Below are 115,343 nucleotides of genomic sequence, written 5' to 3' on the forward strand. Positions count from 1 at the left end.
ACTGCGGCGTGTCTTCCTGGCCGTTCGGACGCACGCCGACCAGCACCTTGCTCTGCGAGGCCATGCCCAGCATCTGGTTACGCGCGGCCATCAAGGCCTCGTGACCGACGCCGCCCGTGTCCTGCAGCTGCAAGTCGAAGCCGGAAGCGTTACCCAGTTCCAGCACGGCCGGAGGAGCGAAGGCGAACACCATCGCATCCTTGATCTGCGAGAACGCCCCCATGGCGCGGCCCACAATGGCGTTGACCGCGTGGTCGGCGCCCTTGCGCTCCGACCAGTCCTTCATGCGGACGAAGGCGATACCGGTATTCTGGCCGTTACCTGCGAAGCTGAAGCCGGCCACCGCGAACACCGAAGCCACGGATTCCTTCTCGTTGTTCATGAAGTGCTGTTCGACCTTTTCGATCACCTTGAGCGTGCGCTCCTGGGTGGCGCCGGTCGGCAGCTGGATCTGCGTGAACAGCACGCCCTGGTCCTCTTCCGGCAGGAAGGAGGTCGGCAGGCGCATGAACACGAAGGCCAGCACGCCGAGGATCAGCGCGTACACCACCAGCGAACGGCCGCCACGGTTCAGGATCTTGCCGACGAAGCCTTCGTACTTATGGCTGCTCTTTTCGAACGTGCGGTTGAACCAGCCGAAGAAACCGGTGTTGATCGCCGTGTGGCCTTTCGGTACGGGCTTGAGCAGGGTGGCGCACAGCGCCGGCGTAAACACCATCGCCACGATCACCGACAACACCATCGCCGAGACGATCGTGATCGAGAACTGGCGGTAAATCACGCCGGTGGAACCGCCGAAGAAGGCCATCGGCACGAACACCGCCGACAGCACCATGGCGATGCCGACCAGCGCGCCGCTAATCTGCGTCATCGATTTGCGGGTCGCCTCGAGCGGCGACAAGCCCTCCTCCGTCATCACCCGCTCGACGTTTTCCACCACCACGATGGCGTCATCGACCAGCAAGCCGATCGCCAGCACCACCGCGAACATGGTCAATGTGTTGATCGAGTATCCAAGCACCGACAGGATGGCGAAAGTCCCCAGCAGCACGACCGGCACGGCCATGGTCGGGATCAGGGTGGCGCGGAAGTTCTGCAGGAACAGGTACATCACCAGGAACACCAGCACGATCGCCTCGATCAGGGTCTTGACGACTTCCTCGATCGAGATCTTGACGAACGGCGTGGTGTCGAAGGCGACGACGGCCTTCATCCCGGGCGGGAACAGTCTTTCCAGTTCCGCGACCTTGGCCTTGACGGCGGTGGCGGTATCGAGCGCGTTGGCGCCGGTGGCCAGCTTGATGGCCATACCAGTGGCGGCGTTGCCGTTGTAGCGCGACAGCACGGCGTAGTTCTCGCTGCCCAGTTCCATTTTGGCGACGTCGCGCAGGTGCACGGTGGCGCCATTGGCGGAGGTTTTCAGCAGGATCGCGCCGAATTGTTCGGCCGTTTGCAGGCGGCTTTGCGCCGACACGGTGGCGTTGAGCTGCTGGCCCTTGGCGGCCGGCAGGCCGCCCAGTTCACCGGCGGAGACCTCGGTGTTTTGCGCGGTGATGGCGGCGGTGACGTCGGCCGGCGTCAGTTGATAGCTTTGCAGCTTGGCCGGGTCGAGCCAGATGCGCATGGCGTACTGCGAACCGAAGGCGGTGACGTCGCCCACGCCTTCGACGCGGCTGATCGGATCGATGACGTTGGCGGCCACATAGTCGCCCAGGTCGGCCTGCTTCATGCTGCCGTCCTCGGAGATAAAGCCGAGCACCATCATGAAGTTCTTGGTGGCCTTGCTGACCACCAGGCCCTGTTGGGTGACGGCGGCCGGCAGCAGCGGCGTGGCCAGTTGCAGCTTGTTCTGCACCTGCACCTGGGCGATGTCGGGATTGGTGCCGCTGCGGAAGGTCAGCGTGATGCTGATGCCGCCGGTCGAATCGCTCGACGAGTTCATGTAGCGCAGGCCGTCGATACCCTTCATCTTTTGTTCGATGACCTGGGTGACGGCGTCCTCCACGGTTTTCGCCGAGGCGCCCGGATAGGAACCGGAGATCGAGATCGATGGCGGCGCGATGCTAGGGTACTGCGCGATCGGCAGTCCCATGATCGCGAGTATCCCGCCGAGCATGATCACAATGGCGATCACCCAGGCGAAGATGGGGCGGTCAATAAAGAAACGTGACATAAGCTGGCTCCCGTCTTAGTGCGCGCTTTTGGCGGCGGGAGTGGCTGCTGCGGCGGCTGGCGTGCCCGGAGCGGCGGCGGGAGCGGCTGCGGCCACCTTGGCCGGCGCGCCCGGTTTGACTTTTTGCAGCCCTTCGACGATCAACAGGTCGCCTGCGGCCAGGCCGGATTTGACCAGCCATTTGTCGCCCTGGGTGCCGGTGGTGACCAGCACGCGCTGTTCGACCTTGCCCTGCGGGTTGAGCACCAGCGCGGTGGCCTGGCCCTTCTGATTGCGGCTCACGCCCTGCTGCGGCACGGCGATGGCCTGCTCGTCGACGCCGGCCTCCACCACCGCGCGCACGAACATGCCCGGCAACAGGTCGTTCTTAGGATTCGGGAACAAGGCGCGCAGCACCACGTTGCCGGTGCTGGTGTCGACCGAGACGCCGGAGAACTGTAGCTTGCCTTCCTGCGCGTACTTGCTGCCGTCGGCCAGCATCAGGGTGACCTTGGCCTGGCCCGATTGTTTCAGGCTGCCGTTTTCCATCTCGCGCTTAAGGCGCAGCAGGTCTTCGCTCGATTGCGTGATGTCGACGTAGATCGGGTCGAGCTGCTGCACGGTGGTCAGGGGATCGGTCTGGTTGGCGGTCACCAGCGCGCCCGGGGTCACCGTCGAACGGCTGATACGGCCGCTGATCGGCGCGTACACGTGGGTGTAGCGCAGGTTGATCTGCGCCTCTTCCAGCGCGGCGGCGGCCGATTCCACATCGGCCTTGGCCTGGGCGTCGGCGGCGACGGCGTCCTCGTAGTCCTGGCGGCTGACGCCTTCTATGGCGACCAGCTCCTTATAACGGGCGACTTTGGGGCCGCTGGTCAGCACGCTGGCCTTGGCCTTGGCCAGGGCCGCCTTGGCCGAGTTGACGCTGGCCTGGTACAGCGACGGGTCGATCTGATAGAGGGCGGTGCCGGCCTTGACGTCGGCGCCCTCGACGAACAGGCGTTTTTGTATCAGTCCGTTGACCTGCGGGCGCACTTCGGCCACCTGGAAGGCGGCGGTGCGGCCCGGCAGTTCGGTCGTGATTTGCAGCGCTTGCGGCGCCACCTTAAAAACGCCCACTTCCGCCACCTGCGTTTGAGGTGCTGCGGGCGTGGATTTGGAGCAACCGGATACGAGCACGGTTGCGGTGATCAGGGCTGCTGCCCCGGCCGTCCGCAGGGACGGTTTGCAGAAAAGAGCTTCCATGGCTTGGGACTTTCTGTAGAAATTATGAGCACAAACCATAGAATGAACGATCATTCTAATTATGTCAAGCCGGCATTTAATTATGTGTAGCAACTTTAAGGGCGATTTAAGAAAGTCTCCGCAGAGCGCATGTGATTGCACAAAGGAAATTTGTCTATAACAGCGGAACCATCTGGACTTTCCGGTGCTACAATGAAATTACTTTCTTTCGGTTATCTTTCAGTCGCGACGCACAGTAAAAACTTGCCGTTATGACCACATCGACCGCCCTTAGCCTCCGCACGGCCCGGCCTCGGCTCACCACGCTGGTGACGGCCGGCGTTAGCGCCACGGTGCTGCTGACCGTGCTCTCGCTGCTGATCCTGGTCGAGCATTTCGCCTTCAACTATGCCGAGCGTGAAGCCGGACAGCGCCTGCAACAACTGTCCTGGCAAACACGCGACGCCCTCAACCGCGTGCAGCAGAAAGCCACCGGCGACGTCCAGCTGTTGAGCGACCTGCCGCAGGTGCGCGACGCCAAGTCGCCGGCCGAGGTGCGCGCGGTGCTCGAAAGCGTGCAAAAAGCCTTCCCGGACTACGCCTGGATCGGCCTGGCCGCGCCGGACGGGCGCGTCTACGCCGCCACCCAAGGCCTGCTCGAGGGCGCCGACGTGGGCGGGCGCGACTGGTTCAAGGGCGCGCGCGACAAGCTGTACGCCGGCGACTTCCACCCCGCCACCCTGCTCGGCAAGAAATTGCCGGCCAGCGTGGACCCGTGGCGCTTCGTCGACGCCGCCGGCCCGGTGACGGGCGCGGACGGGAGCGCGCGCGGCGTGCTGTGCGTGCACATGAGCTGGGGCTGGGCGCGGCGCATGGCGCAAACCATCGTGGCGCCGGCCGACCAGGCCTACGCGGCCGACATCTTCGTGGTGCGCGCCGATGGCACCATCATCCTCGGCCCCAAGGGCATGGAGGAGCGCAAGCTGGCCAGCGACAGCCTGAAGCTGGCGCGCACCGGCGCCACCGGCGCGGTCCGGGAAACCTGGGCCGACGGCCGCAGCTACCTGAGCGGCTACTCGCTCACCGGCAAGGCCGGCGATCCGGCCACGCTGGCATGGTCGGTGATCGTGCGCCAGCCGGAGGACGTGGCGCTGGCCTCGGCGCGGGCGCTGGAGCGGCGCATCCTGCTGCTGGGCGCCATCCTCGGCGTGGCGATGGCGGCCGCCGCCGCCGTCATCGCACGGCGCTACACCCGCCCGCTCAACGCCCTCAGCCGCAACCTCGAATTGCGCTCGGCGGCGCCGGCCTGCGCCGCCGGCCTGCCGGAAATCGTCCAGGTCGACAGCTTCCACGAGGTGCAGGTGTTGTCGAGCGCGCTGGCGCGCATGCTCGACAACGAGCAGTCCCATCTGGCGGCGCTACGCGCGCTCAACGAAAAGCTCGAATCGACGGTGGGCGAGCGCACCCGCGAGATCGCCCGCAAGGCGCTGCAACTGGAGCGCGCGCTGGCCCAGGAACACAGCACGCAGCGGCTGCTGCAGGAACGGGCGGCCGAGCTGCGCGCCATCCTCGACAACGCGCACGACGCCTTCATCGCCCTCGACGAGGGCGGCGTGGTGCTGGACTGGAACCGCCAGGCCGAAAAGCTGCTGGGCTGGACCCGCGCCGAGGTGATCGGCCAGCCGCTGGCGGCGATGGTGCTGCCGCCGCTGCTGCGCCGCGCCTACGAGCGCGACATGCGCCAGCTGGCCGAGGCCGGCGACAGCGGGGGCGTCGGCGCAGCCGGCGAGGCCGCCGTGCTCAACCGCCGCGTCGAGGTGACCCTGCACGACCGCGACTGCCGGGAACTGCCGGTCGAGATCTCGCTGGCCTACGTGCCGCGCAGCAGCGGCCACCTGTTCATCGCCTTCCTGCACGACATCAGCGAGCGCAAAAAACTGTTCGCGTCAATGGAGGAGATGGCGCTGCGCGACACCCTCACCGGCCTGCCCAACCGGCGCGCGCTGCTGCAGACCTTGACCGAGGCGACGCAGCGCGCCAGCCGCCTGCGCCAGTGCTGCGCCGTGTATTTCCTCGACCTTGACCGCTTCAAGCAGATCAACGACCGCTACGGCCACGACGAAGGCGACGAGCTGCTGCGCCAGTTCGCCGCGCGGGTGCGCGGCGCGGTGCGCAAGACCGACACCGTCGGCCGCCTGGCCGGCGACGAGTTCGTCGTCATCGTCGAGATGCTGCACTGCGAGGCCGACGCCCGCGAGGCGGCCGACAAGCTGCTGGCGGCGCTGCGCCGGCCGTACCCGCTCAAGACCGTCACGGTCCAACTCGGCGCCAGCATCGGCATCGCCGTGCACCACCCGGACGACCCGCAGGATATCGAAATGCTACTCGGCCGGGCCGACCGCGCCATGTACGTCAACAAGCAGCAGGGCTTGCAGCGTATGGCGCACGGCTAGCCTGCGGCCGGCAGCGCGGCGCTTTGTTCGCTAGCGTACGTATCTTTCATATCAAAAACCCTTCTTTCCCCGTTTCCGGTAATATTTAAGGCACCTCAAGGCCACGGATTCGACCATGGAAGCACAAAACAGCGTCACCAATCTTTTTCTCTCCACCGGGGTGCCCGGCCTGGACATGGTCCTGGCCGGCGGCCTGACACGCGACCGCCTGTACCTGGTCGAAGGCGAACCGGGCACCGGCAAAACCACCCTCGCGTTGCAATTCCTCAACGAGGGCGCGCGCCAGGGCGAGACCGTGCTCTACATCACGCTGGCCGAGACGGCGGTCGAGTTGCGCAGCGTGGCCGAGTCCCATGGCTGGGACATGGGCGGCATCCAGGTCGAGGAGATCATCCCCAACGAGAATGCGCTCGATCCGGACCAGCAGTACACCATCTTCCACCCGTCCGAGATTGAACTGGGCAGCACCACCCAGCGCATCGTCGCGGCGATCGAAAAATACAAGCCGCGCCGCGTGGTGCTCGACTCCCTGTCCGAGCTGCAGCTGCTGGCCGAAAGCCCGCTGCGCTACCGGCGCCAGGTGCTCGCGCTCAAGCAGTACCTGACCAGCCGCTCCTGCACCACCATCTTCCTCGACGACCGCACCGCCCTGTCGACCGACCTGCAGGTGCGCAGTGTGGCGCACGCCGTGCTGACGCTGGAGTTGGCCGACCAGGCCTACGGCGCCGAGCGGCGCCGCGTGCGCGTGGTCAAGTACCGCGGCATCGCCTTCCACGGCGGCGCCCACGACTACAAAATCATCAAGGGCGGCCTGCACGTCTATCCGCGCCTGGTGGCGGCCCGCACGCGCGTCGACAGCCTGCGCCGCCAGCTCTCGAGCGGCCTGCCGGAACTGGACCAGCTGATCGGCGGCGGCCTGGAGGAAGGCATGAGCACCCTGATCTCCGGCCCGCCGGGCACCGGCAAGTCGTCGCTGGCGGCGCAGTTCATCCACGCCGCAGCGCAGCGCGGCGAGGCCAGCGCCATGTTCCTGTTCGAGGAGGCGCGCAACAACATGCTCAACCGATGCAGCAACCTGGGCATGGATTTAAGCGGCGCCCTCGACCAGGGCTTGCTGACGGTGCAGCAGATCGACCCGGCCGAACTGGCGCCGGGCCAGTTCGCGCACGCGATCGTCGAGGCGGTCGAGCGCGGCGTGCGCATCGTCGTCATCGACAGCCTGAACGGCTACCTGAACGCGGTGCCCGACGAGCGCTTCCTGACCATCTACCTGCACGAGCTGCTGACGTACCTGGGCCAGCGCGGCGTGGTCAGCATCATCGTCGGCGTCCAGCAGGGCATGATCGGCACCGGCATGACCACCTCGGTCGACGCCAGCTACATCGCCGACAACGTCATCATGCTGCGCTACTTCGAGGCTGCCGGCGAGGTGCGGCAGGCCATCTCCGTGTTCAAGAAGCGCGGCAGCGCGCACGAGCGCACCATCCGCCGCTTCCGGGTCACGCGCGACGGCATCAAGGTCGGCGAGGTGCTCAAGAATTTCCACGGCATCCTGACAGGCGTGCCGACCTACACCGGCGGCGACGGCCACGGACATCCCGTTGACGGCGCCCAAGGCTGACACGATGGAGACGCGCATCCTGATTTACGCGCCGTTCGGCCAGGACGGGCCGCTGGCGGCCAAGGTGCTGGCGATGGCGCAGATCGACAGCCACGTCTGCGATACCCTGGCCGACCTGGCCGCGCAGCTGGAGCTGGGCGCCGGCGCGGTGCTGACGGTGGAGGAGGCGCTGGGCCCCGGCGGCTTCAAGCTGCTGCAGGACTGGGTGTCGCGCCAGCCCGACTGGTCGGACCTGCCGATCGTGCTGCTGACCCACCGCGGCGCCGATTCGCAGACGGTGCGCCAGGCGGTGGCCGGCCTGGGCAACCTGAACCTCATCGAACGGCCGGTGCGCACCTTGACCCTGATCACCGCGCTGCACTCGACGTTGCGGGCACGCAACAAGCAATACCAGGTGCGCGAGGCGGCGCGCCGCAAGGACGAGTTTCTCGCCAGCCTGGGCCACGAACTGCGCAACCCGCTGGCGCCGATCCGCACCTCGGTCTCGCTGCTGACGCACCTGTATCCGGACGCGGCGCCGGTGGCGCGCATCCGCGACATGGTCGAGCGCCAGGTACGCCTGCTGACGCGCCTCGTCGATGACTTGCTCGACGTCGCCCGCATCACCAGCGGCAAGATCAAGCTGCAGCGCCAGCTCGTCACCCTGGCGTCGGTGATGAACCACGTCAGCGAACTGTGCGCGCAAGCGGCCGCCGCCAAGCGCATCCACGTGGCCTGGCAGTTGCCCGCCAGCGAGATCATGCTCAACGCCGACTACGCGCGCGTGGTGCAGATCTTCGCCAACATCCTGTCGAACGCGATCAAGTTCACGCCGCAGGGCGGCAACGTGGTGGTGCGCGCCGTGGTCGAGCGCAACAACCTGACCGTGTCGTTGCGCGACAACGGCATCGGCCTGGATGCCGAAACGATCCCGCGCATCTTCCGCATGTTCGAGCAAAGCAACACCGTGGTGGGCCAGTTCTCCAGCGGCTTGGGGATAGGATTGAGCCTGTCGCGCCAGTTCGCCGAAATGCACGGCGGCACCGTCGAGGCCTACAGCGAGGGGGTCGGCAAGGGCAGCGAGTTCGTCATCCATCTCCCGGTCGTCAACGACAGCGGCGCGCGCGAGCCGGTGCCGCTGTCCTCCCCCGCCGCCGCCGATGGCCGCAAGATGAAGGTGCTGGTGGTCGACGACAACACCGACGCCGCCGATTCGTTGTCGGCGCTGCTGGAGATCGACGGTTTCGACGTGCGCACCGTCTACGACGGCGCGGCCGCCGTGGCGATGGCCGCCGAGAACCAGCCGGACATGATCATCATGGACCTGGGCATGCCCGGCATGGACGGCTACGAGACGGCGCGGGCGATCCGCCAGCGCCCCGGCGCCGAGCGGATTTTGATGCTGGCCCTGACCGGCTGGGGCCAGAGCGACGCCCGCCGCCGCACGGTGGAAGCGGGCTTCGACCACCACCTGGTCAAGCCGGTGGAGCTGGAGCAGATCGTCCGCTTGGCCGGTGCGCGCCAGAACCGCGAGCAGGTGCAGGCGGCGCGCTGACAGGGTTTGGGTTACAGCCGCCGGTTACAGCGGCTTGACGTTGACCGTGGCGCCTTGCAGATACAGGGCGTTGGTCGATTCGAAGCCCGAATCGGTGCCCAGCACGATCCAGAACTTGCCGTCCTTGTCGGCCTGCAGTTCGACCGCCTCGTCCGACTTGCGCTCCTGCGTGGCCCACTTGCCGCCGCTGCAGCCCAGGCCCTCGCCGCCCTGCACGCCGATCACCTTGCCCTGGCGTCCCGATTCGGCCTGGTTGCCGCGCTCGAGGTTCAGGCGCAGTTCGTCGTTGGCCTGCTTGACCACTTTCGGCTCGTCGGCGCTGGCCGCGACCACCATCCACATGCTCTCGCCGCGCGAGCCGCCCACACCAAAGCAACCGGTGCCCGCGTCGGTCGCATAGCGCATCGCGAAGGTCACCGCGTACTTCGCGCCCGGCACGAAGCCGGCGACCTGGCGTTTGACGAAGGTCATCACATCGTCGCTCTTGTTGGTCGAGATCAGGTAGTAGCCCTTGCCCGTCAGCGGCGCCGGCAGGTCCTTCCACGCGGCGGCCACGTCGATCGGCTTGGTCTCGTCGGTGAAATCGGCGACATCGGCGCTCCAGCCGTCGATGCCGGCGTTGAAATCGACCGTGATGACCGAAGCGACGGGCTTGGGCGGCGCCACCGGCTCGGGCGGTTTGGCCGGACCGACGACGACATCGGTGCCGCCGCCGCAGGCGGTCAGCGTGGACATGGCGAGCATGCCGGACAGCGCCAGCACGGACATGATTTTGGTTTGCTTGAACATTGTTTTCCCCTGGTTTTAGAAGGCACCCTCGTGAGGCGCCGACGTGCAGTCTAAAGAAAACTTGTCAATTTGAATCAGTAATTTGTAACGACTAGTAAGTTACAATTTATAACCTTCAGCATGGCCGTTTTTTGGTAGGACAACTCCGGGGTCAGGTCCACCATTGCTACACGAGCTCGAGCGTAGAGAGATCGATCGTTGCTTTCGGAATCACTACGGTTTAGCCCGTGTAGCAATGGTGGACCTGACCCCGGAGTGTTTTTTGTTGACCCTCACGCGGCGTGATCCCGCACAATCGGGGTGTCATGGAGGGAGGAGCAGATGAAACAGACAGTCAAACAGGTCGCCAAGGCATCCGGCATCAGCGTGCGGGCATTACATCATTACGACGAGATCGGACTGCTGAAGCCGGAGATCGGGCCCAACGGCTATCGCTACTACGGCCTGGAGGAGCTGCTGCGCCTGCAGCGCATCCTGTTCTACCGCGAACTGGGCATCGCGCTGGCCGAGATCCGCCGCATGCTCGACGATCCGGCCTTCAACACCCGCGCCGCGCTGGTCGAGCTGCGCCGGCGGGTGGAGGCGGAGATCGAGCGCCGCCGCGACCTGGCCAGGACCATCGACCGCACACTGGCATTGATCGACGCCGGCAAACCCTTGAACCCGCAGCGCCTGTTCGACGGCGTCTCGCCGGAAAGACAGGCGGCGTGGGAGGCCGAGCTGACGGACCGTTACGGCGATCCCGCCACCGACGCGATCCGGCAATCGCGCGACGCCCACGCGGCGCTCTCCCCCGCCGGCATGATCGACTTCAAGGCGGAAATCGACGCCATCCACGCCAGCTTCGTGACGCTGATCGGGCGCGGACTCCCACCCGACTCTGACCAGGCCCAGGCGGAGACCGCGCGCCACTATCGCTGGGTGAGCCGGTCCTGGCGACCGGACGCGGACGCCTACGCGGCGCTGGGCGCGCTCTACATCGACCATGCCGAATTCCGTGTCATGTACGACGCGCTTCATCCCCGGCTGGCGCCTTTCCTGGCCGAGGCGATGGCCGTTTATGCGCAACGGGCGCTCGGCGCGGAGCAAGCGTGAAACGCCGGGACTTCCTGGCACTTCCACTGATAGGAGCAATGACCATGTCGAGCCACAGCGCGAACGCCGCGACGAAAGAACAAGACGTTTCCGTCACCGTCGCCGGCGTCAAGATCGCATGCCGATTCAGCCCGTCCGACGGCGATGCCGCGGGCGCGGTGTTGATCGTGCCCGGCTCGCTGTTCAGCGACGTCGACGGAAACTATCCAACGATGAATATGCGCCCGCATGCGTATGCGGATCTGGCGAGGCATTTGAGCGCGCGCGGCTTCGCCGTGCTGCGGATGGCCAAGATAGGCCCCGGCACCGGATCGCAGACGATCGATGCCATGCGCGCAGCTTCGCATGTGGATTTCCTGACGCGGGTGACGGTCGCCAGCGCCGGTTTGGCGCTGCTGCGCGGGAGCGTCGGCGCGCGGCCCGTCATCGTCGCCGGCCATAGCGAGGGCGCGGTGGTGGCGTCGCTGCTGGCCGGCGGCGCGGACCGGCGGATGATCGATGGCGTGGTCGGTTTGTCCGGCCCGGCGCTGCCGATCTTCGCCGTCATGCGGGCGCAGGTCGCGGCGATGACGCCGGACATGACGCTGTTCGACCGCACGGTGGCGGCGATCCGCGCCGGCAAGCCACTGCCTCCCGAGGCGGCGCGCGATCCGCGAACGGCGATACTGGCGACGATGCCGGCGATGGGACACGCCTATCTGCGCAGCGCCGACCAGGTCGACCCTGTGGCGGCGCTGGCGAAGGTTCGACAGCCGGTGTTGATCGTTCAAGGAGGGCGGGACGCGTCGGTGCCGCCGGAGCATGCGGACTTGCTGCGCGCGGGACGCGGCGGGCTACCGACACAGGTGGCGCTCTTCCCCACGCTGAACCACTTCTACAAGACGACACCGGCGGGCCTGCCGCCGATGCAATCGATGATGTTGGAAACCGAAAGCGACACGGCGGTAGCCGACGCCATCGCAAGCTGGTCGAAGCGGCTAGCCACAGATCCACGTAGGGCGGATTAGCGAAGCGTAATCCGCCAATCTTGGAGCCGCCGACGAAGCCTGGCGGATTACGCGCTGCGCGCTAATCCGCCCGACGTGTCTCCGCGCCACATCGGCAGTCCCGGGCCGCGACTCCTCGCGCCAGGTCCGCGCGTGGCCTCCTCCCTACTTCCAGTCCCCGCGCAAATCGAGCACCTGCTTCTGCAAGCCCTCGGGCGTGACATCATGCGGCGGCACCGGCAGCCCCACCGCCAGCGCCAAGCGCGAACGCAGCCCGTTGCGGAAGGCCCGCTGGAACACATTCTCCCCATTGCGGCTGAGCAGGTGCCCCCACAGCCCGCGCAGCGCCATCGGAATCACCGGCACCTTCGAACGCTCGATGATCTTCGCGATACCGCCCTTGAACTGGTTGATCTCCCCGTCATGCGTCAACCGCCCCTCCGGGAAGATACACACCAGATCCCCCTCGTGCAGCGCCTGCGCGATATCGATGTAGGCCTTCTCCATCAGCCACGGGTCCTCCTTGGCCGGCGCGATCGGAATCGCGCGCGCCGTGCGGAAGATCCATCCCAACAGCGGCAGCTTGAAAATACGATGATCCATGACGAAGCGGATCGGCCTCGGACTGGCCGCGCCGATAACGATGGCATCGACATAGCTGACGTGGTTACACACCAGCACCGCGGCCCCCTCGGCGGGAATGCGCTCGGCGTCGATGGTGCGCACGCGGTGCACGGTGTGGATCAGCAGCCAGGCCAGGAAGCGCATCAGGAACTCCGGCACCAGCGAGAAGATGTAGATCGCCACCAGCGCGTTGAGCAGCGCCGTCACCAGGAACAACTGCGGGATCGTGAAGCCCTGCCCCAGCAGCACGATGGCCAGGCCGGCCGCCGCCACCATGAACAGCGCGTTGAGGATGTTCATGCCGGCGATGGTGCGCGAAATGTGTTCCGGGTCGCAGCGGGTCTGGATCAGCGCGAACAGCGGCACGATGAACAGGCCGCCGAACAGGCCGATCATCAGGATGTCGAACAGGATGCGCCACATGCCGTGCTGCGCCAGCAGCGCGATCGCGTCCAGGTGCGGGCCGGCCGTCAGCGCGGCCACGCCGCTGCCGTAGGCCAGGCTGGCGAAATACAGGTCCACGCCGAAGATCGTCAGGCCGATGGCGCCGAACGGCACCAGGCCGATTTCCACCTTGCGTCCGGACAGGCGCTCGCACAGCAGCGAGCCGCTGCCCACGCCCAGCGAGAACACCGTCAGCAGCAGCACGAAGGCGCTATGGTCGCCGTGCAGGTAATCCTTGGCGAACACCGGGAACTGCGACAGCACCAGCGCGCCGTAGAACCAGAACCACGAGTTGCCCAGCATGGACAGGAACACGGTGCGGTTCTTGCGCGAGAAATTGATATTGCGGATCGATTCGCTGACAAAGTTCCAGTTGATCTTCAGGTCGGGCGCCGGCGCCGGCGAGCTGGGAATGCGGTAGGCGGCGATCAGCCCGAGGACCGCGAAGAAGATGGTGCCACCCGCCTCCAGCAGGATGCCGTGCGGCTGCTGCACCACCAGGATGGCGCCGAGGATCTCGCCCAACAGGATGCCGACGAAGGTGCCCATCTCGGTCACGCCGTTGCCGCCGATGAGTTCCTCCGGCTTGAGCTGCTGCGGCAGATACGCATATTTGACGGGGCCGAACAAGGTCGAATGGACGCCCATGCCGACCACGCCCAGCACCAGCAGCCACAGGGTGTGCGTCATCCAGCCCACGCCCGCCACCAGCATGATGGCCAGTTCCAGCCACTTGATGAAGCGCGTCAGGCCGGCCTTGTCGAATTTGTCGGCCAACTGGCCGGCGGTGGCGGAAAACACCACGAACGGCAGGATGAACAGCCCGGGGATCAGGTTGGTGACCAGGGACGGCGACAGCGTGGTCCAACTGAGCGCGTCGAAGGTGATGATGACAATCAGCGCGGTCTTGAAGAGATTGTCGTTGAACGCGCCGAGGAACTGGGTCCAGAAGAACGGCGCGAAGCGGCGTTGCGTCAACAGGGAGAACTGATTGGGCTGGCTCATATCGTGCAAATCCTTGCTATCTGGAAATTCCGGAAAGATTGAGCGGATTATAACCGCATGCCGGCCCGCGCCGGCATGCTGATGTGGAAGCCGGTGGTGAGCCAGATCAAACAGCCGGCGCACCCGGCCGCGGCTTGCGAAATGCTACGGTTTGACGCCCACCAGATTGATCAACGTCTCCTCGCGCACGGCCTTCGGCTTGATGCGCAGCGCGGTCTCCAGAATGCCCAGATCCTCGCGGCTCCACCACAGGAAGGGATACGACACCGAACCATCCGGCACCGAGAAGCCGGCCGCGCGCACCATCGCCAGATACTCGGGCGCCGTCTTCTGCACATCCATCGGATGGCGGAACAGCAGGCGGATGATCCACGAGTGGATATAGCGCTTGGTCGATTCGGCGAACAACAGCACTCCGCCCGGCTTGAGCACGCGGAAGAACTCCTGGATCGCGCGCTCCTGATCGATCAGGTGGTGAAAGGTCTGATGGCAGAACAGCAGGTCGACGGAGTTATCTTCCAGCTTGATGTTCGAGCTGGAACAGCAAATGAAGTCGGCCGTGATGTTCAGCGCCGCCATCTCCTTGGCCGATTCCTGCAGCATCTCGGGATCGATGTCCATGCCGATCAAGCGCTTGGGCGCGAAGCGCTGGTGCAGCTTGCCCAGGGAGCGGCCAAAGCCGCAGCCCACGTCGGCCACCACGTCGTAGCCGCGCCGCTCGGCCGGCATCATGCGTTCCAGGTCCGCCAGCGCGCGCTCCAGCACATGGACGGTCCAGGTCTCGGTGCGCAGGAACCATTTGCCGAACGCCGTCTCCGGCACATGGGGATCGCCGGACGGCTGCATTACATCGAAATTGGCGCTCATAAGATCTTCATCTACGTTGGTTTAATAAAATTACGGGTGCGCGGCGACAACGTGAATTCACGTACAATATCCATCCCTCGTCGTTCGTTAAGCCCCGTGTTAGTCCTTCGTCCCCGCCTGCTGCTTGCAACATTGTCATTGCTACTATTGAGCGCCACCGCCGTGGGCCAGGACACGTCCGCAGTCTTGCCCGCGCCGGTGCCGGCTCCTGTGCGTTTCCTGCTCACCTTCGACGACGGACCCGCCGCCGCCGACAGCGACAACCCCACCGTGCATATCCTCGAGACGCTGGCCCGCAATCCGCTGCAGGACAACATCAAGGCCGTGTTCTTCACCCAGACCCGCGCCTGGCACGGCGGCGGCACGGAGGTCGGCCGCGCGCTGATCAAGCGCGAACACGACGATGGCCACATCGTCGCGCTGCACACCGCCACGCTGTTCCATTCGAACCACCGCTTCATGAGCAAACAGACGCTGGACGAATCGATGCGAAAAGGCGTCGACGACCTGACAGGCATCACCGGCGTCGCGCCCAAGCTGGTGCGCCCGCCTTTCTGGGCCTACGACGCCGAGACGCTGGAGTCGTACCGCCAGCACGGCATGCGCATGCTGCTGACAGACCTCAATGCCAACGACGGCAAAATCTACGGCATCAACTTCAGCTGGCACAAACGTTCGAACATGCTGAAGCACCTGGGCGAGACGCGCAAGCGCTGGGCGGCGGGCGCCATGCCGGTGGTGGACGGCAGCACGCCGGTCGTCGTCACCTTCCACGACGTGAACACCTACACCTCGCGCCACATCCAGGAATACCTCGACATCCTGATCGACGTCGCGCGTGAACTCGACGTGCCGCTCGCGGCCAAACCGTTCTACGACGACCGCGACGAACTGGAACGCGCCGCGCTGGCCAGCACCGTCAGCAACCCGAACGCCAAGCCGCAGCTGCCGGGGCTGTGGAACTGGCTGTGGCAGTGATGCCAAAATCAATCTGAAACACGTAGGGCGGATTAGGCGGAACGCCGTAATCGGCCATCGATGAGCCGCCGACGGCGCATGCATGGCCGATTACGCTGCGCTAATCCGCCCTACGTGTTTCAGATCAAAATAACCGTTTCAGGCCAGGTTGACGACTTCCATCCTGGGCGCGTCGTCCAGCGGCACCTCGCTACATATCACCACCGACAGCTCGTCATGCGGCACGGCGACATAATGCCCGCCGGCGCCCCCACCCAGCTTGAAACGCGCTTCCTTCTCGCTCCACATCCGGTAAAACCCGTCGACGCGCCGCGCCTCCGGCAATCCCTCCCAACGCGCCATCTCGCGCGCGTCGAATGCCTGCGCGGCCAGCGCGGCCAGGTCGCGCCCGGCGTCGCGCATCTCGATATCCAGTCCGAGGGCGGTCTGCGCGCTCACCGCGCAGGCGACCCAGCGGCCGCTGTGCGCGATGCTAAATCCCGGTGTGGAACCCTTGACAGCCGGCGACACCAGCAACGGCGCCTTGCCGACCTGCTCCTCCAGCTGGATTTCCCGCGCCTCGACGTTCAGCAAGCGGCCCAGCGCCTTGCGCAGCAACACGCGGCCCACCACGAACTGGCGCAGCCGCTGCGCGCGGACAAAGCGCTGATAGCGCGCCAGCTCGCCCGCCGACAGCCATTCGCGGAAACGCAGCAGATCGGCGTCCGCCACCGCGTCCGCATCCACCATCCACAGCGTCGCCTCAGTCATGGCCGCCGGCTGTCACTTGGCCAGCTTGACGAAATCGCCCTTGAGCGCGACGCCGGCCATGATGGCGCCGTCCGCGCACTCGTACTCGGTCTGGCTGGCGAATTCCTGGTCCTTGAAATTGCTGACGATGTTGACCACCGCGTCCGCGCCGACTTCAGTGGCGCGCTTCTGCAAGGCCAGCATGGCGGACAGGAACACCCAGTTGCAGGCTTTTTCGGCGGACTTGCCGAAGCCGTTGGTGCGCTGGCTGGTCTTGTCGGAGGTGATCTTGCTCGCCACCTTGGGCGTCTGCTGGTCGGCGAAATAGAACTTCACCGAGTCGCCCAGGCGCTGCTGCGCGTCATTGGCGGCCATTGCTCCGGCGATCGGGAACTTGATCATCTTGTCTTCGGCCGAAGCGGAGAACGAGGCGGTCAGCGAAACAGCCAGCATGGCCGCGGTAACGATGGTTTTTTTCATTGTCGTCTTCCTATTTAACGTAACGTTTAAAAATCAGAGAAGTATTGATGCCGCCGAAGGCGAAGTTATTCGACATCACGTACTCGCATTGCAGCGCGCGGCCTTCGCCGGCGATGTAGTCCAGCCGCGCGCATTCGCCGTCCACTTGTTCAAGGTTGATGGTCGGCGCGAACCAGCCCTCGCGCATCATCTCGATGCTGATCCACGCCTCCAGCGCGCCGCACGCGCCCAGTGTATGGCCCATATAGCTTTTCAGTGAGCTGATCGGCGTCTTGTCGCCGAACACCGCCAGCGTCGCCTGCGATTCGGCGATGTCGCCCTGTTGCGTGCCGGTGCCGTGGGCGTTGATGTAGCCGATGTCCGACGGCTGCAGGCCGGCGTCGCTTAACGCCAGCTGCATCGCCTTTTGCATCGTGGCCGCATTCGGCTGCGTGACGTGGCAGCCGTCGCTGTTGGTGCCGAAGCCCACCAGCTCCGCGTGGATCGCCGCGCCACGCGCCAGCGCATGATCCATATCCTCGAGTATCAGGCAGCCGGCGCCCTCGCCGATCACCAGGCCGTCGCGGCCGGCGTCGAACGGACGCGGTGTCGTATGGCCGGCGTCGTTGCGGGTGCTGGTGGCGAACAGCGTGTCGAACACCGCCGCCTCGGTCGCGCACAGTTCCTCGGCGCCGCCGGCCACCATCGCCAGCTGCTTGCCGGCGCGGATGGCCTCGTAGGCGTAGCCTATGCCCTGGCTGCCGGATGTGCAGGCGCTGGACGTGGTGATCACGCGTCCGGTGATGCCGAAGAAGACGCCGATGTTGACCGGCGCCGTGTGCGACATCATCTTGATGTAGGTGGTGGCGTTGATGCCCTTGGTGGTGCGCTCCTCCATCATGCGGCCAAAGTCGCCGATGGCGCTCGGCGTGCCGGCCGACGAACCGAACGACACACCCAGGTCGCCGCCCTTGAGCAGCGGATGATCGAGCAGGCCGGCGTCGGCCAGCGCCAGCTCGGTGGCGCGCGTCGCCATCAGCGCCACGCGGCCCATGCTGCGGACGGCCTTGCGGTTATAGCGTTCGGTCAGTTCGAACGGCGCGGCCGGCGCGCCCAGGCGCGTGTTCAGGCCCTCGTAATCGGACCAGTCGTCCATGTGCACGACGGCGTTGCGGAACTCGCCCAGGCGCTGGCGAACGGCGGCCCAGTCGTTGCCGATCGGGCTGATGCCGGCCATGCCGGTGACGGCGACGCGGCGGCTCATGCCAACCCGCCGTTGACGGAGATGACCTGGCGCGTGATGTAGCCCGCCTCCTCGCCGATCAGGAAGCTGACGGCGGCCGCCACCTCCTCCGGCTTGCCGACGCGGCGCGCCGGTATCAGCTTGAGCGCCTCGTCCATCGGCACGTCGCCTATCATGTCGGTCTCGATCAGGCCGGGCGCCACGCAGTTGACGGTGATGGCGCGCTTGGCCAGTTCCAGCGCCAGCGCCTTGGTCGCGCCGATGATGCCCGCCTTGGCCGCGCTGTAATTGACCTGGCCGCGATTGCCGATCAGGCCCGACACCGATGCCAGGGTGACGATGCGGCCCGGTTTGCGCCGCTGCACCAGCGGCATCACCAGCGGATTGAGGACGTTGTAAAAGCCATCCAGGTTCGTCTGCAACACGATGTCCCAGTCCTCGCCGGACATCGCCGGGAAGGCGTTGTCGCGGGCCACGCCGGCGTTGCACACCACGCCGTAGTAGCAGCCGTGTTGTTCGATGTCCGCCTCCAGCGCGGCGGCGGTGGCGGCGCGGTCGCCGATATCGAACTGCAGCACGCGCGCGGCGCGGCCCATCGCTTCGATCTCCCGCGCCACCGCGTCGGCTTCGGCGCGCTGGCTGCGGCAATGGAGCACCACGTCGTAACCGTCGCGCGCGAGGCGCAGCGCGATCGCCTTGCCGATGCCGCGGGAAGATCCCGTCACCAGCACGCTCATGGACTTGTTCTGATTCATGCTACGTTTCCATCTTTGAGAAATTGATTGACATTATCGGGCTGGAAAACAGTCACCGTCGCCGTGGCCAGGCTGGCCGCGTTGGCATCGGCATCGGCCGACACGATCCGGCAATCGAAGGCGCCCAGGCCGTTTTCCGCCTGCAGCACGCGGTGCACGTGCACCAGCAGCACGCTGCCCGGCGCAAAATACGGCACGCTGGTCTCGTACTTGCGCGAGCCAAGCAGGAATCCCACCTTGACCGCGTCGCCGCGTTTCCGCGCCAGCCAGCCCGCGTGCGCGGCGATCGCCTGCGCCATATATTCGATGCCGACCCACGAGCCCACGCCTTGTTCGGTCGCCAGCACGCTGCCGCCGTGGATGCGCACCTCCGCGCACAGATTGTCCTCGTCGGCGCTGACCACGCGTTCGAGCAGCACCATCTGGCCGGAATGCGGCACCAGCGTAGCGACATCAGGCATCGCGTCCGCCATCATGCCGTCCTCCCCAGCACCAGCGCCGCGTTGGAGCCGCCGAAAGCGAAAGAGCTGCTCAGCACACGGCGCAAGGGACGGCCAAGCGCAGCCCCGGGCGGCACCAGGTTGAGCGCCGGCAGGGCGGGATCGGCGGCGCCGTCCCACAGATGCGGCGGCAGCCTGCCCTGCGGATTATCGTCCTGCATCGCCAGCCAGCACAGCGCCGCTTCAACCGCCGCAGCCGCGCCCAAGGTATGGCCGGTGAACGGCTTGGTCGAGCTGACCGGCACTTCAAGGCCGAACAGCGACTCGATCACGCGCGACTCCATCGCATCGTTTTGCGGCGTCGCCGTGCCGTGCATGTTGACGTAATCGATCTGCGCGGCGTCAAGGCCGGCGCGCTCCAGCGCCTGCGTCATCGCCAGCCGCGCACCCACGCCGGCCGGATCGGGCGCCGACATGTGATGGCCGTCCGACGACTCGCCCCAGCCCAGCAAGGCCACCGCGCCGGCCTCCCCGGCATCGGCGCTCATCAGGAACAGCGCGCCGGCTTCGCCGATGTTGATGCCATGTCGGTTGAGGCTCATCGGGTTGCACTGTTCGTCGCTGACCGATTCCAGCGATGCGAAGCCGGCCACCGTGAAAGTGCACAGCGAATCGACGCCACCGGTGAGCACGGCGTCGCATAGTCCCATCTTGATCAGGCGCGCCGCGCTGGCCATGGCCTTGGCGCTCGACGAACAGGCGCTCGAATGCACGTAGGCGGGGCCGGACAGACCCAGTTCATGCGCCAGCATGACGGCGGGCGAACCCATTTCCTGCGGATCGTAGACGAAGTGCGGCGGCAGGACGCCATCGGCGCAGTAGTCGCGTATCGCCTGCTCGGTCTCGCCGATGCCGGAAGTGCTGGTGCCGATCACCACGCCGACACGATCGGCGCCGTAGCGCGCGACCGCCGCCTCGACGGCCGGCCGGATCTGCGCCAGCGCCGCCAGCGCCAGCGCATTGTTGCGGCTGCGCTGGCGCGCGGGCAAATGATCGACCGACGGCAGCGCCGTGCGCACGCGGCCCAGCGGCAGCTCGCGGCCCGGCGACCATTCGCCGGTCATCGCCACGCCGCTCTCGCCGGCGTACAGGCGCGCCTTGACCTGCGCATGGCTGTCGCCAAGCGCGCAGATGATACCGCAAGCGTTCAGATAAAAATTCAACATGCTTCCGTCTCGGTCAGTGTGGCTGCGCTCATTGGGCTCATTGGCCTTCCTGCGCGAACTCTATCGTCAGCTTATAGTGATAACGCAGATTCTCCAACACCACGGTGCCGCTCCAGCGCGGCGTGCCGCTATAGACAATCCGCATAATAGGCTCATTTTCCAGATACAAGGTGCGCGTCAACCCCTGCTCGGCGATGCGCCAGCCCGCGGGCAGCGCGGTGGCGATCGATTCGGCCGGCCACAGGGTCAGTTGCATGTCCTCCAACACGTCCTCGGGACGCACTTGCGAGGGCAGCATCATGTGGCGCCAGGAGGTCAGTTCCTTGCCGTCGTAGCGCATGGTCAGCACCCGCTGGCCGAACGCCAGGCCAACCACGTCGATCGCGTCCGGTTCCACCTGCAACGCCACATCCAGATCGTCGGTGCGGCCAGCCCGCTCCACCTTCAAATGCTGCTGGACACTGATCGACGTCCCCAGCGCGGCCGGCGGCAGCTTCAAGCCCAAGCGCGCCTGCGGCGGGGGCGCGGTGGCGCAACCGGCCATCAACGCAAAGATGGCCAGCACCGCCAGATGCCGCCCCTGGCGAATCCCGTGCCAGATCATTGCGGCGTGCATAGGGCCTCCAGGGCGGCGAGCCTGCGCGGCGTCTCCTTGACGTACGGATTACTCAGATCCCAGGCGTAACCGGCCAGGATGGCGGAGATCATGCGCTTAACCTCGGGCTGCTGGTTCTGGTGGAAAATCACTTTCTGGAAGCCGCCCGCGTACCACGACTCGACAAACACGCGGAACGTGTCCACGCCCTTGCGCAGCGGCGCGCCGAAGTCGGCCTGCCAGTCGACCGCCTCGCCGGCGAACTGGCGCTGCAGCGCCGCGGCGGCCAGGCTGGCCGACTTGAAGGCGATGGTCACGCCCGACGAGAAAACCGGATCGAGGAATTCGCCGGCGTTGCCCAGCAGCGCGTAGCCGGGCCCCCACAGTTTATCCACGTTGGCCGAATAGCCGACGATCTGGCGCGCCGGCGTGTCCCACTTGGCGTCGGCCAGCAAGGCGCTCAGCGACGGGTCCTCCGCCAGGATGGCCTGCAGCCGCTCGGTCGGCGTGCCTTCGTAGCGGTCCAGGAAGCTGGTCTCGGCCACCACGCCCTGCGAGCAGCGGCCGCCGGCGAACGGAATGGTCCAGAACCAGACATCGTCGTGTTTCGGATGCACCGTCACGCGGATCTTGTTGCGGTCGAAGCCCCCGCGTATGCCGTCTTCGACATGCGTGAAGATGGCGCCGCGCACCGGGAAGTTGGACGGCGTCTCCAGCTTCAGAAGGCGCGGCAGGATGCGGCCAAAGCCGCTGGCGTCCAGAATGAAGCCGGCGCGAACCTGATACTGTTCGCCGTCTGGATTCTTGACGGTCACCAGCGCCGGCGCGCCATCGACACCCAGTTCGATGTCGAGCACCTCGTGGCGGTGGCGCACTTCGGCGCCGAAGCGCGCCGCCTCCTTCACCAGGATATGATCGAAGTGGGCGCGCTGCACCTGGTAGGTGGTGCCCCAGCCCTCCGAGTGTTTGTCGCGGAAATCGAAGTCGGTATACTGGCCGTCACGCATGAACGCGGCGCCATTCTTGAACTGGAAGCCCGCCTCCACCACCGCCCGCAGCATGCCCGCCTGTTCGAGATAGGCCATACTTTGCGGCAGCAGGCTTTCGCCGATCGAGAAGCGTGGAAATTCCTCGCGCTCGATCACCAGCACCTGGCGTCCCTGCTGCCGCAGCAGCGCGGCGGCGACGGAACCGGCCGGGCCGGCGCCGACGATCAGAATTTCCACGGTTTCGATAGTCAGTGCGTCAGTCATGCTTGCTTTCTTTGATGGTGCCAAAACAGGGAACGATCAGCCAGGCCAGCGCGATCCCCAGCAGCATGGTCAGGCCGAAGGCCTGCAACGCCGGGGTTTTGCTCAAGCCTAGTAGCCCGAACGACAAAAACGTACTCGATGCCGACATTCCGACCGCCATCCATGCCGCGTTGCCGCGATTGTCGGGCCGCTCCTGCATGAAGATGCCGTAGTCGACGCCCACGCCCAGCAACAACAACAGGGCCAGCACATGGAACAGCTGCAGATTTTGCGAGGCGAAGCCCAGGATCGCCAGGGTCGCGACGCTGGCGAGCGCGGTCGGCGCCAGCACACGCCAGGTGCGGCCGCGATAGCGCGGGAACAGCAGCGCGAACACCAGCGCGTAAGCGCCCAGCACCACCCAGCTCATGTTCTCGCGGTAGCGTCCCAGCACCGAGGAAATCTCCGCCACCTTGTCGACCCACTGCACGCCCTGCAAGCCGTCGGCCGCCCGCATCACTTCCGGCACCGCCGCCCTGCCAAGGCCGCGCAGCGCGACGATGCTGGCGTGGACGCCGCCGGTCTGGCCCAGCCACAGGTGGCGCGACGGCTCGCTGGCCGGCGACTTCAGGAAATCCTCGGGCGTCAGCGGCGTGCCGGCCGCCAGCAATCCGGCGCGGGTTGCGGCGATCCACCGCGCGTCCTCGCCCGTCTGTTCGGCCAATCCTCGCAGCGGGCCGTCGTCGCCCAACAGCTTCTGTTCGATCAGCGCGCGGCGCTCGGCCTGCGTGCGCGCCGACGGCACCCAGTTCGACACTGCCTGATAGCCGTTGAAGCCGCCGCCGGCGATCAACTTGTCCAGCTTCGCCTTGAGCGCCTCCTCGCGTTGCAGCACCTCTTCGGCGGAGGCGCCGCGCACCAGGAAGTACTGCACCGGCGTCGGCGCGTCGGTCAGCTTGCTCAACTTGATCTGATCGTCGATCAGGTGCTTGGGTGGATTTTGCAGCAGGCGGATGTCATCGTTGGCGCCCAGGCGGCTGATGCCGTAGCCCGCCGCCAGCACGAAAACCACCGCCGCCCCGAGGGTGGCGCGGTTCAGGCGCAGCAAAGGCCAGCGCCGCAACGCGCCGCCGTACACGCGCACCAGGGCGCCGGCCTTGAGCGAGCGGCCGCCGATCAGCGCCGGGAACCAGAACACCACCGTCAACCAGGCGAAGACCAGGCCGAGCGCCGAGAATACCGCCATCTGGCGCAAGCCGGGGAACGGCGTCAACGCCAATCCCATATAGCCGATCACCGCCGCCAGCAAGGTCAGTCCAAGTCCCGGCAGCAGGCGTTTCAACAAAGCCGGCGAGTCGAGTTTTTCGTCGGCCGACAAGCGGTTGGACAGGAAGTAGATGCCGTAATCCTGCGCCACGCCTATCAGGCTCGCGCCGAACACCAGCGTCAGTAAATGGATCTGGCCGAACATCAGCCAGCACACCGACAAGGCGCCGAGGAAGCCGATGCCGATCGACAGCATGATCAGCGAAATCGGCTTGAACGAATGGAAGGCAAACCACATCAGCAGGATGATGCCCAGCAGCGAGCCGATGCCGATGGTCGACACCTCGCCACTGGCCTGCGCGCTGGCTTCGGCGGCGTGAAGGATCACGCCCGCCTGGATCAACTCCACTTGCGGCGCGGCCTTGCGGGCGGCGTCGGCGGCCTGCTCGAGCAGCGGCAGCACGGTCTCCTGCGCGGTCATCGACAGCGCGGGCACCTTGAGCGTCAATGGCAGCAGCGCGTATTGGCGCCCCGCGCCGGCGACGAACAGATGGCCGTCGCGCGGGCGCACCGGCGTCTCCTGCGCCCGCTCCTGCACCCAGCCGGCGAACAGGCCGAACGGGTCCTGCTGCCACGAGCCCAGTTTCGGTCCGCCGAAAGGGCTATACAGTTTGCTCAACGCCGTCTCTAGCCAGAACTGCGACGGCTGCGCGCGTAACTGCGCCTCCTGCTGCGCCGTCAGCAAAGTCAGGCTATGGCGCTGGAACAGCGACAGCCAGTCGCCCTGCGTTTTGTCGTCGATCCGTGTGGCCTCGAACAAGTCCTTGCGCGGCGCCAGCACGGCATTGTAGGCGTCGGCCGCGCGCTTGGCGTCCTCCCAGTCGGCGGCGCCGACCAGCACGATGACACGCTGCTGCGCAGCGTCGACCATGTGCGAAAACGACTGCTGCAGCACCGGGTCGCGCTCCTGCACCGGCAGCAGCGCCATGATGTCGGTGTTGGGCACGATGCGCTGGACCAGCCACAGATAGGCGTTATGCCCCAGCAGCAGGCACACCACCACCGCCCATAGCAGCGCGAGTTTTCTGGTACGCGTCAAAACAGCGCCGCCTCTTCCTTGGTCATCGCCGTCTCGCCGGTCTGGATGGCGGAGAAGACGATGCTGGTCTTGTCGCCGCCCGCCTCGCTCATGACGATGTTCTTGACATAGGCGCCGCCATCGAGCTTGATGGTGCCGATGGCTTTTTCCAGCGCCGCCTGGCGCGCCTTGAGCGCGACGTTCCAGCTGGTGGCGTCGACCGTGCCGTCGACTTCGAACAACGATTCGAGCTGCCCCAGATCGCCGGACAGCAGCGAGAACAACACGTTGTTGATCATGCGGACCGTCGGCTCGGTCTTGGCGTCCAGCCGCATGGCGACGCGGTCGCCCTGGTAGTTGACGATTTCGTCGCGCGTCAGCCGCAAGGTGCTGGGGAAAGGCTGCAAGGTGCGCCACAACACGCCCTTGCCGGCGACGACGCAGAAGCGGCCATTGGAGGCGAGCGGTTTTTTCATGCCGGCCAGCTGCTTGGTCTGGTCGAAGCGGCCGCACATGATGGGCGGCTTGGCCAGCATGGCCTGGATCTTCGCGACCGGCGCGGCGGCCTGCGCGGGATTGAGCATCGCCAGCGCGGCCGCCAGCAAAACGGTTTTCACTTTATTCATACAGGCTCGATTCCCAGTTTTTCGAACAGCACCGGCGGCGACACGAAGCACATTTCCTTGGTGGCGATGTCGACGGCGACCATGGTGGTGGTGGCGCGGTTGAGGCGCTTGCCGGTATCCGCGTCGGTGATCAGATAGTCGATCTTTAAACGGTTTTCCCATTCGACGATATCGGCGCGCAGCTTGAGCTTCTGGCCGAAGGTGGCCGAACCGACGTAGCGCAGCTGCATGTCGATCACCGGCCAGGAGTAGCCGGAGGCCTTCATCTGCGGGTAGTTGTAGTCTATCTTGTCCAGCAAAGCGCAGCGCACGACTTCCAGGTACTTGACGTAACGGCCGTGCCAGACGATTTCCATCGGGTCCAGGTCGAAGAACTGCACCTGCATCTCGACCTCCGCGAACCAGCGGCTTTCCTTGGCCTTACGCATACAGGTCCCATGATTTGGTGCGGATGCGCTCCAGCAGCAGGCGCAGGTCCGGTTCCAGGCGGCGGTCTTCCTCGACCGCCTTGATGTCGGCGGCCAGCGCCTCCTGCATCGCCGCCAGCGCGGCGTGCGGGCGCAGCTCGGGGCTGGCCTGGCAGCGCAGCCAGACGCCCTGGCGCACGGTGATCAGCAGCGCGGCGACCACCTGCTCCGTCAATTCCAGCACCCGCAGGCAGTCGCGCGCGGCGATGGTCCCCATGCTGACCTTGTCCTGGTTGTGGCATTCGGTCGAGCGCGAGAACACCGACGCCGGCATCGTCAGCTTCAGCGCTTCCGCGGTCCACGCCGAGGCGCTGATCTGCAGCGCCTTGAGGCCGTGGTTGATCGCCGCGCGCGGGCCGGTGGCGCCGGACAGGTTGGCCGGCAGCCCGTGGTTGTAGCGGCTGTCGACCAGCAGCGCCATCTGGCGGTCCAGCAAGTCGGCCAGGTTGGCGACGGCATTCTTCATGCCGTCCATGGCGAAGGCGATATGGCCTCCGTAGAAGTGGCCGCCATGCAGCACGCGCTCGTTCTCGGCGTCGATCAGCGGATTGTCGTTGGCGCTATTGAGTTCATTCTCGATCGCGGTGCGGAAGAACGGCATGGCGTCGGCCAGCACGCCGATCACGTGCGGCGCGCAGCGGATCGAGTAGCGGTCCTGCAGGCGCTTGCCGTTGCGTTCCCACTGGTCGGTCGGCAGGTCGGTGCGCAGCCACGCCGCCACCTGCTGCATGCCGCCGTGCGGCTTGACCGAGAACAGCACCTCGTCGAAATGGTGGGCGTTGCCGTCCATCGCGAACGACGCCATCGCGGTGATGCGGGTGGTCAGCTTGACCAGATAGTCGGCGCGGTCGTAAGCCATGCAGGCCAGCGCGGTCATGACGGCGGTACCGTTCATGATCGCCAACCCTTCCTTGGGACGCAGTTTCAGCGGCGTGATGCCCGCTTCGCGCAGCGCCTGCGCGGCCGGCACCTGCTCGCCGTCGCGCCACACCTCGCGCTCGCCGCACAGCACCGCCGCCACGTACGACAGCGGGGTCAGGTCGCCGCTGGCGCCGACCGAGCCTTCGGACGGGATCAGCGGCAGCAGGCCGGCGTCCAGCAGGCGGGTGATCTGCAGCAGCAGTTCGACGCTGACGCCGGAATAGCCCTTGCTCAGCGATGCCAGGCGCGAGGCCAGGATGGCGCGCGTCTGCTGCGGCGTGAAATACTCGCCAAGGCCGACGCCGTGATAGGTATACAGGTGGTGCGGCAGCTCGGCCACCAGTTCCGGCGGCACGGTGACGGTGCAGGAGTCGCCGTAGCCGGTGGTGACGCCGTAGATGGTGCCGTCCTCGCGCAGCAGCCGCTCGAGGAAATCGGCGCCGCGCGCGATGGCGGCGCGGAAAGCGGGATCGTCGGACAGCGCGGCGGCGGCCCGTCCTTGCGCGATATCGACGATGTCTTCGATCGTCAGGCGCTGCTGATCGAAGCACACGGTGCGCGCGGCGGTATTCAGTCGGGCTGTGTCAGCGGGGTACATCGGAACGCTCCAATTCGGGTAAATGCCAAAAATCGTAAAAATTAAACCATTCCAGCGGCGCCTGCAAGCAGTGGTGCTGCAGCCGGCTGGCGTAGTCGCCGGCCAGCGCCGCCAGCGCGGCGTCGCGTCCCTTGCGCGGGATGCGCACGGCCTCGCGGAAGCGTTCGAAATAAACGTCCGAGCGCGCGCCCCGGCGCATCGAGAACAGCAGGTACACCGGGCATTGCAAAATACTGGCCAATACATAAGGGCCGACCGGGAAGGCGGCCGGGGCGCCGAGGAAATCCGCCACCGCAACGCGCGGGTTGTGCGAGACGGGAACGCGGTCGCCGGCGATGACGACGAACTCGCCCCGCGCCACGCGCTCGGACAGCAGCATCGCGGTGGCCGGCGACATTTCCGTCACCTGCATCAGATTGAGCTGGCTGGCGGGATTGAGGGCGCCCAGCATCTCGTTGAAGGCTTGCGCGTGCTTGGTGTGCACCAGCACCGTGAGTTTGATGTCGTGACGTTGGCGCGACAGCACGCGGCACAACTCCAGGTTGCCCAGGTGGGCGCAGATCATCAGGCCCCCGCGCCCTTCCGCCACGGCGTCGGTGATCAGCTCTCCACCGTGCAGCTCGACGCTGTCGACATCGAACAAGCCGCCCCACAACAGCATCTTGTCCAGGATACTCTCGCCGAAGGCGGCGAAGTGGCGCATTACGCCGGGCTGCGCGCGGCCGCTGAAACGTTCCATGCGCCGCAGGTAATCGCGCGAGGCTCCGCGCGGCAAGGGCTTGGTCAGGACGTACCACGCCAGCACCGGATACAGCACCACGCGAAACGGCCAGCGGCCGAAAACGCGGCAGATCCAGAACAGGAAACGCATGCCGGCGACAAAACTGATTTCGTTGATCGCGGCCCAGTGCAGACTGCGCGCGCTCACGGTGTCCGCCACTTCCGCGCCAGCAGTTTGGGGATGCGTGGCAGCATGCCGAAGAACAGCACCGTATGCATCCACGTGATCAACACATTGTCGCGCCAGACGCGGAAATGCGAAACGCCATCCGCGGGATAGGACACGCGGGTCGGCAAATTGATGACTTGCAGGCCGTCCCAGAACAGCCGGACCAGAATGTCGGTGTCGAAGTTCATGCGTACGCCGATGGCCTGGCGCGCCGCCAGCGCGTTGACCGGCGCCACCGGATAGACGCGGAAGCCGCACATCGAATCCTTGATGTCGAACGACAGCGTGTTGATCCAGACCCAAATGTGGGTGGCGTAGCGGCCGTACAGGCGCGCCTTGGGCACCGATTCGTCGTAGACCGGGTGGCCGGCGATGATGGCGTCCGGGTTGGCGCGCGCCTGCGCCAGGAACTTGGACACGTCGTCGGTCCGGTGCTGGCCGTCGGCGTCGATTTGCAGCACGTGGCTGAAGCCCATCTCCGCCGCGCGGCGAAATCCGCTCAGCACCGCCGCGCCCTTGCCCTGGTTAGGCGTCAACCGCACCAATGTCACGCGGTCCGGATTGGCCAACGCCAGCGCGTCCAGCACGGCGGCGCATGCCGCGCCGCTGCCGTCGTCGACGAGCATGCACGGCACGTCGTGGCGCAGCAGGCCGGTCAATACCGCACCGATGGCGTGTTCGTGGTTGTAGACCGGGACGACGATGCACGGCTTGAAAGTAGGCTTATCAATCATCGCCACTCCCCGCCAGCAGCACCACGCGGCCGCTGGAGTGCTGTCCGGCGCCGGACGCGTAGCGGAATTGCAGGTTGCCCTTGGCCGCGTCATGCAGCAGTTCCAGGCGAACCGGCTGCGACGGCTGTATCACCTGCTGGAACTTGAGCGCATTGATGCCCTTGAAGATAGCCGGCAAGGTAAAGTACTGGCGGCCGTAATGGATCGCCCAGTCGACCTGCACCACACCAGGCAGGATAGGCGCGACGTCGAAGTGGCCGTCGAAATAATAGAGGTTGGACGGCGCCGTCACCTCCAGCAGCACGCGATCGCCGGCGCGTTCGAGCTCGCGCACGTGCGGCAGGCGCGGGCGATTATCGGCGCCAGGGCCGGCCTCCGCGCCGTCATTGTCCAGCAACGCCAGCAAGGCAGCCATCGTGGTCTTGCCCTGCGCGTTGACCGGCAGCTGATCCAGATAGCGCCAGCGGCGGGGCAAGGCCACCAGCTCCACCGTCGCCGTCAACGCGGTGCGCAAGCGGGCGTTCAGCGCGGTCTTGCCGCCGGCCGCCAGCAGTGCGCGGCCGGCGGAGGTCGGCACGACGAAAGCGGCGACCCGCTGGCGTTCGCCGGCGGCCGGGTCGCACAGGATGACGCGCGCCTCGGCGGCCAGACCGGTGCCGGTGATCGTCGCCTCCATCGCGCTCAGCGAGATGCGCTTTTCCTCTATTTTGACGATGCGGTCGCTGCGCCCGCGCAGCAGGAAGCGTTGTTCGCCGCCGCGGGTGGCCCGTTCGGCGCGGTCGGCCAGGGCCAGCCACTCGTCGTCCGGCAGGTGCGGCGAGCGCACTTCCAGTCCGTCGTCTTCGCCGAGGCGCCATGCCACCGTCGGAAACGGCAACCACGAATCGTCGGCGCCGGCGCTGCGCTGGCGCCAGGCCACGCCGCCGGTCTCCGAGCTGCCATAGACTTCCACCGGCACCCTGCCCAGCAGGCCGCCCATCGCGAACGCGGTTTCCGGCGCCAGCGGACCGCCGGAAGAGACGACGCCGCGCAGCATGTTCCTGGCACCGCTCCAGTCCAGGTGATCCGGTAAGCGCTTCAAATGCGCCGGACTGGCGATCAGCACGCACGGACCGGCCGCCAGCGCCGGCGCCAGCGCCTCCGGAAAGGCGATGCTGAGGGCGTGGATGGCGCGGCCGGACGTCAGCGGCCACAGCACCTTGAACAACAGGCCGTAGATGTGCTGGTGCGACACCGTCGCCAGGATCGCCGCGTCGCCCGCCGCCGCGCCGAACAGCAGGTCGAGCGTTTCGACCTCGTTCGCCATTTGCGACAGTTTTTTCGGTATCGCCTGCGCGGCGCCTGTGCTGCCTGAGGTGAATACCACCAATGCCGGGAAATCAGCCTCCAGCGCGCCGCCCATTTCCACATCGCCATCCGCCAGCGGCGATGGCTGCAATGGCGCCAACTGCGCCGGGAACTCCCCGAGGAAGCCGTCGACCGAACCGCGCAGCGAGGCGCACGTGGCCTCCAGCGTATCGGCGCTCAGCCAGATGGTTTTACCGGCGTGCCACGCCCCCAGCAGGGCCGCGCCGAATTCAATGCTGTCCTCCAGGTACAGCGCGTAGTCGCGCCCCGCTTGGCCGCGCAGCAGCGCGTGCCAGGCCCGCGCGCGCGCCAGGAACTGTTCGTTGGTGACGCCCTCGCCCGCCAGCCAGCCGACGATGCCGGCGGCCGGCCGCGCGCACATCGCGGCGAACAAATGCTCGATCCGGTCAGACATGGTGCAGCCGCTTGAAACGCATCCGCACCAGATACTCGGCGCCGAACAGGATCGCCATCAGGGCGTACGAAATCACGCCCGTATACAGCGACCACACGGCCTCGGAGGCCCATAGCGCGGTCGCCAGCGCGATCAAGCCGTTGATGACGAAAAAGACGCACCACACCTGCGTGACCGAGCGCATATACGCCTGGGCCGGTGGCGGAAAATCCTCGCCGCGCAAACGCGCCATGCGCTCGACGGCGGACATCGGCGTGGTCAGGCTCCAGGCGAAGCCCGCCAGCAGCGCGGCGCTCACCAGCACCGGATAAAGCTTCAACGGCAGCAGCAGGTTGCTCCAGATCGCGCAGGCGACCAGCACCAGGCCGCCCGCGACCGACCAGCGCGCGACGCCGCTCAATTTGAGCGCGGGCAGGCGCGTGGCCACCGCCAGCAGCAGCAGGCCGGCCAGCCAGCGCGGTTCCACTTGTCCATGTCCCAGCCAGATCGCCAACGGATACAGCAGCGTCAACGCCGCCGTCAATACAGTCATCGGCATCGCGTTTAAGCCGCCTGCTCCGTCATGCCGGCCAGCGCGTCGACCACGTCGCCGATGGTGCGGATGGTCTTGAACACCTCCGGCTGCAAACGCTTGCCGGTCAGTTGCTTGAGCTTGACGGCCAGGTCGACCGCGTCGATGCTGTCGATATCGAGATCGGCGTACAGGTTCGAATCGGCGGTCAGTCCCGCTTTATCGAGTTCGAACATATCGGCCAACAGATCGATCACCCAGGCTTGCAGTTGGTCCCTGCTCATGTCATTCAAAGCTATCATGTCCTGCTCCCTTATTTCTTTCTATGGGTCTCGATCATCGCCGCCAGCGCCGCCACCGACGCGAAATGGCGGCGGGTGTCCTCCGAATCGGCGGACAACGAGATGCCGTACTTCTTCTGCAGCGCGACGCCCAGTTCCAGGGCGTCGATCGAATCGAGTCCCAGGCCTTCGACAAACAACGGCGCGGCGCTGTCGATATCGTCCGGCGTGATATCTTCCAGTTGCAGCACTTCGATGATCAGTTCTTTCACTTCCAGTTCAAGCATGACGTTGGTACTTCCCGGTAAAATAGTCTTGTAAAAATTCCGTCAACCGGCGCGCCGCCATCACTTCGCTGGCGCCGTTGCCCGTAAACGTCTCGATCGCCAGGTCGTCCTGGACGTCTATCCGTATCAAAACCCGCCGTGACGGCACGCGCCACCACTTCTCGCCCTTGCCCAGCGTGAGCGGCTCGCAGCGGATCAGCACCGGCGTCATGGCGCGCCCGCCGCGCACCGCGATATTGGCCGCGCCGCGCTTCATGCTGATGACGCCATCGGCCGGCGTGCGCGTCCCCTCCGGGAACACGATCAGATTGTTACCGCGCCGCAGGGAGGCGATGCAATCGTCCACCAGCGCCGCCCCGCCCTCGTTGTTGATGTAACCCGCAGCCCGCACCGGCCCGCGCGTGAACGGGTTGTTCCACAGCGCGCCCTTGACGATGCAGTCGGCGTTCTTCACGAAGGCCATCAGGAACACGGTATCGATCAAGGTCGGATGGTTCGCCAGTATCAGCAGACCGCCCCGTTCCAGTTTCTCCAGTCCGCACACCTCGTAACGCAGCACGCCCAGCGCGCGCATCATGTCCACGTAGGTGCGAAACGCCAGCCGTATCAACTCGCGCGCCGCCGCCACGCGCCGCTCCTTGCGCCGCACCACCAGGTTCAAGACCGGGAACAGCACCACGCGCATCAGCAGCCCGCCAACGCCAAACACTGTAAAACTCAACCCGGTGGCGAACACGCGCCAGTACAGCGACACCCGGGCCAGCGCCGCATCAAGCATCGCGGCTCCAGCTCCAGCGCATGCGGCCATCGCAGCGCTCCATCCGGCTTGCCCCGCCCAGGTGAAACGCCGCCACCGCCAGGCCGCCGGGCATGCCGGACGACGGCGCCTCGCCGCTCGCGCTCCAGCGCAAGGCGATGGCGTCACTGTCATCGGCGGCGGTCATCAGCCATGCCCACGCGTGCGGTTGCTCCTCGCACTCCTGGAACGGCAAAAACAATTCGGGCAGCTGGCAATCGGAGGCCACCAGCAACACCATCGGCGCGCCGTCGGCCAGCAGGCCGCACGCCTCGATCACCGCATGCTCGATCGTCGCCGCGCCGGCGGCCAGCGCGATGTGGTTGGCGCGGTCGCGGCGCGCGATGGTCAACAAGCCCGCCGTGGCGTTGTGCACCGACATGCTGAACGCCGTCGGCGACAATGCCTCGCCGCGCGCCAGATCGCTCAGCAGCTCGAGCGCGCGCGACACTTCGCCGTGGCGCGAACAAAAAACAGTGGGGATATCGGCGGCCCGGTCTTCAGGCCCGTCGCCGCGCCCGTCGAGGCAACGGTAGGCCACTTCCAACGCCATCTTCCCCAAAAATCCCGCCCGCCGCCGCAACATCGCGGGCATCGCCTTGACGCCGGGTTCCTCGCCAGTGACGATGCGATGCGGCGCACGCGCCCACTGCGCCCACGCCTCGGGCGTGGTCAGGCCGGGCGCCCATGCGGCGTGACTGACGATTGAAAAGGTGACGCCATGAGTGCGCATGTTAACAAATAATCCAGAGTTCTGAGGTAGAAGAAGGTACGAACTCGCGCTCACATGCCGCGGAAATGCCAGCCGACGTACATTTAAAATTATAAACGACAGCCGCCGGCAATCCGCCGGAAAAATAGATTCAGAGCAACTATTTTGCTGATTGAGCTCTACTTTTGTGCAACTCGTCGCTAAATTTCTCACCAAATGTCACACTGTTGAGCCCGGAACGAAAAAAAGACGAGGCCGCATCGCTGCGCTTCCTCGTCCCTTCATTGACAAAATTACTCTGGATTATCGGGCTCAGAACACCCAAAGCTTGTCGGTCGGCAATTGCAGCCAATACTTGCCCGCCTCCAGCTTGTACTTGGAATAGGCGCGCAGGTTGAACTCCGCGCCGCCCGCGGGGCTCTTGAACAGGCATTCGAAGCGGTCGCCGAGATACATACAGGTCAGCAGCGGAAGCTCGATGGCATTCTCCACCGGGGTCGGACTGATCTTCACTTCCTCGACCCGGATGATGGTCGACGGTTCGCCGCCGCCCGCGCCGCGGGCGGTGCCGGTCACCGTGGTGCCGTTGACGTCGAGCCGCACCAGCGCGCCGTCGCGCTGCACGACCTTGGCCGGCAGGCGGTTGTTACTGCCCATGAACTCCGCGGTGAACAGCGTCTCCGGCGTCTCGTACATGCTTTGCGGCGTGCCTTGCTGCTCGATCTTGCCGTTGTTGAGCAGCAGGATGCGGTCCGAGATCGCCATCGCCTCGGCCTGGTCGTGGGTCACCATCAGCGCCGACAGGCCCAGTCGCACGATCAACTCGCGCAGGAAGGCGCGCGCCTCCTCGCGCAGCTTGGCGTCCAGGTTCGACAACGGTTCGTCGAGCAGGATCACCGGCGGGTTGTAGACCAGCGCGCGGGCGATCGCCACGCGCTGTTGCTGGCCGCCGGACAGCTGGTGCGGATAGCGCTCGGCCAGATGGCCCAGGCCCAGGTTTTTCAGCACGTCGGCGACTTTGTCCTTGATGTCGCTGGCACCGAGCTTGCGCAGCTTGAGGCCATAGGCGACGTTCTCGAACACCGTCTTGTGCGGCCACAGCGCGTACGACTGGAACACCAGTCCCAGGTTGCGGTGCTCGGCCGGCATCTCGAAGTTCTTCGAGCCGTCGTAGACGGTGCGCTCGCCGATGGCGATCGTGCCCTGCTTGGCGCTTTCCAGGCCGGCGACGGCGCGCAACAGGGTGGTCTTGCCGCTGCCGGAAGGCCCGAGCAGCGCCACCACTTCGCCCTTTTGCAGGTGCATCGACACGCCCTTCAAAATTTGATTGGCATGGGCGCCGGTGCCGTAGTCCAGGTGCAGGTCGTTGACGGTTAGTTCGTTCATGGTGATGTCTCGTTTCATATTATTTGAATTAATTGTGGAGCTTCACGCCGAAGCGCAAGGCGATGCCCAGGCCGATGGCCACCAGCGAGATATTGATGAACGATAGCGCCGCCACCAGATCGGTGGAGCCGGTCGCCCACAGCGACACGATCATCGCGCCGATCACCTCCGTGCCCGGCGTAAGCAGGTACACGCCGGTCGAATATTCGCGTTCGAAGATCAGGAACACCATCAGCCAGGCGCCCAGCAGCCCGTATTTGACCAGCGGCAGCGTGACGTCGCGGGTCACTTGTCCGCGCTTTGCGCCGACGGCGCGCGCCGCCTCCTCCAGCTCCGGGCCCACCTGCAGCAGCGCGGTCGAGATCAGGCGCATGCCGTAGGCCAGCCACACCACCGAATACGCCAGCCACAGGGCGAAGATGGTCGAGCGCACGGAGCGCAGCATCGGGATCGCATGCTCGCTCAGCCACAGCGCCACGCCATTGTCCATGCCCTTCAAGGCGCCATCGAGCCAGCTGGGCACAAACAGGAACACCCACAGGAACGACAGGCCGGCCAGCAGGCCGGGCACGGCGCGCGGCACCAGCACGCTGTAGTCGAGGAAGCGGGTGATGGCGTCCGGCTTGCGGTGCATCGCCAACGCGATGGCGCTGTAGCAGATCACCGCCAGCGCGCCGCCGATCACGCCGATCAGCACCGTGTTGACAATGCCGCGCACCAGCGCCGGCTGCTCGAAGATCTCGCGGAAGTGCTGCAACGTCAGCACCTCGGCCAGCTTGACGCCCTCGCCCCAGTACTGGACGAAGGAGCGCAGCACGATGCCCGACAGCGGCATGATGATGGTGAACATCAGCCAGGCGAAGATCAGCGCGAAGGCCAGCCACTTCCAGCGGCCGAGCGGCATCGGTTTCGAGCGCGCGCCCTTGCCCTTGATCGAGACGAATTTGTTGGCCGACTTGAGCAGGTGGCGCTGCACCATCACCAGCGGCATCGTCACCATCACCAGGCAGACGGCGACGGCGGCCATCAGGTGGTACGACGGCGTGCCCAGTTTGTTGGTCAGCTTGTACAGATAGGTGGCCAGCACCATGTGCCCTTCCGGGTCCCCCAGCACCAGCACCAGGCCGAACACCTCGAAGCCGAGGAAGAATACCAGCACGCCGGCATACGCCAGCGCCGGCGTGATCATCGGCAGCGAGACGTTGAACATCACCTGCAGCGGCGAGGCGCCGGAGACGCGTGCCGCCTCCTCCACATCCGAGCCCAGGCTTTTCAGCGCGGACGAGGCGTACAGGTAGACATGCGGCACGTGGGTCAGGCCGGCGATCACCACGATGCTGGTGAACGAGTAGATATTCCACGGGATCAGGCCGAGGATGTCCTTGGCCCACAGCGAATAGAAGCCGACTGGCCCCATCGAGACGACGTAGCCGAAGCCCATCACCATCGGTGAGACGAAGATCGGCACCAGCAGCAGCGGCGCGATGAAGCCCTTGCCCGGCAGGTCGGTGCGGATCATCAGGAAGGCCAGCATGCCGCCCAGCGGCACGGCGATGGCGGCCAGGCCGGTGGCCAGGAAGAAGGCGTTCTTGAACGCCATCGTGAAATCGGGATCGTCGAAGATGAAGCGGTAGGCGTCGAGGCCCAGCTCCTTCACCGGCATGAAGAACGGCGCGCTCAAAAAGCTTTGGTAGAAGATCAGGAACAGCGGCAGGAAGATGGCGATGGAGGCGAGCACCACCACCACGCCGCGCGGCCAGTTCAGGCTGCGCCGGCCTGAGCCGGATAGAGTCATAGTTTGCATAGGAATTCCGTTTTTACGAACGCGTGCGGGCACCCAACCCCGTGTCGGTACGGGGTTCGGTGGACCTGGTGAGACGCTTTACTTCAGACGATTACTTCTTGCCGGCCGATTCTTTCCACTGCTTCAGGAAGGCCATGCGCTTGGCCGGTCCGAGGAACTGCAGCACCATCGGATGCACCGGCACCGGCTTGACGTTGTCCTTGCCGATCTGCTTGATCAGGTCCGCCGAGGTGGTCTCGCCGGTGACGTCGGCGCGGATCGCGAACAGCTTGGAGTCGTTGGCGATGATGGTCTGGCCGCGATGGGACAGCATGTAGTCGAGCCACAGCTTGGCGGCGTTGGGGTTCTTCGCGCTCTTGCTGATGAACAGCACGCGCGACATCACCAGCGTGTAGTCCTTCGGCAGGATCACGCCGAGCGAGGGATCGGTCTTGGCGCGCACCAGCGCATAGGAACCGACCACGTTATAGCCGATCAGGTTCTCGCCGGAGGAGATCCGCTCGAGCATCGTCCCGGTCGACGACTGCACGCGCACCTTGGCGGCGCCGAAGGCGTTGAGCATGTCGAGGAACTTCGGATTCTCGCGCGCGTCCTGCGTCATGAACATGAAGCCGACGCCGGACTTCTCGATGTCGTAGGTAGTGACCTTGTCCTTGAACTTCGGCGTCTGTATCAGCTTGGCGAAATCGGCGTGCGTCTGCGGCGCTTCCTTGGCGTCGACCAGGCGCTTGTTGTAGACGATGGCGGCCGGCTCGAAGGTGGTGCCGTAGGCCTGGTCGTCCCACATCGACCATGCGGGCAGCTTTGGCGCCTCGACCGATTTGTATTTCATAGCGTAGCCGTCGGAGGCCAGGCGCATCTGCAGGTCCATCGCCGACGACCAGACCGCGTCGGCGGTGTTGCCGCCGGCCGCCACTTCGGAGATGAAGCGGTTATACACCTCGGTCGAATTCATGTCGTTGTACTCGACGGTGATGCCAGGGAACTGGGCGCTGAAATCCTTGATCAGCGGCGCGGTGGCCTTGCTGTCGGTGGCGCCGTAGACCACCAGCTTGCCCTCTTTCTTGGCGCCGTCGATGATCTTTTGGTAATCGGCGGGATAGCCGGCCGGCACTTGCGCCAGGGCGGCGGTGGAGGTTGCGAACAGCGCGATCGAGAGGGACGCGCATGCGGCGGCCACTGAGGTCTTGAACATCATTTTTTTGTCTCCAATTGTTTTAATAGTTTTTTTTGTGATCAGCGCACCAGACCGAGTTCGGCGGCGTGCCTGCCGTAATCGTCTACGGCCTTTGTTACATAAGCTTTCAATGCGTCGCCGGTCAGCCCGAACGGGTACAACCCCGACGCCGCGCGCATCTGCGCGAACCCCGGATCGGCCAGCACGCGGTCGAAGGCCGCCACCCATTGCCGGTAATCCGCATCCGGCACCTGGGGACCCATCCATAAACCGCGGATGATCGGCCACACCACGTCTATTCCCTGCTCGCGCGCGGTCGGCACGTTGGCCAGCACGCCCGGCAGGCGCTTCTCCGACAGCACCGCCAGCACGCGGGTATTGCCGCTGGCCGCGTACAGCGTCGCCTCGCTGGCGTCGCCCGACACCACCTGCACATAATTCGCATGCATCGCCGTGAAGGCCTCGCCGCCGCCCTCCAGCGCCACGAAGCGCAGCACCTTCGGATCCAGCCCGGCGGTCTTGAACACCATCGCCATCTTCAGCCAATCCTGGCTGCCGATGGTGCCGGAGACGCCGATCAGCACCTTCTGCGGATTCTTCTTCAGCGCCGCCAGCAGCTCCGCCAGCGTCTTGTAAGGCGAATCGGCGCGCACCGCGATCATGCCGTAATCCGTTCCCAGCGCCGCCACCCAGCGCACATCGTTGGCGGTGGCCTTGCCGAACTTGCCCTGCGCCAGATTGAGCAGCGAGCCGCCCGAAAAAGCCACCAGCGTGTTCGGCTCCGCGCGGCGCCGCTGCGACACCAGCGAATGCCAGGCCACCGCGCCGATACCGCCGGGCAGATAGCTGATCCGCATATCCGACGGCGGCGGCTTGGGCGAATCACGCAAGCCCTGCAAACCTTTTTGCGCCAGCTTGCATGTGAGGTCCATCGCGCCGCCCGGTTTGGAAGGCACGATGCACTCCAGGCTTGCCGCCCGCGCCGCCGCGCACAGTAAAAACAGCGCGGCAATCAAAGCCTGCAAAACTTTAGTCATCTTGTATGGTTATCTTAGAGCGGTGAAGCTTTCAAAGCGCTTTCAGGCCGCATCGACTTTCAGAAAAATATCGACGCGGCCCGGTCTTCGTTGCGAAGCGGCTTAGAAGCGGTGCTGCATGCCGACGGTGATGCCGCGCTGGCTGTTGCCAAAGCCGGCGTCGTCGCGCGACAGGCCGGTGAGCTGGCCGTGCTTGGCCTTGGCGTACGCGCCCGAGATATGGACATCGGTGCGCTTGGACAGCGCGTAGCGGTAGCGCAGCACGTACATGGTCGGATCGGCGTCGGTGTTGGCGGCGACGTTCTTGACGTCGACGTGGTAGACCGCGCCGGTGATGGTGGTCACCTCGTTCGGCTTGTACGCCACGCCGCCCCAGGTGGTGGTGGCTTCGACGTCGGCGGTCGCCGCGCGGCCGGCGGTCAGGTTATAGTCGCGCAGGACGGCCCAGAATTTCAGCGGGCCGGTTTCGTAGTTGGCGCCGACGTGCCACACGGTGTTTTCATCGCGGTTGCCGGTGGCGGCCACGGTGTTGCCGTTGTTGCGCTCATAGGTGGCCATCACGTTGGCCGGGCCGAACTTGTAGGCGATGGTCGCGCCCATCTTGGCGCTGTCGGCCACGCCGGTGGTCTGCTCGCCGGCGGCGTAGTTGGCGCCGACGCGTAGATTACCGAAGGTGCCGGCGTACTTGATCAGGTTATCGTAACCGGTCGTGAAGCCATATTTGCTTGGGCCGGTGGCCGGACCGGAGGTCGCCCACGAGTAGTAGGGCGCGAAGCCCATCGGATCGTAGCCGATCACCATGTCGTAGACACTGGTGAACGAACGGCCGACGACCACGCGGCCGAAGGCGCCTTCCAGGCCCACGTAGGCCTGGCGGCGGAACAGCGCGCCGTCCTGGGCGCCGGTGTCCATCAAGATCCCGCCCTCCAGATTGAAGACGGCTTTGAGGCCGCCGCCCAGATCTTCGGTGCCCCTGATGCCCCAGCGCGAAGTGTTCATGCCACCCGAAATCACGCGGGTATTGTTACCGCCGGTGGCGCTCGCATTGTTGGAATTTTCGACGCCGACGTCCAGCAAACCATAGACCTGCACATTCGATTGGGCTTGTGCGGCGCCGCCGACGGCGGCTGCCAACGCCAGGACGGCAAGGCTAATTGGGGATTTTTTCATTGTGTCTCCAGAGGATATAGTTATTTGTGATGCCTGATATTTGCTATCAGGATGCCACTATAGGAGTCGCTTCCTTTCAAATACCTTTCACTTACCTTTCACTGCCCCAGGAAGGGTAGTTCCTGTCGTCCTCGCACCACAAAGCCGATAGGCCTTCCCTTTTAGGGCGCGGGCGACGATGATTCTGGCCTTACACTGAACTTATTTTTCCGCCATGGCAAGAATTTATGCGCATACTGTTAGTTGAAGACCACACGGAGCTATCCCACTGGCTGGCCAAAGCGCTGCGCGACGCGCACCTCACCGTCGAATGCGCGGACAACGGCGCCGACGCCGACGCCCTGCTGCACACGCAGGATTACGCGCTGCTGATACTGGACCTGACCTTGCCGCGCATGGACGGCCTGGAGGTGCTCAAGCGCCTGCGCGCGCGCGCCGCGCCGCGCGGGCAAACGCCGGTGCTGATCCTCACCGCGCGCGGCGGCCTCGATGAACGCGTGCAGGGCCTGAACCTGGGCGCCGACGACTACCTCGCCAAGCCGTTCGAACTGGCGGAGCTGGAGGCGCGCGTCAAGGCGCTGCTGCGCCGCAGCGTCGGCAACGAGGCGCTGGTGCACCACTGCGGCGCGCTCAGTTTCGACACCGTCACGCGCATGTTCACCTACGCCGGCAACGCGCTGGCGCTGACGCCGCGCGAGCACGCGGTGCTCGAAACCCTGATCACGCGCGCCGGCCGCGCCGTCTCGAAGGAAAAGCTGTTCGACGAAGTGTTCGCGCTGGCCGACGACGCCAACATCGACGCCATCGAGCTGTATATCCACCGCGTGCGCAAAAAGCTCGACATCGCAGCGCCGGACGCCGCCATCATCACCACCCTGCGCGGCATCGGCTACCTGCTGCAACCGCGTCCGGCGCTGGCCGCCGACTGACGCGCGCGGGGCCCCACACGATGCCGCTATTGACCAGGCTCGCCCAACGATTCGGCCCCGGCGCCACCCTGGGCAGCCTGCGCGGCCAGTTGCTGCGCTGGTTGCTGGGGCCCTTGCTGGCACTGGTCACGCTCAACACCGTCTCGGTCTACCACAACGCGCTGGACGCGGCCGATGTCGCCTACGACCGCTCGCTGCTGGCGTCCACGCGCGCGCTGGCCGAACGCGTCTCCATCGTCGGCGGCAAGGTGGTGGCCGACGTGCCCTACGTGGCGCTGGACAGCTTCGAGACCGATACCCTGGGGCGCATCTACTACAAGGTCACCGGCATCAACGGCGAAACGGTGTCCGGCTACGGCGACCTGCCGGCGGTGCCGGCCAACGTGCCGCGCTCGGAGGCCTATCCGGCGCTGGTACGCTTCTATCACGCCAACTACAACGGCCAGCCGGTGCGCATCGCCGCGCTGCTGCAGCCGGTGTACGACGACTCGATGCGCGGCATCGCGCTGATTCAGGTCGGCGAAACGCTGGAGGCGCGGCGCGGCCTGTCGAACCAGATCCTGTTCGACACCTTGACCTGGCAGGCCTTGCTGCTGCTGGCGCTCGCGCTGCTGGTGTGGTTCGCGGTGCGCCTGGTGCTGCAGCCGCTGATGCGGCTGAAGATCGCGGTCGAAACACGCAGCTTGAACGACTCGTCCGACGTCGATCCGGCGCTGGTGCACAAGGAGGTGCGGCCGCTGGTGGCGGCGATGAACAGTTCGCGCTCGCGCCTGCAGCTGTTGATCAGCAGCCAGCGCCGCTTCATCGCCGACGCCTCGCACCAGCTGCGCACGCCGCTGACGGTGCTCAAGACGCAGGCCGAACTGGCGCTGCGCGAATGCGACCGTGCCGGCGTGCCACCCGAGGAGACCAAGGCGGCGCTGCGCCACATCGTCCACAGCATCGCCGCCACCACCGACTCCACCGTCAACCTGGCCAACCGCCTGCTGACACTGGCGCGCATCGAGCATGGCGGCGACGCCGACGGCGCGGCGGCCCAGGCGGAGCCGGTCTCGCTGCGCGACAGCGCGCGCCAGGTCGGGCTGGAGATGGCGATGGCGGCGGTAGCCAAGAACATCGACCTGTCGCTGGAGGCGGAGCGCGACTGCGTCGTCAGCGGCCAGGCCTTGCTGCTGCACGAGATGATCGCCAACCTGGTCGACAACGCGCTGCGCTACACGCCGGCCGGCGGCCAGGTGGTGCTGCGCGTGATCGAAGGTGAAGATGGCGTATCGCTGGAGGTCGAGGACAGCGGCCCGGGCATCGCGGCGGCCGAGCGCGAGCGCGTGTTCGCGCCGTTTTACAGGGCCGCCTCCACCTTGGAGCGCAACCCCGGCGGCGCCGGCCTCGGCCTTGCCATCGTGCGCGACATCGCCAGCCTGCACGGCGCCACCATCGCCCTCGACGAAGCGGCCGGTGGGCAAGGCCTCAAAGTGACGGTAACCTTCGCACACCCCTGAGCGCGACGGCGCAACGGAACAGCCATCTAGCGCTAAAATAGCGCTATCGGCTTTCCACAGCAAGGCGTCTCACAAAGGTGCCCCCATGAGCGAATTGGACCTACGCTGGCAGCAACGCCTGTCGAACTACCGACGCGCGCTGTCGCAACTCCAAAAATTCATCGACCACGGGCAGCTTAACGAACTTGAACAGCAAGGGTTGATAAAGGCCTTCGAGTTCACGCACGAGCTCGCATGGAACGTTTTGAAGGACTACCTGCAATATCAGGACAACAATGCCATCCATGGATCAAGGGATGCCACGCGCGAAGCATTCGAGTTGGGATTGCTCCAGGACGGCGACATCTGGATGAGCATGATCAAAAGTCGCAATCAGTCGGCGCATACGTACAATAAGGAAACGGCAGATGAAATAGCCCGCCTGATTCTCGACGATTATTTTTCGCTGTTCAAGACCCTTGAACAGAAAATGACCGAGCTAGCCCATGCTAACTAAAGATTCATCGCAAACATTTGGACTCAAGCGTGACGTCATCAACGCCATGGGACGGGTATTCGCCGCCTATCCCGAGGTGGAGCAAGTGATACTTTACGGTTCCCGGGCGAAGGGGAATTTCAAACCCGGATCGGATATCGATCTCTGCCTCGTCGGGACCGATCTGACATTGCCGTCGCTACTCAAGATCGACACCGATCTCGACGACCTTTTGCTACCATACAAGATCGACCTGTCCATCCGCGACCACATCGACAATCCCGAACTGTTAGCCCACATCCAACGCGCCGGCGTCTCCTTTTATCGCCGCTAGAAAGACACACATGATCACCAAAGAAGAAATGGTCGAGCTGTTCGCCGACATGAAACAGAACGCTCCGTGGGACAGCAACAAGCCGCTGTTGTGGGGCTACTTTTTCGCCGACCCGGACAAGGCCAAGCTCGAAGCCGTGCAAGCGCCGCTGAAGGCCAAGGGCTATCAGATCGTCGGCGTCTACGACTCCAAACCCGACGGCGACGCGCCGGCGCTGTGGTGGTTGCACATCGAGAAGGTCGAGAAGCACACGGTCGACACCTTGCACGCGCGCAACCAACAGTTCTACCAGTTCGCCGAGGAGCACGGCCTCGAATCCTACGACGGCATGGACGTCGGCCCGGCCGCGTGACGCCGGTGCCGTCGACCATCCTCGCCACCGCGCGCCTGCGGCTCGAACCGGTGGACGACCGCCATTTCGACGGCTTGCGGGCGATTAGCGGCGATGCCGAGGTGATGCGCTACATCACCGGACGGCCGGAAACGCCGGAAGATACCGCCGCCTTCATCGCCCGCCACAAAGCCAATTGGGCCGAACTGGGACACGCGTGGTGGGTCTTCATCGACCACGACAGCGGCGAAATCGTCGGTGCCGGCGCCGTGCAACATCTGGAACGCGACCCGCGCAATCCGCTGGAGCTGGGCTGGCGCCTGCGCGCCGACCAGCAGGGCAAGGGCTATGCCACCGAGGCGGCGCTGGCCATGGCGCGTTTCGCGTTCGAGCGCCTGCGCGCCGGCCAATTGCTTGCTGTTTGCCACCAGGAAAATCTGGCCTCGTCCGCCGTCATGCGGCGCATCGGCATGCGCTTCAGGGGCGTCGAGCGCTGGTACGAGACCGATGTGGCCGTCTTCGCGATGGCGGCCGGCGACCTGGCGGATCACACAGGGCGCACCCGGCCACAATAAACGTTCAACGGACCGGGGTGGCGCGCCGCGCCCGCCCCCACAATCTTTCCAATTAAACACACCCCGGGCGCGGTTTCGCCTATCATTCAGTCATTTCTCCTCTACCGACCACCGATGCTCTCGAAACTCTCGTTTCGCCAGTTGCTGCTGGGCGTCTTCCTGTTGATTGCTGTGCTGCTGAGTGCCGCCTCCCTGCATGCGCTGTGGACGCTGGACCGCCTCGCCGCCCACAACCGCGACAGCGGACACCACGCGCTCGCGCTCACCGAAAACGTCCAGCAACTGGCCGAGCGCAGCGTGGCGATGACGCGCAGCGCCCGCCAATACCTGGTGCTCGACGACCCCGCCTTCCGCATGCGCTACGCCGACGCCTGGCGCGAGGCCCGCGCCGCGCTCGACGCGGTCCAGCGCGGCCTGCCCCACGCCCCCAACATCGCCTTCGACACCTGGCGCCAGGCCGGCGAGCAAGCCTGGGACATCCTGCAAATGCCGACCCGCGCGCGCACCAGCGCCCGCCGGCAGGCGCTGGAGACGGTGGTGGCACTGTTGCCGCGCATTAACGCCCAACTGGCCGAGGAGGTCAAACAGGAGGTCGAACGCCGCAACACCGCGCTGCTGACCGAGCTCGACAAACGGCGCGCCGTGCTCAAGGCGCAGGTGATCGCTTCCATCGTGGTCGCGGCCCTGCTGGCCGGCGGCTTCGGGCTGTGGCTGTCGCGCCCGCTGGCGCAGATCGAATCGGCGATCGACCGGCTCGGCGAAAACCGCTTCGACGAGGCGGTCGAGGTGCGCGGCCCGGCCGACCTGCAGCGCGTCGGCCAGCAACTGAACTGGCTGCGCCAGCGCCTGTCGAGCCTGGAGGAGGACAAGTCCCGTTTCCTGCGCCACATCTCGCACGAACTGAAGACCCCGCTGGCGGCGCTGCGCGAGGGTGTTGCCCTGCTGGAAGATGGCGTGGCCGGCGCGTTATCGCCCAACCAGCGCGAAATCGCCGGTATACTGAATCAAAACACGGCGGCGCTGCAATCGCAGATCGAAGCGCTGCTGCGCTACAACGAGGCCACCTTCGACGCCCACCACCTGCACCTGGAAGCGACCGACATGTCGGCCCTGCTCGCGCAAGCCATCGACAGCCAGCGCCTGCAATGGCAGGCGGCCAAGCTGACCGTCGACACCGAGGGCAAGGCGCGGCCAATCACCGTCGACGCCGACAAGATGGCGGTGGCGATCGGCAACCTGCTGTCGAACGCCGTGCGTTTCAGCCCCCAGGGCGGCGTGATCGGTTTCAAGCTGGAGGAACGTAATGACCGCTTGCTGATCGACTGCGCCGACCAGGGGCCCGGCGTGGCGCCGAACGACGCCGCGCGCATCTTCGAACCGTTTTACCAGGGCCAGCGCCAGCCGCCCGGCGCGCGCCGCGGCAACGGCATCGGCCTGTCGATCGTGCAGGAATACATCGCCGCGCACCATGGCGTGTTGCAATTGCTGCCCTCCGACCAGGGCGCCCGTTTCCGAATTGAACTACCTTATTGAAGTCCCGATGCCTAATATGATGCCTTACGCAAAATCCGCACTATCCCGCTCCCCGGCGCACCTGCTGTGCGTGCTGCTATGCCTGGCGCTGGCGGCCTGCACCCAGGTCCAGCCCAAACCGGCACCGCCACCGGCGCCGCCGCCACCGTCGCCCGTGGTGGAACTGGCGCCACCGCCGCCGCCGCTCGACGAGGTCGGACCGCTGCTGAGCTATCACCAGTCGCTGCGGCGCATGAGCCAGGGCGAACTGCTCAAGGAACTCAGCGGCCTGGGCCTGCAGCAGCGCAGCCCGCGCGTGTCGATGCAAATGGGCATGGTGCTGATGCTCACGCGCGGCGGCGGCGACCTGGCGCGCGCGCAGACGCTGTTCGACGGCGTCGGCAACTCCACCGACAGCGAGGCGGCCGCCTTCAAACCGCTGGCGTTGGTGCTGTCGAGCAATTGCGCCGAGGCGCGCCGGCTGGCCGAACACATCGACCGGCTGGCGGCGCAGCAAAAGGACAACCAGCGCCGCATCGACCAGCTCAACGACATGGTCGAGGGCTTGAAAAACATCGAGCGCACCTTGCCCGTCCGGCCGGCGGCCAGCGCGCCGCCGCAGGGGGTGATCAAGTGAGCGCGGCCGACGAGCAACTGGCCGCCGCCGGCGCCGCCCGCAACCCGGCCGGCAAGGGCGCGCACTTATTGGTGGTGGACGACGACGTCGACCTGCTGCGCCTGCTGTCGATGCGCCTGACCGCCAACGGCTACCGGGTCACCGGCGTCGGCAGCGCCGAGGCGGCGCTGGCGCGCATGTCGATCGAGCTGCCTCGTCTGGTCATCAGCGACATCCGCCTGCCGGACCGCGACGGCATGTCGCTGTTCCAGGAGATCCGCCACAACTATCCGGCCCTGCCCGTCATCCTGCTGACCGCCCACGGCACCATTCCGGACGCGATCGAGGCCACCACGCTGGGCGCCTACGCCTACCTGACCAAGCCGTTCGACGCCAAGCTGCTGCTGGACCGCATCGCCCAGGCGCTGAGCCTGTCCGCCCCGGCCGCCAGCCCGTCGAGCGGCGACGAGGGCTGGCGCGCCGGCCTGATCAGCCGCAGCCAGTGCATGGACGAGCTGCTGGCCGAGGCCCGGCTGGTGGCCGCGTCCGACGCCAGCATCCTGATCCGTGGCGAAAGCGGCACCGGCAAGGAACTGCTGGCCAACGCCATCCACCGCGCCAGCCGGCGCGCCAAGGCGCCCTTCATCGCCGTCAACTGCGGCGCGATCCCCGAGGCGCTGCTCGAATCGGAACTGTTCGGCCACGTCAAGGGCGCCTATACCGGCGCCGTCAGCAGCCGCGAGGGCCTGGTGCAGGCGGCCGACGGCGGCACCCTGTTCCTCGACGAGATCGGCGATATGCCGTTGTTGCTGCAAGTTAAGCTGTTGCGCGTGCTGCAGGAACGTATGGTGCGCCAGCTGGGCTCGGACATCCCCAGGCCGGTCGATGTGCGCATCCTGTCGGCCACCCACCGCGACCTGGACGCGGCCATGCTCGAAGGCCAGTTCCGCGAGGATTTGTATTACCGCCTCAATGTCATCACCTTGACCTTGCCGCCGCTGTCGCAGCGGCGCGAGGACATCACGCCGATGGCGACCCAGTTCCTGCACACCCTGGCGGCCAAGTACGGCAAGACGGTGCGCGGCTACGCGCCCGACGCGCTGGAGGCGCTGACCACGGCTTCGTGGCCGGGCAATGTGCGGCAACTGTATAACGTGGTCGAGCACGTGTGCGCGCTGGCGACCGCGCCGCTGATCCCGCTGTCGCTGGTGCAGCGGGCGCTGCGCGTGCCGTCGCTCGAAGTGCTCAGCTACACGGAAGCCAAGCAACGCTTCGAGCGGAACTATCTGGTCCAGCTGCTGAAACTGACCGACGGCAATGTGGCCGACGCCGCCCGGCTGGCCGAGCGCAACCGGACCGAGTTCTACCGCCTGCTGCAGAAATACGACCTCGACGCCAGCCTGTTCCGCACCGACCCCACCCTTGTCGCCTCCGAGCGACAAGACGATCCCCTTAAAAATCAATGACTTATGAAATGGCGGCAATAGCTTGTCGCCATTTCACGACAAAATCCGTGGAATATAGACGGAAACATCACGATTTGACAATTAACTTTAAGAAACTTCGCCCTAAGATCATGATTTTAAACGGCTTTTAATAGCTGGCACACCGCTTGCTAAGGATAGGATAACGTCACAGACGTTTCACCTAAACTTGAGTAAAGGAAGCAAATCATGATGACTACCAAACTGATCGCCCGCCTGATGGTTGCAGCCACCTTCACCGCCGCAGCAGCTACTGGTACCGCCTTCGCAGCGGGTCAGCAAGAAGGTGCTATGGCTGGAGCCGCCAAGACTGGCACCGCCACCAATGACGATGCAATCACCAGCAAGATCAAGGCTTCCCTGGCCGATCAAAAACAAATTGGCGTGACCACCACCGACGGTGTGGTTGTGCTGAGCGGCGCCGTACCAAGCACTGAAGTTGGCACCAAGGCCATTCAGGTGGCATCGGCCGTCCCAGGCGTTAAAGAAGTAAAAAGCGAACTGACCGTCGCTTCGAAGTAAGCAGTACCGCAGCAACCAAGCAGTATTGATTTTTCCGCAGTAAAAACCTTGCAGTAGGAGTATCCGTAGTACCGCAACACACCCTAGTAACTGACCCTTTTCCGGGTAGCGTGCGTAGACGCTACCCGGACTTTTTTTGCCTGAAGAGTTACTAGATAATCAACATCGGTCGATTATCCAAGCCCCTCCCCTGCGCGCCGATCAGCTCAGATTTTCCAGGCGAATCTTCGTCACGTTGCCGCACACCGTCGACAGGCCTTCCATCTTGGCGATGGCCGCCGTCACGTTTTTTTCCTGCGTCTGGTGCGTCAGGAAAATGATGTCGGTCTTGGTTTCGCCGTCGGCCGGTTCCTTTTGCAGCATGGCGTCGATCGAGATCGTCGCGTCGGCCAGGATGCGGGTCAGGTCGGCCAGCACGCCGGGCTGGTCGCTGACGTTCATGCGCAGGTAGTAGCTGGTGGTGATTTCCGACATCGGCAAAATCTCGATGTTGGTCATCGCGTTCGGCTGGAACGCCAGGTGCGGCACGCGGTGTTCCGGATCGGCCGTGGCCAGGCGGGTGATGTCGACCAGGTCGGCGATCACGGCCGAGGCGGTCGGCTCGGCGCCGGCGCCTTTGCCGTAGTACAAGGTGGCGCCGACGGCGTCGCCCTGCACCAGCACGGCGTTCATCGCGCCTTCGACGTTGGCGATCAGGCGCTTGCTCGGAATCAGGGTCGGATGCACGCGCAGCTCGACGCCCTCGACGCCGTTGACCGTGGCGCGCTTGGCGATGCCCAGCAGCTTGATGCGGTAGCCCAGTTGCTCGGCGTAGCGGATGTCGATCGCGTTCAGTTTCGAGATGCCCTCGACGTGGGCCTTGTCGAACTGCACCGGGATGCCGAAGGCGATGGCCGACATGATGGTGGCCTTGTGCGCCGCGTCCACGCCTTCGATGTCGAAGGTCGGGTCGGCCTCGGCGTAGCCCAGCTCCTGCGCCTGCTTGAGCACGGTGGCGAAGTCCAGGCCCTTGTCGCGCATCTCGGACAGGATGAAGTTGGTGGTGCCGTTGATGATGCCGGCCAGCCAGTCGATGCGGTTGGCCGTCAGGCCTTCGCGCAGCGCCTTGATGATGGGGATGCCGCCGGCCACCGCCGCTTCGAACGCGACCATGACGCCTTTTTCCTGCGCGGCCGCGAAGATCTCGTTGCCGTGCACGGCCAGCAGCGCCTTGTTGGCGGTGACCACGTGCTTGCCGTTGGCGATGGCTTGCAGCACCAGCGCCTTGGCCTCGTCGTAGCCGCCGATCAGCTCGACGACGATGTCGATGTCCGGATCGTTGACGATGTCGAACGGGTTGGCGACGACCTTGACCTTGCCGCCGGTGCGCTCCTTGGCGCGCTCGAGGTTGCGGGCCGAGACGGCCACCACTTCGATGCCGCGGCCGGCGCGGCGGCGGATTTCTTCCTGGTTGCGTTCCAACACGTTGAACGTTCCGGAGCCGACGTTGCCGACGCCTAACAAGCCTACTTTGATGGGTTTCATATATTCGTTTCTATTGATCTGCGGTTCGGTGGAGCGTGGAGGCTGGCTGCGACTTGAGGGCTAGAAGCTGGCGCCGTGGCGTTTGCGGTAGCCTTCCATGAATTTGGCGATACGGCCAAAGGCTTCCGTCATATCGTCCGAGTTCGGCAGGAACACGACGCGGAAGTGATCCGGCGCGATCCAGTTGAAGCCGCTGCCCTGGACGATGAGCACTTTCGTTTCTGCCAGCAATTCGTAGGCGAACTGCTGGTCGTCCGCAATCGGATAGATTTTCGGATCGAGACGCGGGAACATGTACAGCGCCGCTTTCGGCTTGACACAAGTGACGCCCGGGATATCGGTCAGCAGCTTGTAGGCCAGATCGCGTTGCTTCAACAGGCGCCCGCCCGGTCCCACCAGGTCGTTTATCGACTGGTAGCCGCCGAGCGCAGTCTGGATCGCAAACTGCCCCGGTGCGTTGGCGCACAAGCGCATCGAGGCCAGCATGTTGAGGCCCTCGATATAGTCTTTCGCATGGGATTTCTCGCCCGACACCACCATCCAGCCGGAGCGGTAGCCGCAGGCGCGGTAGTTCTTCGACAGGCCGTTGAAGGTGACGAACAACACGTCGTCGGCCAGCGAGGCGATGGAGACATGCTCGGCCTCGTCGTACAGCACCTTGTCGTAGATCTCGTCGGCGTAGATGATCAGCTGGTGCTGGCGCGCCACTTCGATGATCTGCTGCAGCAACTCGACCGGGTACAGCGCGCCGGTCGGGTTGTTCGGGTTGATGACGACAATCGCGCGCGTGTTCGAGTTGATTTTGCGGCGGATGTCTTCAATGTCCGGGAACCAATCCTGCTGCTCGTCGCAGATGTAGTGCACCGGCGTGCCGCCGGACAGGCTGACGGCGGCGGTCCACAGCGGATAGTCGGGGGCCGGCACCAGCACCTCGTCGCCGGTGTTGAGCAGCGCGTTCATCGACATGACGATCAGTTCGGATGCGCCATTGCCCAGGTAAATGTCGTCGATCGACACGCCGGCGATGTTCTTGCCCTGCGTGTAGTGCATGACGGCCTTGCGCGGCGCGAACATGCCCTTGGAATCGGTGTAGCCGGCCGCGTTGGACAGGTTGATTTTCATATCCTGGACGATCTCGTCCGGGGGATCGAAACCGAACACGGCGAGGTTGCCGATATTCAACTTCGTGATCTTGTGGCCTTCTTCCTCCATTTGCCGGGCTTTTTCCGGCACCGGGCCGCGGATCTCGTAGCAGACTTCCGCCAGTTTGTTCGATTTATTAATCGGTCGCAAAATAAAATCCTGTCTTGGTGAGGCAAACCGCTGTGGCCTGCCAAAAACGCGCTGGCGGCCTGTGCTGCAATGCGAAAAGAACCATTCTGCCGAAAGCCACCCGTTTAATCAACCTCTGGCGGCCCCAAACGGCGAAGCGCCCCTTGAAAAAGGCTACAATGTCACTTAAGCCACCAAATTCGATGAACCACATAGACACGTAGGGCGGATTAGGCGGAACGCCGTAATCGGCCATGGCGCCGCCGCCGGCTGCTCATGCATGGCCGATTACGCCACGCTAATCCGCCCTACGTGCCCCATGTGCCACGCGCCATTTATCGCACAAATACCATGAAGCTCCACGCAAGCGACACCAAAAAGTACCAAACCGTCACCGGCTACGATGAAACCGGCGTCGAGATCAACGCCCAGCGCTACAACTACAGCCTGATCGTGCTGCCGGAAAGCGAGCCGCGCGCCTGGCACGCGCCGACCTTCGAATCCATCACCGCCGAACATTTCGACATCATCGGCGCCGACGCGCCGGACGTCGTCATCCTCGGCACCGGCGCCAGACAGCGCTTCATCCACCCGCGCCTGACGGCCGCGCTGACGATGCGCCGCATCGGCGTCGAATGCATGGACAGCCAGGCCGCCTGCCGCACCTACAACATCCTGATGGGCGAAGGCCGCAAGGTCACGCTGGCGCTGATCATCGACAACACCGACAAGGCGGACGCCTGAGCCGCCCGAAAACCCTGGGCGCACGGCCATGAACCACGCCGACGATATGAACGACCACGACCGCCGCCAACGCGCGGTCGTCTTCGCGCACCACAAGCTTGGCGTACGCTGCCTGAAGGTCTTGCTGGCCGGCGGTGTCGATGTCGCGCTGGTGGTCACCCCGACCGACGACCCGGGCGGAAACAACCACGACGGATCGGTGCGCGCGCTGTGCCGCGAGGAACACATTCCCTGCATCGCCGCCGACGACGCCGAATCGCCCGGCTTGCTGGAACAGGTAAGCGACACAATGCCGGACCTGATGTTCAATTTCGACTACGGCCGCGTGCTGCCGGCCGGGCTGCTCGCCGTCGCGCCCGCCTACAACATGCACGGCTCGCTGCTGCCGGAGTTCCCCGGCGGCGCGCCGATCGAATGGGCGGTGCTGCACGACGCCACCGTCACCGGCGCCAGCCTGCACGAGTTGACGAATGAACCGGGCGCCGGCGCCATCGTCTCGCAGGTGGAGGTGCCGATCCTGCCCGACGACACCGCCTTCGACGTGGCCGTCAAGGTCACCGTGGCGGCCGAGCAGACGCTGTGGCGCGTGCTGCCGTCGCTGCTCGACGGCACGGCGCCGCGCCTGCATAACGATGCCACGGCGGCCAGCGGCTGCGGCCCGCGCACACCCGAGGACGGCCGCATCGACTGGCGCCAGCCGGCGCGGCAGGTCTACAATCTGCACCGCGCCGCCGCGCCGCCCTACCCCGGCGCCTTCACCGACATCGCCGGCGTCCGTTACGTGATCGAGCGCGCCCGCCTGTCCGGCAATTTCGGCAACGTCGTCGCCCTCGGTTTGCCACCGGGCTTGACCGTAGTGGATAATTGCATCTTTGGCGTGTGCGGCGACGGCCGCATGCTGACGATTTCCAGCCTGACCGCCGATGGCGCGCCCATCACGGCCGAGCAACTGCAAGCGCGCCTGCGGGCGCGGCCCTAGGGCAGGCTGGACAATATTTACTTCGCGCGCCCGTCTTGAAGGGTGAAAACTCGCCCTCATATTGTCGATGTCCATCTCCAGGAGAAAACCAGTGGCTGATAGCCCACCCGTAGTTACCGACTTTTCCGCCCCCATGACGAGCGGCCAGACTTTCCAGCTGTCAGGCCGGCCAGCGCGCCATACCGTGCTGTTTTTCTACCCGAAAGACAATACCCCCGGCTGCACCACCGAGAATATGGCGTTCCGCGATCTGTACGAGCAATTCCAGGCCGCCGGCACCGAAATCTACGGCATCAGCCGCGATTCGCTGCGCTCGCACGAAAGCTTCAAAGCCAAGCTGGGCCTGCCTTTCGAGCTCATTTCCGACCCCGACGAGGCGGTCTGCACGCAATTCAATGTCATGAAAATGAAGCAAATGTACGGCAAGACCGTCCGTGGCGTCGAACGCAGCACGTTTGTCATTGACGCTACCGGTCAATTGGTGAAAGAATGGAGAGGCGTGAAGGTAGCGGGTCACGTCGATGAAGTGCTGGAATTTGTGGCGCGTCAGGCTTAACAGGTTTGCGCGTTGCCTTTCAGAGTTGCTCAACCGTAGCAGAATCATGCGCATCCAGCCATTTTGTTAACCATTTTGAGTCATCACTGTAACTCTTCCCACCCTACATGGTGGCCAGCCGGCCACCACGCGGTACTTTCTCCGGGCAAGATGTACGCCCGTCGGCAGTCTACTATCCTGTTCCACCCAGCATCCACCCCATCCGGCACCGAAGTTTCCGATTCGCGGAAACGCGCGCTCGCACTCGCACCGCGAGCGCTCGCCTATGGGCGGATTCCTCCAGTTATTTTTCAATTGAGATCCTGATGCCACTGCCAAAATTACCTAGTAAGCCAGCGACTTTACTGTTGGCAAAAGATTATCCAAAAGCGACAGGGCCGCGCCCGGTTTCCGCCATTGCGGCGGTCGCCGAGATCGCGCCGGCACCCGCGCCGAAGAAGGCGGCGCCCGTCAAAGCGGTACCCGTAGCGAAAACCAAAGCGGCGGCGCCGGTCGCCGTCCAGGCCGCGCCTGCGGCGCCAGCGAAAACCACCGCCAAGTCGAAGGCCGTGGCCGCTGTGCTGAAGGCCGCGCCGGCCGTGTTGAAGGCCGCCCAGGCAACCCCTGCACCGGCACCGGTCGCCACCAACCCCGCTGCAAAAACGAAGGCCACCCCGGCCGCGCGCGGCAAGGTCACCCCGATCACCGCCGAGGCGCCACACCCGGCCAAGCACAAGATCAACGAAGTGGCGATCAAGTCGTCGACCAGCCGTCACGCCGACCAAACCGGCAAGACCAAGCTGTTCGTGCTCGACACGAACGTGCTGATGCACGATCCATCGTCGCTGTTCCGCTTCGAAGAGCACGACGTCTACCTGCCGATGATGACACTGGAGGAGTTGGACAACCACAAGAAGGGCATGACCGAGGTGGCGCGCAACGCCCGCCAGGTGTCGCGCACCCTCGACGCGCTGGTCTCCAACACCGACGACGACGCCATCGAGAACGGCATCCCGCTGTCCAAGCTGGGCAACAAGGATGCCAAAGGCCGCCTGTACTTCCAGACCCGCATGCAAACGGCGGACCTGCCGGTGGGCCTGCCGGTCGGCAAGGCCGACAACCAGATCCTGTCCGTGGTGCGCTCGCTGGAGGCCGAACAGGAAGGCCGTCCGGTGGTGCTGGTGTCGAAGGACATCAACATGCGCATCAAGGCGCGCGCGCTGGGCCTGCCGGCCGAGGATTACTTCAACGACCACGTGATGGAAGATACCGACCTGCTGTACTCGGGTATCGTCCAGCTGCCGGACGACTTCTGGACCAAGCACGGCAAGGACCTGGAATCGTGGCAGGAGAATAAAAACGGCCAGAGCGCGACGTTCTACCGCGTCACCGGTCCGTTCGTGCCGTCGCTGCTGGTCAACCAGTTCATCTTCCTCGAACCGAAGAATGGCGAAGCGCCGTTCTACGGCCAGGTCAAGCAGATCAACGGCAAGACCGCCGTGCTGCAAACCCTGCGCGACTTCAGCCACAACAAGAACAATGTGTGGGGTGTCACCGCCCGCAACCGCGAGCAGAACTTCGCCTTGAACTTGCTGATGAATCCGGAATGCGACTTCGTCACCCTGCTCGGCCAGGCCGGCACCGGCAAAACCCTGCTGGCGCTGGCGGCCGGCCTGGCGCAAGTGCTGGAAACCAAGCTCTACAACGAAATCATCGTCACCCGCGTGACGGTGCCGGTGGGCGAGGACATCGGTTTCCTGCCGGGCACCGAGGAAGAGAAGATGTCGCCATGGATGGGCGCCTTCGACGACAACCTCGAAGTGCTCAACAAGTCCGATTCGGACGGCGGCGAGTGGGGCCGCGCGGCGACGCAGGACCTGATCCGCTCGCGCATCAAGATCAAGTCGCTCAACTTCATGCGCGGCCGCACCTTCGTCAACAAGTTCCTGATCATCGACGAGGCGCAGAACTTGACGCCGAAGCAGGTCAAGACCCTGGTCACGCGCGCCGGTCCGGGCACCAAGATCCTCTGCCTGGGCAACATCGCGCAGATCGACACGCCATACCTGACGGAAGGCTCGAGCGGCCTGACGTACGTGGTCGACCGCTTCAAGGGTTGGTCGCACAGCGGCCACGTGACCCTGGCGCGCGGCGAACGCTCGCGCCTGGCCGATCACGCCAGCGACGTGCTGTAATGTAGTAGAATAAACACGTACCTGTTAGCCCCGCCCGCAGCGATGCCGGCGGGGCTTCTTTTTTCCGCGAATAGTTTCTGCCGCCCAATCTATGCACAAGAAGGGGACAAGTAAGCGTGTTGATCCACGAAAGTTCTTGAATCCTGTGGCATCCTGTATAACACTAACATCCAAGTCATTGATTTCGCCCGCCTTTCCGACCACAGCTGAGGTAAGACCATGGACATTCCAATCCTGATCCAGAAGCGTGAAGGCAGCCGATACGGGGTGACCGTCCCGGACATCCCGGGCTGCGTGACCACCGGCGAGACGGTGGACAAAGCGATGAGCAACGCCACCAAGGCCATCTACGGCCACGTCGGCCAATTGGTCGAGCAGGGCAAATCGTTCGAAATCAAGCCATCCGAAGTGGAGCACCTGTCGCGCGAACCCGACTACGCCGACGGCATATGGGCCATGGTCAGCCTCGACCTGGCCAGGCTGGACGATCCGCCGGAAACCTGATTCCCGCCCCCATCAGCGTGCGTCATCTAAACCACGTAGGGCGGATTAGCGCAGCGTAATCCGCCAGGCTCCGTTCGCGGCCCATCAAGGATCGGGCGTCGAAAGGTGCAACCGTGAAGACAGCTATCCTTAAAGTTCAATCGTTCAACGAGAGCTTGGCCAGCTTTGCGCGGGCCTGGAGATCGGGCGTACCGGAGACGGTCGCCACCATCGCCTTCGCGACGCCTGAATTGGCCCGCGACATCCTCACGCCCGAGCGCTGGCACATCCTAAAATCGCTGTGCGGCGTCGGCCCTGTATCAACCAGCGACATCGCGCGCCGTGTGGGCCGCGACCCCGACAGCGTCAACACCGACATCGCCGCCCTGCTCTCCGCCGGCGTACTGGAGGGCACCCAAGGCGGCGTGATTTTCCCCTGCGACGACGTTTCCCTTGACCTTCCCACGATTGGAAGGCATACAGTATGATCATCGAAACCGTAAAGGAGAAGTCGATGTATCAGCTACAAGTGGAAAACATGAGTTGCGGTCACTGCGTGGGCACGGTGACCAAGGCGGTGCAGGCGATCGACGCCGCAGCGAAAGTCGAAGTCGACCTGGCCACCAAGACCGTCAAAATCGACAGCGCCACCGCGCTGGCGCCGCTGAAATCGGCCATCGCCGACGCCGGCTACCCCGTCACCGCCGCCGCCTGATTCTGCCCGCCCGATTGGTCCGGCACACCGCGCGCACAACGGTGCGCCGGCCCCCGCAGCATCTATCCTGAAAACAACACCCACGACGCAAATGTAGGAAAAAAGCAATCGTGCGCGACACCGCTTGCTATACTTTTCCCACGGTTGCTATAAAAGCCACCCGTCACGAGGGATGCACCAGCATGCGGTTACTCGACCAGAGCACCAGTAGCGTGAGGTCCAGGCCATCCGTCCAGCGGATGGCGGCGATGCTGATCGTGCTGACCGTTTTCCTGGTCCAGTTGCTCGCCCTCGGCGTCCACAACCACGCGATCGCCGACGACGACTCGGATTGCCCTACCTGCCAACTGGTCATCGACACGCCGTCATTGCCGCCATCGGGCGACCTGACCGTCACGCCCCGGTCACCCGGACCAAGCTACCTCGCCGTTCTTCCGCAGTACCGCTCCAACACGCAGTCCCCCACCTTCCTGACACCCCCTTCGCACGCTCCACCCGTCTTCGCCATCTGAGCTTTTCCGCAGCCCGCCACGCCTTCATGACGCGCGCCTGAAACAGCACCGGCACGCCCGCGGTTGACGCACGCCCCGGATTAGCTCCCCCTTTGTATCCCCAATAGCGACGCCGCCCACCGGCGGTCCGCGTTGAGATAGACACGCCTTGACCACTCCATCCGGAGCGGCCAACGGGTCGTGTCGCCCTGAGAAAAACACACCCGTCTTCTCAGGGGTGGTGCAAGCGCGCGGCGCCGATGATCCTTCGGCGCCGCACATCATGTTGATAAAAATCGGAGAACCACATGAACTTGAACGAGCAAATGAAACTGTCGTCCCTTGCCTCCCTTACCTTGCTGGCGCTGACCGCGACCACTGGCCTGGCGCACGCCGAAACCTGGGTGCCAACCGCCACCAAGGCACCGGTCGTCAGCGGCACGACGACCCAGCAGCAGGCCCTGATGCAGGCCGGCATAGCGACCCACGTCGTGGTCGCGCTCAAGCTGCGCAACAAGGCCGATCTGGACGCGCTGACCGGCGATATCGTCGCCGGACGCGGCGCCCAGCCGCTGACCAGGGAACAGTTCATGGAGCGCTACGCGCCGACCGCCGCCCAGGCGCAAAAAGTGGTCGAGCATTTGAAGCGCAGCGGTTTTATCAACATCACCGTGTCCGACAACCGCCTGCTGGTGAGCGGCGACGGCACCGCCGGTTCGGTCAAAACCGCCTTCAACACGGAGCTGCGCAACTACAACGTCAACGGCCGCACCGCCTTCGCCAACGTCAGCGACGCCTCGGTGCCGCAGTCGCTCGGCGACACCGTCATGGCCATCCACGGCCTGCAGACCATCCACATGTACCATACGCTGGCCAAGCCGGCGGCGGCGACCCTGGCCACCACGGGCCACAACCCGACCGACTTCCCGGCGATCTACAACGCCAGCGGCCTGCCCAGCGCCGTCAACGCCACCATCGGCATCATCACCCAGGGCAGCATGAAGCAAACCATCACCGATCTGAACACCTTCACCAGCCGCGCCGGCTACCCGACGGTGAACGTCAGCACCGTGACGGTGGGCGCGGCCAGCACAGACACCGCCGGCGTCGACGAGTGGAACATGGACACGCAGGACGCGCTGGCCGCCGCCGGCGGCACCATCAAGCAGATGATCCTGTACACGGCCAACACCCTCAGCGACGCCGACCTGACCGACACCTACAACCGGGCCGTCAGCGACAACGTCGCCAAGACCATCAACGTCTCGCTGGGCGAATGCGAAACCAGCGCCAAGAACTCCGGCATCATGGCCAGCAACGACCAGATCTTCCAGGCGGCGGTGGCACAGGGCCAGACGTTCTCGGTCTCCTCGGGCGACTCCGGCTCCTACGAGTGCGGCGGCTCGAGCACCTCGCAAAGCTATCCGTCGGTCTCGCCGTGGGTGGTATCGGTCGGCGGCACGCTGCTCGGCACCACCGGCACCACGTGGACTTCAGAATCCGTGTGGGCGTGCAGCAGCAGCGCCACCTGCCAGCAAAGCGCCGATGGCGGCGCCGGCGGCGGGCCGAGCCTGACCGAGGCGGCGCCTAGCTGGCAAGTCAACGCCGGCGTGTTGGGCAGCTCCACCAAACGCGGCACGCCGGACATCGCGCTCGACGCCGATCCGTCCAGCGGCGCGCTGGTGCTGGTCAACGGCGCGACCGAGCAAATCGGCGGCACCAGCCTGGCCGCGCCGCTGTTCACCGGCTTCTGGGCGCGCGTCCAATCGATGAACAACAACTCGCTGCCCTTCCCGTCATCCAACCTGTATGCGCGCGCGGCCGCCAATCCCGGCATGTTCCACGACGTCGTCTCCGGCAAAAACGGCGGCTACAGCGCGGCGGCGGGCTGGGACTACGCCAGCGGCTACGGGAGCCTGAACGTGGCCAACTTCGCCAGCGTCATGGCCGGCGGCGGCGGCACCACGCCGCCCGCGTCGAACGCGCTGACCAATAACGTCGCGGTGACCGGCATCTCGGTGGCGGCCAGCGGCAGCAAGGTGTATACCTTCGCCGTGCCCTCAGGCGCCACCAGCCTGACGTTCAAGACGTCCGGCGGCAGCGGCGACGCCGACCTCTATGTCAAACTGGGATCGCAGCCGACGACCAGCTCGTATCTGCGGAAATCGGACGGTTCGACCACCACCGAGACCATCTCGATCGCCTCGCCGGCGGCCGGCACGTACTACGTGCTGGTCTACGGTTACAAGGCGTCGAGCGGGGTTACGCTGGTGGCCAGCTACAAGTGACGGGCAACGCCTGACGCGCACTCGGCATCCGCCCCCGCTTCTTGCGAAGCGGGGGTTCCGCTTACTCCAGCTCGGGGTAGCGGCGGAAGATGCCGTCCTCGTTGAAGGGAATGCGCCGCTTCGAGCCCACGTAGGCGGCGATATTGGGACGGGCCGCCACCTTGTCGCGCAAGGCGACCAGGCCGGGATAGGACGGCTCGAGCCTCGCCATCGTCTTCGGGAACGCGTAGCGCAAGCCTTCGATCAGTTGGAACAGCGACAGATCGACATAGGACAGGCGCGAGCCGATGGTCCAGCCGCCGCGTCCCGGATTGCGACGCACCACGCCCTCGAAATAGTCCAGGAACTTCGGTATGCGCGTCTCCCTGAAATCCTTGGCGCGTGCCTTGGCTTCCTTCTTCTGGTCTTCGTAGTACTTATTGGTGGAGATGGGATGATGCGTGTCGTGCGCCTCGGCGACGATGTCGGAGATGGTCAACTGCAGCTGGTTGGCCCACAAGCGCCCCGCTTCCGCGCGTGGCGCCAGGCCATGCCGCGCGCCGAGGAACAGCAGGATATTGGACGTCTGCCCGATCAACAGCTCGCCCGCGCGCAGCACCGGCGGCGCAAACGACGGATGATCGACCTTGTCGCCGTCCAGGCTCGCCATCAACGCCGGCATGCCCTTCTTGCGCCGCGCCACATCGTCGTAGGGGATGGCCGCCTCCTCCAGCGCCAGCCGCACGAATTCGCCGCGGCCCTGCAGGCCGTCCCAGTAATAGAGTTGGTATGGTGTCGTCATGCGAAATATCGTAGCACCACCGGCGTACACCCGTCGCACAATCCCTGCGCCGGAAAGCTTTTCCGGCCACGGTTATAATCGAGCGGAAACTAATGTTCCGTCCGCTTCCACATCCACCATGTCTGCGCCCCGCCCATGCCGCCAGTCCCACCGCTTGAGATTCACATCGTCCTGATGGTCGCCGCCGCCGGATTCCTCGCCGGCGTGCAAAACGCGCTGGCCGGCGGCGGGTCGTTCATCACCTTCCCCGCCCTGCTGCTGGCCGGATTGAATCCGCTGGCCGCCAACATGACGTCGACCATCGCGCTGTTTCCGAGCCAGATCACGTCCGCCTATGCGGGGCGCAAGCTGGTGGGCGACGTCGGTCCGCTGACGTTCCGCCAGATGCTGGTCATCAGCGCCATCGGCGGCGTGTTCGGCGCCGTGCTGCTGTTGAATACCCCGGCCTCGTTCTTCGAGCGGCTGGTGCCCTGGCTGGTGCTGTTCGCCACCAGCGTGTTCGCGTGGGGGAGCTTCCGCAAAAAACCGCTGCACGCGGCCAGCGGCATGCCGCGCTGGGTGCTGGTGCTGGCACAGGGATGTATTTCGATTTATGGTGGCTACTTTGGCGGCGGCATCGGCTTTTTGATGCTGGCGGCGCTGACCGTCGCGGGTCAGCAGGTGCGCATGGCGGCGGCCACCAAGAACGTGCTGGCGATGGCCATGAACGCGGTGGCGGCGATGATCTTCGCCACTTCGGGGTTGATCAGCTGGCCGGCGGCGCTGGCCCTGTGCGTCGGCGGGATCGCCGGCGGCTTGTGCGGCGGGTGGTTGATTCACCGTTTGCCGGAGAAGGTGATGCGCGGGTTCGTGGTGCTGGTCGGCGCGGCGTTGACGGTTTGGATGTTTGTGCGTTGATCCCGTGGCGCGTTTGGAGCCGCCGACGGAGCCTGGCGGATTACGCTGCGCTAATCCGCCCAACGTGTATCCTCGGGATATCGGGGTTTGTGGCCCCTGTCACCCTCGCCGTCGCCTGACCACGGTAAAACGTAGGGCGGATTAGGCGGAACGCCGTAATCCGCCATCGATGAGCCGTCGGCGGTTCCTGGAGATGGAAGTTTAATCTAGCATACCATTCAATTTCTTCAACTTCTTGCGGCGTCCAATGTAGCCGGCGCCCACCAACCCGGCGGCCAGCGCCAGCAGGACCAGCGTGCCCACAGTCTTCTGCGCCGGACTGAGATTGGCCAGGGTTTGCATTTCAAATCCGCTTACCTTGGCTTCGGCCGGCTCGGTTTTCGCAAACGATGCCGGCGCCGGGTCGACCGGTTTGGCTTTGGCGCGCGGCGCCGGCACAGGTTGCAGCTCCTGCGACTTCGCCTGCAGCACTTGCAGGTCCGCCAGCGCGGCCTTCATCGCGGCGTCGTTGGCCTGCTGCTGCCCCTGCGCTGCCGCCAGGGGCTGCGCCGACGGCGCCGAACCGCCGGCACGGCCGGCAGCGGCCGCCCCGCGCGCGATCGCCGGGTTGGAGCCGACGTTCGGCACGAACTGGCCGGTGAACTCCGGCGCGATCTTCAACGTCGCCTTGCTGCACGAATCCGCGCTGCACGACACGCCCGCCTCCTTGATCGCCCGCGCGTTCTGCCGCGTGAGATTGTCGCGCACCGCGTCGCCAGGCTGCCAGTATCCACGCTCGATGGCGCTCAACATGCGGTCCGTCACGGCCTGGTACGCGCGCAGGTTGCCGCTGGCGGCAAAGCGCTCGCGCACTTTCAGGCCATGGCGGTCGGCCACGTAGGTGTCGTACATGCGCTGCCATTTGCTGCTGTCGACCACCTCCGGCACCGTCACCTGCCAGGCCCACAGATAGTCGACCACGCGGTTGATGTAGCGCGCGCCGGAATAACCTTCCTTCAGCATGCTGTCCGCCCACTTGGGATTGAGATAGCGGGACTGCATCTCCTGGCCCATGTACTGCTCCAGTGTCTTGTGGCCCGGCTTGCGCGGATTGGACAGATCGCTCACCACCACCTCCGGCGTTTTGCCGTCCACGCTGCGGATCGCCATCGCGGTGCCGCCCAGGTACTGGAAGAAGTCGTCGTTGTCCAACGTCGCGAACAGATTGCTGGAGCGGCTGTGCAGTGCGATCTTGCTGCCGCTGATGGCCTGCTTGAACAATTCGCGCCGCTGCGCGGGATCGGCTTTATCGTCGCCCCAATAGCCGGCGCCGAAAGGATGACTCATGCGGTTGATGAAAACGTCCGCCACTTCCTTCTCGTTCTTCCAGGCGTTCGTCAGCGGAATCAGTTTTTCGATCTGCGTGCCGTATGCGCCGCTCGGCACGCCGAAGATGCGCACCGACGCCATGCGCCGCGCCTCGTCTGCGGAGATGCCGTTCGCCTGCAAGGCGGCGGCGGTCTTGCGGCTATGTTCCTGCATCACGTTTCCCGACGGGCCGACGTCAGCGGCCGCGCCCAGATCGTCCTGTTGTTGCGCCAGTTGCGCAGCCTTGTCCATCAACGCCAGCAGATTGCCGAACAGGTCGCGGAACAGGCCCGACGAAATCAGGGTGACGTCGACACGCGGGCGTGCCAACTCCTTGCGGGTCAGCGCTTCGACGCCGGTCACGCGGCCCCGTTCATCCCAGGTCGGACGCACGCCCATCAGCGCCATCGCCTGCGCTTCCATGATGCCCTCGTGGCGCGAGGTCTCCACACCCCACAGGTTCATGCTCAATTTATCCGGGTACACGCCATGGCGCTTGCGATAGTCGTCGACCAGTTGCCGCGCGAGCTTGGCGCCCGCCTCGTAGGTGGTCTTGCTGGGAATACGCGACGGATCGAGACCGAAGAAATTGCGGCCGGTCGGCAGCGCGTCCGGATTGCGCACCAGGTCCGCGCTGGCGCCGGCCGGGATGTAGCGGCCCGACAGCGCCTCCATCAACCGGTCCAGCTCCAGCGCCGCGCTGCGCTCGATATCGTTTTCCAGCTGCGCGATACGTTTGGTTTTTTGCTCGATGGTGGCGCCGGTATCGAGACTGACGACCGCGCGCGCCGTGGCGTTGCGCCGCTCCGCCGTCGGCGCCACGCCGAAGGTATGCAGTCCGAAAGGCGTCAGCTTGCTGCCGGTATCGTCCAGATATTCTTCCAGCGCCTCCATGTCGGCTTCGGTTTTGAGCTCGGTCTTTTTCATGTCCTTCAACACGCCGCTTTTGGCCGCCATGCGGTTCAGCGCCAGCAAATGGCTGCGCGCCAGCAGCGGGCTTTTTTGCTCGGCCACGCGGTGGTCGTTGAGCAGCGCGCCTAGCTCGCGCAGGTCGGGATTGAGCCCGGCGATATCGAACGGTGGCGTCATGTGGTCGATGATGGTGGCCATGCCGCGCCGCTTGGCCTGTATGCCCTCGCCCACGTCGTCCATGACGTAAGGATAAATATTCGGCATGGCGCCGATCAGGGCCTCGGTCGGATCGTCCTCTGACAGGCCGGCCTCTTTACCGGTCAGCCATTCCTGCGTGCCGTGGGTACCGATGTGCATCACCGCGTTGGCCTGGAAGCCCTTCTGCAGCCAAAGGTAAAAGGCGATGTACTCATGGCTGGGCGGCATGCTCACTTCATTATGCAGTTTCTCGAGATTCTGCTCCCACGCGCGGCCGGGCTGCGGCGCCATCAGCACATTGCCGAAGCGGCGCGCCGGATAGACGAAGAACGGCTGCCCCGTGGCGTCGCGCCACAGCACCGGTGCGCTTTCCGGCTTGCCCCATGACGCCAGGATGGCATCGCGCAGCGTCCGCGGCAGTTTGGCGAACCACGCCTGATAGTCGGCCAGCGGCACCAGCAGCGCCTGGCCGCTTTCGGCCAGATGCTTCAGGCCAGTCATGTAGTCGCCCTTGGATTTGCCGGGGTAATTCCCCCACTGCTGGATCTCGCCTTGCAGCTCGGCCTCGCCGGCCGGCAGCGCGTCACCCGTCCGATAGCCGTCGCGTTTCAGGCGCTGGACGATCTGCCACAAACTCTCCGGCAGCACGTTCAGATACGCGGCGCCGATGGTCTCGGAGCCGTGCGGGTAGTTAAAGTAGATCATGGCGATGCGCTTGTCGCCGTTGGCCTTCTGGCGCAAGGCCAGCCAGGCGGCCACGCGCTCGTTGAGCCGCTCGATGCGCTCGGGGATCGGTGTCTCCTCGACATAGGCCAGACCGGTCTGCGCATCGCTGATGCGTTCACGGCTGGCGACCACCGTCGGCTGTATCAGTCCGGCCATCTCGGCGCCGGCCAACTGCCAGGTGCGCTCGATGATATCGAGGCCGATCTTCGATTCGCGCCATTGCGCCGCCGTGTGCTGGCTTAGCGTGATGGCGTTGATCGCCGGGACGCCGATCTTGTCGAGCAGCGCGCCCGTATTGGCGGTGCCGCCGACCTTCATGCCCAGCGCGACGATCAGGTCGACGCGGCTCTTGCCGTTTTCATCGAGCAGGAAGCGCAGCGGCACGTCGTACGGATAGCCGAACACCGGCAGCACGTTGTAGCCGCCCGCCTCAAGCCGCGCGACGATGGCCGCCAGCGGCAGGGTTTGCCCCGCCACCAGGCTGGCGCGGTAGAACGGCACGGCGATCCACGGCGCGCCGTTCTTGTAGTTGGCATAGCCCTGCAAATAATGCTCGTAGCTGCTGTAGGTGCGGTTGGCGGCGACGTCGTACAGGCCGACATCCGGCATCGCGTGCACCGGCGCCACCTCCAGTTTCGAACCGAAATGCTGGCGCAGGATGTGGCGCAGCAGGTTGCCCATGTTCTCGATGCCGCCCTCGCTGTGATACTGCTGGATGGTCTTGTCGTCCTGGACACCCATCTCGCGGATGCTGTCGTCGATGGCGCCGCCGACAGCGAACACGGGATGCCGCGACTTACTCAGCGCCTGCAGTTCGTCCTTGAGTCCCGCCATCGCCAGCCTGCCCTTGGCGTTGACGACCGCCACATCGGCGCTGGCCAAGGCATTGCGGTCGGCCTGCGTCATGCCGTTGTTGGGGATGATGCGGATGACGACATTGAGCGCCTTCAGCTCCGCCTGCAAACCGCGCACCGCCAGCACCGCCGGCCGCGACTCGACATCACCGAGCATCAGCGCCAGGGTACGCGGCGCCTGCGCCGAATGTACATAACCGACGATGAAGAAGGAAATCAGCAGCAGTGAAACAACTTCCAGTATTCCAAAACGCTTATTCCGGAACATATACGACCTTCCCGTCCGGCAGTTGGTAGGCGGTGCCCAGGCGCTTGCCGGATCCGGACAATGGCTTGTCGCTGACGCGGCTTACCGTGATCTCGGCGCCCTTCTTGGTCAGCACTTCAACCCGGCCGTCCGCACTCTTTTTGGCGATGGTGACTTCCGAATTCGGGTCCAGCAGGTCCATCATGTTCCAGGCGGAGAACAGCGCCAGCATCATGGCGACGATGAAGACGATGCTGGCGTCGAACAGATTTGCGACGCCGGCCAGCGGGTCCTCGGTGTGCTCGCCGATGCGGCTGTAACGGTGGCGGTTCATAAATCGCATGGCCATGTCAGGCCTCCACGCGCATCAGGTGCGGCTTGTGTCCGTGCGTCGCCAGCATGGTTTCGGCGGCGTAGGCGATGTCGGTCAGGTCGCTGCGCAGCCAGTGCTCGCGCACCAGGCTCAGGACATAGGCGCACACGCTGCACGCCAGGCCGACCACGGTGGCGGTGAAGGCGGTGGTCATCGATTCGGCCATCTTCGGCAAATTGCCCTGCGCCAGGCCGGCCAGCGAGATACCCATCGGGATCAAGGTGCCCATCAGACCGAGCGCCGGGCCGACCCGCACCACGAAGCGCACGCCGTCCAGGCGGCGCACGCCGGCGGCATCGGCGCGCTGCACCACGCGCTCGAGGCGCGCGTCGAGTCCCGGCTCGCCCTCCTGCGCCGTCAGCACGGCCGCCATGTCGTGGCGGGCGGTGGCCACCAGCATGCGCACGCCGCGCCGGCGCTCGAGCCATTCGGCGCCGAAGGTGCCGAAGCACACCAGCATATACAAGGTCAGCGCCGCGATCCCCAGCAGCACGGGCAGATACAGCACGTTGGAAATGGAGTACAGCAGCGTCTCGATCGAGCGGATGGCCGCGTCGGCAGGCAGGTTAGGCATTGAATGATCCAGCGACAGAAGCAAGCCACTCACCTCCCCGTGAGCGGATTGAAAGGAAGCGCCTGGGCGCTTCCACCTCTTTGGCCGGTATCCGGGCTCGCAAGCAAATCCACCTGACCTTCCCATGCAAAAGCACAGTGGCATAGCGAGGCGGATAGTCGTCTGGGACGACGCTTGTTTACCGTTGCGGGGGCAGCACATGTTGGCTGGCTGGGCCAGCGCCATGTTTCCCGTTTAACTGCGCATCCAGACGGACGCGCGGGCACCAAAACCTGGCGATTATACGTGGTTCCGGCGCGCCCGGACAGATACGCCGGGTCTCCGGGCTACCTGGGACCCGCGAGGCTTTGGAGAATGGGACAATCCGGCCTGTCGTTGCCCTTGCAGCAGCGCGCCAGCGTTTGCAGCGTGTCGCGCATTTCGGTCAGCTCGTCGATGCGCTGGTTCAGCTCTGCGACGTGGCCGAGGGCGATTCTTTTCACGTCGGCGCTGGCGCGCTCCTTGTTCTGCCACAGCGACAGCAGGTCGCGGATTTGGTCCAGGGAGAAGCCCAGCGTGCGCGCACGCTTGACGAAGCGCAGCGCGTGCAGGTCGTTCTCGCTATAGATGCGGTAACCCGATTCACTGCGCCGCCCAGGTGGAATCAGCGCGATGCTCTCGTAGTAACGGATCATCTTGGCCGAGACGCCGGAGGCGCTGGCCGCTTGTCCGATGTTCATATCTTCGCTCCTTCACTTACAGGTTGCGCGTCAGGCTTCCAGCGGCGCAGCAGCAGCGCGTTGCCGATCACGCTGACGGAGCTGAGCGCCATCGCGGCGCCGGCGACCATGGGGTTGAGCAGGCCGAAGGCGGCCAGCGGAATGCCGACCAGGTTATAGATAAACGCCCAGAATAGATTCTGGCGAATCTTGCTGTAGCTGCGGCGCGAGATCGAGATGGCCGCGGCCACCAGCGCCGGGTCGCCGCGCATCAGCGTAATGCCGGCGGCATGCATGGCGACATCCGTGCCGCTGGACATGGCGATGCCGACATCGGCGGCGGCCAGCGCCGGCGCGTCGTTGATGCCGTCGCCGACCATCGCGATGCATCTGTCCTGCCGCTTCATGGCACCGATGGCGGCGGCTTTGTCGGCCGGCAGCATGTTGGCGACCACCCTGCGGATGCCGAGTGACGCGCCGACATGATCGGCGCTGCCCTGGTTGTCCCCGGTCAGCAGCACGGTCTCGATATTCAGCGCGTGCAGCGCTTCCACGGCGGCACGTGCGTTCGGCTTGACACGGTCGCCGAAGGCCAGCAGGCCGAGTAAGCGCACCGGTTGCGGCGACTGCGTGGCAAGCCACGAGACGGTCAGGCCTTGCCGTTCCAGTTCGGCGGCGCGCGCCGCCAGCGCGGTGAGCTCGACGCCCTGCTCCTGCATCAAACGCGTGCTGCCGAGGATCAGCCGCATGCCGTCGACCGTCGCGGCGACGCCGCGTCCGGGCAAGGCGGCGATGTCGGCGGCGACGGCCGGGACGAAAAGCGCGCCGGCAGCACCATCCCCGGCGGCTTGCAGCACCGCGCGGGCCAGCGCATGCTCGCTGCCCCGCTGTACCGCCGCAGCCAGTTGCAGCAGATGCGCCTTGTCGATGGCGCCGGGCGCCGGCTCGCACACCGCCAGCGACGGTTTACCTTCGGTCAGCGTGCCGGTTTTATCGAAGGCCACGGTGGTGATGCGATGCGCCAGCTCCAGCGCCTGCACATCCTTGATCAGGATGCCGTGACGCGCGGCCACGCCGGTGCCGGCCATGATGGCGGCCGGCGTTGCCAATCCCAGCGCGCACGGACAGGCGATCACCAGCACCGCCACCGCGTTGATGATGGCGGTCTCGCCGTCGCCGGACGCGAGCCACCAGCCCACTAAAGTCAGCAGCGCCAATACCAGCACCACCGGCACGAACACCGCGCTGACGCGGTCCACCAGATGCTGCACCGGCGCCTTGGCGGCCTGCGCGTCCTCCACCAGGCGGATGATGCGCGCCAGCGTGCTCTCGGCGCCGACCGCCGTCACGCGCACCAGCAGCATGCCTTCGCCATTGATCGCGCCACCGGTCACGCGGTCGCCGGCATGACGCGCCACGGGCAGGCTTTCGCCGGTGATCAGCGCTTCGTCCACGTGGCTGGCGCCTTCGGACACCACGCCGTCGACGGCGATGCGCTCGCCCGGCCGCACCACCACCATCTCGCCGGGCAGCACCTGCGCGATCGGAACCTCGACATCCTGGTCGCCGCGACGCACGCGCGCCGACTCCGGCCGCAGCACCTGCAGCGCGCGGATCGCGGACGTGGTCTGCCGCTTCGCGCGCGCCTCCAGCCATTTACCCAGCAATACCAGGGTGATGACCACGGCGGAGGCCTCGAAATAAAGATGCGGCATGGCCGAGGTGGCGGTCAGCAGTTGGTAGACGCTCAAGCCATAGGCGGCGCTGGTGCCGATCGCGACCAGCAAATCCATATTGCCGCTGCGGGCGCGCGCGGCCAGCCAGCCGGCCCGGTAGAAGCGCGCGCCGAGCCAGAACTGCACCGGGGTCGCCAGCAAAAATTGAATACGGCCCTCGAGCATCCAATGGACGCCGCCCAGTTCTAGCAGCATCGGCAATATCAACGGCAGCGACAGCAGCGCCGCCAGCAGTACCGCATAGCCGCTGGCGCCGGGGGCGACCACCGCCGGGGTGGCGGGAGCGAAAGGCGCCGGCGCGGGCTTGGCCTGGTAGCCGGCCTTGTCGATCGCCTGCTGCAGCACACCGAAATCGATCGGCAGCGCCGACTCGACGCGCGCCATTTCGGTGGCCAGGTTGACGCTGACCTGCTTGACGCCATCGACGGCGGCGAGCACACGTTCCACGCGTCCGACGCAGGACGCGCAGCTCATGCCCTCGATCTTGATCGATTGCGAGACGGTTTTTTCAGCGGTTGAGTTCATGATGGTCATTCAAATAGCAGGTGATGGCGTTAGCTTCAAGTATCCCATGATTGGAAGGTCAAGCACTTTTCGCGACGATTGTCTGGTGCCGCACAGAAACTACCGGGATTGTCGCTACAATTGCGATATCAACCTGACACGAAAGGTCAATGTGGCGCTGGGCGGAATGTTAAAACGCGATCTGCTGTGGCTTTGGACGGCCATCGCGGCCATGGTCCTGCTGCTGGTCTGGCTGCTGCTGCAACTGGGCCGCCAGGGCGCCGACTGGCAGATCTCGTCGGCCCGCTCGCGCGCCGCGGTGCTGTGCCAGATCATGCGCGCCGGCGGCGAGCGGATCGACGTCGGTGCCGACGGCGACACCGCGACGGCGCGCGCCATCGTCGACATGGCCCTGCGCGAGGACGCCGGCGTCGAGGGCGGCCTGTGGGACCGGCAACGCGGCGTGTTCGCCTACGCTTTTCCGACCTACGACGGCAGCGGCGCCAAGACCGACGTGCCGGCGGCGGAGTTGCCACGTCTGGCGGCATTGTCGGAGCAGGCACTGGCCGCCGGAAGCGCCGTCGACGAAGTACGTCCGGGACTGCGCGAGGCCGTGGTGTACAGCGCCTGTCCGGTGACATCCAATGTCGCCGGCTGGACTTTGACCCGGGTGGCGACCATCGCAGACAGCGCGCTGCGCCATCTGATCCTCGCCCTCGGTTTGCTGCTCGGCTCACTGGTGCTGGCCGGTGCCGGCTTCGCCCTGCTGCTCACCCGCTGGGGGCGCGAGGCGCAACGCTTGTCGGCATTGCTGGCGGCCAGCGAACGCATGGCCGCGCTGGGCGGACTGGCGGCGGGCCTGGCGCACGAGATCCGCAATCCGCTCGGCACCATTCGCATGAAGGTCGAAAACGCGCTGGCGGCGCCGCCGGAGCGCCGTCCGGCCCGCACCGAAGCGGCGCTGCACACCACGCTGGCGCAGGTACAGCGGCTCGAGACGCTGGTGGCCAGCCTGCTGGCATTGACGCGCTCCTTCCATCCGCAACGCGCACCGGTGGCGCTGGCCGGCTGGCTCGCGCAGCGCGTCCAGCAACATGCCGAAGCGGCCGCCGATCTTGGCGTGACGCTAAGCCTCGAACTACAACCGGGCGTGGACGACGACACGCGCGCCACCGCGCTGTTCGACCCGGCGCAAATGGAACGCGTGATAGACAACCTGATATTGAACGCGCTGGCCCACACCCCCGCCGGTGGGCACATCCGCCTGGGCGCGGCGCGCGACGGCGCCCTGCTGCGTCTGTGGGTGGCCGACGACGGCAGCGGCGTGCCGCCGGCGCTGCGTACCACGCTATTCGATCCGTTGGTCACCGGCCGCGATGGCGGCACCGGACTGGGACTGGCCGTGGTGCGCGAAGTGGTGCAGGCCCACGGCGGCCGCGTGGCCTTGGGCGTGCAACAAACACTCGGTACCCGCATCGAACTGGAGCTGCCATGGCCGTGATCCTGATTGTCGACGACGACGCCGCGTTCCGCGCCACCCTGGCCGAGACGCTGGAAGACCTGGGCCACGACGTGCGCCAGGCCGCCACCTGCGAGGCCGGGCTACGCGTCCTGGCCGAGGGCGGAATCGCCGCCGCCATTGTCGATTTGCGCCTGCCTGGCGATGACGGCCTGGCCTTCCTGCGCGCGGCGCCGGCCATCGTGCCCGGCGTGCCGTGCCTGATGCTGACCGCCTACGCCAGCGGCTCCAACACCATCGAGGCGATGCGCCTGGGCGCGTTCGACCATCTGACCAAGCCACTCGGGCGCGAAGCGCTAACGGTGGCGCTGGGCCGCGCGCTCAAGGCCGGCGCGCAGTCGGCGCGCAAAACGCCAGACACGCCGGCGCCAGACGGCGGCTTGCAGATCGACGAAAAAATGCTGAGCAACAGCGAGGAGATGCGGGCCATCTTCAAACGCATCGGCTTGGTCGCCGACAGCGGCAACTCGGTGCTGGTGCTGGGCGAGACCGGCACCGGCAAGGAACTGGTGGCGCAGGCGCTGCATCAGAACAGCGCCAGGGCCGCCGGGCCGTTCGTCGCCGTCAACTGCGCGGCGATTCCCGCCGAACTACTCGAGAGTGAACTGTTCGGCCATGTCAAAGGCGCGTTCTCCGGCGCCACCACGGATCGCCACGGGCGCTTTCGCGAAGCAGACGGCGGCACCCTGTTCCTCGACGAGATCGGCGACATGGCGCTGCCAACCCAGGCCAAGATCCTGCGCGTACTGCAGGAGCGCGAAGTGACGCCACTGGGCGCACGCCACAGCCAGCCGGTCGATTTGCGCATCGTCGCCGCCACGCACCGCGACCTGGAGACAGAGGTGGCCGCCGGCACCTTCCGTGCCGATCTGTGGTACCGGCTGCAGGTGATCACCATCAATCTGCCGCCACTGCGCGAGCGCGCGGGCGACGTCCCCCTGCTGGCCGCGCATTTTTTGCGTGGACAGGCCGGCGGCCATGCAAAACGCCTGAGCGAGCCGGCATCGCGGGCACTGGAGGCGCACGACTGGCCGGGCAACGTGCGTGAACTGCGCAACACGATGCAGCGCGCCATCGCGCTCAGCGAAGGTGACCTGATCGAGATCGAGCACCTCGGCCTTGGCACGGTCCGCCAAGCCGGCGCCACCACAGCCCTTACGGCCTCAGGCACGGACATCGACTGGGATGGCACGCTCGAACGCGCGCTGGCGCAGGTAGAACTGGCTATGCTGCGACGAGCGCTCGAGGCGGCGGCGGGCAATCGCAGCGAGGCCGCGCGCCGCCTCGGCTTGTCGCGCCAGCAGTTGTACCGCAAGCTGGCGCAGTACCGGATGGAGTAGCGTTGGCGGACAGCTGTCCGTTCCGTTGACACCCGGGTGTAACACCAGCGGACACCCGGGCATGCGCGCCCGCGTAACAAGGGGCTCGCGGCTTGGCACGCTATCTGCATAGTCATGACTACCACCCCTCGACATCACACAAGGAGATAGTCATGAATGTTCTTAAATACCCGATGATGGTCATCGCGCTGTCACTGGCCACGGCCGCATCCGCAGCTCCGCCACAAACCGATCCGGCTCCGCCGCCACCGCCAGCCGGCCAGCCGGCACCACCACGGGACCAACCGGCGCCTCCGGCGCCACCACCGGGAGCGCCGGTTCCGCCACCGCCAGGCGCAGACGCGCCACCGCCGCCGCCACCGCCACCGGCGGAGGCCCGCCGGGGCAACGCCGCCAAGCCTGTGCCGCCACCGAAGCCGCGCGGTCCAGCGGGCAAAAGGCCGCCCGACACGCCGCCTCCACCGCCACCACCGGCGCCGGGAACCCAACCACCGCCACCACCTCCCGCCGGCCAACCGTAACACCATCGTGACAATGCCTCCGTCTTCGTTGACGCGATCCATGGCGCTGGCGGTGGCGCTGTCCGGCCTATGCTCCGGCGAGGCCCGGGCGGCGCCACCGACGCCGCCGCGCGGCCCCTCGGCCACCGCCCCCTCGCCGGTGGCCGAGGGCATCGTCGCGCGCTGTCTCACCACCCCTTACGGCGACCCGAACGGCTTGCGCCTGGCCGACGGCACGCTGGTGCTGTTCCCGCCGCACGTGGCCGCGCGAATCGGCGGTGCCGCCGCGCCGGGCGACCGGGTGCGCGTCATCGGCCTGGCCACCGACGATGGCACGATCCGCGCCACCGCCCTGGTCAACCTGTCTTCGGGCGCCAGCGTCGACGACGAGCAGGCGGGACCGCCGGCCCCGCCTGCGGCGCGACGATCGCTGCAAAGGCTGGAATCGGCCGGCACCATCGATGTGGTGCTGCGCGGACCGCGCGGCGAGGCCAATGGCGTCATCCTCGCCAACGGCGACATCATCTACTTCCGTCCGGACCTGGTCCGCACACGGCTGGCGCCCGCCCAGCCATTCGCCGCCACCGGCATCGGCACGCGCGGCGCCGCCGGCATCTCCCTCGAAGCGATAACGGTCGGCGCCGACCTGTCAGCGGCGCGCGCGGCGGCCCGTGGCATGCCCGCGCGGCCCGCGCGCCCTTCACCACCCGGCACACCGCCGGCCAATCAACCGTAATCGGGGTACCCAACGCGTGGCGACTGAAAATACATTGTGGATCATCACAGGCTTGACGATGGCTGGCATCGTGCTGCGGCCCTGGCGCGTGCCGGAAGCCGTGTGGGCGACCCTGGCGGTGCTGGCGCTGGCGCTGTTCCAGCTGACCGATCCGGCGAGCATCGTCAGCGGCGCCGCGCGCGGCTGGGACGTGTATCTGTTTTTGGCCGGTATGATGCTGTTGGCCGAAATGGGACGCCGCCACGGCGTCTTCGACTGGCTGGCGGCGCACACCGCGCGCGCCGCCGCCGGCTCCGGGCACCGACTGTTTTTACTGGTCTACCTGGCCGGCACCGTGGTCACGGTGCTGCTGTCGAACGATGCCACCGCCGTGGTGCTGACACCAGCGGTATACGCGGTGGCGCGCGCGGTCGACGCGCCGCCGCTGCCGTATTTGTTCATATGCGCCTTCGTCGCCAATGCCGCCAGCTTCGTGCTGCCGGTCTCCAACCCCGCCAACCTGGTGATGTTCGGCGAACATATGCCGGCGCTGGGACAATGGCTGTCGCTGTTCCTGTTGCCATCGCTCGGCGCGATCATCGCCACCGGCGTCGCCTTGTATCTGCTGCTGCGCGGCGAGCTCACAACAACCATCCGGCGCGATGTCGAAGTGCCGCACCTGACAACGTCCGGCCGTCTGACGGTCGGCGCCCTGGCCGGCACGGCGCTGCTGCTGGCGGTGGCATCGGCGCTCGGCCTGACGCTCGGGCCGGTCACCCTGGCTGCGGCGGTGGTTACGTTGCTGCTGGTGAGCGTCAGCGCCCGCACGGGGTACACCGCGCCGACGGCGACCTTGCGCGCGCTGTCGTGGGACGTGCTGCTGATGGTGGCCGGGCTATTCGTGTTGATCGAGGCCTTGCAGCAGCACGGCGTGGTGGCGGCACTGGCCGCGCAGCTCCAGTCGCTGCAAGCGCGCTGGCCGCACAACGCCGGCAATATCACCGGCGCGCTGCTGGCCGTCGCGTGCAACCTGGTTAACAACCTGCCCGCCGGCCTGCTGGGCGCCGCCACCCTGGACCATGTGAACGCCGATGGCGCGCTGCGCGCGGCGGCCTTGATCGGCGTCGACCTTGGACCGAATCTGTCGGTGAGCGGCTCGCTGGCAACGATCTTGTGGCTGACGGCCCTCAGGCGCGAAGGCCTGCACGTGGGCGCGTGGCGATTCCTTAAGCTGGGCGTCGTGGTGATGCCGGCCGGTCTGGCGACGGCGCTGGCGTTGCTGTGGGTGCGGTCATGACGGCCCCACACGCCCTGGCCGCCCGCGCGGACGGCAACGCGGCGAGCGCCGCGAACACGGGCACCGCGCCGGCGGGCGCCAGCCTGATGGCGCTCGCCATGTTGAATTTCTTCCTGGCCGACGCGCGCGACGGCCTCGGTCCCTTCCTGGACGCCTACCTGAGCACCAAGGGCTGGCAGTCGATGGACCTGGGCCTGCTGGCGACGGCGTGCGGCGTGATCGGCCTGCTGGCCGGCCTGCCCGCCGGCGCGCTGGCCGATCGCAGCCGCCACAAGCGGGCCATGATCGTATTGCCGGTGGCGCTGATCACGCTGGGCGCTTTCCTGTGCATCGCTTTTCCGGAGCGCCGGGTGGTGTTCGGCAGCCAGGCGCTGGCGGCGGTGGCCGGTGTGCTGATCATGCCGGCGCTGGTCGGCATCACCCTCGGCGTGGTGGGGCCCGACCGTTTCGGCGCCCAGCTTGGCAAGAACGAGGCCTACAACCACGCCGGCAATATCGTGCTGCTAGGCGGCACCTGGGCCGCCAGCGTCTGGTTCGGCCTGCCCGGCGTGGCGGCGCTGATGCTGGTCACGACGGTGGCCGCGATCGCCGCCACGCTGGCGATCGCGCCGGGGGCGATCGATCACGCGGCCGCGCGCGGCTTGGCGACCGGCGGCGAGGCCGCTGCAGAAAAAGCCGGCGGGAAGGCGCCGCCGCTACGCACGCTCTATCGCAACAAGCCGCTGCTGCTATTGAGCGTGTCGCTGTTGCTGTTCCACTTCGGGAACGCGCCGCTGGCGCGGCTGATCGCACAGCAGTTCGCGGTGCAGATGCAAAAGCCGTTCGAGACCACGGCGGTGATCACCATGGTGTCGCAACTGGCGGCGCTGGCCGCCGCGCTGGCGGCGCCGTGGATCATCCGGCATGACGTGGTTCGGGTGGCGGTGGTGCTTGCCATGCTCGGCCTGCCGCTGCGTGGCGTGCTGGCCTGGGCCTACTCGGACTTCGCCATGATTTATCCGGTGCAGCTGCTCGACGGCGTGGGCGTCGGCCTGCTCGGCATCCTGACGCCCTTCCTGGTCGAGCGCCTGACGCGCGGCAGCGGCCATTTCAACCTGGCGCTGGCGGCGCTGATGATGGTGCAGGGTTTGGGCGCGGCCTCCAGCAACGTGGTGGCCGGCTATCTGGTGACGCGCTACGGCTATCCGGTCACGTACTTGCTGCACGGCGCGGTCGCGCTGGCGGCGCTGGCGGCGTTCATGCCGGTGATGCGCCGCGCGGGCGGACGCTAGCGGGGCGCCCTCCACTGCCGGTGGCGGTGCGCTATCGGACTTCGCAGTCGACGGTCGCCGGTTTAGGGGCGCCCGCGCCCGAGCCCGATGTTGTCGTGCTGCTGGTGAAGGTGGGTGGTGGCGTGAACTTCAGGCCCGGATTGCTCGGCACGATCACCGGCGGCATGACGTTGCTGCGCGTGTAGCCGAACTGGCCGGCGCTAAAATTCTGCGAGCCGGCGGTGTTGCTCACATTGATCATGCCGTCGATAACACTGACATACAAGCCCGGCGGCAGCGCGGCGCTCGATCGTGGCGGCGACGTCGGTCCCTGCGCCAGCATCAGTGGCTTCAGCGGCGCCGCCAGCGCATCCAGCGATGCCGTGCTGGCCATCAAATACGCCTCGCGCGCGGCCACCGCCTCGGCGACGTCTTCGGCCGACGGCTCGACCAGGTCGGCGATGAACGTGGTGCCGCGTATGCCGATGGTGGCGCTCGGCGTCTTCATCGAGAATTTTTCCTTGTTGCGCTTGCCCAGCAGGCCGGTGACCGAGCGCAGTCCCCCTTTGACCAGGCTGAACGAGGCTTGGTCGCCGTCGGGTTTGCCGGCGTCGAAGGCGAAGTTCTCGACCTTGAACGTGGTGCCCGGCTTAAGCGTGATCTCGCTGTTGTCGACGAACTTGACCAGCGCGTAGGTGTTCTTTTCCGTCATCAAGGTGTCGCCGCTCTCCACTTCCGAGCGCAGCGACAGCACGCGCACCGCGCCATCGGCCTTCTTGGCGAGCAAGGGGCCGCTGAGCTGGGTGATGGTGCCGGCCACCTGTGCCGCCCAACCGGCGCTGACCACGCCGCAGAGCACCAGCAGCATCAGCCCCTGGAGCAGGCTCTTGGTTGCAACATGCCTAGTTGCAGTAGGTTTTCTTAGCAGGGACATTTTGGTTTCCGGTGTTTTCGGTGGTGGTGGTGCTGCTGCTTTGCGATTTTGGTTCGCTCGACAATGGTTCGTCGGTTTTATCGTCGGCCGCTCGCGACCGAGTCGCGGTAACTTGCGTGACCGTCTTGATGACTTCCGTACTAGCCAGCAAAACCGGCTTGACCGGTTCGCTCGCGCTGGGTGGCGATAATATCTGGCACAGCGCGGAGTTCGGCGCGATGGTGCAGATATCCGCTGACACTGGCGTTGGCGTTGGCGTCGGCGTTGGCGTTGGCGTCGGCGTGGGCGTGGGCGTTGGCGTGGGCGTGGGCGTTGGCGTTGGCGTCGGCGTTGGCGTTGGCGTCGGCGTTGGCGTCGGCGTTGGCGTTGGCGTTGGCGTCGGCGTCGGCGTTGGCGTCGGCGTTGGTGTTGGTGTTGGCGTCGGCGTTGGCGTCGGCGTCGGCGTCGGCGTTGGCGTCGGCGTCGGCGTTGGCGTTGGCGTCGGCGTCGGCGTCGGCGTTGGCGTCGGCGTCGGCGTCGGCGTTGGCGTCGGCGTCGGCGTCGGCGTTGGCGTTGGCGTCGGCGTCGGCGTTGGCGTTGGCGTTGGCGTTGGCGTTGGCGTCGGCGTCGGCGTTGGCGTCGGCGTCGGCGTTGGCGTTGGCGTTGGCGTTGGCGTTGGCGGCATATGCGTAATCTGCGTGTAGCTGCCATTCGAGCCGGCAATCGTGCTACCGCCAAGGGCGAAACTGGTCGCCGTTATCGTCACCGAACCGGCGGCCGAGGTCACACTGGCCGCGTCGCTGAAGGTCATCGTGTTACTCAGATCATAGCTGTCACCAGCCGCCAGGCTGATATCGCCGGAGAAGGAGCCAATCGTCCCGTCGATCATCAACGGGCTATGGGTTTGCAGCGTGATGGCGCCGGTGTCGGTCCAAACGCCATACAAGCCATTGCCCGGCAACGGAGACGGCGCGGCGGCGATCAACATGGCGCCGGTGTTATCGATGGTAATCGCGCCATTGTTGCCGCCCTGGGTGGGTAGCTGCTGCGCCTTCGTCACCGTCAAAGTCTCCGCATGCGCGGTGTTGTTGACATTGGCGATATTGATCGCCGCCGTGCTGCCACCGCCGGCGCGGTTGACCGCGGACAGTTGCGAAACCTTGGTCCGCAACGGCGCCGCGGTCGAGCCGATGCCGCCCGTGGCGTTCATCGTCAGATGATTGGCGGTGATGGGAGTGCCGGAGATGCCGCCGGCCGTGGTGATGGCGCCGGCGACGTCCAGCGTCACGTTGCCATCGGTATCGATGCCGCTGATCTGGTACAGGTCACCACCGACCAAGGTGGCGATGGCCGTGCCGACGGTGTTCTTAAACTCAAAATCATGGCCGGCGCCCTGCTGCGACACCGCCAGGTTGACCACCCGATTGCCCGCGTTATTCAGCGTGATGTCGCCGGCATTGGCGACGGCCAGGTTCTCCACGTTGATGGCGCCGGTTTGCGTGATGGCGCCGCCGTTGCTCAACAGCGCGATGCTGGTGGTGGCGGGGTCCCGCTGCGCCGCCAGGGCGCCGCTGGTGGCGATCCCCGCGACGGCAATGCCGGCCACGTTGTGCGCCGCGTTTTGGCTGCCGATCACCAGGGTCGGCGCCTTCAGATAGCGGATATCGCGGACCAGCAGACAGTTGATCGCGTTGACGCAGGACGTGCCGCCCAGTTCGATGTGGTGGCCGCCGGCGGACGGCCGCACGCTGGCCAGGTTGGCCGTGACATCGGAGTTCAGGTCCATCGCGTTGGCCACGATCGCTACAGTGTCGGCGCGGGTCGCTGCGTTGACGTTCACCTCCAGGGCGCTCAACGTCAGTGTGCCGTTGACCCGGGTGGCGGCGTCGATCAGCACGTTGCCGGTGCGGCCCGAGCCCAGGGTCAGGTTGCGGACGTAGCCGCTCGATCCGGTCAGGTCGAGCGAACCGGTGACCGCGACCACGCCGTCGGCGCTGGCGCTGGCGATAGTGACGTCGGCATTGTCGATTTTCTTGAGCGTGGCCTCGCTCACGGCCATCGCATCGCTGCCGTTTCCGTTGCCACTCGCGCCGGTGCCGACGTTGACATCGCCGGCCGACGTGATCAGCACCTGGGCCCCGCTGCCCTGGCCGCTGATGCGGGCACCGCCGCCGACTGCCAGGCTATTGGCCTTGATACCGATATCGCCGCCGGTGACGGTGGCATTGGTCCCCAGCGCCACGTCGGCCGCGTCAAGCGTCAGATAGCCGGCGGCGCCGGCATCGACCTTGCCGTCGACGTTCACGGCGCGCCCGGCCAGCGAAATGGCATAGCCACGGCTGTCAAGCGTGGTGGTGGCGCCGCCCAGCGAGGCGATCGTCACGGCGCCGCTGCCGCTCGCGGTGCCGGCGCCGTCGTCGTTGGCCGTCAGCCGGATCTCGCCGGTCATCGCCAGTACGGCGTTGACGTGGATGTCGTTGCCCGCCTGCGCCGTCAGACTGACGCCGCTGTTGGCGTTGTGGACCGCCGCGCCGAACGTGATATCGTGCTGCGCCTGCAGTACCACGTTGGCGGTGGCGCCGCTCAACGCGCCGGAGTCGACTTCGGTCACGCCGCTGCTGGTGGCCCCGTCGAACGACGCCACATCGGACAGCGGGGTCTGGAGGTTTGAATCCTTGATGACGACGATGTCGTAGGGATCGAGCAGCCAGGTGCCGTTCTTGCCGCCCCGGCCGGCCGCGGCGCCGGCGCTCACGCGCGCGCCCGCCACGTCCAGATAGTGGCCCGAGGTTTCAATCAGGCCGCCATTGCCGCCTTGCGTGCCGCCGCGCGCCGACAGGGAGCCGTGCATGCGGGTCGCCTCGTCGCTCCACACGACGACCTTGCCGCCATCGCCGCTGACGCCGGCGTCGGCGCCGATCGTCACATCCCGCCCGACGAAGGTTTGCAGCGCGTTCGGCAGCGCCGCGTTCTTGCCCTGGTAGTCGCCGCCGACAAGCACCGAGCCGCCGCCGGCCGCGCCACCGGCGTCGACCACGGCGTTGCCGGTCAGGCCGACCCGCGCGCCCAGCAAGCGGATATCGCCGCCGGTGTTAAGGTTGCCGCCGCGCGCGCTGGTGACGCTGCCCGCCTCCAGCATGGTGGTGCCGGCCGCCTTCAGGACGATCTGGCCACGTTCGCCGCGCACGGCGCTGTCGGCGTTGATGGTGCCGCGCTGGTTGACCAGCGCGCCGTAGACGCCGACGCGACCGCCCCGGGCCACGATGCTGCCGAGGTTGAGCGCCTGGTCGGCCGGCGCCGACACCACCACCTGCACGTTGGGATCGCTGGAATCGAACAATTGCACGCTGTGGCCCGCCGCCAGCACCACGTCGCCGTTCGGCGACGAGATGACGCCGCTGTTCTCCACCGCCGGGGCGATCAGGAAGATCTGTCCGCCATTGGGTGTGGTGAGCGTGCCCTGGTTGACGACCTTGCCCGCGTCGGCGGCGCCGGCGAAGTTGTTTTTACCGGCCAGGAAATCGGCGTTGGAGATCGCCAGGCTGGAGGCCACCAGGCCGTTGACGTCGACGCGCGAGCCGGCGCCGAACAGCACGCCGTTGGGGTTGATCAGGAACACCTTGCCGTTCGACTGCAGCGAGCCGAGGATGCGGCTCGGGTCCTGTCCGGTGATGCGGTTGAGGACCTTGCTGTCGGCGCTTTGCTGGATGAAGCGGGTGACCTCGCCCGCGTTCACCGAAAAACTGCGCCAGTCGATGATGGTGTTGGGCGTGTTGGTGATCGAATACAGGTTGCCCTGCTGGTTGAAAGTGGCCGCGCCATGCACCACGGTCGGCGCCACCGGATTGGCCAGGGCCGTGCCGAAGGCGGCCGCCACCAACACGGCCAGCGCCTTGCGGCGCAGCTTCGCGGACGGCGGCTGGTGGCCGATACGGCGGGAGTGGGTGCGGTGGCTGTTCATATAGATCTTTCCAGGATGTTCAGTAAGCCAAAGCCAAACGCAGGTGCAGGCGGTTGGCGTCGGCGCGGCCGGTGGCGCCGGCGCGCAGCACGTGGCCATAGTCGAGTTGCAGGTTGACGTAGGTCGACAGCAGCAGGCGCGCGCCCACGCCGGCGCTGCCGATGGAGGTGCTTTCCAGTTCGCCCGGCAGCGCATGGTTGCGTTTGACGTAGGCGTTGTCGAAGAAGCCGAGCAGGCGGCAGTTCCAGGCCTGGCGGCCGCACAGGTTGGGCGTGTACGCCTCCAGGTTGACGGCGACGCCGCTGTCGTTGGAGATCTCGCGTTCGATGAAGCCGCGCACCGAGGTGGCGCCGCCGGCGCCGAACTGCTCGCCCGGGATCAGCGCGTCGCGCGTGTATTGGCCGTTGGCGATGGCGCGCAGCTGCCAGTCGTTGGCCAGCGCATGCGTCACGCTGCCGCCCAGGCGCAGCACGGTGTAGTCGGCCTTGGCGCCGCTGCGCGCCAGCGTGAAGTCGCTCTGGCCGCCCTTGGAGCCGCCGGAGATATTGCGCAGCAGGGTGATCTGGCCGCCGATCTCGCCTGTTTTCAGCGGCAGGCTGCCGGTGTAGGCGATGCTGAGCGGATGCACGGTGACGTCGTTGCCGAGGTTGCCCAACTGCTGGCCCACCAATTCGACGTTGTTCTTGAACGCCTTGACGTCGACGCCGTAGGTCAGGTGGGAGCCGTATTCGCCGCGCTTGGCCAGCGACTGGTTGTAGCGCGCGCCGTAGACGGCGCCCCGGCCGCTGACGGCCAGGTTGAACAGGCCGGCCGACACGGTGCCGGAATCGACGTTGGAATAGCTGGCGAAGAAGTCCAGCGAATCGCCCAGCGCGTACAGCGGGATATGGTAGCCGGCGCCATAGACCTTGACCCGGCCCGGTTCCTCGGCCGAGGTGGTGTACTGCAGCGAGGCCACGTGGTCGAGGCCGAACAGGTTGGCGTTTTGCAGGATGAAGCCCAGGTGGGTCTTGCCGGTCTGCTCGGTGCCGGTGTTGTCGGCGTTGGCCATCGCCTTCCAGACGCGCTGGTCCTTGACCTCCAGCACGGCGTCGACTTCATCGTCCTTTTCGCCGCCCTGCAGCTTGAGCGTGACCTGCTTGGACGGATTCTCGTTGCCTTGCTTGAGGTTGGCCGACACGGCCTTCAGGTTCGGCGTGCGGCCTTCCTGCAGCGCGGGCAGAGCGCGCCGGATGTTGGCCTCGTCGAAGTACTGGTTGTTCTTGACGCTGACACGGCCGACTTTGGTTTCCACCACACGCAGCAGCACCACGCCACGATTCAGTTCCTGCTCGGGCAGTTGGACGGTGACGACGTTGTAGCCCTGCGCGTGGTAGGCCCCCTCCAGCGCCTCGAGCGCGCGCTGGATATCGCCGAAGTCGCGCGTTTTCCCCGTGAACGGCGCCAGCAACTGTTCGATCCGCCCCTGTGGCAGCAGCGTATTGCCCTGGACATCGAAACGGGAAATATCGAAACGAAGCGCGGCGCTGTCGCTCGCGGGCTCCCCCGCCCAGGCCGTCGACACGGTCAAGGCAAGGATGGCGCTCGCTAGCAGGCGGGGGAAACTATCGGTCATTGTCGGCTCTTCGAATTTTTGTCGCTGTCAGTTGCAGGAAATGTTAATTGTTCGACACTCCCTGTCTTAATCACTACCCGATGTTAACATGTTCCGCCAAAGAATGATGCCCGATTGCAAGTATCAACTGTTAAATCACCGTCGCGGGTGTTGGATTTCGGTCCGCCTTAATTGCAATACATTTTCTTGGCTATGCCGATCTTCTCGCCGGCCGTGGGGCCGCCGCCGTCCCGGACGGCAAGCTCCTTGTCCTGGTCGGGCGCGGTGCCGCCGTTTTGGGTTTTCGATGGCTTGGTTTCGTTCCGCCCGGCGTCGCCGAGCTGGGAGGTGGTCGCCGTGGCGGTGTTGATCACATTGACCGTGGCGTTGAGCGCCTGCCCCACCGGTTCGCTTGGACGGCCCTGCGTCGTCGCCACCACGGCGACGGCTTCGGCGGCAGCCTTGGCGGCGGCGTCCGCCGCTGCTTTGGCTGCCGCGTCGGCTGCGGCCTTGGCGGCGGCGTCGGCTGCGGCCTTGGCGGCGGCGTCGGCCGCCGCTTTGACTGCCGCGTCGGCCGCGGCCTTGGCGGCGGCGTCCGCGGCCGCTTTGGCGGCAGCGTCGGCGGCGGCCTTGGCGGCAGCATCGGCTGCCGCCTGGGTGGCGGCGTCGGCGGCGGCCTTGGCGGCGGCATCGGCTGCCGCTTTGGCGGCGGCATCGGCTGCCGCTTTGGCGGCGGCATCGGCGGCGGCCTTGGCGGCGGCATCGGCTGCCGCTTTGGCGGCGGCATCGGCGGCGGCCTTGGCGGCCGCGTCGGCGGCACCGTCGTTCAGCGTGGCCGTGGTCTGGCCGATCAATATGCTGGAACGCACGTCGATCGAGCCTTGCAGGGTGGTCAAGGTCACCGGTCCGCCGCCGCTGTTGATGGTGGTGCCGGCCAGCGACGTGATGTCGCCGGTGGCGGCGGTGGCGGCGATGCGGCCGCTCGACGGCACCCTCAACTTGCCGCCCAACCGGATGTTGCTGCCGGCGGTCAGGCCGATCGCCGCGCCGGCGTTCAACTCCGAATGCTTGGACAATATGATGTCGCTGCTGGCGTCGAGCAGGATGGTCGCGGCACTGATCTCGTTGTTGACCGTGATCGGGCTGTGCGCGGTGATCGACACCAGGCCGCCGGCGATGTCGCCGGTGGTGTGGATGCCGCCGGTGTTGTCGATGATGATGTTGCCGCTGGTGCTCATGGTGCCCAGCGCCAGCTCGCCGCCGGACACGGTGTTGTTGAGCGCGATATTGCCGCCGCCGTTGACGATCGCTTCGAAGGCGCCGACATGATTGCCGGCGTCGGTCAAGGCGATGCCGTTGGCCGCGAATGCATGCAGGCTGTCGGTCACCAGCGCGCCGGTCTGGGTGATCCCGCCCTGCGCGGCGTTGAGCGTGATGCCGGCCTTGGCGCGCGCGTTGCCGATGGCGATATTGCCGCCGTTGCCCACGGTGAGCGTGCCGTCGATATCGATGGCCCCGCCGCTCTGCGCCAGTGCGGCGATGCCCAGTTGGGTGGCGGCGCCGGTGCCGGACAGCACGCCGCCGCTCAACACCAGATTGCTGATCTGCATATGGCCGTTGAGCACCAGCGCGCCGCCGCCCAGCGTCAGGCCGCCACCGTTGGCGTAGGAGGCGTCGGCGCCGGTGCCGGTCAGGGTCAGCGCGCCGCCGGTCAGGCTCACGCCCTGCGCGTTCGCGCGCAGCGACGTCAGCGTGGTGGCGCCGGCGCCGCTGTCGTAGGTGACGATGCCGCCGGCGTTGTTGAGCGCCGCCGCCAGCACGTTGGCGGCCGACGGCGCCACACCGTCCTGCCAGTTGGCGGCGTCGCTCCACGCACCGCCGCCGGTCGCCGTCCAGGTCGCCAGCGCGCGCGGCGTGATTGTGCCCTTGGCGGCCGCCACGGTGTAATTGCCGGCGTCGGCGCCGGACAAGCCAACGCCGCCCACGGCGACCGCCTTGTCGACGCCGGCGTTCTTGTCGGCGTAGGTCGCGGTGGCGCCGTTGGCCGCCAGCGACACCGAGTCGGTGGCGCCGCCGGCGATGCCCAGCACGCCGTTCAAGGTGGCGCCGGCCAGCGTGGCGGCGGCGCTGTTGTTGTAGTCGCGCGCGGCCAGCGACACCGTCAGCGCGGCCGGCGTGATATCGGCCGTCAGCCCGGTCGGCAGGTTGCCCACCACATAGTTGCCGCTGTCGGCGCCGCTCAAGGCGATGCCGTTGACGGTCACGCTCTTGGCGGTGCCGGCGTTCTTGTCGGCGAAGCTGGCGCTGGCGCCGCCGATGGCGACCTGATCGTTGCCGATCACGCCGCCCAGCGTGCCGTTGCTCAAGGTGGCGCGGCGGCCGTAGGACGCCGTCGTGCTGTCGTAGTCGAGGTTGTAGACGCGGTGGTTGGCCGTCAGGCCGGTCACCGTCAGCGTGGCCGGCGTGATGTCGGCGCTCAAGTCCGACGGCGAGACCAGCACGTAGTTGGCGGCGTCGGCGCCGGTCAGGCTCAGGCCGCCGATGCCGACCGTGACCAGCTTGCCGGTGCCGACGTTCTTGTTGCTGAAGGTCGCGGTCCCGCCGACCACGCCGGCCAGCGCCACGTCGTCGCCGTTGAAACCGGCCACCGACGCGCTGCCGCCGAGCTGGGCCACGATGGTGCCGTCGTACTGGCGCGACACGGCGCTCAAGCCCGACAGCGCCAGCGACGCCTTGGTGATGCTGCCGCTGCCGCCGACGGCGCCGCCCAGCACGTAATTGCCGAAGTCATTGTTGGTGAGGGTGGCGTTGGCCACGCTCATCGCCTTGCCGACGCCGGCGTTCTTGTCGCTGAAGCTGACCAGCCCGGAGACGCCCAGGGTGTCGCCGCCGACCAGGTTGCTGAAGGTATAGGTCGCCGGCTGCTCCATGTAGGCGACGCCGTCATAGGTCTTGGTGCCGGTGACGGTGGCCGTGACCGTGCGCGGCTGGATGACCAGCCGCGCGCTGGTGCCGGTGTAGCTGATGTCGTATCGGGTCGACCACAAGCCGCCGACATCGTAGGTGCCGACATTGACAGCGCCGTCGTAACCGACGGTGCCGTTGATGCCCGCGACCACGCCGGTGGCGCTGCCGGTGAACGCGGCGGAGGCGCCGTCGTAGGTCTTGGTGACGCCGTTGCCGCCGCCGCTGACGACGATCGTCTTCGACGTCAGGAAGCTTTTCAACAGCGGCGCGGTGTGGCCGTCATAGTTGCGCCAGACGGTGGAAAAGTCGAAGCCGGCGTAGCTCGACTGTTGCTGACTCTGCTTGTCGGTCAGCCCCGTGCCGGCGATGTCGTAGGCGCTGCCGGCGGCATCGGCGTTGAAGTAGCCGTTGCCGATGGTGCCCGTGCCCACCGTGCCGACCATGGCGCCGACACCGCCGGAAAACAGTTGGCCGTTGACGGCGCCGCCGCTGTAGCTGTTGCTGACCGTGCCCGAGAAAAGTTCGCCGATCAGCCCGCCCATGTTGGCGTGGTTCAGGTTGAAGTCCAGCAGATTGCCGCTGACGTCGCCGCTGGCGTAGACGTTGGCGATGGAGCCGCCTTGATTGTTGAGGACGTTGTTGCGCCCGGCCAGGCCGCCGACGTTGCGTCCACCCTGGACGTCGCCGGTGGCATAGGCGATGCCGATGACGCCGCCGTTGTTGTCGCCCACCAGGCCGCCGACGATCTCGCCGGTCGAGGTCACGTTGCCGCCGGCGTGGGAGGTGGTGATGGCGCCGACATGGGAGCCGTCGTTGGCGTTGCTGCCGACCAGTCCGCCCACATAGCCGAAGCCGGTCGAATTGACATCGCCGCTGGCGGACGAGGCGCTGATGCTGCCCAGGTTGCGCCCGGCCAGGCCGCCGATATTGGCGGCGTTGGCGCCGGCCACGCCGGTGACGGCGCCGCCGGCGCTGGCGTTGGTGATCGCCGCGCCGTTGTCGCCCACCAGGCCGCCCACGTTGGACACGCCGGTGACGCCGGCGGAAGACTTGACGTTGTCGACGACGCCGCCGGCGCCGGCGAGCGCGCTGCCGACCACGCCGCCGACGTTGGCGTTGCCGCGCACGGTGCCATCGCTCAGGTTGAGGTTTTTGATGGTGCCGCCGCCCAGCAGCGCAAACAGGCCGACGTTGTTGGAGCCGGCGCGCTCGATGGTCAGGCCGCTGATCTTGTAACCGTTGCCGTTGAACGTGCCGGCATACGGATAATCGGTGTTGGCGAGCGGCGCGAAGCCCTGGCCCGCGTTCCAGCCGACGGTGCCGCTGGCGTCGATGTCCTTGTTCAGGCTGAACCATGTGGACGCCGGCAGGCCGCCGGCGCCTTGCAATCCGTAGATGTCGTCGAGCAGATACGGCGTGGCCGCGCTGCCGTCGCCGCCGGTCGCGCGCACGAAGCTGCCGCCCTCCAGCCGGAAATCGGCCGCTGAAAAGTGCGGCAAGGCGCCGGTCTGCGACCAGTTGCCGCCACCGAGCGTGAAGGTGCCGGCGACGCTAACGGCGTTCGGCGCGCTGATATTGTTCGCGGCGTTCAGGGTCAGGCCGCCGGAAATCGACAGCTGCTGGCCGAGCGTGATGTCGCCGCCGGCCGCCGTCACCGACAAGGTGCCGGTGCTCGCCACCGAACTGGGACCGAGATTGACGCTGTCGGCCGTCAGCGACGCGCTGCCGCCGGTGGAAGCCAGCCTGCTCACGCCGGTGATCGTGTTGCCGATGTTATCCAGGACGATATTGCCGGCGGCCACGGCGTTCAGGCTGGCCGCGTGCAGGCCGTCGATGGGACTGGTGGTCTGGACGATGGCGCCGCCCGCGTTCAGATGCAGCGGCGCGTTGGCGCCGTCGATCGACGCCTTCAATTCGATACCGGCGTTGGCGTTTAGCGTCAGGCTGTGGGTGGAGAGCCAGCTAACGGGGCTGAGCACGCTGATCTTGCCGCTGCCGGTGCCGGCGCTGTTGCCGGTGGTGACGGTGACATCCGTGGTCGCCAGCGCGTTCTGCAAGGTACTGGTCAGCAGCAGCGAATCGGCGACGGCGGTCGTTTCGAGGAACACGCCGTTGTTGTTCGGCGGCGTAGCGCCGGCCGTCATGCCGGCGGCCGTGGCGGTGCCGCTGTCGCTGGCGATGTAGATGTCGCTCGGATCCAGCAGCAGGGTGCCGGTCGCGCCCAGCGGCGCGCGCGTGTCGACCCTGCCTTGCATGTCCAGATAATGGCCGGACGTTTCGACCAAGCCGCCGTTGCCGCCGGCCGCGCCGCCGCGCGCGGAAATGGCGCCGAACACCTGCGTCGCCCGGTCGCTCCAGACGATGACCTTGCCGCCGTCGCCCAGGCCGGTGGCGTCGGCCCTGATCACGCTGTCCCTGCCGACATGGGTCTGCTGCGCGTTCGGCAGCGCCGTATTCTTTCCCTGGTAGTCGCCGCCGACCAGCACCGTGCCGCCGCCGGCGCCGCCGCTGGCGTCGACCACGGCGTTGCCGGTCAGGCCGACCTGCGCGCCCAGCAGCACGATGTCGCCGCCGGTATTGAGGTTGCCGACGGCCGTGCCGCGCGCGCTGGTGCTGCTGCCCGCCTCCAGCAAGGTGGTGCGGCTGGACTTGAGGATGATCTTGCCGTTGGCGCCCATGACGGCGCTGTCGGCGTTGATGGTGCCGCGCTGGTTGACCAGCGCGCCGTAGACGCCGACGCGCCCACCCTGGGCGACGATGCCGCCCAGGTTGAGCGCCTGGTCGGCCGGCGATGACACCACCACCTGCACGTTGGGATCGCGCGCATCGAACAATTGCACGCTGTGGCCCGCCGCCAGCACCACGTCACCGTTCGGTGACGAGATGATGCCGCTGTTTTCCACCGCCGGCGCGATCAGGAAAATCTGTCCGCCATTGGGTGTGGCGAGCGTGCCCTGGTTGACGACCTTGCCCGCGTTGGCGGCGCCGGCGAAGTTGTTTTTACCGGCCAGGAAATCGGCGTTGGAGATCGCCAGGCTGGAGGCCACCAGGCCGTTGACGTCGACCCGCGAGCCGGCGCCGAACAGCACGCCGTTGGGGTTGATCAGGAACACCTTGCCGTTCGACTGCAGCGAGCCGAGGATGCGGCTGGGGTCCTGGCCGGTGATGCGGTTCAGGACCTTGCTGTCGGCGCTCTGCTGGATGAAACGCGCCACTTCATCGGCGCCGAGCGAAAAGCCCTGCCAATTGATGATGGCGTTGGGCGTATTGGTGATGGAATACGTCTTGCCCTGGAAATTGAAGCTGGCCTGGCCCGCCACCACGGTCGGGTTGACGGGGGCGGCCTGAACGTGAACAGCGGCGCCGTAGCAGGCGGCCACCAGCACGGACAGCAGCTTGCGCCGCAGCGGCGCGCCAGCGTGGGGAAGTTGGCGTTGGCAATCAAGATCTGCGGTCATGAAGACATCCTCTATCGGGGCTGGTCGTCATCCCACCGCGCCGGTGACGGCGCCATGGGCGGATACGCTATGGATGGGGCATGCGGAGCCCGTCGAGATATATCCAACGGGAAACAAATATTAATTGAAGTGTAGTCGGATTCGGGGCGGGCGCCAGCTTTTTTTTGCAAATAAGCATGTATTTCTCGCTTTCTGTGGCGCGCCGGGCCTATGCGCCCACACCGTCATTGCAAACGATCACAATTGCATATTCAGCACTATATTGGCGCTATATTAAGCACTATTTGGTGTCGAACGTCGTGACGCCGTCCCAGTCGGGGCCCGGCGGATGGGCCCGGTAGTAGGCGATGCGTTCAGTGTATAAGGAATACAGGCGGTCGTCCGAGGATAAATCATGCAATTGGGAAATTATTGACATGGCTCTATCCCACTGTTGCGCCCGCACGGCGGCCAGCGCCTCGTGCCAGCGCGCCAGCCTTTCGGCGGTGGCCGCGTCCAGCGCGCTCGCCGGCGCCAGCGGCTCGAAGATGGCGACCGGCTCGCGCTTGCCCTTGACCCGCACCAGGTCCAGCTCGCGGTAGGCGAATTCCGGCGCCGCCGCGCGCGTGGCCGCGCCGACGGCGATGCCGACGCCGTAGACCTTGGTGATGCCCTCGAGCCGGGCGCCGAGGTTGACCGCGTCGCCCATGACGGTGTAGGCGCGGCGGATCTTGGAACCCATGTCGCCCACGTGCATCAGGCCGGTGTTCAGGCCGATGCCGATCTTCAGCGGCGGCCAGCCGCGCGCGATGAAATCGTCGTTGAGGCGTTGCGCGCTGGCCTGCATCAGCAGCGAGGTGGCGACGGCGCGGCTGGCGTGGTCGGCGAAGGCCACCGGCGCGCCCCAGAACGCCATGACGGCGTCGCCGATGTATTTATCGAGCGTGCCCCGGTGGCTGTCGCGGATGTCCTCCGACATCGCCGTCAGGTACAGGTTGATGTATTCGCGCAGCGCCTTCGGCGTCAGGCCCTCGGAGATGGTGGTGAAGCCGCGCACGTCGACGAACAGCACCGTCAGCTCGCGGCTTTCGCCGTCCATATGGTATTGCTCGGGATTGGCGGCCATCTCGGCCACCAGCTCGGGGGCGACGTATTCGCCGAAGCGCGACACCAGCGCCCTGCCCTTGCGCACCTCGAAAAAATAACCCCAGGCCACGTTGAACACGAAGATGGCGGCGATGACGATCAGCTGCATCGCCAGCTGGAACAGCAGGTCGCGCTCGCTGTACAGGTAGTAGTTGAAGGCGACGCTGGCGCCCAGCGCCGCCGCGCCCAGCAGGATGGCCTGCAGCGGCGCCAGCGCCGGCAGCGCGAACGTCAGCAACAAGCCGGCCAGCAGGATCAGCCCCGCCTCGACGGCGATCGCGGTGTCCGGACGCGCCTTGAAATTGTCGTCGAGGATGGACTTGATGATGTTGGCGTGGATCTCGACACCGGGGAATTCGGGGTTGACGGGCGTGGCGCGCAGGTCGACCAAGCCCGGCGCGGTGGTGCCGATCAGCACCACCGCACCGTTGAGCAGGGCGGCCGGGGCGCGTCCGGTCAGCACGTCGGCCGCCGACACGTAGCGGAAGGCGCCGCCGCGCGGCCCGCCGTTGCCGCGAAACTGGATCACCGTCGTCATCGCCTCGCCCACCGGGATCAGGCGCTGGCCGCCGGGCAGGAACAGCGACAGGAAATCGTAGCCCCCGCTGTCCTGCTGGCTTTGCGACATGCGGTCGACCGAGCGGTCGAGGTAGGGTTTGATGGCGCGCGCCTTCAGGTACACGGCGGCCGTGGCCAGCGACAGCGACGGGTAGTAATCGGCGCCGACCTGCTGGATCAGGCCGGCGGTGCGGACGATGCCGTCCGGATCGGTGACCACCGAGAAGCTGCCGGCGCCGGCGGCCGCGCGCGCCAGCGGCGCGACGTTGGCCTCGTAGCCGTCGGCCGAATAGGCCAGCAATTCGCGGCCGTTCAAATCCTGTTCGCTGAACAGCGGCGCCGGCAGCGCGCCCTTGACCTGGTCCGGCGACAGATTAAAGCCGAGCACCACCGGCTGGCCTTGCAGCGCGGCGGCGAACAGGCCGTCGTAGTCCATCGCCGGGCGCAGTTGTTCGAGCCGTTCGCGCAGCGCCGGCACGTCCTTCAGTTCGCCGGCCGAGAGCCGCTCAAGCACGCCGTAGCCGGAACTGGTGTCCGGCTCGGGAAAGGAGATATCGTAACCGACCGCGCCCACCCGGTAGTGGCGGGTCAGCTGCGAGACCAGCCGCGCCTGGATGTCGCGGCTCCACGGGAAGCGGCCGAATTCGGTCAGCGCCTTGCCGTCGATGTCGACGATGACGATGCGCGGATCGAGCACCGGCGCCTGCAATTTCATGCGCTCGCCGGCGATCAGGCTGTCGAGCCGGGCGACGGTGCCGTTGTCGTAGAAACCCAGCGCATAGGCCGCCCCGAGCGCGGTGACGAGCATGCCCAGCAGCCAGCGCGGGCCGGACTTGAGCAGCGTTTTGGCCCAACGGCGCCACTGTGCCAAGGTCGCTCCTTACGGCGTATAGCCGGGTATCCGCGATTCGTCGATGACGTCGATCTGCTTCTCGTCCATGTTCTTGCGGGCGAATTCCAGATAGATCTTGCTGCGGATGAAAATGTCGAACAGGTCCGGATCGATGTGGCCGTTGAGCGAGAACTGGCCGAGGATGCGCAGCGATTCCGACAGCATCTTGCCCTTCTTGTACGGACGGTCCTGGGCCGTGAGCGCCTCGAAGATGTCGGCGATGGCCATCAGCCGCGCCTGCACCGACATCTGGTCGCCGGTCAGGCCGCGCGGATAGCCCTTGCCGTCCATGCGCTCGTGGTGGCCGCCGGCGTATTCCGGCACGTTCTTGAGGTGCTTGGGCCACGGCAGCGCCTCGAGCATGCGGATCGTCACCACGATGTGGTTGTTGATGATCTTGCGCTCGGCCTCGGTCAGCGTGCCGAAGCGGATGGTCAGGTTCATCACCTCGTCGGCGTCGAGGAAGTCGCGCTCGTCGCCGTCCGGCCCGGTCCAGCGGCGCGCGGCGATCCCCCGCACGCGCTGCTGGTGCTCGGCCGACATGGCCTCGGCGCCGACGTTGGCGAAGCGGATGAAGTCGCGCTCCTCGCGCAGGTCGGCCTGGCGGCGCGCCAGCTCGGCGTCGATCGCGGCCAGCCGGACGGGGTCGCCCCCGGCGGCCAGCTTCTGCTTGAGCGCGGCGATTTCGGCGTCGCGCAGCAGCACCTCGAAGCGGGTGTCGATGGTGTTGATGCGGTCGCTGATCGTCTCGAGCTTGGTGGCCTTGTCGACCACGTGCACCGGGGTGGTGATCTTGCCGCAATCGTGCAGCAGGCCGGCCAGCCACAATTCCTTGCGGTCGGCGTCGGTCATGCGGAAGCCGGCCATCGGGCCGGTCTCGGTGGCATGCACCGCCTCGGCCAGCATCATCGTCAACTCCGGCACGAACTGGCAATGGCGCCCGGTGTAGGGCGACTTCTCGTCGATGCCGATGTTGATCAGGTTGACCAGCGATTCGAGCAGTTCCTCGAGCTGGCGGATCAGGCGCTGGTGCGTCAGCGCCACGGCCGCCTGCGCGGCCAGCGCCTCGATGAAGCGCTGGTCGGTGGACGAGAAGGCGCGGATGGCGCCGCTCTCGGCGTCGATGGCGTTGATCAATTGCAGCACGCCGACCAGTTCGCCTTCGTGGTCGCTCATCGGCACTGTCAGGAACGATTGCGAATGGTAGTGGCGCTGGCGGTCGAAAGCGACCATGCCGGAGAAGTTGAAGACGTCGGCCTTGTAGACGTCCTCGATGTTGACCGACTGGCCGAAATGGGCCGCGTACGCCGCCACCGACGACAGGTTGCGGTCGCCGCCGGCCTCGTACAGCGGAATCGACGGCGCGCTGACCGGCTCGCCGTTGGTGCCGCCCTGGCGCATGCCCAGCGTGTCGTTCCACAGGATATTGAATTCCAGCGAGCGCTTGTCCGCACTGGGCCGGTACAGGGTGCCGCCGTCGGCGTTGGTCATGCTTTTGGCGACGATCAGTATCCGCTCCAGCAGGGAATCGGTGTCGTGGGTGCCGCCCAGCTCAACGCTGAGTTCCGTCAACTGGTCGAGACGCTGGGCAATCTGCGTTTGATTCAACTCTTGCATGATTGTTTTTTTGTTACCGTTTAAGGGAAGTGACTGGCATCGACGCAGTGTCGAGTGTAGCCGCAGTGCAAGCTGTTGTATATGGAGAAATGTGCAGTGCGGCAAAATTCCCGCTTTCCCGAGCTGTTTCTTGTTCTGTTATACCCTCGGGCCGGAAAAAAAAGCTATCATCGGCCGTGGTGGCGAGGCCAAAAAAAAACGCCGGCACCGGTGGAAATTACAAAAAAATCACTAGGGATAGAGCATGAAATTCAGATTTTGGGGAGTCCGCGGCTCCATCCCCTCGCCCGGGCCGCGCACCGCGCGCTACGGCGGCAACACCACCTGCATCGAAGTGCGCACCGACGACGACACCTTGATCATCATCGACGGCGGCACCGGCCTGTTCTCGCTGGCGCAATCCCTGATCCAGAACAAAACCGCGCCCATCCACGCCAACATCTTTATCACGCACAGCCACTGGGACCATATCCACGGGCTGCCGTTCTTCACGCCGCTGTTCGTGCGCGACAGCCGCGTGCGCCTGCACGGGGTCACCGACCCCGTCACCGGCAACGGCATCGAGCACGTGATGGGCGTGCAGTTACAAAATAGTTATTTCCCGGTCAGCGAAACACAGATGGACGCCACCATCGAATACCATACGCTGACGGTGGGCGAGGCGATCCGGGTGGGCGACGCCACCGTCAACAATGTGGTGATGAACCATCCGGTGACCGACCTGGGGTACCGCATCGATTGCCACGGCAAGTCGCTGTTTTTCACCGGCGACCATGAACCTTTTTACAATATCCATGCGGCCGGCCACCCGGAGCACGCGGCCTACGAGCGCTGGATGCGCGAACGCAGCGCCGCCATCGACGCCATGGCGATGGGCGTCGACGCGCTGATCGTCGATTGTTCGTATACGCGGGAAGAGTATCCCGCCAAGCGCGGGTGGGGACATGGCACGTTCGACTCGGCGCTGGCGCTGGCGCTGCGCACCGGCGCCGGCACCTTGTATTGCACCCATCACGAGCCGACCCGTGGCGACGACGAGCTGGAGGCGGTGTTCGCCGACGTGATGGCGCGTCACGCGTCGCTGCTTGGCGGGCTGAAGGTGGTGCTGGCGTACGAGGGGATGGAGATCGAGTTGGGCGGAACGCCGTAGTCGGTCGATGGACGCGTCGCCGACGGCTCACAGATGGCGGATTACGCTACGCTAATCCGCCCTACGTGTATCTGCGGCATATAACCTTCAATATTCCTCGTGGAGACACGTAGGGCGGATTAGGCGGACCGCCGTAATCCGCCATCTATGCGCCGCCGCTAACACCACAAATCAGGCCGCCACCGCCGGACGGGCCGTCAAACGGCGGTCGGCCAGCGCGCGCAGCCGGGCCACGGCGGCCGGCAGGTTAAAGGCGCGGCCGGCGCGCAAGGCGCTGACCATTTGGGTGGCGATGCGCAGCGCCGGCGCGGCGGCGTTCTTGGCCGCGTAAGGCAACACCAACCGGTAGCGGCCCTGCATGCGCGGCACCACGCCGACGAAACCCACCGTCACTTCATTGAGCGCCAGGCGGCGCAATTCCAACGCCACCTGCTGCACCACCCGCACGATCTGCGGCACGTCGTCGCCGCGCATGCCGACCAGGCCGGCATGGCTGCGCACGCCGGGCAGCATCGCCAGCAAACGCTGGTCGAGCGACGCCAGCGCGGCCGGGGTGGCCGACGCGTCGTCGACTTCCAGAATGCTGAGCAGGCAAGGTTGGGTGGAATAGCGGTTGTCGCTGGAGAGGTAACGCTGATCGATGATACGCATGGTTTTTCTAGCCTTTGATGAAACAGGCCATATTCTGGAGCCGATCGCGCCCGCGCGGAAGCGGCGCCGGGAGCCTTCGCTTGTAAGAGGAGGCTTACATCTAAGGCGCGCCTAAGCCGGCGATGCTAGGCTCCGGGCAGTTGTTTCTCGAAGCAAACTGCCAACGGATTGCCGATGTATTTGCCGTAGTTGGGCATGCGCACGTAGCCGCGCGCCGAATAGAAATCGACGGCGCGGCGGTTCACCAGCCGCGTCTCGAGCCAGATCGCCTGGTAACCCAGCGCCGCCGCCTCGCGCTCCAGGTAGGTCAGCACGGCGCTGCCGATGCCGCTGCTGTGGCGGCGCGCGTACATGCGCTTGATCTCGGCCACGCCCGGCTCCAGCGGCCGGAACGCGCCACACCCCTGGGCCACGCCGGCGGCGTCGCGCGCGACGACGAAACACGCCATCGGGCCGCGCACGTCGTCGGCGTCGAACGAGGCCTTGCCGCTGCTGCCGGTGATCTCCTCGAGCACCGTCGACAACTCCGCCATCAACGCCACGCAGTCGGCGGCGCCGGGATCTTCGGGCGTGAGCAATATGGTGGGGATCGGCTTGTTCATACAACAGATTATTGCACAGTGCAAATCACCAGTTCCGGATCGGCGTTGATGCGCACCGGGATGCCGCTGCAACCCACGCCGCGACTGACGATCAGCTCGCCGTTGCCGGGTAACGGGAAGCGCCCATAATGAAAGGGACGCGACAGCGGCCCGCGCGGCATCACCAGCGGCGTGCCGTCGCCGGTGGCGATTTGCCCACCGTGGGTGTGGCCGGCGAAACCGACGTCGAAACGGTGGCCGTCCAGGCGCAGCAGGCCGTCCGGCGCGTGCATCAACAGCACCCGCGTGGGGCCGGCGCCGGCGAAGGTGGCGTGGCCGTCGGGCGCGCCGGTCCACGGGTCGTCCATGCCGCACACCGACACGCCGTCGAACGGCGCCGGCAGCGCGAGCGCGCGGTTGACCAGCATGCGCACGCCGGCGCGCGCGAACATGCGCTCGATGAGGTCGTGGTCGGTGATCAGGTCGTGGTTGCCGAACACGGCCAGCTTGCCCAGCGGCGGCCGGCAAGCCGCCAGTCCCGCGCATAGCGCCTCCGCGTAGCGCGCCGGTCCGTGGACGTAGTCGCCGCCCAGCAGCAGCAGGTCGGGCCGCTCGGCGTCGAGGCGCGCGAACAGCTCGTCGAAAAGGCCGGCGTGGGTCGGCGGACCGGCGTGGAAGTCGGAGGCGAAGGCAATCGTGAGCGGCCGCGGCAGGCGGCGTTCGGGCGCCAGCGCCACGCTGTAACGCGTCACGCCGAGGCGCCCGTGCAGGCCGAGGCGGTAGCTCAACGACGCCACCAGTCCGCCCAGCAACGCGGCGTTCATGACCGTTTCGGTGTAGCGCCGGAACCGGGAGTGGCGCGCGCCGCGCGGGGCCTTGCCCGGAGGTAATGTCATTGATGCCTGAGTGAATCTGCGAAAGGCGGCATGATAGCGCATTTGCGACGTCGCGGCCCCGACGGTGGTAAGCTGAAGCCAGCATTCAGCCTCGCCGGCGCGGTATGAGTTCGCGCGCCGTCCGCCCCTTCCTTCCGAGATCGCTCGATGACTACTGAAACCCACATCCCCGGCAAAGACGCCGCCCTCGAAACCACCATCGCCACCATGCGGGCCAAGCTGGCCGAGCGGGGCTTCCGGCTGACCGAATCGCCGCCGACGCACGAGGTCGACGGCATCTGGTCGATCCGGTTGAACGACGACGACTGCCCGCTGCTGTCCGCGAATGGCAAGGGCGCGACCGAGCTGGCCGCGCGCGCCGGCGCCTACGGCGCGTTCGCCGAGCGCCTGGGCACCCATGATTTCTGGAGCCGCTTCCACCTGGGCGCGCGGCGCGCCGACGCGCCGGTCGTCCACTATCCGGGCGAGAGATGGTTCGCGGCGGCGGCCGACGGTTCGTGGCCGTCCGAAATGCTCGACCCGGAGCTGCACGCCTTCTACAATCCGCAGGGCGACATCGACGCCGGCGTGCTGGTCGACCTCAACTCCGGCAACGCCGGGCGCGGCATCTGCGCCCTGCCCTACCGGCGCCTGCGCGACGGCGCCACCGCCTACATCCCGGTCAACATCATCGGCAACCTGTACGCCGGCAACGGCATAGCCGCCGGCAACACCGTCAACGAGGCGCGCGTGCACGCGCTGTCGGAGATCTTCGAACGGGCAATCAAATACCGGATCGTCGCCGAGGGCATGTGTCTGCCGGAGGTGCCGGACGACGTCATCGCCCGCTTCCCCGCCGTCGAGGCCGGCGTCGCCCGGCTGCGCGCGGCCGGTTTCGGCGTGCTGGTCAAGGACGCCTCGCTCGGCGGCAAGTACCCCGTCATGAACGTCACGCTGATCCATCCGGGCGACCAGGGGGTGGTCTCCAGCTTCGGCGCCCATCCGCGCCTGGCGATCGCGCTGGAGCGGGCGCTGGCCGGGCTGCCGCAAGAGCGCTCGCTCGACGCCCTCGAAGGCTATCCGCAGCCGAGCTTCGACGCCAGCGAGATCGACTCCTTCGCCAACCGGGAGGCCCACCTGGCCGATGGGCGCGGCGTGGTCGCGTGGGAATTCCTGAGCGACACGTCGGACTATCCTTTCGTCGACTGGAACTTCAGCGCCACCACGGAGGAGGACTACCAGTGGCTGGTCGAGGCGCTGCACGCCGAGGGCAAGGATATCTACGTGGCCGACTTCGACGGACAAGGCGTCCACACCTGCCGCATCGTGGTGCCGGGCTTCTCGGAGGTCTATCCGGTCGAGGACCTGGAGTGGGAGAACGACAGCGTCGGCAACACGCTGCGGCCGCTGCTGGTGCGCCTGCAAGAGCTGAGCGTGCAGGAGTGCGCCAGCCTGCTGGTCGAGCTGCAGACCTCGAACCTGGACGACGAGCGGCCGCTGTGGGAACTGCTCGGCCTGGCGGTCGCGGCCGGCACGCCGTGGCAACAGGTGCGCGTGGGCGAATTCAAAACCTTGCTGGCGCTGGTGGTGGGCGACGAGGAGGCGGTGCTGGAAGGCTGCAACTGGATCCACCACTACGGCGACCTGGCCAAGCCGCGCCGGCTGGTGTACCGCTGCATCGAGAGCATCGTCCGGCTGGACGAGCCGGAGAACTTCCGCCGCGCGCTGGAACTGCTGTACGGCGCCGAGACCCTGGCGATGGCCGAGGCCCTGCTCGACGGTTCCGAACGCTTCTTCGGCCTGGAGACGCTGGGGCCGAACTTCGAAGGCAGCGCCGTGCACCAAAGCCTGCTGGCGGCCTACGACAAGCTGTTCGCACCGGACGTGGCGTAAACCACCCCACCGCCAACTCAAGCATCATCTAAATCACGTAGGGCGGATTAGCGCAGCGTAATCGGCCATGCATGCGCAACCGGCGGCGCCTGCGCGGCCGAGTACGGCGTCCCGCCTGATCCACCCTAGATGGCTTACGGGCTCGCCGCGTCCACCAACAAATCCGGCTGCAAGGCACGAATCCGCAGCTCGGTGAAATAGCCGCCGGCCTCGTTGTAGCGCAGATAGTTGCGGCCGCAATTCATGCAACGCGACACCGTGCAGCGGTTGTACGGATAGTAGCGCGGCGCGATGGGCGCATCCGCGCTTTCGTAGCGCGTATCGCCAGGATGGAATTCGACGAAGGTGGGTTCCTCATAGGGATCGTCCATCAACGTCCCGACGTCCTCGAACCGGTCCAACTCCAAGGTCATCGGCAACGCCTGCCACGCCACAAGCGATGTCTGGTTGCAGCTACAAGGCAAGCCTATTGCGGCGGACGCCTTCGCCAACTGCATCAACGCTACGAAATCAATCTTTTGCATGTTCTGTCCATTCGGGATGTTATCCGATTCTACTGCAACCTAAATCAAGCCGCCTTTGCATCAGAGGGCTACATTAGCCACTTCCACTTCCCGGCAGAGATCATGGAACTTCGAATTCTTACATGGATATTTCCGTGGCTGATGGCCATTTTCGAATTGCTGCTGAGAGTCAGCTTGCAGAACGCCGATGCGATCGCTTTTATCGGCCCCACTATCGGTGGCGCATCGCTGGGCATGATGGCAAAGGAGCTTCCTGGCCCAAGCAGCGCCACTGCCAGGCGTATTTCTTTTGATCGCTGGGCAGACCACTTGGCTCAAGTCACCAATGTCGCCATCTGGGCAGGCTTCACAGCATGGGCATGCAGCTTATATCTGAGCTTGGCAAATGATGGCGACGTGATCGCGGGCCTGGACGGCGGGCGAACCTCTATTTTGATCGGCGTTATAATTTGGATCGTCATGATTGTTTTTGATTCTGCGCGCGGAGGTAAGTCATGAATTGGGCGCTGGCTATTGATGGTTTGGTCACCATCGCTTCTTGGATGCTGGGTTCGCTAGCTGTCGCGCTCAGTATCGCCTGGGCGATTCGCCGCTTCTTCCCGCGTAGACCGGAGGATGACTATACCTTTATTCTGAAGTCGTCAGGCGGCATGAAGGCCACCGTAACCCTCCCACCGGATTTACCGGAAGCCGAGCAGCAAGAACGCGTGCGGCAGGCTTACGAAAAGCTCGGACTGCCTCCCTTGCCTCACTATCCGGTGCCGATACCCGAAGACACCGCCAACTTGTGGCGCTTGCGCCGCCATACCACCAAAGCCTTCCGAAACGGTAACTCCCAGGCGATCCCTATCCCGCCTGAAATCGCCTACGGCCGCGCCGACATCGATCTCGACATTCAGCGGGTCGGCGACGAACTGCGCATCCGTCCGGCCACGGGCGATCCATCGTCGACCACGACGGCGCAGCCGCCCCGCTCCCGCGCCCAATAAAAAAGGGAGCCTCGGCTCCCTTTCGCGTTACATGATGTGCTGCCCCACCCACCAGGCGATGGCGGCGACGAAGGCCGACGCCGGGATCGTGAAGATCCACGCCCAGACGATGTTGCCGGCCACGCCCCAGCGCACCGCCGACATCTTTTGCGCCGAACCCACGCCGACGATGGCGCCGGTGATGGTGTGCGTGGTCGACACCGGCACGCCGAGGGCGGTGGCGGTGAACAAGGTGATCGCGCCGCCGGTCTCGGCGCAGAAGCCGCCCACCGGTTTGAGCTTGGTGATCTTCTGACCCATGGTCTTGACGATGCGCCAGCCGCCGAACAAGGTGCCGAACGAGATCGCCGTGTAGCAGGAAACGATGACCCACAGCGGCGGCTCGGCGTCGCCGGCCTGCGAGTAGCCGGCGGCGATCAGCAGCATCCAGATGATGCCGATGGTCTTTTGCGCGTCGTTGCCGCCGTGGCCGAGGCTGTACGAGGCGGCCGACACCAGTTGCAGGCGGCGGAACCATTTGTCGACCCGGCGCGGCGTCGAGCGCACGAACACCCACGACACGAGCAGCATCATCAGCGAGCCGAAGATGAAGCCGAGCAGCGGCGACAGCACGATGAAGGCGACGGTCTTGATCAGGCCGGCCGAGATCAGGGCGCCGGTGCCGCTCTTGGCCACCGCCGCGCCGACCAGGCCGCCGATCAGCGCGTGCGACGACGACGATGGAATGCCGTAGTACCAGGTGACGACGTTCCAGACGATGGCGCCGACCAGCGCGCCGAAGATCACGTACTGGTCCACCACATTGGGATCGATGGTGCCCTTGCCGACGGTGGCGGCCACCGTGAGCTGGTGGAACACGAAGATGGCGACGAAATTAAAGAACGCGGCCATGGCCACCGCCGTTTGCGGCTTCAGCACACCGGTCGAGACGACGGTGGCGATCGCGTTGGCGGCGTCATGGAAGCCGTTCATGAAGTCAAACACCAAGGCCAGGGCGATCAGGATGCCCAGCACATAGATGCTCATTTGGATGGTATTCATGGACTGTTCTTTTTGTAATTATGCGTTTTCGACGATGATGCCTTCGATGATGTTGGCCACATCCTCGCAACGGTCGGTGACGGTTTCCAGGATCTCGTAGATGGCCTTCATCTTGATCAGGTTGCGCACGTCCGGTTCGTCGCGGAACAGCTTGGACATGGCGGCGCGCATCACGTGGTCGGCGTCCGACTCGAGGCGGTCGATCTCCTCGCAGATGGCGACGATCTGGCGCGAGTTGTCCATGTTGTGCAGCAGCGAGACGGCTTCCTTGACCTTCTCGGTGCAGGCCAGCACCAGCTCGGCCAGGCGCTTGGCTTCCGGCGTGACCGAGTGCAGGTCGTACAGCGAGACGGTCTGGGCAGCGTCCTCGAGCAGGTCGAGGATGTCGTCCTGGCGCGTGATGAGCTTGTGGATGTCGTCGCGGTCGATCGGCGTGATGAAGGTCTTGTGCAGCAGGTCGACGGTGGCGTAGGTGATCTTGTCGGCCTGTTTCTCGATGCTCTCGATCGCGTGCACGCGGTTTTCCAGATCGTCGAAGTTGGACATCAACCCCAGCATCTCTTTTGCACCTTTGACGCACAGGTCGGCGTGCTGATTGAACAGGTCAAAAAATTTGCCCTCGGTGGGCATCAAGCGTCCAAACATGTCTTTCTCCGTTTCATAGTCGTGATTACTGCTACAGACCGCCCTCCGGCATCGGCCGGCGGCGTCAGAAAGGGTCCGCCCTGTTTGCTGTGGCGGACCCAGTGGTGTTGCCGGTGTTAGTCGCCTTGGTACAGCGCCAGGTTACCGGCGTAGTTGCCGAACTTGGTGTATTGGCCGATCCAGGTCAGGCGCACCGAGCCGATCGGGCCGTTACGCTGCTTACCGATGATGATCTCGGCCGTTCCCTTATCGGGCGAATCGGGGTTGTAGACCTCGTCGCGATACAGGAAGATGATGACGTCCGCGTCCTGCTCGATCGCGCCGGATTCGCGCAGGTCGGACATGACGGGACGTTTGTTGGGGCGTTGCTCCAGCGAGCGGTTCAACTGCGACAGCGCGATGACCGGGCACTGCAGCTCCTTGGCCAAGCCCTTGAGCGAGCGCGAGATCTCCGAGATCTCGGAGGCGCGGTTGTCGCCCTGGGTCGAGCCGGTCATCAGCTGCAGGTAGTCGACCACGATCAGGCCGAGCTTGCCGCACTGGCGCGACAGGCGCCGCGCGCGCGCGCGCATCTCGATCGGGTTCAGCGCCGGGGTCTCGTCGATGTAGACCTGGGCGTCGTTCATTTTCTGGATGGCGTGCGTCAGGCGCGGCCAATCCTCGTCGTTCAGCTTGCCGGTGCGCAGGCGGTGCTGGTCGAGCTGGCCGACCGAGCCGAGCATACGCATGGCCAGCTGCACGCCGCCCATCTCCATCGAGAACACGGCCACCGGCAGGCCCTCTTCGACCGCCACGTTCTCGGCGATGTTCATCGAGAACGCGGTCTTGCCCATCGACGGGCGGCCGGCGACGACCACCATGTCGCCCGGCTGCAGGCCCGAGGTCATACGGTCGAGGTCGATCCAGCCGGTCGGCACGCCGGTGATCTCGGACTGGTTGTCACGTGAATATAATTCATCGATGCGCTCGACCACCTGGGTCAGCAGCGGCTGCACCGGCAGCCAGCCGGCCGCGCCGCGCGCGCCCTGTTCGGCGATGGCGAAGATCTTCGATTCGGCCTCGTCGAGCATCTGCTTGACTTCCTTGCCCTGGGGCGTGAACGCCTGGCCGGAAATCTCGTCGGCCACGGTGATCAGTTGGCGCAGGATGGAACGGTCGCGCACGATCTCGGCGTAGCGGCGGATGTTGGCCGCCGACGGCGTGTTCTGCGCCATCGCGTTCAGGTAGGCCAGGCCGCCGACGTCCTCGGCCTTGCCCATCTGCGTCAGGGTCTCGAACACGGTGATGACGTCGGCCGGCTTGGAGCCGTTGATCATCTTGACGATCTGTTCGAAGATGATGCGGTGGTCATAGCGGTAGAAGTCCTCCGAATGCATCATGTCCGCGATGCGGTCGAACGCCTGGTTATCGCGCAGCAGGCCGCCAATGACGGACTGTTCTGCTTCGATGGAATGCGGCGGGACGCGGAGGGAATCGAGTTGCGGATCGGAGGGGGTGTTCATGGCGCGAATTATACCCGCTTAGGGCGGCAGCCAAGGCGTTACTACGAAAAAATTGGCGAGAAAAAAGCCGGGCGAACCCGGCTTTTTTCGTTTCTTGCCATTATTACCAGCACAACAGGCATTGCTGCCCGCACAAGTAATTTAGGCGGCTTCGCCGACGACGGCGACGGTCACTTCGACCACCACGTCGGTGTGCAGAGCAACGCTGACCGGGTGCTCGCCAACGGTCTTCAGAGGACCGGTAGGCATGCGCACAGCAGCTTTTTCTACAGCGAAACCAGCTTTGGTCAGCGCTTCAGCGATGTCGAAGTTGGTGACCGAACCGAACAGACGGCCGTCGACACCAGCTTTTTGCGAAACGTTCACGGTCATGCCGTTCAGTTTCTCGCCTTGGGCTTGCGCGGCGGCCAGTTTGGCGGCAGCGGCTTTTTCCAGTTCGGCGCGCTTGACTTCGAATTCAGCAACAGCCGACGCGGTAGCGCGACGGGCCATTTTTTGCGGAATCAGGAAGTTACGTGCGTAACCGTCTTTAACTTTAACGACTTCACCCAGGTTGCCCAGGTTGACGACTTTTTCTAACAGAATGATTTGCATAGTTTTTCTCCAGGATTAGACTACGCAATTAAGCGTGGTGCAGATCGGTGTAAGGCAGCAGCGCGAGGTAGCGGGCGCGTTTGATGGCGGTGTCAACTTGACGCTGGTAGTGCGCCTTGGTGCCGGTCAGACGTGCTGGCATGATCTTGCCGTTTTCCTGGACGAAGTCCTTCAGGGTATCAACGTCTTTGTAATCGACTTGTTCAACGTTTGCTGCGGTGAAGCGGCAGAACTTCTTACGCTTGAACAGTGGATTTTGTTGCTTGCGCTTTTCTTTAAGCTTGAGCTTGTTTTTGTCGAACTTTTTACCGAATGCCATTTGAGGCTCCTGTATCTAAATTGAGCTGTCTGGGACAGCACTAAAATCAATGATGTGAAACACCAGGCTTTTGCTGTTGCGTGTCTTCTTGTTGATAAAACCGGTGAACTGGTACATCCCGCCCAGTGGCGCCTGGCTGAAGCGGCCCGAGATCTCGCCCGCGGCGACCGCGGAAATCTCAAACTCGCTCAACCGGGCTATGCCCGCCTCCATCTGCTGCGACCGGTGCTGGAGTACAGCGTTCACGATCGGCATGCCGGCCGGGGTATAGCGCAAGGCGTCCCGTTCGGCGATCAAGGCAATGAATTGGCTTTGGTTCACTGGAGCTGTGTCAGCTCGGTTTTGCAACAATTAGGCCGCTGGAGCGGCGGCAACAGGGGCTGCTGGGGCTTCGGTGCGATGCGATTTCGCTGCATCTTCACGTTGTACCGACTTCATCATCGGCGAAGGAGCGGTTTCCGCTTTCTTCATCTTGACGGTCAGGTGACGCAGCACGGCATCATTGAATTTGAAGGCGGTTTCCAGCTCGACCAGGGTCTCGTTGTCGCATTCGATGTTCAGGCAGATGTAGTGTGCTTTAGCCAGTTTCTGGATCGAGTAAGCCATCTGACGACGGCCCCAATCTTCAACACGGTGCACGGCGCCGCCGCGGGTCGTTACGGTGGTTTTGTAACGTTCGATCATGGCGGGCACTTGCTCGCTCTGGTCCGGATGGACGATAAATACTATTTCATAGTGACGCATGCAAACTCCCTTAAGGACTGTGAATATAGCCCACCCTGGCGTCAAGACAGGTGTGGGAAGAGGTAAGCCCGCGACTATATCAGCTTTTTGGCCGAAAATCTACCCCTTCGCGGCCCCGCGACAATGCTAACATCTTGTAAAACCAACAGGATTCCGATATGCCACCCACCCGTGCGTTGTCCCCTTTGCTGTTTTCCTTCCTTATTACGGCGTCGCCCTTCGCCGCCGAGGCGCCCGCCGCCACCGCCGCCAAACCCAGCCATCCCGACGTCGCCACCAAGGCGTACAGCACCAAGCAGTTCCTGCTGGCGCTGCGCACGGACACCCAGACCTTGGCGCGGCTCGATCCGGTCGCCGACCCGAGTTTCGACTTCACACCCGGCCCCAGGGTAGCCGAGCGCCAGTACGACGGCTACGCCCATATTGGCGACCTGAACCTGCGCCTGCGCAGCGGCGGCGCCGGGGCCTGGCAGGAATTCTCCTCATCGGCCGCGCGGCAGCCGATCACACCGCTGGCGGCCGGCGGCAAGATCCTGGCGGCGGCCGACATCACGGCCACCCTGGGCAAGGACCTGCCGCTGACGGTGGAGCGGCGCTGGCTCAACGAGGGCGGCGCGCTGGTGCTGCGGTTCACACTGATTAACAACTCCAACGCGCCGGTGGAAATCGGCGGCCTCGGCATGCCGATGGTGTTCGACAACATCATCACCGGCCGCAACCTGGAACAGGCCCACGCCAGCGCCAGTTTCGCCGACCCTTATATAGGCCGCGACGCCGGCTATGTGCAGGTGACGCGCCTGAACGGCCAGGGCCCGGCGCTGATCGTCACGCCGGACGGGCGCACGCCGCTGGAAGCGTGGCGTCCGCTGACCGACCGCAGCCCGCGCGCGCAAACCTCGGAAGGCTTCTACGACTGGACCGTCGCCAGCAAGGCCTACGCCGAGAACGAATGGAAGAATGCCGGCGAGCAGTGGAACACGCCGACCAGCATCACCTTGGAAGCGGGCGCGCGGCGCGACATCGGCGTGCGCTTCGCCACGGCGCCGTCGATCCGCGCCATCGAAGCCGCGCTGATCGCGCAAAAGCGGCCGGTCGCGGTCGGCATTCCGGGCTACGTGGTGCCGACCGATCTGGAGGCGGCCTTGTTCCTCAAAAGCCCGCAGAAAGTGGTCGGCATCACCAGCTCGCCCGAGAACGCGCTGGCGGTCACGCCGGTCAAGTCGGCCGCCAAGGGCTGGGCGCGCTACACGGTGCGCGGCAACGGCTGGGGACCGGCGCGCCTGTCGATCGCCTACGCCGACGGCAGCGTGCAGACGGTCAGCTACTTCGTCACCAAGCCGCTGGAGCAAACGGTGGCCGACCTCGGCAAGTTCTCCACCACGCAGCAATGGTTCGACGACAAGAAAGATCCGTTCAAGCGCGCGCCGGCCATCCTGACCTACGACCGCGACGCCAAGCGCATCGTCACCGACGACCCGCGCGTGTGGATTTCCGGCATGAGCGACGAAGGCGGCGGCGGCAGTTGGGTGGCGGCCATGAGCAAGCAGCTCGACAATCCGGACGCGGCCGAGGTGGCCAAGCTGGAACGGCTGGTCAACGAAACGGTGGTCGGCAAATTGCAGGTGGCCGACGGTCCGCAGGCCGGCGCCGTGCGCAAGAGCCTGTTCTACTACGACCCGAAAGCCTTCCCAAGCTACTACAACCAGAAAGCCAACTGGGGTACCTGGGCGTCGTGGTCGAAGAAGGACGCGGACGACCTCGGCCGCGCATACAACTATCCGCACGTGGCCATCGGCCACTGGGTGCTGTACCGGCTGGCGCGCAACCACGTCGGCCTGGTCACCGCGCACGACTGGCGCTGGTACTTGCAGCGCGCCTACCAGACCACGGTGGCGATGGTGCGCGACGCGCCCGAGTACGCGCAGTTCGGTCTGATGGAGGGCGACGTCTTCCTCGATATCCTGAAGGACCTGCAGCGCGAAGGCATGACGGCCGAGGCCGCCGACATGGAAGCCATGATGAAGCGCCGCGCCGACCACTGGCGCACGCTGGCCTACCCGTTCGGCAGCGAAATGGCATGGGACTCGACCGGCCAGGCCGAGGTCTACGCGTGGATGCGCCACTTCGGCTACGCCAGGCAGGCCGACATCACGCGCGAAGTGATCCTGGGCTACGACCCGGCGATGCCGAGCTGGGGCTACAACGGCAACGCCCGCCGCTACTGGGACTTCCTGTACGGCGGCAAGACCGCGCGCATCGAGCGCCAGATCCACCACTATGGCTCGACCTTGAACGCGGTGCCGCTGTTCGACGCCTACCGCGCCAACCCGGCCGACCTGCACCTGCTGCGCGTGGCCTACGGCGGCCTGCTGGGCGGCATCACCAACATCGACCGCGACGGTTTCTCGTCGGCCGCCTTCCACGCCTGGCCCGACATGATGCGCTGGGACGCCTACAGCGGCGACTACGGCATGGGCTTCTACGGCCACGCCTACGCCACCGCGACCTATGTGCTGAAGGACCCGACCTTCGGCTGGCTCAGCTTCGGCGGCAACATGAAAGTGGCTAATAATGGCGTGGTCCAGGTCACGCCGAAGGACAGCGCGCGCACGCGCCTGTTCGTGGCGCCGGCGCGCGCCTGGATCACGCTGGAGGCGGGCAAGATCGACGCCGCCACCTACGATCCGAAAAGCCGCGCCATCACGCTGGAGCTGGCGCCGGCCACCGCCACCACGCCGGCGGCCAGGCTGCTGGTCGAGAGTCCGGGCGGAAAATTCAAGCCGCAGGGACAGGTCGCCGAGCGCGGCGGATATAAGATTCCGCTGACGGCGGCGCCGACGCGCGTGCTGCTGAAGCCACGATGACAGGGGTTGAAGGAACTTTTTTCATTTTATTTCGTTGAACACAACAAATTTCCTTGCATTGCGGGCCATACTGTACAAAAATACAGACTGTCTATATACACAGGCCCAACTGCACTCATGATCAAGCTCACCGCACGTCAGGAACAAATTCTCAATCTGATCAAGGATGCCATCGAAAACACCGGCTTCCCGCCGACGCGCGCCGAGATCGCCAACGAACTGGGCTTCAAATCCGCCAACGCGGCAGAGGAGCACCTGCAGGCGCTGGCGCGCAAGGGCGCCATCGAGATCGCCGCCGGCACCTCGCGCGGCATCCGCTTGCTGGGCGTGCACGCCGAACCGGCCACGACTAAGGTGCCGGTGTCGCTGATGATGTCGTTGCCGTTGATCGGCCGCGTGGCCGCCGGCTCGCCGATTTTGGCGCAGGAAAACCTGGAAACGAGCTACAGCGTCGATCCGGCGATGTTTTCGTCCAAGCCCGATTACCTGCTCAAGGTGCGCGGCGAGTCGATGCGCGACGCCGGCATCATGGACGGCGACCTGCTGGCGGTGAAGAAGGTCGACAGCGCCAAGAACGGCCAGATCGTCGTCGCGCGGATCGGCAACGACGTCACGGTCAAGCGCTACCGCAAGACCGGCACCTTGGTTGAACTGTTGCCGGAGAATCCGGACTTCAAGATCATCAAGGTCGATCCAGAAGCGGACGAGTTCGCGCTGGAAGGCCTGGCGGTCGGCCTGATGCGCAGCTGGCACTAAGCCGGGCCTCAGGCAGATGGTTCAACGTGGAGACACGTAGGGCGGATTAGCGAAGCGTAATCGGCCATGTATGCGCCGCGTTGACGCTTGCATGGCCGATTACGGCGTTCCGCCTAATCCGCCCTACGTGTTTTAGAAGTATCTTGCCTTCCCGTTTCACATCGCCATCGGCTTGGGGACGATGATCGGGAACGCGCTGTTGAGCGCGCGCCGTGCGATGTCGTCCGACCCCATGTGCGAATTCGACATCAACACCACGCCGCGCCGCGCGACCTCGTCGAAACCGATATACGTGCGGTAGCCGCCCGTGCCGCCGTTATGCCAAACGATGCGCGAGCCGTTCTGCTCGAGCACATGCCAACCCAGCGCGATCGATTGCCCCGGCTTGCCCTCCAGCGCATGGCGCGCCTGGTGCGTCGTCCGCATCGCATCATATAGCTGCGACTTACGCAGCCCCATGTTCGCGCCCACGAACTTCAGCATGTCGGCCGTCGACGAGCGCAGCGCGCCCATCCCCGCCAGCACCGGCATGTCCCAGTTGGCAGCCGGCATGCCCGGCATCTCGTAGCCGACCGCCAGATGCCGGCGCATCGCCGGCGTCAAGGTCACGGCAGTACTGGTCATGCCCAGCGGGCCGGTGATGCGCTGGCGCACCAGCGTTTCATAGTCCGTCTTCACGCGCAGCGTCAGAATATGTCCCAACAAGCCGACGCCCGCGTTGGAATACTCATACTTCTCGCCGGCCGGACGCGCCGGCGTGAAGCCGGAGACAAACGCGTACAGCTGCGGCACGGTGTAATCGGCGAACGGGTTGTTGTCATCCTTGGGCGCCAAATTGGACGGGATGCTCGGAATGCCGGACAGCTGCGACGACAAATCCGCCAGCGTGATCTGGCGCTCGCCGACGGCGGGCAATGTGACGGGCAAATAGCGCGCTGCGGGGTCGTCGAGGCCGATCTCGCCGACGCGCGCCAGCTCGCTCAGCAAAGTGGCGGTGAACACCTTGGTGATCGAGCCGATCTCATAGACCGAATCGGCATCGACGGGCGCCCCGCCCGCGCTCAACGTACCGTGGGCCAGTACGCGGCTACCCTGCGCGTCGATGATGCCGACCACGATGCCGGTGCCCGCATGATCGACGTCGACGCGGGTCTTGATCATGTCCATGATCTCCGCATCGGTCGCGGGCGCGGCGGCGTAGGCAACAGCGGAAGCGGACAACAGCACCGCGACCGTCGCGTATAAACGAAGAATTTTCATATCGTCCTGGGAATTGGACCACGTCGTGGAGACACGTAGGGCGGATTAGGCGAAGCCGTAATCCGCCATCTACGAGCCGCCGACGGAGCATGCATGGCGGATTACGCTTCGCTAATCCGCCCTACGTGTCTCCGCGGGCACACCTCCGTGGTTTAGCATGTCTTCGTGGTTTAGCAGCCTTCCAGCGCGCAGGCGAAATCGTCGAGCAGGTCGTCGGTGTCTTCGATGCCGACCGAGACGCGGATCAGCGATTCGGCAATCCCCATCGAGGCGCGCCGCTCGGCGCCCATCTCGTAGAAGATCGTGTGCGCGACCGGGATCACCAGGGTGCGCGTGTCGCCCAGGTTCGACGCCGGGATCGCCAATTTCAGGCGGTTCAGGAAGTCGAAACAGTCTATGCCGTCCTTCAATTCAAAACTGAGCAGCGAGCCGTGCTTGCGGAACAGCTCGCTCGAGATGCCGTGCTGCGGGTGCGAGGCCAGGCCCGGATAGTGCACGGCCGCCACGCGCTCGTCGGCCTCCAGCATCTCGGCCAGCGCCAACGCGTTGGCGCTGGTGCGCTCCATGCGCAGCGCCAGCGTTTCGGCGCCGACGGCGATGTGGTGCGCCGCCTCCGGTCCCAGCGAGGCGCCGAAGTCGCGCAGCCCCTTGGCGCGGATCTGCGCCAGCCCCCATTGCGGCGGCGCGGCCTTCTTGTAGTTCTCGTAGATGTTGGGGAACCTGGTCCAGTCGTATTCGCCGGTGTCGGTCAGGCTGCCGCCCAGCGCGTTGCCGTGGCCGCCGATCGATTTGGTCAGCGCGTTGACCACCAGCCCGGCGCCGACCGATTTCGGCCGGAACAGGTACGGCGTGGTCATCGTGTTGTCGACGATGTAGAGGATGCCGCGCGCCTTGCACAGCTCGCCGATGCGCTTGAGGTCCGCCACCTGCGTGCGCGGATTGGCGATGGTTTCAACGAACACCATACGGGTCTGCCCGGTGATCGCGGCCTCGACGTTGGCGACGTCGGTGGCGTCGACGAACGAGACGCCGACACCCTGCGCCATCGTGGTCTGCCACAGGCTGTTGGTGTTACCGAACAGGAAGGCCGACGAGACGACGTGGTCGCCCGCGCGCAGCAGCGCCTGGAACACGGCGCCGATCGCGCCCATGCCCGTGGCGAAGCACAGGGTGCCGACGCCCTGCTCCATCTTGTTGACCTTGTCCTCGAGCGCGGAGATGGTCGGGTTGCCCTGGCGGCCGTAGCGGAAGCCCGGCTCCTTGCCCTGGAATACCGACGCCAGCTGGCGCGCGTCGCCGTAGCCGAAGGCGACCGAGGTGTGGATCGGCTTGTGCAGCGAGCCGTGCTCGATGCCCTTCAGGCGGTCGTTGTGCAGGATGGTGGTGGTGAAGCCGTAGTTCTTTTTATCGTTCATATGCGTGGAATGGTCAAAAAAAAAGCCCGGTACGGCGAACCGTACCGGGCGCGACATCAGCCTTCGGCGGTCGCGAGATTCAGATTCAGTTGCGAGCGGCCGGCGTCCTCGTGGGTCGTCTTGGCCTTGGGGTGGTGGCGCGCGTACTCCAGCTTGTCGAGGTACTCTTTCGACACGTCGCCGGTGACGTAGATGCCGTCGAAGCACGACGCCTCGAAGTTCTTCAGCTCCGGATTGACGTCGGAGATGGCGCGCTTCAGCGACTCGATGTCCTGGTACACCAGGTGGTCGGCGGTGATTTCGCGGCACACTTCCTCGGTGGTGCGGCCGTAGGCGATCAGCTCGTCGCGGGTCGGCATGTCAATGCCGTACACGTTCGGGTAGATCACCGGCGGCGCGGCCGATGCGAAGATCACTTTCTTGGCGCCCGCTTCGCGCGCCATCTGCACGATCTCGCGGCTGGTGGTGCCGCGCACGATGGAGTCGTCGACCAGCAGCACGACCTTGTCCTTGAATTCGGAGGCGATCGCGTTCAGTTTCTGGCGCACGGACTTCTTGCGCGCGGCCTGGCCCGGCATGATGAAGGTGCGGCCGATGTAGCGGTTCTTGATGAAGCCTTCGCGGTATTCGACGTTGAGCGCCAGCGCCAGCTGGATCGCGGCCGGGCGCGAGGAATCCGGGATCGGCATGACGACGTCGATCTCGCCGTCCTTGAATTCGCGCTTGATCTTCTCGGCCAGGTACTCGCCCATTTTCAGGCGGGTGGCGTAGACCGAGGCGCCGTCGATGACGGAGTCGGGACGGGCCAGGTAGACGAATTCGAACACGCACGGGTTGAGCGACGGATTGTCGGCGCACTGGCGGCTGTGCAGCTGCATGTCGGCGTCGACGAAGACGCACTCGCCCGGCGCGACGTCGCGCAGGAAGCGGAAGCCCATCCCTTCGAGCGCCACCGATTCGGACGCGACCAGGTACTCGGCGCCCTGCTCGGTCTCGTTGATGCCCAGGCACAGCGGACGGATGCCGAACGGATCGCGGAAGGCCAGCAGGCCGACGCCGGCGATCTGCGCCACGGCCGCGTAGCCGCCCTTCACACGGCGGTGCAGCACGGTGACGGCGTCGAAGATGGTGTCGGCGTCGATCGAGATGCCGGTGGTGGCCATATGGATTTCATGGGCCAGCACGTTGAGCAGCACTTCCGAATCGGAGTCGGTGTTGATGTGGCGGCGGTCGTTCTTGAACATCTCTTGCTTGAGCTGTTCCCAGTTGGTCAGGTTGCCGTTGTGCGCCAGGGTGATGCCGAACGGGGCGTTGACGTAGAACGGTTGCGCCTCTTCCTCGCTCGACGAGCCGGCGGTCGGGTAGCGGCAGTGGCCGATGCCCGAGTTGCCTTGCAGGGTGCGCATATTGCGCGTGCGGAAGACGTCACGCACCAGGCCGTTGGCCTTGTGCATGGCGAACATGCTGCTGTGATTGGTCGCGATACCCGCTGCATCCTGGCCGCGGTGCTGCAGCAGCAGCAAGGCGTCATACAGCAGTTGATTGACAGGTTGATGGGAAACGACGCCGACGATGCCACACATGATGGTGCTCCTGGACTGGGTAATACAGATTAAAGACGCAGATTAAAAACGGTGATGCAAGAAATTCAAAAGTTCACATGCTGCGCCATCGCAGCGGGAAGGAAGGTCTTGACGAGCCGCGCGCCGGTTTCGGCATACGGACTGAGCAACGCCTCCTTCCAGAAATCCTGTTGCGGGAGCGACGTCATCCCACACAAGATGACGGCGGTCAGCACGATTACAAGGCCGCGGCCGACGCCGAACACGGCGCCGAGCGCGCGGTCGAAGAGGCTGAGGCCGCCCGCGTCGAGCAAGGCGCCCAGCGCCATGGCCAGCAGGCCCATCAAAATGCGCACGCCGATGAACAGGGCGATGAAGGCCAGGATGAGGCGCAACACCTCGCCCGGCACCACGGCCGGCAACATCACGGCCAGCGCGGCGGCGTAGGCGTTGGCCACCACGAAGGCGACCACCCAGCCGGCCAGCGACAACACTTCCTTGACCAGCCCGCGCAGCATGCTGATGATGACCGACGTGACCATCACGAAGATCACCAGATAATCGAAAATCGTCACGTCAGCCGGCCTGGATCAAACCGTTTCCAGGCGGCCGCTCAGGCCCATGCCGCTCAGCTTGGCGCGCACCTTTTCCGCTTCTTCCTTGCTCGTGAACGGCCCCACGCGCACGCGGGTGATCTCACCGGAAGGCGTTTTTTGCGTGAAGGAGTTGATGCCGGCGTCCTTCAGTTTCTTGCGCAGCTCGTCCACCTTGCCCTGATCGCTCAGCGCGGCCACTTGCAGCACGAATTTCTGGCCGGACTCCGGTGCGGCGGCCGCCGGCTTGGCCGCGCCCTTGCCTTCCAAAATGGCCAGCGCGCGCGCGTCTTCGGAAGCCTTGTCCGGCGCCGGCTTGGCCGCCGGTTTCGCGTCGGCCTGCTTGCGCTCGGCATCGGCCTTGGCCTTCGCTTCGGCCTTCGCCTCGGCCAGCTTGCGCTCGGCTTCGCGCTTGCGCTCGGCATCAAGCTTGGCCTTGGCCTCGGTCTCCGCCCGGGCTTTGGACTCATGCTCGGCCTTGGCCTTGGCCAGCGCCTCGGCCTTGGCTTCCGCCTTCGCCTTGGCCTCGGCCTTCAAATCGGCCAGGGCTTCGGCTTCCTGCCGGGCGTTGTCGGCCTTGATGACCTCCTCGGCGGACGGCGCGGCGGCGGCAGCGGGTTTGCCCGGCTTGACGTCGTCGACGATTTCTTCCTTGCTGTCGAGGGCGGCGCTGGCGGGCACGGCGGCTGGAGCGCGGGCGGCGGCCGGCTTGTCCTTGGCCGGGATCTTGATTTCTATGTCGGACGCCAGCGGACGCGGCTCGGAATCGAGCACCATCGGCAAACCGACAGCGACGGCCAGCGCCAGCGCGATGGCGCCGACCAGGCGGCGGCGCGCGCGTTTCTTTTCCGGCAACACCGGATCGTCCGCCTCGCGATCCTTGGCGCGGCGCGACTTGGCCGGGCCGTCGGCCGACGACGCGCGCTTGGAGCGCGCGCGTTCGGCGGCGGCCTGATCATCCGCGCTGGTGTAATAGCCGCTGTCCTGACCGGCGGTCTCTTGCTTGTTTTTACCGAATTTCGAGAACAAGCCCATGCGTGATTTCAGTCCTGTGCGTTCAATGGAGTGAGGATTTTCTCGCCGCCATGACGCCTGCGACCGTGAGGAAAGATCCAAAGACCACAATTCTATCATTCTCCCCGGCCCGGCTCATCGCATTTGCATAGGCGGCGGCCGGATCGTCGAAGATATTGATGGTGCGTTCCGGTTTCTCGGCTTGCACGATTTGCACCTTGGCGGCCAGTTCGGACGCGCTGGCCGCGCGCGGCGACGGCAGATTCGCCAGGCACCAATGGTCGACATGCTCGGACATGGCGGCGATGACACCGTCGATGTCCTTGTCGTGCATGGAGCCGAACACGGCGTAGGTGTACGGGTGGAAGCCCATATTGCCCAGGTTCTGGTTCAGCGCCGAGGCGGCGTGCGGATTGTGGGCGACGTCCAGGATCACCGTCGGGCGGCCCGGCAACACCTGGAAGCGGCCCGGCAGCTCCACCGTGACCAGACCGGTGCGCACTTCCTGCGCGCCGACCGGCAATTCGAGCTTGAGCGCCTCCAGCGCGGCCAGCACGGCGCTGGCGTTGAGGATCTGGTTGGCGCCGCGCAGGCTCGGGTAGGCCAGCGAATTGCGGCGCTGCGCGCGGCCGCCATAGTTCCACTGCTGCTTGTCGCCGGAATAGTTGAAATCGCGGCCCATCAGCCACAGGTCGGCGCCGATGGCCTCGGCGTGGTCGATCAGCGATTGCGGCGGCACCGGGTCCGAGCAGATCGCAGTCTTGCCGGCGCGGAAGATGCCCGCCTTCTCGAAGCCGATCTTCTCGCGCGTATCGCCCAGGTAGTCGGTGTGGTCGATATCGACGCTGGTGACGATGGCGACGTCGGCGTCGACGATGTTGACGGCGTCCAGGCGACCGCCGAGGCCGACCTCGAGGATGACGACATCCATGCCCGCGCCCGCCAGCAGCTTCATGATGGCCAGGGTCGTGAATTCGAAGTAGGTCAACGGGGTGTCGCCGCGCGCCGCCTCGACGGCGTTGAAGGCGTCGACCAGCACCTCGTCGTTGGCCAGGTCGCCGTTGATCCGCGCACGCTCGTTGAAGTCGAGGAAATGCGGCTTGATGTACAGGCCGACCTTGTAGCCGGCGCGCAGCAGCACCGATTCCAGCATGGCGCAGGTCGAACCCTTGCCGTTGGTGCCGGCCACCATGATGACGGGGCAGCTGAAGCTCAGCTGTAGGCGTTCCTTGACGGCCAGGACGCGGTCCAGGCCCATGTTGATGACGGTTTCGGCGTGGCGCGATTCAAGCAGCGCAAGCC

The 115,343-nt window shown here is 65.7% G+C and carries 98 protein-coding genes, 1 pseudogene and 1 riboswitch (2 of these 100 cut by a window edge); of the genes and pseudogenes, 37 read left to right on the plus strand and 62 right to left on the minus strand.

Features of this window, described 5'->3' with window-relative positions; genetic code table 11:
- Positions 1-2,173, minus strand: the 5' portion of a protein-coding gene (locus AC07P1_RS02445) for an efflux RND transporter permease subunit (RefSeq protein WP_494694337.1). Its footprint begins 971 nt before the window's first position; only the first 2,173 of its 3,144 coding nucleotides appear in the window; it begins with the start codon at positions 2,171-2,173; the stop codon falls past the left edge of the window.
- A 15-nt stretch (positions 2,174-2,188) separates the two neighbouring features.
- Positions 2,189-3,397 (minus strand): efflux RND transporter periplasmic adaptor subunit, encoded by a 1,209-nt coding sequence (locus tag AC07P1_RS02450; protein WP_494694338.1) that lies wholly within the window; start codon positions 3,395-3,397, stop codon positions 2,189-2,191.
- Between the two features lie 251 nt (positions 3,398-3,648).
- Here AC07P1_RS02450 and AC07P1_RS02455 point away from each other — a divergent pair, with 251 nt between their 5' ends.
- The 3 genes from AC07P1_RS02455 to AC07P1_RS02465 all read left to right on the plus strand — a co-directional run bounded on the left by AC07P1_RS02455 (position 3,649) and on the right by AC07P1_RS02465 (position 8,984).
- Positions 3,649-5,829 carry a diguanylate cyclase domain-containing protein gene (locus tag AC07P1_RS02455; protein WP_494694339.1) on the plus strand — a complete coding sequence of 727 codons (2,181 nt, stop codon included), beginning with the start codon at positions 3,649-3,651 and terminating at the stop codon, positions 5,827-5,829.
- 115 nt (positions 5,830-5,944) lie between these two features.
- Complete coding sequence (locus AC07P1_RS02460; RefSeq protein ID WP_494694340.1) at positions 5,945-7,450, plus strand: ATPase domain-containing protein; 1,506 nt, start codon at positions 5,945-5,947, stop codon at positions 7,448-7,450.
- Positions 7,431-8,984 (plus strand): hybrid sensor histidine kinase/response regulator, encoded by a 1,554-nt coding sequence (locus tag AC07P1_RS02465; RefSeq protein ID WP_494694341.1) that lies wholly within the window; start codon positions 7,431-7,433, stop codon positions 8,982-8,984. Before AC07P1_RS02460 ends, AC07P1_RS02465 begins: the two co-directional genes overlap by 20 nt.
- Before the next feature lie 24 nt (positions 8,985-9,008).
- Here AC07P1_RS02465 and AC07P1_RS02470 read toward each other — a convergent pair whose 3' ends face one another.
- Positions 9,009-9,773, minus strand: a complete 765-nt coding sequence (locus AC07P1_RS02470; RefSeq protein WP_494694342.1) for a hypothetical protein — start codon at positions 9,771-9,773, stop codon at positions 9,009-9,011.
- A gap of 321 nt (positions 9,774-10,094) precedes the next feature.
- Between AC07P1_RS02470 and AC07P1_RS02475 the strand changes: the two genes are divergently transcribed.
- Positions 10,095-10,868 (plus strand): MerR family transcriptional regulator, encoded by a 774-nt coding sequence (locus AC07P1_RS02475; protein WP_494694343.1) that lies wholly within the window; start codon positions 10,095-10,097, stop codon positions 10,866-10,868.
- Positions 10,869-10,912: 44 nt separating this feature from the next.
- Positions 10,913-11,875 carry an alpha/beta hydrolase family protein gene (locus AC07P1_RS02480; protein WP_494694344.1) on the plus strand — a complete coding sequence of 321 codons (963 nt, stop codon included), beginning with the start codon at positions 10,913-10,915 and terminating at the stop codon, positions 11,873-11,875.
- A 144-nt stretch (positions 11,876-12,019) separates the two neighbouring features.
- Here the strand turns inward: AC07P1_RS02480 and AC07P1_RS02485 are convergent, their stop codons facing one another.
- On the minus strand, positions 12,020-13,927 hold the full coding sequence (locus AC07P1_RS02485) for an MFS transporter (RefSeq protein WP_494694345.1): 1,908 nt from the start codon (positions 13,925-13,927) through the stop codon (positions 12,020-12,022).
- A 144-nt stretch (positions 13,928-14,071) separates the two neighbouring features.
- Positions 14,072-14,794 (minus strand): class I SAM-dependent methyltransferase, encoded by a 723-nt coding sequence (locus AC07P1_RS02490; protein ID WP_494694346.1) that lies wholly within the window; start codon positions 14,792-14,794, stop codon positions 14,072-14,074.
- Between the two features lie 138 nt (positions 14,795-14,932).
- Between AC07P1_RS02490 and AC07P1_RS02495 the strand changes: the two genes are divergently transcribed.
- Positions 14,933-15,772 (plus strand): polysaccharide deacetylase family protein, encoded by an 840-nt coding sequence (locus tag AC07P1_RS02495; protein ID WP_494694347.1) that lies wholly within the window; start codon positions 14,933-14,935, stop codon positions 15,770-15,772.
- 138 nt (positions 15,773-15,910) lie between these two features.
- On the opposite strand, the gene AC07P1_RS02500 is transcribed toward AC07P1_RS02495, so the two are convergent.
- The 25 genes from AC07P1_RS02500 to AC07P1_RS02620 form a co-directional block, all read right to left on the minus strand.
- Positions 15,911-16,522: a 4'-phosphopantetheinyl transferase family protein gene (locus AC07P1_RS02500; RefSeq protein ID WP_494694348.1), complete on the minus strand. Its 612-nt coding sequence runs from the start codon at positions 16,520-16,522 to the stop codon at positions 15,911-15,913.
- Between the two features lie 12 nt (positions 16,523-16,534).
- Positions 16,535-16,981, minus strand: coding sequence for an excinuclease ATPase subunit (locus AC07P1_RS02505; protein ID WP_494694349.1), 447 nt, complete (start codon positions 16,979-16,981; stop codon positions 16,535-16,537).
- Positions 16,982-16,991: 10 nt separating this feature from the next.
- Positions 16,992-18,224, minus strand: coding sequence for a beta-ketoacyl-ACP synthase (locus AC07P1_RS02510; RefSeq protein WP_494694350.1), 1,233 nt, complete (start codon positions 18,222-18,224; stop codon positions 16,992-16,994).
- Positions 18,221-18,958 (minus strand): 3-ketoacyl-ACP reductase FabG2, encoded by a 738-nt coding sequence (locus AC07P1_RS02515; RefSeq protein WP_494694351.1) that lies wholly within the window; start codon positions 18,956-18,958, stop codon positions 18,221-18,223. The genes AC07P1_RS02510 and AC07P1_RS02515 overlap by 4 nt, the downstream gene beginning before the upstream one ends.
- The gene (locus AC07P1_RS02520; protein WP_494694352.1) at positions 18,955-19,419 is read right to left on the minus strand and encodes a hotdog family protein; all 465 of its coding nucleotides are present in this window, start codon (positions 19,417-19,419) and stop codon (positions 18,955-18,957) included. Before AC07P1_RS02520 ends, AC07P1_RS02515 begins: the two co-directional genes overlap by 4 nt.
- A gap of 11 nt (positions 19,420-19,430) precedes the next feature.
- Positions 19,431-20,624 (minus strand): beta-ketoacyl-ACP synthase, encoded by a 1,194-nt coding sequence (locus AC07P1_RS02525; protein ID WP_494694353.1) that lies wholly within the window; start codon positions 20,622-20,624, stop codon positions 19,431-19,433.
- 37 nt (positions 20,625-20,661) lie between these two features.
- Positions 20,662-21,240, minus strand: coding sequence for a DUF3261 domain-containing protein (locus tag AC07P1_RS02530; protein WP_494694354.1), 579 nt, complete (start codon positions 21,238-21,240; stop codon positions 20,662-20,664).
- The gene (locus tag AC07P1_RS02535; protein WP_494694355.1) at positions 21,225-22,472 is read right to left on the minus strand and encodes an NAD(P)/FAD-dependent oxidoreductase; all 1,248 of its coding nucleotides are present in this window, start codon (positions 22,470-22,472) and stop codon (positions 21,225-21,227) included. Before AC07P1_RS02535 ends, AC07P1_RS02530 begins: the two co-directional genes overlap by 16 nt.
- Entirely contained in the window at positions 22,465-24,816 is a 2,352-nt protein-coding gene (locus tag AC07P1_RS02540; RefSeq protein ID WP_494694356.1) for an MMPL family transporter, read from the minus strand. Before AC07P1_RS02540 ends, AC07P1_RS02535 begins: the two co-directional genes overlap by 8 nt.
- Positions 24,813-25,421, minus strand: a complete 609-nt coding sequence (locus AC07P1_RS02545) for an outer membrane lipoprotein carrier protein LolA (protein ID WP_494694357.1) — start codon at positions 25,419-25,421, stop codon at positions 24,813-24,815. The genes AC07P1_RS02540 and AC07P1_RS02545 overlap by 4 nt, the downstream gene beginning before the upstream one ends.
- Entirely contained in the window at positions 25,418-25,849 is a 432-nt protein-coding gene (locus AC07P1_RS02550) for an acyl-CoA thioesterase (protein WP_494694358.1), read from the minus strand. Before AC07P1_RS02550 ends, AC07P1_RS02545 begins: the two co-directional genes overlap by 4 nt.
- Positions 25,842-27,407: an HAL/PAL/TAL family ammonia-lyase gene (locus tag AC07P1_RS02555; protein WP_494694359.1), complete on the minus strand. Its 1,566-nt coding sequence runs from the start codon at positions 27,405-27,407 to the stop codon at positions 25,842-25,844. The genes AC07P1_RS02550 and AC07P1_RS02555 overlap by 8 nt, the downstream gene beginning before the upstream one ends.
- Entirely contained in the window at positions 27,394-28,335 is a 942-nt protein-coding gene (locus AC07P1_RS02560; RefSeq protein WP_494694360.1) for a lysophospholipid acyltransferase family protein, read from the minus strand. The genes AC07P1_RS02555 and AC07P1_RS02560 overlap by 14 nt, the downstream gene beginning before the upstream one ends.
- The gene (locus tag AC07P1_RS02565; RefSeq protein ID WP_494694361.1) at positions 28,332-29,090 is read right to left on the minus strand and encodes a glycosyltransferase family 2 protein; all 759 of its coding nucleotides are present in this window, start codon (positions 29,088-29,090) and stop codon (positions 28,332-28,334) included. The genes AC07P1_RS02560 and AC07P1_RS02565 overlap by 4 nt, the downstream gene beginning before the upstream one ends.
- Entirely contained in the window at positions 29,083-30,852 is a 1,770-nt protein-coding gene (locus AC07P1_RS02570) for an ApeI family dehydratase (protein WP_494694362.1), read from the minus strand. The genes AC07P1_RS02565 and AC07P1_RS02570 overlap by 8 nt, the downstream gene beginning before the upstream one ends.
- Positions 30,845-31,390 (minus strand): COG4648 family protein, encoded by a 546-nt coding sequence (locus tag AC07P1_RS02575; RefSeq protein ID WP_494694363.1) that lies wholly within the window; start codon positions 31,388-31,390, stop codon positions 30,845-30,847. The genes AC07P1_RS02570 and AC07P1_RS02575 overlap by 8 nt, the downstream gene beginning before the upstream one ends.
- Positions 31,391-31,395: 5 nt before the next feature.
- Entirely contained in the window at positions 31,396-31,665 is a 270-nt protein-coding gene (locus tag AC07P1_RS02580) for an acyl carrier protein (protein ID WP_229210295.1), read from the minus strand.
- A gap of 11 nt (positions 31,666-31,676) precedes the next feature.
- Positions 31,677-31,931 (minus strand): phosphopantetheine-binding protein, encoded by a 255-nt coding sequence (locus tag AC07P1_RS02585; RefSeq protein WP_363504901.1) that lies wholly within the window; start codon positions 31,929-31,931, stop codon positions 31,677-31,679.
- A complete protein-coding gene (locus tag AC07P1_RS02590; protein WP_494694364.1) occupies positions 31,924-32,709 on the minus strand; it encodes a lysophospholipid acyltransferase family protein in 786 nt (261 codons plus the stop codon). Before AC07P1_RS02590 ends, AC07P1_RS02585 begins: the two co-directional genes overlap by 8 nt.
- The gene (locus tag AC07P1_RS02595) at positions 32,702-33,460 is read right to left on the minus strand and encodes a beta-ketoacyl synthase chain length factor (protein ID WP_494694365.1); all 759 of its coding nucleotides are present in this window, start codon (positions 33,458-33,460) and stop codon (positions 32,702-32,704) included. The genes AC07P1_RS02590 and AC07P1_RS02595 overlap by 8 nt, the downstream gene beginning before the upstream one ends.
- A gap of 291 nt (positions 33,461-33,751) precedes the next feature.
- Complete coding sequence (locus AC07P1_RS02600) at positions 33,752-34,825, minus strand: ABC transporter ATP-binding protein (protein WP_494694366.1); 1,074 nt, start codon at positions 34,823-34,825, stop codon at positions 33,752-33,754.
- Between the two features lie 28 nt (positions 34,826-34,853).
- On the minus strand, positions 34,854-36,629 hold the full coding sequence (locus AC07P1_RS02605; protein WP_494694367.1) for an ABC transporter permease: 1,776 nt from the start codon (positions 36,627-36,629) through the stop codon (positions 34,854-34,856).
- Positions 36,630-36,720: 91 nt separating this feature from the next.
- Positions 36,721-37,827, minus strand: coding sequence for an ABC transporter substrate-binding protein (locus AC07P1_RS02610; protein ID WP_494694368.1), 1,107 nt, complete (start codon positions 37,825-37,827; stop codon positions 36,721-36,723).
- A 38-nt stretch (positions 37,828-37,865) separates the two neighbouring features.
- On the minus strand, positions 37,866-38,843 hold the full coding sequence (locus AC07P1_RS02615; protein ID WP_494694369.1) for a Bug family tripartite tricarboxylate transporter substrate binding protein: 978 nt from the start codon (positions 38,841-38,843) through the stop codon (positions 37,866-37,868).
- Between the two features lie 102 nt (positions 38,844-38,945).
- On the minus strand, positions 38,946-40,013 hold the full coding sequence (locus AC07P1_RS02620; RefSeq protein ID WP_494694370.1) for a porin: 1,068 nt from the start codon (positions 40,011-40,013) through the stop codon (positions 38,946-38,948).
- A 227-nt stretch (positions 40,014-40,240) separates the two neighbouring features.
- On the opposite strand from AC07P1_RS02620, the gene AC07P1_RS02625 reads away from it, so the two are divergent.
- From AC07P1_RS02625 to AC07P1_RS02670, 10 genes are all read left to right on the plus strand, one after another.
- Positions 40,241-40,942: a response regulator gene (locus AC07P1_RS02625; protein ID WP_494694371.1), complete on the plus strand. Its 702-nt coding sequence runs from the start codon at positions 40,241-40,243 to the stop codon at positions 40,940-40,942.
- Positions 40,943-40,962: 20 nt separating this feature from the next.
- Positions 40,963-42,441 (plus strand): sensor histidine kinase, encoded by a 1,479-nt coding sequence (locus AC07P1_RS02630; protein WP_494694372.1) that lies wholly within the window; start codon positions 40,963-40,965, stop codon positions 42,439-42,441.
- Positions 42,442-42,526: 85 nt separating this feature from the next.
- The gene (locus AC07P1_RS02635) at positions 42,527-42,937 is read left to right on the plus strand and encodes a nucleotidyltransferase substrate binding protein (RefSeq protein WP_494694373.1); all 411 of its coding nucleotides are present in this window, start codon (positions 42,527-42,529) and stop codon (positions 42,935-42,937) included.
- Entirely contained in the window at positions 42,927-43,250 is a 324-nt protein-coding gene (locus tag AC07P1_RS02640) for a nucleotidyltransferase domain-containing protein (protein ID WP_494694374.1), read from the plus strand. Before AC07P1_RS02635 ends, AC07P1_RS02640 begins: the two co-directional genes overlap by 11 nt.
- A gap of 10 nt (positions 43,251-43,260) precedes the next feature.
- Entirely contained in the window at positions 43,261-43,602 is a 342-nt protein-coding gene (locus AC07P1_RS02645) for a ribonuclease E inhibitor RraB (protein WP_494694375.1), read from the plus strand.
- Positions 43,599-44,156, plus strand: a complete 558-nt coding sequence (locus AC07P1_RS02650; protein WP_494694376.1) for a GNAT family N-acetyltransferase — start codon at positions 43,599-43,601, stop codon at positions 44,154-44,156. Before AC07P1_RS02645 ends, AC07P1_RS02650 begins: the two co-directional genes overlap by 4 nt.
- 114 nt (positions 44,157-44,270) lie before the next feature.
- Positions 44,271-45,689: a sensor histidine kinase gene (locus tag AC07P1_RS02655; RefSeq protein ID WP_494694377.1), complete on the plus strand. Its 1,419-nt coding sequence runs from the start codon at positions 44,271-44,273 to the stop codon at positions 45,687-45,689.
- Between the two features lie 16 nt (positions 45,690-45,705).
- On the plus strand, positions 45,706-46,305 hold the full coding sequence (locus tag AC07P1_RS02660; RefSeq protein WP_494694378.1) for a hypothetical protein: 600 nt from the start codon (positions 45,706-45,708) through the stop codon (positions 46,303-46,305).
- 68 nt (positions 46,306-46,373) lie between these two features.
- Positions 46,374-47,750 (plus strand): sigma 54-interacting transcriptional regulator, encoded by a 1,377-nt coding sequence (locus AC07P1_RS02665; RefSeq protein ID WP_494694786.1) that lies wholly within the window; start codon positions 46,374-46,376, stop codon positions 47,748-47,750.
- 207 nt (positions 47,751-47,957) lie between these two features.
- Complete coding sequence (locus AC07P1_RS02670; protein ID WP_315217867.1) at positions 47,958-48,290, plus strand: BON domain-containing protein; 333 nt, start codon at positions 47,958-47,960, stop codon at positions 48,288-48,290.
- A 201-nt stretch (positions 48,291-48,491) separates the two neighbouring features.
- Here AC07P1_RS02670 and AC07P1_RS02675 read toward each other — a convergent pair whose 3' ends face one another.
- Genes AC07P1_RS02675 through AC07P1_RS02685 form a run of 3 tightly spaced genes read right to left on the minus strand, consistent with a single transcriptional unit; the run spans position 48,492 to position 51,342 of the window.
- Positions 48,492-49,814, minus strand: coding sequence for a homoserine dehydrogenase (locus AC07P1_RS02675; RefSeq protein WP_494694379.1), 1,323 nt, complete (start codon positions 49,812-49,814; stop codon positions 48,492-48,494).
- Between the two features lie 60 nt (positions 49,815-49,874).
- Complete coding sequence (locus tag AC07P1_RS02680) at positions 49,875-51,107, minus strand: pyridoxal phosphate-dependent aminotransferase (protein WP_363504953.1); 1,233 nt, start codon at positions 51,105-51,107, stop codon at positions 49,875-49,877.
- Positions 51,094-51,342, minus strand: a complete 249-nt coding sequence (locus AC07P1_RS02685; RefSeq protein WP_494694380.1) for a hypothetical protein — start codon at positions 51,340-51,342, stop codon at positions 51,094-51,096. Before AC07P1_RS02685 ends, AC07P1_RS02680 begins: the two co-directional genes overlap by 14 nt.
- A 95-nt stretch (positions 51,343-51,437) precedes the next feature.
- Between AC07P1_RS02685 and AC07P1_RS02690 the strand changes: the two genes are divergently transcribed.
- From AC07P1_RS02690 to AC07P1_RS02730, 9 genes are all read left to right on the plus strand, one after another.
- A complete protein-coding gene (locus AC07P1_RS02690; protein WP_494694381.1) occupies positions 51,438-51,830 on the plus strand; it encodes an Mth938-like domain-containing protein in 393 nt (130 codons plus the stop codon).
- 28 nt (positions 51,831-51,858) lie between these two features.
- Positions 51,859-52,809, plus strand: coding sequence for a formyltransferase (locus AC07P1_RS02695; RefSeq protein WP_494694382.1), 951 nt, complete (start codon positions 51,859-51,861; stop codon positions 52,807-52,809).
- A 67-nt stretch (positions 52,810-52,876) separates the two neighbouring features.
- A complete protein-coding gene (locus tag AC07P1_RS02700; protein WP_494694383.1) occupies positions 52,877-53,365 on the plus strand; it encodes a peroxiredoxin in 489 nt (162 codons plus the stop codon).
- A gap of 305 nt (positions 53,366-53,670) precedes the next feature.
- A complete protein-coding gene (locus AC07P1_RS02705) occupies positions 53,671-55,539 on the plus strand; it encodes a PhoH family protein (protein WP_494694384.1) in 1,869 nt (622 codons plus the stop codon).
- A gap of 219 nt (positions 55,540-55,758) precedes the next feature.
- Entirely contained in the window at positions 55,759-56,043 is a 285-nt protein-coding gene (locus AC07P1_RS02710) for a type II toxin-antitoxin system HicB family antitoxin (protein WP_363504968.1), read from the plus strand.
- Positions 56,044-56,156: 113 nt separating this feature from the next.
- Positions 56,157-56,510: an HVO_A0114 family putative DNA-binding protein gene (locus AC07P1_RS02715; RefSeq protein ID WP_494694385.1), complete on the plus strand. Its 354-nt coding sequence runs from the start codon at positions 56,157-56,159 to the stop codon at positions 56,508-56,510.
- Positions 56,511-56,536: 26 nt separating this feature from the next.
- Positions 56,537-56,737: a heavy-metal-associated domain-containing protein gene (locus AC07P1_RS02720; protein ID WP_494694386.1), complete on the plus strand. Its 201-nt coding sequence runs from the start codon at positions 56,537-56,539 to the stop codon at positions 56,735-56,737.
- 212 nt (positions 56,738-56,949) lie between these two features.
- The gene (locus AC07P1_RS02725) at positions 56,950-57,249 is read left to right on the plus strand and encodes a hypothetical protein (protein ID WP_494694387.1); all 300 of its coding nucleotides are present in this window, start codon (positions 56,950-56,952) and stop codon (positions 57,247-57,249) included.
- Between the two features lie 287 nt (positions 57,250-57,536).
- On the plus strand, positions 57,537-59,516 hold the full coding sequence (locus AC07P1_RS02730) for a protease pro-enzyme activation domain-containing protein (RefSeq protein ID WP_494694388.1): 1,980 nt from the start codon (positions 57,537-57,539) through the stop codon (positions 59,514-59,516).
- 61 nt (positions 59,517-59,577) lie between these two features.
- On the opposite strand, the gene AC07P1_RS02735 is transcribed toward AC07P1_RS02730, so the two are convergent.
- On the minus strand, positions 59,578-60,297 hold the full coding sequence (locus AC07P1_RS02735; RefSeq protein WP_494694389.1) for a glutathione S-transferase: 720 nt from the start codon (positions 60,295-60,297) through the stop codon (positions 59,578-59,580).
- Positions 60,298-60,432: 135 nt separating this feature from the next.
- Between AC07P1_RS02735 and AC07P1_RS02740 the strand changes: the two genes are divergently transcribed.
- Positions 60,433-61,194, plus strand: a complete 762-nt coding sequence (locus AC07P1_RS02740) for a sulfite exporter TauE/SafE family protein (protein ID WP_494694390.1) — start codon at positions 60,433-60,435, stop codon at positions 61,192-61,194.
- 201 nt (positions 61,195-61,395) lie between these two features.
- On the opposite strand, the gene AC07P1_RS02745 is transcribed toward AC07P1_RS02740, so the two are convergent.
- The 5 genes from AC07P1_RS02745 to AC07P1_RS02765 all read right to left on the minus strand — a co-directional run bounded on the left by AC07P1_RS02745 (position 61,396) and on the right by AC07P1_RS02765 (position 69,384).
- On the minus strand, positions 61,396-65,499 hold the full coding sequence (locus tag AC07P1_RS02745; RefSeq protein ID WP_494694391.1) for a cobaltochelatase subunit CobN: 4,104 nt from the start codon (positions 65,497-65,499) through the stop codon (positions 61,396-61,398).
- On the minus strand, positions 65,486-65,827 hold the full coding sequence (locus AC07P1_RS02750; protein ID WP_229210296.1) for a DUF2149 domain-containing protein: 342 nt from the start codon (positions 65,825-65,827) through the stop codon (positions 65,486-65,488). Before AC07P1_RS02750 ends, AC07P1_RS02745 begins: the two co-directional genes overlap by 14 nt.
- Position 65,828: 1 nt before the next feature.
- Positions 65,829-66,425 carry a MotA/TolQ/ExbB proton channel family protein gene (locus AC07P1_RS02755; RefSeq protein ID WP_494694392.1) on the minus strand — a complete coding sequence of 199 codons (597 nt, stop codon included), beginning with the start codon at positions 66,423-66,425 and terminating at the stop codon, positions 65,829-65,831.
- A 65-nt stretch (positions 66,426-66,490) separates the two neighbouring features.
- Positions 66,491-66,709: riboswitch (cobalamin riboswitch) on the minus strand.
- A gap of 42 nt (positions 66,710-66,751) precedes the next feature.
- Positions 66,752-67,144 carry a Cu(I)-responsive transcriptional regulator gene (gene cueR, locus AC07P1_RS02760; RefSeq protein ID WP_494694393.1) on the minus strand — a complete coding sequence of 131 codons (393 nt, stop codon included), beginning with the start codon at positions 67,142-67,144 and terminating at the stop codon, positions 66,752-66,754.
- The gene (locus tag AC07P1_RS02765) at positions 67,141-69,384 is read right to left on the minus strand and encodes a heavy metal translocating P-type ATPase (RefSeq protein WP_494694394.1); all 2,244 of its coding nucleotides are present in this window, start codon (positions 69,382-69,384) and stop codon (positions 67,141-67,143) included. The genes cueR and AC07P1_RS02765 overlap by 4 nt, the downstream gene beginning before the upstream one ends.
- 166 nt (positions 69,385-69,550) lie before the next feature.
- Here AC07P1_RS02765 and AC07P1_RS02770 point away from each other — a divergent pair, with 166 nt between their 5' ends.
- The 5 genes from AC07P1_RS02770 (at position 69,551) to AC07P1_RS02790 (ending at position 76,005) form a co-directional block, all read left to right on the plus strand.
- Positions 69,551-70,864, plus strand: a complete 1,314-nt coding sequence (locus AC07P1_RS02770; protein WP_494694395.1) for a sensor histidine kinase — start codon at positions 69,551-69,553, stop codon at positions 70,862-70,864.
- Positions 70,855-72,222: a sigma-54-dependent transcriptional regulator gene (locus AC07P1_RS02775; RefSeq protein WP_494694396.1), complete on the plus strand. Its 1,368-nt coding sequence runs from the start codon at positions 70,855-70,857 to the stop codon at positions 72,220-72,222. The genes AC07P1_RS02770 and AC07P1_RS02775 overlap by 10 nt, the downstream gene beginning before the upstream one ends.
- A 561-nt stretch (positions 72,223-72,783) precedes the next feature.
- A complete protein-coding gene (locus AC07P1_RS02780; protein ID WP_494694397.1) occupies positions 72,784-73,458 on the plus strand; it encodes a hypothetical protein in 675 nt (224 codons plus the stop codon).
- Between the two features lie 58 nt (positions 73,459-73,516).
- Positions 73,517-74,734, plus strand: coding sequence for an SLC13 family permease (locus tag AC07P1_RS02785; RefSeq protein ID WP_494694787.1), 1,218 nt, complete (start codon positions 73,517-73,519; stop codon positions 74,732-74,734).
- The gene (locus AC07P1_RS02790) at positions 74,731-76,005 is read left to right on the plus strand and encodes an MFS transporter (RefSeq protein ID WP_494694398.1); all 1,275 of its coding nucleotides are present in this window, start codon (positions 74,731-74,733) and stop codon (positions 76,003-76,005) included. Before AC07P1_RS02785 ends, AC07P1_RS02790 begins: the two co-directional genes overlap by 4 nt.
- Before the next feature lie 31 nt (positions 76,006-76,036).
- Here AC07P1_RS02790 and AC07P1_RS02795 read toward each other — a convergent pair whose 3' ends face one another.
- The 6 genes from AC07P1_RS02795 to AC07P1_RS02820 form a co-directional block, all read right to left on the minus strand.
- Entirely contained in the window at positions 76,037-76,852 is an 816-nt protein-coding gene (locus AC07P1_RS02795; RefSeq protein ID WP_494694399.1) for a FecR family protein, read from the minus strand.
- 34 nt (positions 76,853-76,886) lie between these two features.
- The gene (locus AC07P1_RS02800) at positions 76,887-80,858 is read right to left on the minus strand and encodes a two-partner secretion domain-containing protein (RefSeq protein WP_494694400.1); all 3,972 of its coding nucleotides are present in this window, start codon (positions 80,856-80,858) and stop codon (positions 76,887-76,889) included.
- A gap of 19 nt (positions 80,859-80,877) precedes the next feature.
- Positions 80,878-82,473, minus strand: a complete 1,596-nt coding sequence (locus tag AC07P1_RS02805; protein WP_494694401.1) for a ShlB/FhaC/HecB family hemolysin secretion/activation protein — start codon at positions 82,471-82,473, stop codon at positions 80,878-80,880.
- A 167-nt stretch (positions 82,474-82,640) separates the two neighbouring features.
- Positions 82,641-88,877, minus strand: coding sequence for a YDG domain-containing protein (locus AC07P1_RS02810; protein WP_494694402.1), 6,237 nt, complete (start codon positions 88,875-88,877; stop codon positions 82,641-82,643).
- A gap of 280 nt (positions 88,878-89,157) precedes the next feature.
- Complete coding sequence (locus tag AC07P1_RS02815; RefSeq protein ID WP_494694788.1) at positions 89,158-91,368, minus strand: CHASE2 domain-containing protein; 2,211 nt, start codon at positions 91,366-91,368, stop codon at positions 89,158-89,160.
- A gap of 72 nt (positions 91,369-91,440) precedes the next feature.
- Positions 91,441-93,069 carry an HD domain-containing phosphohydrolase gene (locus AC07P1_RS02820; protein ID WP_494694403.1) on the minus strand — a complete coding sequence of 543 codons (1,629 nt, stop codon included), beginning with the start codon at positions 93,067-93,069 and terminating at the stop codon, positions 91,441-91,443.
- A gap of 244 nt (positions 93,070-93,313) precedes the next feature.
- On the opposite strand from AC07P1_RS02820, the gene AC07P1_RS02825 reads away from it, so the two are divergent.
- Complete coding sequence (locus AC07P1_RS02825; protein WP_494694404.1) at positions 93,314-94,219, plus strand: MBL fold metallo-hydrolase; 906 nt, start codon at positions 93,314-93,316, stop codon at positions 94,217-94,219.
- 171 nt (positions 94,220-94,390) lie between these two features.
- On the opposite strand, the gene AC07P1_RS02830 is transcribed toward AC07P1_RS02825, so the two are convergent.
- The 3 genes from AC07P1_RS02830 to AC07P1_RS02840 form a co-directional block, all read right to left on the minus strand.
- Complete coding sequence (locus AC07P1_RS02830; RefSeq protein ID WP_494694405.1) at positions 94,391-94,870, minus strand: cyanophycin synthetase family protein; 480 nt, start codon at positions 94,868-94,870, stop codon at positions 94,391-94,393.
- 125 nt (positions 94,871-94,995) lie between these two features.
- Positions 94,996-95,472: a GNAT family N-acetyltransferase gene (locus AC07P1_RS02835; RefSeq protein WP_494694406.1), complete on the minus strand. Its 477-nt coding sequence runs from the start codon at positions 95,470-95,472 to the stop codon at positions 94,996-94,998.
- A gap of 8 nt (positions 95,473-95,480) precedes the next feature.
- The gene (locus AC07P1_RS02840; protein WP_494694407.1) at positions 95,481-96,347 is read right to left on the minus strand and encodes a metallophosphoesterase; all 867 of its coding nucleotides are present in this window, start codon (positions 96,345-96,347) and stop codon (positions 95,481-95,483) included.
- 147 nt (positions 96,348-96,494) lie between these two features.
- Between AC07P1_RS02840 and ycaO the strand changes: the two genes are divergently transcribed.
- Complete coding sequence (gene ycaO / locus AC07P1_RS02845; protein WP_494694408.1) at positions 96,495-98,219, plus strand: 30S ribosomal protein S12 methylthiotransferase accessory factor YcaO; 1,725 nt, start codon at positions 96,495-96,497, stop codon at positions 98,217-98,219.
- Between the two features lie 134 nt (positions 98,220-98,353).
- Here the strand turns inward: ycaO and AC07P1_RS02850 are convergent, their stop codons facing one another.
- A complete protein-coding gene (locus AC07P1_RS02850) occupies positions 98,354-98,743 on the minus strand; it encodes a hypothetical protein (protein WP_494694409.1) in 390 nt (129 codons plus the stop codon).
- Positions 98,744-98,845: 102 nt separating this feature from the next.
- Between AC07P1_RS02850 and AC07P1_RS02855 the strand changes: the two genes are divergently transcribed.
- Positions 98,846-99,241, plus strand: a complete 396-nt coding sequence (locus AC07P1_RS02855) for a hypothetical protein (protein WP_494694410.1) — start codon at positions 98,846-98,848, stop codon at positions 99,239-99,241.
- A 296-nt stretch (positions 99,242-99,537) separates the two neighbouring features.
- Positions 99,538-99,672 (plus strand): annotated as a pseudogene (locus AC07P1_RS02860) (AbrB/MazE/SpoVT family DNA-binding domain-containing protein); the annotation flags it as partial.
- An 87-nt stretch (positions 99,673-99,759) separates the two neighbouring features.
- Here the strand turns inward: AC07P1_RS02860 and AC07P1_RS02865 are convergent.
- The 7 genes from AC07P1_RS02865 to rpsF form a co-directional block, all read right to left on the minus strand.
- Entirely contained in the window at positions 99,760-100,773 is a 1,014-nt protein-coding gene (locus AC07P1_RS02865) for an inorganic phosphate transporter (protein ID WP_494694411.1), read from the minus strand.
- Between the two features lie 18 nt (positions 100,774-100,791).
- The gene (locus AC07P1_RS02870) at positions 100,792-101,418 is read right to left on the minus strand and encodes a DUF47 domain-containing protein (protein ID WP_315219292.1); all 627 of its coding nucleotides are present in this window, start codon (positions 101,416-101,418) and stop codon (positions 100,792-100,794) included.
- A 116-nt stretch (positions 101,419-101,534) separates the two neighbouring features.
- Positions 101,535-102,920 (minus strand): replicative DNA helicase, encoded by a 1,386-nt coding sequence (locus tag AC07P1_RS02875; protein WP_090314778.1) that lies wholly within the window; start codon positions 102,918-102,920, stop codon positions 101,535-101,537.
- A gap of 141 nt (positions 102,921-103,061) precedes the next feature.
- The gene (rplI, locus tag AC07P1_RS02880) at positions 103,062-103,514 is read right to left on the minus strand and encodes a 50S ribosomal protein L9 (protein WP_090314782.1); all 453 of its coding nucleotides are present in this window, start codon (positions 103,512-103,514) and stop codon (positions 103,062-103,064) included.
- 28 nt (positions 103,515-103,542) lie between these two features.
- Positions 103,543-103,833, minus strand: a complete 291-nt coding sequence (gene rpsR, locus AC07P1_RS02885; protein ID WP_008450941.1) for a 30S ribosomal protein S18 — start codon at positions 103,831-103,833, stop codon at positions 103,543-103,545.
- A 15-nt stretch (positions 103,834-103,848) separates the two neighbouring features.
- On the minus strand, positions 103,849-104,154 hold the full coding sequence (priB, locus tag AC07P1_RS02890; protein ID WP_494694412.1) for a primosomal replication protein N: 306 nt from the start codon (positions 104,152-104,154) through the stop codon (positions 103,849-103,851).
- Between the two features lie 30 nt (positions 104,155-104,184).
- Positions 104,185-104,577, minus strand: coding sequence for a 30S ribosomal protein S6 (gene rpsF / locus AC07P1_RS02895; protein ID WP_090314787.1), 393 nt, complete (start codon positions 104,575-104,577; stop codon positions 104,185-104,187).
- A gap of 158 nt (positions 104,578-104,735) precedes the next feature.
- Between rpsF and AC07P1_RS02900 the strand changes: the two genes are divergently transcribed.
- Positions 104,736-107,441, plus strand: a complete 2,706-nt coding sequence (locus tag AC07P1_RS02900; RefSeq protein ID WP_494694413.1) for a DUF5695 domain-containing protein — start codon at positions 104,736-104,738, stop codon at positions 107,439-107,441.
- 117 nt (positions 107,442-107,558) lie between these two features.
- Positions 107,559-108,197, plus strand: a complete 639-nt coding sequence (lexA, locus tag AC07P1_RS02905) for a transcriptional repressor LexA (protein WP_494694414.1) — start codon at positions 107,559-107,561, stop codon at positions 108,195-108,197.
- A 156-nt stretch (positions 108,198-108,353) separates the two neighbouring features.
- Here the strand turns inward: lexA and AC07P1_RS02910 are convergent, their stop codons facing one another.
- From AC07P1_RS02910 to folC, 6 genes are all read right to left on the minus strand, one after another.
- A complete protein-coding gene (locus AC07P1_RS02910) occupies positions 108,354-109,457 on the minus strand; it encodes a serine hydrolase domain-containing protein (protein WP_494694415.1) in 1,104 nt (367 codons plus the stop codon).
- 170 nt (positions 109,458-109,627) lie between these two features.
- Positions 109,628-110,872 carry a cystathionine gamma-synthase family protein gene (locus tag AC07P1_RS02915; RefSeq protein ID WP_494694416.1) on the minus strand — a complete coding sequence of 415 codons (1,245 nt, stop codon included), beginning with the start codon at positions 110,870-110,872 and terminating at the stop codon, positions 109,628-109,630.
- A gap of 56 nt (positions 110,873-110,928) precedes the next feature.
- Positions 110,929-112,455 (minus strand): amidophosphoribosyltransferase, encoded by a 1,527-nt coding sequence (purF, locus tag AC07P1_RS02920; protein ID WP_494694417.1) that lies wholly within the window; start codon positions 112,453-112,455, stop codon positions 110,929-110,931.
- Between the two features lie 65 nt (positions 112,456-112,520).
- Positions 112,521-113,009: a CvpA family protein gene (locus AC07P1_RS02925; RefSeq protein ID WP_494694418.1), complete on the minus strand. Its 489-nt coding sequence runs from the start codon at positions 113,007-113,009 to the stop codon at positions 112,521-112,523.
- Between the two features lie 15 nt (positions 113,010-113,024).
- Entirely contained in the window at positions 113,025-114,062 is a 1,038-nt protein-coding gene (locus AC07P1_RS02930) for an SPOR domain-containing protein (RefSeq protein WP_494694419.1), read from the minus strand.
- Positions 114,063-114,084: 22 nt separating this feature from the next.
- Positions 114,085-115,343, minus strand: the 3' portion of a protein-coding gene (gene folC, locus AC07P1_RS02935; RefSeq protein ID WP_494694420.1) for a bifunctional tetrahydrofolate synthase/dihydrofolate synthase. The gene runs 31 nt beyond the window's last position; the window shows 1,259 of its 1,290 coding nt (coding positions 32-1,290); the start codon falls outside the window, past its right edge; the stop codon is at positions 114,085-114,087.

The organism is Duganella sp. GW821-FHT07F09, from assembly GCF_059418705.1.

What these genes read in the sequence shown, in the direction of transcription:
- AC07P1_RS02705 (WP_494694384.1), top strand. Translation starts at nt 53,671, where the DNA reads ATGCCACTGCCAAAATTACCTAGTAAGCCAGCGACTTTACTGTTGGCA.
- AC07P1_RS02510 (WP_494694350.1), bottom strand. Translation starts at nt 18,224, where the DNA reads ATGAGCCGCCGCGTCGCCGTCACCGGCATGGCCGGCATCAGCCCGATC.
- AC07P1_RS02460 (WP_494694340.1), top strand. Translation starts at nt 5,945, where the DNA reads ATGGAAGCACAAAACAGCGTCACCAATCTTTTTCTCTCCACCGGGGTG.
- AC07P1_RS02615 (WP_494694369.1), bottom strand. Translation starts at nt 38,843, where the DNA reads ATGACTAAAGTTTTGCAGGCTTTGATTGCCGCGCTGTTTTTACTGTGC.
- AC07P1_RS02620 (WP_494694370.1), bottom strand. Translation starts at nt 40,013, where the DNA reads ATGAAAAAATCCCCAATTAGCCTTGCCGTCCTGGCGTTGGCAGCCGCC.
- AC07P1_RS02915 (WP_494694416.1), bottom strand. Translation starts at nt 110,872, where the DNA reads ATGAACGATAAAAAGAACTACGGCTTCACCACCACCATCCTGCACAAC.
- AC07P1_RS02810 (WP_494694402.1), bottom strand. Translation starts at nt 88,877, where the DNA reads ATGACCGCAGATCTTGATTGCCAACGCCAACTTCCCCACGCTGGCGCG.
- AC07P1_RS02630 (WP_494694372.1), top strand. Translation starts at nt 40,963, where the DNA reads ATGCCGCTATTGACCAGGCTCGCCCAACGATTCGGCCCCGGCGCCACC.
- AC07P1_RS02835 (WP_494694406.1), bottom strand. Translation starts at nt 95,472, where the DNA reads ATGAACAAGCCGATCCCCACCATATTGCTCACGCCCGAAGATCCCGGC.
- purF (WP_494694417.1), bottom strand. Translation starts at nt 112,455, where the DNA reads ATGTGTGGCATCGTCGGCGTCGTTTCCCATCAACCTGTCAATCAACTG.
- AC07P1_RS02655 (WP_494694377.1), top strand. Translation starts at nt 44,271, where the DNA reads ATGCTCTCGAAACTCTCGTTTCGCCAGTTGCTGCTGGGCGTCTTCCTG.
- AC07P1_RS02485 (WP_494694345.1), bottom strand. Translation starts at nt 13,927, where the DNA reads ATGAGCCAGCCCAATCAGTTCTCCCTGTTGACGCAACGCCGCTTCGCG.
- AC07P1_RS02900 (WP_494694413.1), top strand. Translation starts at nt 104,736, where the DNA reads ATGCCACCCACCCGTGCGTTGTCCCCTTTGCTGTTTTCCTTCCTTATT.
- AC07P1_RS02730 (WP_494694388.1), top strand. Translation starts at nt 57,537, where the DNA reads ATGAACTTGAACGAGCAAATGAAACTGTCGTCCCTTGCCTCCCTTACC.
- AC07P1_RS02850 (WP_494694409.1), bottom strand. Translation starts at nt 98,743, where the DNA reads ATGCAAAAGATTGATTTCGTAGCGTTGATGCAGTTGGCGAAGGCGTCC.
- AC07P1_RS02775 (WP_494694396.1), top strand. Translation starts at nt 70,855, where the DNA reads ATGGCCGTGATCCTGATTGTCGACGACGACGCCGCGTTCCGCGCCACC.
- rplI (WP_090314782.1), bottom strand. Translation starts at nt 103,514, where the DNA reads ATGCAAATCATTCTGTTAGAAAAAGTCGTCAACCTGGGCAACCTGGGT.
- AC07P1_RS02685 (WP_494694380.1), bottom strand. Translation starts at nt 51,342, where the DNA reads ATGGCCGATTACGGCGTTCCGCCTAATCCGCCCTACGTGTCTATGTGG.
- AC07P1_RS02595 (WP_494694365.1), bottom strand. Translation starts at nt 33,460, where the DNA reads ATGCGCACTCATGGCGTCACCTTTTCAATCGTCAGTCACGCCGCATGG.
- AC07P1_RS02670 (WP_315217867.1), top strand. Translation starts at nt 47,958, where the DNA reads ATGATGACTACCAAACTGATCGCCCGCCTGATGGTTGCAGCCACCTTC.
- AC07P1_RS02790 (WP_494694398.1), top strand. Translation starts at nt 74,731, where the DNA reads ATGACGGCCCCACACGCCCTGGCCGCCCGCGCGGACGGCAACGCGGCG.
- AC07P1_RS02690 (WP_494694381.1), top strand. Translation starts at nt 51,438, where the DNA reads ATGAAGCTCCACGCAAGCGACACCAAAAAGTACCAAACCGTCACCGGC.
- AC07P1_RS02870 (WP_315219292.1), bottom strand. Translation starts at nt 101,418, where the DNA reads ATGTTTGGACGCTTGATGCCCACCGAGGGCAAATTTTTTGACCTGTTC.
- AC07P1_RS02765 (WP_494694394.1), bottom strand. Translation starts at nt 69,384, where the DNA reads ATGAACTCAACCGCTGAAAAAACCGTCTCGCAATCGATCAAGATCGAG.
- AC07P1_RS02565 (WP_494694361.1), bottom strand. Translation starts at nt 29,090, where the DNA reads ATGATTGATAAGCCTACTTTCAAGCCGTGCATCGTCGTCCCGGTCTAC.
- AC07P1_RS02470 (WP_494694342.1), bottom strand. Translation starts at nt 9,773, where the DNA reads ATGTTCAAGCAAACCAAAATCATGTCCGTGCTGGCGCTGTCCGGCATG.
- AC07P1_RS02575 (WP_494694363.1), bottom strand. Translation starts at nt 31,390, where the DNA reads ATGCCGATGACTGTATTGACGGCGGCGTTGACGCTGCTGTATCCGTTG.
- AC07P1_RS02520 (WP_494694352.1), bottom strand. Translation starts at nt 19,419, where the DNA reads ATGCCTGATGTCGCTACGCTGGTGCCGCATTCCGGCCAGATGGTGCTG.
- AC07P1_RS02590 (WP_494694364.1), bottom strand. Translation starts at nt 32,709, where the DNA reads ATGCTTGATGCGGCGCTGGCCCGGGTGTCGCTGTACTGGCGCGTGTTC.
- AC07P1_RS02735 (WP_494694389.1), bottom strand. Translation starts at nt 60,297, where the DNA reads ATGACGACACCATACCAACTCTATTACTGGGACGGCCTGCAGGGCCGC.
- AC07P1_RS02750 (WP_229210296.1), bottom strand. Translation starts at nt 65,827, where the DNA reads ATGGCCATGCGATTTATGAACCGCCACCGTTACAGCCGCATCGGCGAG.
- AC07P1_RS02645 (WP_494694375.1), top strand. Translation starts at nt 43,261, where the DNA reads ATGATCACCAAAGAAGAAATGGTCGAGCTGTTCGCCGACATGAAACAG.
- AC07P1_RS02455 (WP_494694339.1), top strand. Translation starts at nt 3,649, where the DNA reads ATGACCACATCGACCGCCCTTAGCCTCCGCACGGCCCGGCCTCGGCTC.
- AC07P1_RS02710 (WP_363504968.1), top strand. Translation starts at nt 55,759, where the DNA reads ATGGACATTCCAATCCTGATCCAGAAGCGTGAAGGCAGCCGATACGGG.
- AC07P1_RS02675 (WP_494694379.1), bottom strand. Translation starts at nt 49,814, where the DNA reads ATGAAACCCATCAAAGTAGGCTTGTTAGGCGTCGGCAACGTCGGCTCC.
- AC07P1_RS02600 (WP_494694366.1), bottom strand. Translation starts at nt 34,825, where the DNA reads ATGAACGAACTAACCGTCAACGACCTGCACCTGGACTACGGCACCGGC.
- AC07P1_RS02640 (WP_494694374.1), top strand. Translation starts at nt 42,927, where the DNA reads ATGCTAACTAAAGATTCATCGCAAACATTTGGACTCAAGCGTGACGTC.
- AC07P1_RS02820 (WP_494694403.1), bottom strand. Translation starts at nt 93,069, where the DNA reads ATGCAAGAGTTGAATCAAACGCAGATTGCCCAGCGTCTCGACCAGTTG.
- AC07P1_RS02660 (WP_494694378.1), top strand. Translation starts at nt 45,706, where the DNA reads ATGATGCCTTACGCAAAATCCGCACTATCCCGCTCCCCGGCGCACCTG.
- AC07P1_RS02865 (WP_494694411.1), bottom strand. Translation starts at nt 100,773, where the DNA reads ATGAATACCATCCAAATGAGCATCTATGTGCTGGGCATCCTGATCGCC.
- cueR (WP_494694393.1), bottom strand. Translation starts at nt 67,144, where the DNA reads ATGAACATCGGACAAGCGGCCAGCGCCTCCGGCGTCTCGGCCAAGATG.
- AC07P1_RS02480 (WP_494694344.1), top strand. Translation starts at nt 10,913, where the DNA reads ATGTCGAGCCACAGCGCGAACGCCGCGACGAAAGAACAAGACGTTTCC.
- AC07P1_RS02700 (WP_494694383.1), top strand. Translation starts at nt 52,877, where the DNA reads ATGTCCATCTCCAGGAGAAAACCAGTGGCTGATAGCCCACCCGTAGTT.
- AC07P1_RS02785 (WP_494694787.1), top strand. Translation starts at nt 73,517, where the DNA reads ATGGCTGGCATCGTGCTGCGGCCCTGGCGCGTGCCGGAAGCCGTGTGG.
- rpsF (WP_090314787.1), bottom strand. Translation starts at nt 104,577, where the DNA reads ATGCGTCACTATGAAATAGTATTTATCGTCCATCCGGACCAGAGCGAG.
- AC07P1_RS02825 (WP_494694404.1), top strand. Translation starts at nt 93,314, where the DNA reads ATGAAATTCAGATTTTGGGGAGTCCGCGGCTCCATCCCCTCGCCCGGG.
- AC07P1_RS02840 (WP_494694407.1), bottom strand. Translation starts at nt 96,347, where the DNA reads ATGACATTACCTCCGGGCAAGGCCCCGCGCGGCGCGCGCCACTCCCGG.
- AC07P1_RS02855 (WP_494694410.1), top strand. Translation starts at nt 98,846, where the DNA reads ATGGAACTTCGAATTCTTACATGGATATTTCCGTGGCTGATGGCCATT.
- AC07P1_RS02605 (WP_494694367.1), bottom strand. Translation starts at nt 36,629, where the DNA reads ATGCAAACTATGACTCTATCCGGCTCAGGCCGGCGCAGCCTGAACTGG.
- AC07P1_RS02490 (WP_494694346.1), bottom strand. Translation starts at nt 14,794, where the DNA reads ATGAGCGCCAATTTCGATGTAATGCAGCCGTCCGGCGATCCCCATGTG.
- lexA (WP_494694414.1), top strand. Translation starts at nt 107,559, where the DNA reads ATGATCAAGCTCACCGCACGTCAGGAACAAATTCTCAATCTGATCAAG.
- AC07P1_RS02755 (WP_494694392.1), bottom strand. Translation starts at nt 66,425, where the DNA reads ATGCCTAACCTGCCTGCCGACGCGGCCATCCGCTCGATCGAGACGCTG.
- AC07P1_RS02635 (WP_494694373.1), top strand. Translation starts at nt 42,527, where the DNA reads ATGAGCGAATTGGACCTACGCTGGCAGCAACGCCTGTCGAACTACCGA.
- AC07P1_RS02720 (WP_494694386.1), top strand. Translation starts at nt 56,537, where the DNA reads ATGTATCAGCTACAAGTGGAAAACATGAGTTGCGGTCACTGCGTGGGC.
- AC07P1_RS02795 (WP_494694399.1), bottom strand. Translation starts at nt 76,852, where the DNA reads ATGCTGCTGGTGCTCTGCGGCGTGGTCAGCGCCGGTTGGGCGGCACAG.
- AC07P1_RS02585 (WP_363504901.1), bottom strand. Translation starts at nt 31,931, where the DNA reads ATGCTTGAACTGGAAGTGAAAGAACTGATCATCGAAGTGCTGCAACTG.
- AC07P1_RS02500 (WP_494694348.1), bottom strand. Translation starts at nt 16,522, where the DNA reads ATGACTGAGGCGACGCTGTGGATGGTGGATGCGGACGCGGTGGCGGAC.
- AC07P1_RS02930 (WP_494694419.1), bottom strand. Translation starts at nt 114,062, where the DNA reads ATGGGCTTGTTCTCGAAATTCGGTAAAAACAAGCAAGAGACCGCCGGT.
- AC07P1_RS02815 (WP_494694788.1), bottom strand. Translation starts at nt 91,368, where the DNA reads ATGCTCGTCACCGCGCTCGGGGCGGCCTATGCGCTGGGTTTCTACGAC.
- AC07P1_RS02770 (WP_494694395.1), top strand. Translation starts at nt 69,551, where the DNA reads ATGTTAAAACGCGATCTGCTGTGGCTTTGGACGGCCATCGCGGCCATG.
- AC07P1_RS02525 (WP_494694353.1), bottom strand. Translation starts at nt 20,624, where the DNA reads ATGTTGAATTTTTATCTGAACGCTTGCGGTATCATCTGCGCGCTTGGC.
- AC07P1_RS02580 (WP_229210295.1), bottom strand. Translation starts at nt 31,665, where the DNA reads ATGATAGCTTTGAATGACATGAGCAGGGACCAACTGCAAGCCTGGGTG.
- AC07P1_RS02550 (WP_494694358.1), bottom strand. Translation starts at nt 25,849, where the DNA reads ATGCGTAAGGCCAAGGAAAGCCGCTGGTTCGCGGAGGTCGAGATGCAG.
- AC07P1_RS02610 (WP_494694368.1), bottom strand. Translation starts at nt 37,827, where the DNA reads ATGATGTTCAAGACCTCAGTGGCCGCCGCATGCGCGTCCCTCTCGATC.
- AC07P1_RS02555 (WP_494694359.1), bottom strand. Translation starts at nt 27,407, where the DNA reads ATGTACCCCGCTGACACAGCCCGACTGAATACCGCCGCGCGCACCGTG.
- AC07P1_RS02625 (WP_494694371.1), top strand. Translation starts at nt 40,241, where the DNA reads ATGCGCATACTGTTAGTTGAAGACCACACGGAGCTATCCCACTGGCTG.
- AC07P1_RS02475 (WP_494694343.1), top strand. Translation starts at nt 10,095, where the DNA reads ATGAAACAGACAGTCAAACAGGTCGCCAAGGCATCCGGCATCAGCGTG.
- AC07P1_RS02830 (WP_494694405.1), bottom strand. Translation starts at nt 94,870, where the DNA reads ATGCGTATCATCGATCAGCGTTACCTCTCCAGCGACAACCGCTATTCC.
- AC07P1_RS02875 (WP_090314778.1), bottom strand. Translation starts at nt 102,920, where the DNA reads ATGAACACCCCCTCCGATCCGCAACTCGATTCCCTCCGCGTCCCGCCG.
- ycaO (WP_494694408.1), top strand. Translation starts at nt 96,495, where the DNA reads ATGACTACTGAAACCCACATCCCCGGCAAAGACGCCGCCCTCGAAACC.
- AC07P1_RS02535 (WP_494694355.1), bottom strand. Translation starts at nt 22,472, where the DNA reads ATGACTGACGCACTGACTATCGAAACCGTGGAAATTCTGATCGTCGGC.
- AC07P1_RS02800 (WP_494694400.1), bottom strand. Translation starts at nt 80,858, where the DNA reads ATGAACAGCCACCGCACCCACTCCCGCCGTATCGGCCACCAGCCGCCG.
- AC07P1_RS02745 (WP_494694391.1), bottom strand. Translation starts at nt 65,499, where the DNA reads ATGTTCCGGAATAAGCGTTTTGGAATACTGGAAGTTGTTTCACTGCTG.
- AC07P1_RS02505 (WP_494694349.1), bottom strand. Translation starts at nt 16,981, where the DNA reads ATGAAAAAAACCATCGTTACCGCGGCCATGCTGGCTGTTTCGCTGACC.
- AC07P1_RS02450 (WP_494694338.1), bottom strand. Translation starts at nt 3,397, where the DNA reads ATGGAAGCTCTTTTCTGCAAACCGTCCCTGCGGACGGCCGGGGCAGCA.
- AC07P1_RS02695 (WP_494694382.1), top strand. Translation starts at nt 51,859, where the DNA reads ATGAACCACGCCGACGATATGAACGACCACGACCGCCGCCAACGCGCG.
- rpsR (WP_008450941.1), bottom strand. Translation starts at nt 103,833, where the DNA reads ATGGCATTCGGTAAAAAGTTCGACAAAAACAAGCTCAAGCTTAAAGAA.
- AC07P1_RS02545 (WP_494694357.1), bottom strand. Translation starts at nt 25,421, where the DNA reads ATGAATAAAGTGAAAACCGTTTTGCTGGCGGCCGCGCTGGCGATGCTC.
- AC07P1_RS02780 (WP_494694397.1), top strand. Translation starts at nt 72,784, where the DNA reads ATGGCGCTGGCGGTGGCGCTGTCCGGCCTATGCTCCGGCGAGGCCCGG.
- AC07P1_RS02740 (WP_494694390.1), top strand. Translation starts at nt 60,433, where the DNA reads ATGCCGCCAGTCCCACCGCTTGAGATTCACATCGTCCTGATGGTCGCC.
- AC07P1_RS02515 (WP_494694351.1), bottom strand. Translation starts at nt 18,958, where the DNA reads ATGAATCAGAACAAGTCCATGAGCGTGCTGGTGACGGGATCTTCCCGC.
- AC07P1_RS02910 (WP_494694415.1), bottom strand. Translation starts at nt 109,457, where the DNA reads ATGAAAATTCTTCGTTTATACGCGACGGTCGCGGTGCTGTTGTCCGCT.
- AC07P1_RS02530 (WP_494694354.1), bottom strand. Translation starts at nt 21,240, where the DNA reads ATGCACGCCGCAATGATCTGGCACGGGATTCGCCAGGGGCGGCATCTG.
- AC07P1_RS02805 (WP_494694401.1), bottom strand. Translation starts at nt 82,473, where the DNA reads ATGACCGATAGTTTCCCCCGCCTGCTAGCGAGCGCCATCCTTGCCTTG.
- AC07P1_RS02570 (WP_494694362.1), bottom strand. Translation starts at nt 30,852, where the DNA reads ATGTCTGACCGGATCGAGCATTTGTTCGCCGCGATGTGCGCGCGGCCG.